This is a genomic window from Streptomyces sp. NPDC087300 (genome assembly GCF_044744425.1).
GTDB lineage: Bacteria > Actinomycetota > Actinomycetes > Streptomycetales > Streptomycetaceae > Streptomyces.
On the sequence record NZ_JBIUYI010000004.1, the window covers coordinates 876,031 to 989,516 of the forward strand.

At 71.4% G+C, this 113,486-nt stretch carries 104 protein-coding genes, 1 pseudogene and 2 riboswitches (2 of these 107 only partly in view); of the genes and pseudogenes, 62 read left to right on the forward strand and 43 right to left on the reverse strand.

Features of this window, described 5'->3' with window-relative positions:
* Positions 1-306: pseudogene (locus ACIO9J_RS19665) on the forward strand (hypothetical protein) (its annotated part extends 435 nt beyond the left edge of the window); the annotation flags it as partial.
* Here ACIO9J_RS19665 and ACIO9J_RS19670 read toward each other — a convergent pair.
* The 3 genes from ACIO9J_RS19670 to cobT form a co-directional block, all read right to left on the reverse strand.
* The gene (locus tag ACIO9J_RS19670; RefSeq protein WP_402000630.1) at positions 270-1,028 is read right to left on the reverse strand and encodes a hypothetical protein; all 759 of its coding nucleotides are present in this window, start codon (positions 1,026-1,028) and stop codon (positions 270-272) included. The pseudogene ACIO9J_RS19665 and the gene ACIO9J_RS19670 overlap by 37 nt on opposite strands.
* On the reverse strand, positions 1,025-2,791 hold the full coding sequence (locus ACIO9J_RS19675; RefSeq protein ID WP_402000632.1) for a phosphatidylglycerol lysyltransferase domain-containing protein: 1,767 nt from the start codon (positions 2,789-2,791) through the stop codon (positions 1,025-1,027). The genes ACIO9J_RS19670 and ACIO9J_RS19675 overlap by 4 nt, the downstream gene beginning before the upstream one ends.
* Before the next feature lie 67 nt (positions 2,792-2,858).
* A complete protein-coding gene (gene cobT / locus ACIO9J_RS19680; RefSeq protein ID WP_402000635.1) occupies positions 2,859-3,950 on the reverse strand; it encodes a nicotinate-nucleotide--dimethylbenzimidazole phosphoribosyltransferase in 1,092 nt (363 codons plus the stop codon).
* A gap of 227 nt (positions 3,951-4,177) precedes the next feature.
* Here cobT and ACIO9J_RS19685 point away from each other — a divergent pair, with 227 nt between their 5' ends.
* Positions 4,178-5,248 carry a class I SAM-dependent methyltransferase gene (locus ACIO9J_RS19685; RefSeq protein WP_402000638.1) on the forward strand — a complete coding sequence of 357 codons (1,071 nt, stop codon included), beginning with the start codon at positions 4,178-4,180 and terminating at the stop codon, positions 5,246-5,248.
* Positions 5,249-5,260: 12 nt separating this feature from the next.
* Here the strand turns inward: ACIO9J_RS19685 and ACIO9J_RS19690 are convergent, their stop codons facing one another.
* The gene (locus tag ACIO9J_RS19690) at positions 5,261-6,475 is read right to left on the reverse strand and encodes a bifunctional adenosylcobinamide kinase/adenosylcobinamide-phosphate guanylyltransferase (RefSeq protein ID WP_402000641.1); all 1,215 of its coding nucleotides are present in this window, start codon (positions 6,473-6,475) and stop codon (positions 5,261-5,263) included.
* A 100-nt stretch (positions 6,476-6,575) separates the two neighbouring features.
* Here ACIO9J_RS19690 and ACIO9J_RS19695 point away from each other — a divergent pair, with 100 nt between their 5' ends.
* On the forward strand, positions 6,576-6,800 hold the full coding sequence (locus ACIO9J_RS19695; RefSeq protein ID WP_402000644.1) for a hypothetical protein: 225 nt from the start codon (positions 6,576-6,578) through the stop codon (positions 6,798-6,800).
* 64 nt (positions 6,801-6,864) lie between these two features.
* On the opposite strand, the gene ACIO9J_RS19700 is transcribed toward ACIO9J_RS19695, so the two are convergent.
* The 3 genes from ACIO9J_RS19700 to ACIO9J_RS19710 form a co-directional block, all read right to left on the reverse strand.
* Positions 6,865-7,926, reverse strand: coding sequence for a S1C family serine protease (locus ACIO9J_RS19700; protein ID WP_402000647.1), 1,062 nt, complete (start codon positions 7,924-7,926; stop codon positions 6,865-6,867).
* A gap of 146 nt (positions 7,927-8,072) precedes the next feature.
* The gene (locus ACIO9J_RS19705) at positions 8,073-8,780 is read right to left on the reverse strand and encodes a class I SAM-dependent methyltransferase (RefSeq protein WP_402001145.1); all 708 of its coding nucleotides are present in this window, start codon (positions 8,778-8,780) and stop codon (positions 8,073-8,075) included.
* A 74-nt stretch (positions 8,781-8,854) separates the two neighbouring features.
* Complete coding sequence (locus tag ACIO9J_RS19710) at positions 8,855-9,475, reverse strand: DUF3043 domain-containing protein (RefSeq protein ID WP_402000650.1); 621 nt, start codon at positions 9,473-9,475, stop codon at positions 8,855-8,857.
* Between the two features lie 291 nt (positions 9,476-9,766).
* Between ACIO9J_RS19710 and ACIO9J_RS19715 the strand changes: the two genes are divergently transcribed.
* From ACIO9J_RS19715 to ACIO9J_RS19735, 5 genes are all read left to right on the forward strand, one after another.
* Positions 9,767-10,561, forward strand: a complete 795-nt coding sequence (locus ACIO9J_RS19715) for a PspA/IM30 family protein (protein ID WP_402000653.1) — start codon at positions 9,767-9,769, stop codon at positions 10,559-10,561.
* A gap of 27 nt (positions 10,562-10,588) precedes the next feature.
* On the forward strand, positions 10,589-10,867 hold the full coding sequence (locus tag ACIO9J_RS19720) for a hypothetical protein (RefSeq protein WP_402000656.1): 279 nt from the start codon (positions 10,589-10,591) through the stop codon (positions 10,865-10,867).
* A 177-nt stretch (positions 10,868-11,044) separates the two neighbouring features.
* Positions 11,045-12,295, forward strand: a complete 1,251-nt coding sequence (locus ACIO9J_RS19725; RefSeq protein WP_402000659.1) for a sensor histidine kinase — start codon at positions 11,045-11,047, stop codon at positions 12,293-12,295.
* Positions 12,292-12,972, forward strand: a complete 681-nt coding sequence (locus tag ACIO9J_RS19730; protein ID WP_402000662.1) for a response regulator — start codon at positions 12,292-12,294, stop codon at positions 12,970-12,972. Before ACIO9J_RS19725 ends, ACIO9J_RS19730 begins: the two co-directional genes overlap by 4 nt.
* A gap of 175 nt (positions 12,973-13,147) precedes the next feature.
* Complete coding sequence (locus ACIO9J_RS19735) at positions 13,148-16,282, forward strand: efflux RND transporter permease subunit (protein ID WP_402000665.1); 3,135 nt, start codon at positions 13,148-13,150, stop codon at positions 16,280-16,282.
* A 34-nt stretch (positions 16,283-16,316) separates the two neighbouring features.
* Here the strand turns inward: ACIO9J_RS19735 and ACIO9J_RS19740 are convergent, their stop codons facing one another.
* Both ACIO9J_RS19740 and nadA read right to left on the reverse strand, forming a co-directional pair.
* A complete protein-coding gene (locus ACIO9J_RS19740; RefSeq protein WP_402000668.1) occupies positions 16,317-17,522 on the reverse strand; it encodes a multidrug effflux MFS transporter in 1,206 nt (401 codons plus the stop codon).
* A gap of 171 nt (positions 17,523-17,693) precedes the next feature.
* On the reverse strand, positions 17,694-18,881 hold the full coding sequence (gene nadA / locus ACIO9J_RS19745; RefSeq protein ID WP_402000671.1) for a quinolinate synthase NadA: 1,188 nt from the start codon (positions 18,879-18,881) through the stop codon (positions 17,694-17,696).
* 255 nt (positions 18,882-19,136) lie between these two features.
* On the opposite strand from nadA, the gene ACIO9J_RS19750 reads away from it, so the two are divergent.
* Entirely contained in the window at positions 19,137-19,493 is a 357-nt protein-coding gene (locus tag ACIO9J_RS19750; protein ID WP_098242032.1) for an iron-sulfur cluster assembly accessory protein, read from the forward strand.
* 126 nt (positions 19,494-19,619) lie between these two features.
* On the opposite strand, the gene ACIO9J_RS19755 is transcribed toward ACIO9J_RS19750, so the two are convergent.
* Both ACIO9J_RS19755 and ACIO9J_RS19760 read right to left on the reverse strand, forming a co-directional pair.
* Entirely contained in the window at positions 19,620-21,155 is a 1,536-nt protein-coding gene (locus tag ACIO9J_RS19755) for a hypothetical protein (RefSeq protein ID WP_402000674.1), read from the reverse strand.
* Positions 21,156-21,316: 161 nt separating this feature from the next.
* Complete coding sequence (locus ACIO9J_RS19760; RefSeq protein ID WP_402001160.1) at positions 21,317-21,544, reverse strand: hypothetical protein; 228 nt, start codon at positions 21,542-21,544, stop codon at positions 21,317-21,319.
* A 134-nt stretch (positions 21,545-21,678) separates the two neighbouring features.
* Here ACIO9J_RS19760 and ACIO9J_RS19765 point away from each other — a divergent pair, with 134 nt between their 5' ends.
* Positions 21,679-22,653 (forward strand): carbohydrate kinase family protein, encoded by a 975-nt coding sequence (locus tag ACIO9J_RS19765; RefSeq protein WP_402000677.1) that lies wholly within the window; start codon positions 21,679-21,681, stop codon positions 22,651-22,653.
* Between the two features lie 4 nt (positions 22,654-22,657).
* Here the strand turns inward: ACIO9J_RS19765 and ACIO9J_RS19770 are convergent, their stop codons facing one another.
* Entirely contained in the window at positions 22,658-24,040 is a 1,383-nt protein-coding gene (locus ACIO9J_RS19770) for a cysteine desulfurase/sulfurtransferase TusA family protein (RefSeq protein WP_402000679.1), read from the reverse strand.
* 345 nt (positions 24,041-24,385) lie between these two features.
* On the opposite strand from ACIO9J_RS19770, the gene coxB reads away from it, so the two are divergent.
* From coxB to ACIO9J_RS19790, 4 genes are all read left to right on the forward strand, one after another.
* Positions 24,386-25,348 (forward strand): cytochrome c oxidase subunit II, encoded by a 963-nt coding sequence (gene coxB, locus ACIO9J_RS19775; RefSeq protein WP_402000682.1) that lies wholly within the window; start codon positions 24,386-24,388, stop codon positions 25,346-25,348.
* The gene (gene ctaD, locus ACIO9J_RS19780; protein ID WP_402000685.1) at positions 25,345-27,081 is read left to right on the forward strand and encodes a cytochrome c oxidase subunit I; all 1,737 of its coding nucleotides are present in this window, start codon (positions 25,345-25,347) and stop codon (positions 27,079-27,081) included. Before coxB ends, ctaD begins: the two co-directional genes overlap by 4 nt.
* The gene (locus ACIO9J_RS19785; protein WP_402000688.1) at positions 27,078-27,476 is read left to right on the forward strand and encodes a cytochrome c oxidase subunit 4; all 399 of its coding nucleotides are present in this window, start codon (positions 27,078-27,080) and stop codon (positions 27,474-27,476) included. The genes ctaD and ACIO9J_RS19785 overlap by 4 nt, the downstream gene beginning before the upstream one ends.
* A 158-nt stretch (positions 27,477-27,634) precedes the next feature.
* The gene (locus tag ACIO9J_RS19790) at positions 27,635-28,882 is read left to right on the forward strand and encodes an Ig-like domain-containing protein (RefSeq protein ID WP_402000691.1); all 1,248 of its coding nucleotides are present in this window, start codon (positions 27,635-27,637) and stop codon (positions 28,880-28,882) included.
* Between the two features lie 94 nt (positions 28,883-28,976).
* On the opposite strand, the gene ACIO9J_RS19795 is transcribed toward ACIO9J_RS19790, so the two are convergent.
* The gene (locus tag ACIO9J_RS19795; protein ID WP_402000694.1) at positions 28,977-29,378 is read right to left on the reverse strand and encodes a hypothetical protein; all 402 of its coding nucleotides are present in this window, start codon (positions 29,376-29,378) and stop codon (positions 28,977-28,979) included.
* 181 nt (positions 29,379-29,559) lie between these two features.
* On the opposite strand from ACIO9J_RS19795, the gene ACIO9J_RS19800 reads away from it, so the two are divergent.
* From ACIO9J_RS19800 to ACIO9J_RS19825, 6 genes are all read left to right on the forward strand, one after another.
* Positions 29,560-30,180: a heme-copper oxidase subunit III gene (locus ACIO9J_RS19800; protein WP_055566234.1), complete on the forward strand. Its 621-nt coding sequence runs from the start codon at positions 29,560-29,562 to the stop codon at positions 30,178-30,180.
* Positions 30,181-30,255: 75 nt separating this feature from the next.
* The gene (locus tag ACIO9J_RS19805; protein WP_402000697.1) at positions 30,256-31,065 is read left to right on the forward strand and encodes a c-type cytochrome; all 810 of its coding nucleotides are present in this window, start codon (positions 30,256-30,258) and stop codon (positions 31,063-31,065) included.
* On the forward strand, positions 31,062-32,120 hold the full coding sequence (locus ACIO9J_RS19810; protein ID WP_402000700.1) for a Rieske 2Fe-2S domain-containing protein: 1,059 nt from the start codon (positions 31,062-31,064) through the stop codon (positions 32,118-32,120). Before ACIO9J_RS19805 ends, ACIO9J_RS19810 begins: the two co-directional genes overlap by 4 nt.
* A 5-nt stretch (positions 32,121-32,125) precedes the next feature.
* On the forward strand, positions 32,126-33,760 hold the full coding sequence (locus ACIO9J_RS19815) for a cytochrome bc complex cytochrome b subunit (RefSeq protein ID WP_402000703.1): 1,635 nt from the start codon (positions 32,126-32,128) through the stop codon (positions 33,758-33,760).
* 170 nt (positions 33,761-33,930) lie between these two features.
* Entirely contained in the window at positions 33,931-34,995 is a 1,065-nt protein-coding gene (trpD, locus tag ACIO9J_RS19820) for an anthranilate phosphoribosyltransferase (protein ID WP_402000706.1), read from the forward strand.
* An 85-nt stretch (positions 34,996-35,080) separates the two neighbouring features.
* A riboswitch (SAM riboswitch) is annotated at positions 35,081-35,198 on the forward strand.
* A gap of 209 nt (positions 35,199-35,407) precedes the next feature.
* The gene (locus ACIO9J_RS19825; RefSeq protein WP_402000709.1) at positions 35,408-36,844 is read left to right on the forward strand and encodes an aminotransferase class V-fold PLP-dependent enzyme; all 1,437 of its coding nucleotides are present in this window, start codon (positions 35,408-35,410) and stop codon (positions 36,842-36,844) included.
* Here the strand turns inward: ACIO9J_RS19825 and ACIO9J_RS19830 are convergent.
* The 7 genes from ACIO9J_RS19830 to ACIO9J_RS19860 form a co-directional block, all read right to left on the reverse strand.
* Complete coding sequence (locus tag ACIO9J_RS19830; RefSeq protein ID WP_402000712.1) at positions 36,784-37,992, reverse strand: glycerate kinase; 1,209 nt, start codon at positions 37,990-37,992, stop codon at positions 36,784-36,786. The genes ACIO9J_RS19825 and ACIO9J_RS19830 overlap by 61 nt on opposite strands.
* Positions 37,993-38,028: 36 nt before the next feature.
* Positions 38,029-39,441 (reverse strand): SLC13 family permease, encoded by a 1,413-nt coding sequence (locus tag ACIO9J_RS19835; RefSeq protein ID WP_402000715.1) that lies wholly within the window; start codon positions 39,439-39,441, stop codon positions 38,029-38,031.
* A 107-nt stretch (positions 39,442-39,548) separates the two neighbouring features.
* Positions 39,549-40,211, reverse strand: a complete 663-nt coding sequence (locus ACIO9J_RS19840) for a response regulator transcription factor (RefSeq protein WP_402000718.1) — start codon at positions 40,209-40,211, stop codon at positions 39,549-39,551.
* Positions 40,208-41,740, reverse strand: coding sequence for an ATP-binding protein (locus tag ACIO9J_RS19845; protein ID WP_402000721.1), 1,533 nt, complete (start codon positions 41,738-41,740; stop codon positions 40,208-40,210). Before ACIO9J_RS19845 ends, ACIO9J_RS19840 begins: the two co-directional genes overlap by 4 nt.
* On the reverse strand, positions 41,661-41,963 hold the full coding sequence (locus ACIO9J_RS19850) for a small secreted hydrophilic protein (protein ID WP_402000724.1): 303 nt from the start codon (positions 41,961-41,963) through the stop codon (positions 41,661-41,663). The genes ACIO9J_RS19845 and ACIO9J_RS19850 overlap by 80 nt, the downstream gene beginning before the upstream one ends.
* Before the next feature lie 137 nt (positions 41,964-42,100).
* On the reverse strand, positions 42,101-42,382 hold the full coding sequence (locus ACIO9J_RS19855; RefSeq protein ID WP_098242014.1) for an Lrp/AsnC family transcriptional regulator: 282 nt from the start codon (positions 42,380-42,382) through the stop codon (positions 42,101-42,103).
* Positions 42,379-43,110, reverse strand: coding sequence for a rhomboid family intramembrane serine protease (locus tag ACIO9J_RS19860; protein ID WP_402000727.1), 732 nt, complete (start codon positions 43,108-43,110; stop codon positions 42,379-42,381). Before ACIO9J_RS19860 ends, ACIO9J_RS19855 begins: the two co-directional genes overlap by 4 nt.
* A gap of 175 nt (positions 43,111-43,285) precedes the next feature.
* On the opposite strand from ACIO9J_RS19860, the gene ACIO9J_RS19865 reads away from it, so the two are divergent.
* The 5 genes from ACIO9J_RS19865 to ACIO9J_RS19885 all read left to right on the forward strand — a co-directional run bounded on the left by ACIO9J_RS19865 (position 43,286) and on the right by ACIO9J_RS19885 (position 48,717).
* Positions 43,286-43,525: a hypothetical protein gene (locus ACIO9J_RS19865; protein ID WP_125512349.1), complete on the forward strand. Its 240-nt coding sequence runs from the start codon at positions 43,286-43,288 to the stop codon at positions 43,523-43,525.
* Positions 43,526-43,559: 34 nt separating this feature from the next.
* Positions 43,560-44,909, forward strand: coding sequence for an NYN domain-containing protein (locus tag ACIO9J_RS19870; RefSeq protein ID WP_402000731.1), 1,350 nt, complete (start codon positions 43,560-43,562; stop codon positions 44,907-44,909).
* A gap of 269 nt (positions 44,910-45,178) precedes the next feature.
* The gene (locus ACIO9J_RS19875; RefSeq protein ID WP_402000734.1) at positions 45,179-46,213 is read left to right on the forward strand and encodes an NlpC/P60 family protein; all 1,035 of its coding nucleotides are present in this window, start codon (positions 45,179-45,181) and stop codon (positions 46,211-46,213) included.
* 226 nt (positions 46,214-46,439) lie between these two features.
* A complete protein-coding gene (locus tag ACIO9J_RS19880) occupies positions 46,440-47,477 on the forward strand; it encodes an NlpC/P60 family protein (RefSeq protein ID WP_402000737.1) in 1,038 nt (345 codons plus the stop codon).
* Between the two features lie 37 nt (positions 47,478-47,514).
* A complete protein-coding gene (locus ACIO9J_RS19885; protein ID WP_402000740.1) occupies positions 47,515-48,717 on the forward strand; it encodes a hypothetical protein in 1,203 nt (400 codons plus the stop codon).
* On the opposite strand, the gene ACIO9J_RS19890 is transcribed toward ACIO9J_RS19885, so the two are convergent.
* Entirely contained in the window at positions 48,674-49,912 is a 1,239-nt protein-coding gene (locus ACIO9J_RS19890; protein WP_402000743.1) for a glycosyltransferase 87 family protein, read from the reverse strand. The genes ACIO9J_RS19885 and ACIO9J_RS19890 overlap by 44 nt on opposite strands.
* A gap of 127 nt (positions 49,913-50,039) precedes the next feature.
* Here ACIO9J_RS19890 and ACIO9J_RS19895 point away from each other — a divergent pair, with 127 nt between their 5' ends.
* A complete protein-coding gene (locus ACIO9J_RS19895) occupies positions 50,040-51,182 on the forward strand; it encodes a glycosyltransferase family 4 protein (RefSeq protein WP_402000745.1) in 1,143 nt (380 codons plus the stop codon).
* Between the two features lie 190 nt (positions 51,183-51,372).
* Here ACIO9J_RS19895 and ACIO9J_RS19900 read toward each other — a convergent pair whose 3' ends face one another.
* Positions 51,373-53,169, reverse strand: coding sequence for an AMP-dependent synthetase/ligase (locus tag ACIO9J_RS19900; protein WP_402000747.1), 1,797 nt, complete (start codon positions 53,167-53,169; stop codon positions 51,373-51,375).
* Positions 53,170-53,466: 297 nt separating this feature from the next.
* Between ACIO9J_RS19900 and ACIO9J_RS19905 the strand changes: the two genes are divergently transcribed.
* The 6 genes from ACIO9J_RS19905 to ACIO9J_RS19930 all read left to right on the forward strand — a co-directional run bounded on the left by ACIO9J_RS19905 (position 53,467) and on the right by ACIO9J_RS19930 (position 58,377).
* Positions 53,467-54,237, forward strand: coding sequence for a metallophosphoesterase (locus ACIO9J_RS19905; RefSeq protein ID WP_402000749.1), 771 nt, complete (start codon positions 53,467-53,469; stop codon positions 54,235-54,237).
* Positions 54,238-54,310: 73 nt separating this feature from the next.
* Entirely contained in the window at positions 54,311-54,754 is a 444-nt protein-coding gene (locus tag ACIO9J_RS19910; protein ID WP_402000752.1) for an SRPBCC family protein, read from the forward strand.
* A gap of 67 nt (positions 54,755-54,821) precedes the next feature.
* The gene (locus ACIO9J_RS19915) at positions 54,822-55,982 is read left to right on the forward strand and encodes an ArsA-related P-loop ATPase (RefSeq protein WP_402000755.1); all 1,161 of its coding nucleotides are present in this window, start codon (positions 54,822-54,824) and stop codon (positions 55,980-55,982) included.
* A 34-nt stretch (positions 55,983-56,016) separates the two neighbouring features.
* On the forward strand, positions 56,017-56,502 hold the full coding sequence (locus ACIO9J_RS19920) for a DUF5304 domain-containing protein (protein ID WP_402000758.1): 486 nt from the start codon (positions 56,017-56,019) through the stop codon (positions 56,500-56,502).
* 52 nt (positions 56,503-56,554) lie between these two features.
* Positions 56,555-57,508, forward strand: coding sequence for an ROK family glucokinase (locus tag ACIO9J_RS19925; RefSeq protein ID WP_402000761.1), 954 nt, complete (start codon positions 56,555-56,557; stop codon positions 57,506-57,508).
* A 104-nt stretch (positions 57,509-57,612) separates the two neighbouring features.
* Positions 57,613-58,377, forward strand: a complete 765-nt coding sequence (locus ACIO9J_RS19930) for an endonuclease/exonuclease/phosphatase family protein (protein WP_402000764.1) — start codon at positions 57,613-57,615, stop codon at positions 58,375-58,377.
* A gap of 24 nt (positions 58,378-58,401) precedes the next feature.
* On the opposite strand, the gene ACIO9J_RS19935 is transcribed toward ACIO9J_RS19930, so the two are convergent.
* The 4 genes from ACIO9J_RS19935 to ACIO9J_RS19950 all read right to left on the reverse strand — a co-directional run bounded on the left by ACIO9J_RS19935 (position 58,402) and on the right by ACIO9J_RS19950 (position 61,659).
* Positions 58,402-59,406 carry a CU044_5270 family protein gene (locus ACIO9J_RS19935; RefSeq protein WP_402000767.1) on the reverse strand — a complete coding sequence of 335 codons (1,005 nt, stop codon included), beginning with the start codon at positions 59,404-59,406 and terminating at the stop codon, positions 58,402-58,404.
* Positions 59,399-60,019, reverse strand: a complete 621-nt coding sequence (locus ACIO9J_RS19940; protein ID WP_402000770.1) for an RNA polymerase sigma factor — start codon at positions 60,017-60,019, stop codon at positions 59,399-59,401. The genes ACIO9J_RS19935 and ACIO9J_RS19940 overlap by 8 nt, the downstream gene beginning before the upstream one ends.
* A gap of 208 nt (positions 60,020-60,227) precedes the next feature.
* On the reverse strand, positions 60,228-60,887 hold the full coding sequence (locus ACIO9J_RS19945) for a hypothetical protein (protein ID WP_402000773.1): 660 nt from the start codon (positions 60,885-60,887) through the stop codon (positions 60,228-60,230).
* On the reverse strand, positions 60,880-61,659 hold the full coding sequence (locus ACIO9J_RS19950; protein WP_402000775.1) for an alpha/beta hydrolase: 780 nt from the start codon (positions 61,657-61,659) through the stop codon (positions 60,880-60,882). The genes ACIO9J_RS19945 and ACIO9J_RS19950 overlap by 8 nt, the downstream gene beginning before the upstream one ends.
* A 175-nt stretch (positions 61,660-61,834) precedes the next feature.
* Here ACIO9J_RS19950 and ACIO9J_RS19955 point away from each other — a divergent pair, with 175 nt between their 5' ends.
* From ACIO9J_RS19955 to ACIO9J_RS19975, 5 genes are all read left to right on the forward strand, one after another.
* Positions 61,835-62,638, forward strand: coding sequence for a lysophospholipid acyltransferase family protein (locus ACIO9J_RS19955; protein WP_402000778.1), 804 nt, complete (start codon positions 61,835-61,837; stop codon positions 62,636-62,638).
* 43 nt (positions 62,639-62,681) lie between these two features.
* On the forward strand, positions 62,682-63,932 hold the full coding sequence (gene macS, locus ACIO9J_RS19960; RefSeq protein WP_402000781.1) for a MacS family sensor histidine kinase: 1,251 nt from the start codon (positions 62,682-62,684) through the stop codon (positions 63,930-63,932).
* Positions 63,933-64,012: 80 nt separating this feature from the next.
* A complete protein-coding gene (locus tag ACIO9J_RS19965; RefSeq protein ID WP_402001148.1) occupies positions 64,013-64,657 on the forward strand; it encodes a response regulator in 645 nt (214 codons plus the stop codon).
* A 155-nt stretch (positions 64,658-64,812) separates the two neighbouring features.
* The gene (locus tag ACIO9J_RS19970) at positions 64,813-65,841 is read left to right on the forward strand and encodes a 6-phosphofructokinase (protein ID WP_098241997.1); all 1,029 of its coding nucleotides are present in this window, start codon (positions 64,813-64,815) and stop codon (positions 65,839-65,841) included.
* A 74-nt stretch (positions 65,842-65,915) separates the two neighbouring features.
* The gene (locus tag ACIO9J_RS19975) at positions 65,916-66,920 is read left to right on the forward strand and encodes a 2-hydroxyacid dehydrogenase (protein ID WP_402000784.1); all 1,005 of its coding nucleotides are present in this window, start codon (positions 65,916-65,918) and stop codon (positions 66,918-66,920) included.
* Here ACIO9J_RS19975 and ACIO9J_RS19980 read toward each other — a convergent pair.
* On the reverse strand, positions 66,866-68,779 hold the full coding sequence (locus tag ACIO9J_RS19980; protein WP_402000787.1) for an anthranilate synthase family protein: 1,914 nt from the start codon (positions 68,777-68,779) through the stop codon (positions 66,866-66,868). The genes ACIO9J_RS19975 and ACIO9J_RS19980 overlap by 55 nt on opposite strands.
* A gap of 286 nt (positions 68,780-69,065) precedes the next feature.
* On the opposite strand from ACIO9J_RS19980, the gene ACIO9J_RS19985 reads away from it, so the two are divergent.
* Positions 69,066-70,415, forward strand: coding sequence for a class II 3-deoxy-7-phosphoheptulonate synthase (locus ACIO9J_RS19985; RefSeq protein WP_402000790.1), 1,350 nt, complete (start codon positions 69,066-69,068; stop codon positions 70,413-70,415).
* Between the two features lie 174 nt (positions 70,416-70,589).
* Positions 70,590-70,814, forward strand: a complete 225-nt coding sequence (locus ACIO9J_RS19990; protein ID WP_402000793.1) for a bacterioferritin-associated ferredoxin — start codon at positions 70,590-70,592, stop codon at positions 70,812-70,814.
* 21 nt (positions 70,815-70,835) lie between these two features.
* Here the strand turns inward: ACIO9J_RS19990 and bfr are convergent, their stop codons facing one another.
* Positions 70,836-71,315 carry a bacterioferritin gene (gene bfr, locus ACIO9J_RS19995; RefSeq protein WP_362340582.1) on the reverse strand — a complete coding sequence of 160 codons (480 nt, stop codon included), beginning with the start codon at positions 71,313-71,315 and terminating at the stop codon, positions 70,836-70,838.
* Positions 71,316-71,480: 165 nt separating this feature from the next.
* Between bfr and ACIO9J_RS20000 the strand changes: the two genes are divergently transcribed.
* Positions 71,481-72,113: a sulfite oxidase-like oxidoreductase gene (locus tag ACIO9J_RS20000; protein WP_402000796.1), complete on the forward strand. Its 633-nt coding sequence runs from the start codon at positions 71,481-71,483 to the stop codon at positions 72,111-72,113.
* Positions 72,114-72,149: 36 nt separating this feature from the next.
* Here the strand turns inward: ACIO9J_RS20000 and ACIO9J_RS20005 are convergent, their stop codons facing one another.
* The 6 genes from ACIO9J_RS20005 to thiO form a co-directional block, all read right to left on the reverse strand.
* Positions 72,150-72,689: a DUF4396 domain-containing protein gene (locus ACIO9J_RS20005; protein ID WP_402000798.1), complete on the reverse strand. Its 540-nt coding sequence runs from the start codon at positions 72,687-72,689 to the stop codon at positions 72,150-72,152.
* 122 nt (positions 72,690-72,811) lie between these two features.
* Positions 72,812-73,708: a deoxyribonuclease IV gene (locus ACIO9J_RS20010; protein WP_402000801.1), complete on the reverse strand. Its 897-nt coding sequence runs from the start codon at positions 73,706-73,708 to the stop codon at positions 72,812-72,814.
* A gap of 78 nt (positions 73,709-73,786) precedes the next feature.
* On the reverse strand, positions 73,787-75,754 hold the full coding sequence (gene pknB / locus ACIO9J_RS20015; protein ID WP_402000804.1) for a Stk1 family PASTA domain-containing Ser/Thr kinase: 1,968 nt from the start codon (positions 75,752-75,754) through the stop codon (positions 73,787-73,789).
* Positions 75,755-75,888: 134 nt separating this feature from the next.
* Positions 75,889-76,683 carry a thiazole synthase gene (locus tag ACIO9J_RS20020; protein ID WP_402000807.1) on the reverse strand — a complete coding sequence of 265 codons (795 nt, stop codon included), beginning with the start codon at positions 76,681-76,683 and terminating at the stop codon, positions 75,889-75,891.
* Positions 76,684-76,690: 7 nt separating this feature from the next.
* The gene (gene thiS / locus ACIO9J_RS20025; RefSeq protein ID WP_402000810.1) at positions 76,691-76,906 is read right to left on the reverse strand and encodes a sulfur carrier protein ThiS; all 216 of its coding nucleotides are present in this window, start codon (positions 76,904-76,906) and stop codon (positions 76,691-76,693) included.
* Positions 76,903-78,108, reverse strand: a complete 1,206-nt coding sequence (gene thiO / locus ACIO9J_RS20030) for a glycine oxidase ThiO (protein WP_402000813.1) — start codon at positions 78,106-78,108, stop codon at positions 76,903-76,905. Before thiO ends, thiS begins: the two co-directional genes overlap by 4 nt.
* A riboswitch (TPP riboswitch) is annotated at positions 78,106-78,219 on the reverse strand. Its footprint overlaps the gene before it by 3 nt.
* A gap of 130 nt (positions 78,220-78,349) precedes the next feature.
* Between thiO and ACIO9J_RS20035 the strand changes: the two genes are divergently transcribed.
* The 5 genes from ACIO9J_RS20035 (at position 78,350) to ACIO9J_RS20055 (ending at position 83,068) form a co-directional block, all read left to right on the forward strand.
* Positions 78,350-79,570, forward strand: coding sequence for an NAD(P)/FAD-dependent oxidoreductase (locus ACIO9J_RS20035; protein ID WP_402000816.1), 1,221 nt, complete (start codon positions 78,350-78,352; stop codon positions 79,568-79,570).
* 250 nt (positions 79,571-79,820) lie between these two features.
* The gene (locus ACIO9J_RS20040; RefSeq protein ID WP_362340596.1) at positions 79,821-80,186 is read left to right on the forward strand and encodes an Rv2175c family DNA-binding protein; all 366 of its coding nucleotides are present in this window, start codon (positions 79,821-79,823) and stop codon (positions 80,184-80,186) included.
* A gap of 252 nt (positions 80,187-80,438) precedes the next feature.
* A complete protein-coding gene (gene thiE / locus ACIO9J_RS20045) occupies positions 80,439-81,107 on the forward strand; it encodes a thiamine phosphate synthase (protein ID WP_402000819.1) in 669 nt (222 codons plus the stop codon).
* A gap of 103 nt (positions 81,108-81,210) precedes the next feature.
* Entirely contained in the window at positions 81,211-82,128 is a 918-nt protein-coding gene (gene metF / locus ACIO9J_RS20050) for a methylenetetrahydrofolate reductase [NAD(P)H] (protein ID WP_402000822.1), read from the forward strand.
* A gap of 52 nt (positions 82,129-82,180) precedes the next feature.
* A complete protein-coding gene (locus tag ACIO9J_RS20055; protein ID WP_402000825.1) occupies positions 82,181-83,068 on the forward strand; it encodes a hypothetical protein in 888 nt (295 codons plus the stop codon).
* 49 nt (positions 83,069-83,117) lie between these two features.
* On the opposite strand, the gene ACIO9J_RS20060 is transcribed toward ACIO9J_RS20055, so the two are convergent.
* From ACIO9J_RS20060 to ACIO9J_RS20080, 5 genes are all read right to left on the reverse strand, one after another.
* Entirely contained in the window at positions 83,118-84,641 is a 1,524-nt protein-coding gene (locus ACIO9J_RS20060) for a phytoene desaturase family protein (protein ID WP_402000827.1), read from the reverse strand.
* Between the two features lie 60 nt (positions 84,642-84,701).
* Complete coding sequence (locus ACIO9J_RS20065; RefSeq protein WP_402000830.1) at positions 84,702-85,322, reverse strand: DUF4126 domain-containing protein; 621 nt, start codon at positions 85,320-85,322, stop codon at positions 84,702-84,704.
* A 355-nt stretch (positions 85,323-85,677) separates the two neighbouring features.
* A complete protein-coding gene (locus tag ACIO9J_RS20070) occupies positions 85,678-86,298 on the reverse strand; it encodes a TetR/AcrR family transcriptional regulator (RefSeq protein ID WP_402000833.1) in 621 nt (206 codons plus the stop codon).
* A gap of 47 nt (positions 86,299-86,345) precedes the next feature.
* Complete coding sequence (locus ACIO9J_RS20075; RefSeq protein ID WP_402000836.1) at positions 86,346-88,430, reverse strand: YhgE/Pip family protein; 2,085 nt, start codon at positions 88,428-88,430, stop codon at positions 86,346-86,348.
* Entirely contained in the window at positions 88,402-89,220 is an 819-nt protein-coding gene (locus ACIO9J_RS20080; protein WP_402000839.1) for an ATP-binding cassette domain-containing protein, read from the reverse strand. The genes ACIO9J_RS20075 and ACIO9J_RS20080 overlap by 29 nt, the downstream gene beginning before the upstream one ends.
* 160 nt (positions 89,221-89,380) lie before the next feature.
* Here ACIO9J_RS20080 and ACIO9J_RS20085 point away from each other — a divergent pair, with 160 nt between their 5' ends.
* The 3 genes from ACIO9J_RS20085 (at position 89,381) to ACIO9J_RS20095 (ending at position 91,527) form a co-directional block, all read left to right on the forward strand.
* Complete coding sequence (locus ACIO9J_RS20085) at positions 89,381-89,908, forward strand: SAV_6107 family HEPN domain-containing protein (protein ID WP_402000842.1); 528 nt, start codon at positions 89,381-89,383, stop codon at positions 89,906-89,908.
* A gap of 96 nt (positions 89,909-90,004) precedes the next feature.
* Complete coding sequence (locus ACIO9J_RS20090) at positions 90,005-90,841, forward strand: class I SAM-dependent methyltransferase (protein ID WP_402000845.1); 837 nt, start codon at positions 90,005-90,007, stop codon at positions 90,839-90,841.
* Between the two features lie 275 nt (positions 90,842-91,116).
* Positions 91,117-91,527 carry a DUF3040 domain-containing protein gene (locus ACIO9J_RS20095; RefSeq protein WP_055548871.1) on the forward strand — a complete coding sequence of 137 codons (411 nt, stop codon included), beginning with the start codon at positions 91,117-91,119 and terminating at the stop codon, positions 91,525-91,527.
* A 218-nt stretch (positions 91,528-91,745) separates the two neighbouring features.
* On the opposite strand, the gene ACIO9J_RS20100 is transcribed toward ACIO9J_RS20095, so the two are convergent.
* The 4 genes from ACIO9J_RS20100 to ACIO9J_RS20115 form a co-directional block, all read right to left on the reverse strand.
* Complete coding sequence (locus tag ACIO9J_RS20100; protein ID WP_402000848.1) at positions 91,746-94,181, reverse strand: DUF3488 and DUF4129 domain-containing transglutaminase family protein; 2,436 nt, start codon at positions 94,179-94,181, stop codon at positions 91,746-91,748.
* 61 nt (positions 94,182-94,242) lie between these two features.
* Positions 94,243-95,610 carry a DUF58 domain-containing protein gene (locus tag ACIO9J_RS20105; RefSeq protein ID WP_402000851.1) on the reverse strand — a complete coding sequence of 456 codons (1,368 nt, stop codon included), beginning with the start codon at positions 95,608-95,610 and terminating at the stop codon, positions 94,243-94,245.
* Entirely contained in the window at positions 95,610-96,629 is a 1,020-nt protein-coding gene (locus ACIO9J_RS20110) for an AAA family ATPase (protein WP_402000854.1), read from the reverse strand. The genes ACIO9J_RS20105 and ACIO9J_RS20110 overlap by 1 nt, the downstream gene beginning before the upstream one ends.
* Before the next feature lie 218 nt (positions 96,630-96,847).
* The gene (locus ACIO9J_RS20115; RefSeq protein ID WP_402000857.1) at positions 96,848-97,405 is read right to left on the reverse strand and encodes a beta-class carbonic anhydrase; all 558 of its coding nucleotides are present in this window, start codon (positions 97,403-97,405) and stop codon (positions 96,848-96,850) included.
* A 434-nt stretch (positions 97,406-97,839) separates the two neighbouring features.
* Between ACIO9J_RS20115 and rsmH the strand changes: the two genes are divergently transcribed.
* From rsmH to ACIO9J_RS20185, 14 genes are all read left to right on the forward strand, one after another.
* Positions 97,840-98,799, forward strand: a complete 960-nt coding sequence (rsmH, locus tag ACIO9J_RS20120) for a 16S rRNA (cytosine(1402)-N(4))-methyltransferase RsmH (RefSeq protein WP_402000860.1) — start codon at positions 97,840-97,842, stop codon at positions 98,797-98,799.
* 62 nt (positions 98,800-98,861) lie between these two features.
* On the forward strand, positions 98,862-99,434 hold the full coding sequence (locus ACIO9J_RS20125) for a septum formation initiator family protein (protein ID WP_402000863.1): 573 nt from the start codon (positions 98,862-98,864) through the stop codon (positions 99,432-99,434).
* 4 nt (positions 99,435-99,438) lie between these two features.
* On the forward strand, positions 99,439-101,394 hold the full coding sequence (locus tag ACIO9J_RS20130; protein ID WP_402000866.1) for a peptidoglycan D,D-transpeptidase FtsI family protein: 1,956 nt from the start codon (positions 99,439-99,441) through the stop codon (positions 101,392-101,394).
* Between the two features lie 13 nt (positions 101,395-101,407).
* Positions 101,408-103,060, forward strand: a complete 1,653-nt coding sequence (locus ACIO9J_RS20135; RefSeq protein WP_402000869.1) for a UDP-N-acetylmuramoyl-L-alanyl-D-glutamate--2,6-diaminopimelate ligase — start codon at positions 101,408-101,410, stop codon at positions 103,058-103,060.
* Between the two features lie 4 nt (positions 103,061-103,064).
* Positions 103,065-104,471, forward strand: coding sequence for a UDP-N-acetylmuramoyl-tripeptide--D-alanyl-D-alanine ligase (gene murF, locus ACIO9J_RS20140; RefSeq protein ID WP_402000872.1), 1,407 nt, complete (start codon positions 103,065-103,067; stop codon positions 104,469-104,471).
* Positions 104,468-105,538, forward strand: coding sequence for a phospho-N-acetylmuramoyl-pentapeptide-transferase (gene mraY / locus ACIO9J_RS20145; protein WP_098241964.1), 1,071 nt, complete (start codon positions 104,468-104,470; stop codon positions 105,536-105,538). Before murF ends, mraY begins: the two co-directional genes overlap by 4 nt.
* Positions 105,539-105,543: 5 nt before the next feature.
* Positions 105,544-106,959, forward strand: coding sequence for a UDP-N-acetylmuramoyl-L-alanine--D-glutamate ligase (murD, locus tag ACIO9J_RS20150; protein ID WP_402001151.1), 1,416 nt, complete (start codon positions 105,544-105,546; stop codon positions 106,957-106,959).
* 48 nt (positions 106,960-107,007) lie between these two features.
* Positions 107,008-108,318: a putative lipid II flippase FtsW gene (gene ftsW / locus ACIO9J_RS20155; protein ID WP_402000875.1), complete on the forward strand. Its 1,311-nt coding sequence runs from the start codon at positions 107,008-107,010 to the stop codon at positions 108,316-108,318.
* A 6-nt stretch (positions 108,319-108,324) separates the two neighbouring features.
* Positions 108,325-109,419 (forward strand): undecaprenyldiphospho-muramoylpentapeptide beta-N-acetylglucosaminyltransferase, encoded by a 1,095-nt coding sequence (gene murG / locus ACIO9J_RS20160; protein ID WP_098241961.1) that lies wholly within the window; start codon positions 108,325-108,327, stop codon positions 109,417-109,419.
* A 14-nt stretch (positions 109,420-109,433) separates the two neighbouring features.
* On the forward strand, positions 109,434-110,225 hold the full coding sequence (locus tag ACIO9J_RS20165) for a cell division protein FtsQ/DivIB (RefSeq protein WP_402000878.1): 792 nt from the start codon (positions 109,434-109,436) through the stop codon (positions 110,223-110,225).
* Positions 110,226-110,500: 275 nt separating this feature from the next.
* Positions 110,501-111,721 carry a cell division protein FtsZ gene (ftsZ, locus tag ACIO9J_RS20170; protein ID WP_402000881.1) on the forward strand — a complete coding sequence of 407 codons (1,221 nt, stop codon included), beginning with the start codon at positions 110,501-110,503 and terminating at the stop codon, positions 111,719-111,721.
* 17 nt (positions 111,722-111,738) lie between these two features.
* Positions 111,739-112,449, forward strand: coding sequence for a peptidoglycan editing factor PgeF (gene pgeF / locus ACIO9J_RS20175; RefSeq protein WP_402000884.1), 711 nt, complete (start codon positions 111,739-111,741; stop codon positions 112,447-112,449).
* 6 nt (positions 112,450-112,455) lie between these two features.
* Positions 112,456-113,175: a YggS family pyridoxal phosphate-dependent enzyme gene (locus tag ACIO9J_RS20180; RefSeq protein WP_402000887.1), complete on the forward strand. Its 720-nt coding sequence runs from the start codon at positions 112,456-112,458 to the stop codon at positions 113,173-113,175.
* Positions 113,176-113,299: 124 nt separating this feature from the next.
* Positions 113,300-113,486: the start of a cell division protein SepF gene (locus tag ACIO9J_RS20185; RefSeq protein WP_402000889.1), read on the forward strand. The gene runs 449 nt beyond the window's last position; the window shows 187 of its 636 coding nt (coding positions 1-187); its start codon is at positions 113,300-113,302; its stop codon lies beyond the right edge, outside the window.

Consider the following 113,486-nt stretch of genomic DNA (forward strand, 5'->3'; position numbering starts at 1 on the left):
GTCACCGAGCGCCACAACCGCGCCCTGTTCGCCCTGAACATCGGCATCAACTGCGCCTTCGCGGTGATCGCGCTGCTCAAGGGCAAGCTGCGCACGGCCCTGATCGGCATGGTCGTGCCGTTCGTCGCGGTGGTCGGCGCGGTCAGGCTCGCCAGGCCGGGCTCGGCGTGGGCGCGGCGGTTCTACCGCAACCGGCACCGGGCCAGGGCCCGCGCGGGACTGCGGGCCTTCCGGCACGACCGGCGCTGGTCGGGCAAGCGCCGCAAGTTTCAGGACTGGATCGGCGGCTTCTCCGAGCCGGCCCCGTCGGCGGGCGCGCCGCCGGAGCCGGGAGCCCCGTCCGCGTCCGACGCCGAGCCGGACCCTGACCGGGTGCCGCGGCCCCGGTGACGCAGCGCCGAGATCGCGCAGAGCACGACGACGGCCACGATGGCCGCCAGGTGCTCCTTGCCCGCGAGGTTGTTCTTGACCAGCACTTCGAGCACCATCACCGCGGTCACCAGGGCCGCCGTGAAGTACGCCCGGTAGCGCCAGCAGACGAACACGGCGAGGCCCACGACGGCCGCCGACGGGCCCGTGTCGACGACCTGCGCGTCGGATGCGGGCAGGCCCAGCGGGTTGCCCGTGCCGAGCTCGATGCCCACGCGCGCGTAGAGCGTGCCGGCGAGCGTGGCCGCGTACCCGATGACGAGCGTGCGCCACCAGCCCAGACAGATCTCCGCGATCCCGAACACCAGCAGGATCTGCGCGAGCGCGCCCCACACGGGCAGGTCGAGCGCGGGTACGAAGAGGGAGAGCGGGGTGCGCAGGAGCGCGAGCCAGAGGGGCTCCTCGGCGCGCACGGAGCCGATGTTCTGCACGAACTGGTAGCCCCAGGGCTGGTTCTGCACGAACTGGAGGGCGGCGGTCAGACAGACCGCCGCCAGCGTCATCGGCACCGCTCGCAGTCGCCGGGCGACGAGCGCGCCCCGCACGGTGGAGAACAGCGGCCCCCACTCGGCGCGGGCGCAGCGGGCCAGGGTGCTCATCGTCTCGACTCCAGGTGTTTGCGGTGCAGCCACTTCGGCAGGCCCGGAGCTTCCAGGAAGCCCTCCGCGCGCGCCGACGAGATGCCGATGCGCGGGAGGTCGACGCTCTTCTCGAAGAGGAGGAACCGGGGTTCCCAGATCGGCCGGTACTTCGCGTTGGCGCGGTAGAGCGACTCGATCTGCCACCAGCGGGAGAAGAAGCTGAGCAGCGAGCGCCACAGGCGCAGGACCGGGCCCGCGCCGAGCCGCGAGCCACGTTCGAAGACCGAGCGGAACATCGCGAAGTTGAGTGAGACCTGCGTGATCTTGATCTCGGGGGCCCGCTGGAGGAGTTCGATGACCATGAACTCCATCAGGCCGTTCTCGGAGTCCCTGTCACGGCGCATCAGATCGAGCGAGAGCCCGTGCGGCCCCCACGGCACGAAGGAGAGCAGCGCCCGCAACTCGCCCTCGCCGTCGGAGCACTCCAGCATCACGCACTGCCCGTCCGCCGGGTCGCCGAGCCTGCCGAGCGCCATGGAGAAGCCGCGCTCGGTGGCGCCGTCGCGCCAGTCGTCGGCGCGGCGGAGCAGTTCGGCCATCTCCTCGTGCGGGATGTCCGCGTGGCGGCGGATGCGGACCGTGTAACCGGCGCGCTTCACCCGGTTGTAGGCCTGCCGCACGGTGCGCATGGCGCGGCCCTCCAGCGTGAACTCCTTGATCTCCACGATCGCTTCGTCACCGAGTTCGAGGGCGTCGAGGCCGTGCCGCGCGTAGATCGTGCCCGCCTCCTCGCTCGCGCCCATCACGGCGGGGATCCAGCCGTGTTCACGCGCCTCGGCGAGCCACGGGTCGATCGCGCCCGGCCAGGCCTCGGGGTCGCCGATGGGATCGCCGGAGGCCAGCGAGACGCCGCCCACCACGCGGTAGGCGACGGCCGCCTTGCCGGTCGGCGACCACACCACGCTCTTCTCGCGGCGCAGCGAGAAGTAGCCGAGCGAATCGCGCTCGCCGTGCTGGTCGAGGAGCGCGTGCAGCCGCTCCTCGTCCTCCTCGGTGAGCGGGTCGACGGCCCTGCGGGAGCGGAACGCGGCGTACAGGACGGCGCAGAGCAGCAGCGCGCTGAGCACGTTGATGGCGACGTTGACCCAGCCGGGCGTGGTGATGCCCTCGAAGCGCTTGTCGTCGGCGGCCAGCGAGACCAGGCGCATGACGCCGTAGCGCCAGCGGTCGAGGAAGGTCGAGCGGTAGTCGTCGTGGGCGGTGTTGGTGACGGTGACGATCAGCGTGGCGATCAGCGAGGTCACCAGGAGCCCGCCGACCGCGACGGCCGAGGCGAGCTTCGGGTTGGAGCGGTCGCCCTTGGCGTAGAACTCCTTGCGCCCGACGACCAGCGACGCGACGAACGCGGCGGTCAGGACGAGCGAGATCCAGTTCTGCGCGTACCTACGGATCTCCGGGAAGATCATGGCGAACGCGAAGAGCAGCAGGAAGAGCCCGCTGAGCACGAGGTTGAGGATCCACGCGGCGCGCTTGCGGCGGCGCATGGTGATCGCGAGGAACAGCGTGAAGAGACCGGAGGCGAAGCCCGCGGTCAGCAGGTACGGCGTGAAGTAGTTCTCGGTGTTGTGCTGGCGGAGGTCCTGTCCGAGGGAGACCCAGACCGCGCTCAGAAAGTTGATGAAGGTGACGGCGCGGAGGTACCAGACGGCGAATCCCGCCGCGCGGCGCTGTATGACGGTCCGTGATTTCTGTCGCCCGGCGACGACCTGCTCATCTCCCATGAAAAGGGATCATATGGGCAAGTGTCGCCCGGCTGTTGTGCGCGGGAGGTCCGCCGGTGCGGAGCGCCTACTCGGTGTCCGCCTTGGTGCCCACCTCGGCGTCCGCAGACACGGGATCCCGCAACGGCAACTCGGCGGCCAGTGCCGCCGCGGCCTGCACCAGCGGCAGCGCGAGCAGCCCGCCCGCTCCCTCGCCGATCCTGACCCCGTGCCCGAGCAGCGGTTCGAGCGCCATCCGGTCCAGCGCCTTCGCCTGCGCGGGCTCCCCGCTGTCGTGCCCCGCGAGCCACCAGTCGGGCGACCGGAACGCCACCCGCTGCGCGACGAGGGCGGCGGCGGAGGCCACCACTCCGTCCAGGATCACGGGCGTACGACGGACCGCGCACTGGAGCAGGAACCCGGTCATCGCGGCCAGATCGGCCCCGCCCACCGCGGCGAGCAGCTCCAACTGGTCGCCCAGCACGGGCCTGGCCCGCCGCAGGGAGTCCCGCACCGCCGCGCACTTGCGCATCCACGCGAGGTCGTCGATGGCCTCGCCGCCCCGGCCGGTCACCACGGACGCGTCGGTGCCGCAGAGCGCGGCGATCAGCGTCGCCGCGGGCGTCGTGCCGCCGACGCTGATGTCGCCGAGCACCACCAGATCGGTGCCGGAGTCCGCCTCCTCGTCGGCGACGGCCATGCCCGCGCGCAGCGCCTGCTCCGCCTCTTCGGCGGTCAGCGCGTCCTCGGTGTCGATGCGTCCCGAACCGCGCCGCACCCGGTGGCCCGCGACCTCGGCGGGCAGCTCCCCGGGCTCGCAGTCGAGCGCCATGTCGACGACCCGGACGGGTACGTCCAGACGGCGCGCGAGCACCGCGACCGGGCTCTCGCCGGCGAGCACGGCACGCACGAGGCCGGCGGCGCCGCCCGCGGGCCGCGCGGATACGCCGAGCTCGGAGATCCCGTGGTCACCCGCGAAGAGCACCACGCGCGGCCGCTCGACGGGCCTGACGGGCACCGCCGACTGGGCGGCCGCGAGCCATTCGCCGAGCTCGTCGAGGCGGCCCAGGGAACCGGGCGGCAGGACCTGCCGCTCCCTGCGCTCCTCGGCGTCGCGGCGCACCCCGCCGTCGGGCCGCTCGATCAGGTCGGTGAAGTCGTCGAGATTCAGCGAGCTCATTCGGTGAACAGTACCGGCAGGTGAGGCCGTGCCGCTCGAACGGTCCTGCGGGCGCCGGGACCACTCAAGTGACGGGCCGCCGGGGGCCGGTCGTGGCGCGGCCGCGCGCCGGTTACGCCATGCGATGAATTGATCTCGTACCGTCATCGCGCCGGTGCTGACGAGTCCACGCGCCCCCTTCCGCGCCGGGTCGTCGCAGGGCCGCACCACACCCCGGGAGTACGACCATGACCACGGATGCCGACCAGCGGGTCGCCGAACTCCGCCCCGCCTACCTCGCCGAACTCGCCCTGGGCACCGAGCGGTTCCACGAGCCGCGCCGCACCGAGTGCCCCTGGTGCGGCTCGACGCGGCTGCGGGTCAGACTGCGCACCACCGACCTCGTCCAGCACAAGCCGGGCACCTTCACGCTCGACCAGTGCGACGCCTGCGCCCACTCCTTCCAGAACCCCCGGCTCACCCCCGAGGGCCTGGACTTCTACCGCAGGGACTTCTCCGAAGGCCCCGGCGCCGCGGGGGCCGCGCGGCTCATCGGCGCCGAGTCGAGCCGCGCGCGCCACCTCTCCAGCGCCCGCGCCCTGCGCGCCTTCGACGAGCCCGAGTGCTGGCTGGACGTCGGCACCGGCCGCGCGCGCTTCCCCGTGCAGGCCAAGGAGGTCCTGCCGTACACCTCGTTCGACGGGCTCGACCTCGGCGAGGAGGTCGAGGACGCCGTGCGCAGGGGCCGCGTCGAGGAGGGCCACCGCGGCCGCCTCACCGAGCTCGCGGAGTCCCTCGCGGGCCGCTACGACGCGATGAGCATGTTCCACTACCTGGAGCACAGCCCCGATCCGCGCGCCGAACTCAGGGCCGCGCGGACCGTGCTGCGCCCCGGCGGCCATCTGGTCATCGAGGTCCCCGACCCCGAGTGCCGCTACACCAAGCTGCTCGGCAAATGGTGGGCGTCGTACTTCCAGCCGCAGCACCTGCACCTGGTGCCGCTCGCCAACCTCCGCGAGGAGCTGACGGAGCTCGGCTTCACGGTCGTCGGCGTCGAACGCCGCGAGCCGCACGTGCCGTTCGACCTGACGACGGCCCTGACGCTCTTCCTCGACTGCCACCTGCCCAAGGCCGACGTGCCCTGGCGCGCCAAGCCCGCCACGCCGCTCCAGCTCAGGCTGCGACGGGCCGCGTGGTGGGCCGCGGCGCCGCCGGTCGCCGTCGCCCGCGTGCTCGACAGGCTGCTGCCCCCGCTCCTCACCCGCACCGGTTTCTCCAACGCCTACCGGGTCATCGCGCGCAGGGGCGACGACGCGTGACGCACCGGCGCCTCAGCCCCGCAGCGGCAGGGCCTGCCCCGCCACCACGAGCAGCACGTGCTCGCACTCGGCGGCGAACGCCGCGTTGAGACGGCCCAGTTCGTCGCGGTAGCGGCGGCCGGACGCGGTGGCGGGGACGATGCCCGAGCCCACCTCGTTCGAGACGGCGACCACGGTGCGGCGCGTGGCACGGACCGCGGCCGCGAGCTCGGCGACCCGCGCCCGCAGCGCACGCTCGCCGCCGCCCGCCCACTCGGCGTCGTCCCACGCCCGCACCTCGTCCATGACGTGGGTCAGCCACAGCGACAGACAGTCGATGAGCAGCGCGGGCCCGTCGTCGGCGAGCAGCGGCACCAGGTCACAGGTCTCCGCCGTGCGCCAGGAGCCGGGCCGCCGCTCCCGGTGCAGGCTCACCCGCTGCGCCCACTCCGTGTCGCCGTTCCTGGTCCCGCCGGTCGCGACGTACAGCACGTCGGGGAAGGCGTCCAGACGCCGCTCGGCCTCCACGGACTTGCCCGAGCGGGCACCGCCGAGGACCAGGGTGCGGCGCGGCACGTCGGGCACGTCCTCGTACGCGCCGACCACGAGCGTCGTGCCGTCGGGGACGGCCCGCGCGCCCGTGGCCGCGAGACGGCGTCTCAGCTCCGGGCCCGGCGGCGCCTCGTGGCCGATGTGGACCGCGACGACATCGGTGGTGGGCCCCACGGCCCCGGCCGCGCGCAGCCGGGCCAGGCCGTCGGGCCGCCCGACGACATCGGCGACGACCATCTCGTACGGCGGGTGCCCGGCGTTCCCGTTCCCCTCGGTGATCCCCGCGGGTGCGCCGCCCGGCGGCAGGTACAGGAGCCGCTCGCCGTCCGGGCCCGTCACCTCGTACCCGGTGCCCGGCGCGTCCAGCGCCACCGCCCGCACCCGGTGCCCGGTGAGCAGCGCGAGCTCCCGCCCGTCCGCCACCCGGCCCGGCTGCGGCAGGCCCGCGGGGACGTCGACGGCGGGTCCGTCGTGCGGGTGGGAGAGCAGCACCTGGCGCACACCGCCGAGCGAGTGCCCGGCGCGGGCGGCCGCGAAGGCGGCGCCCGGCGTGAGGTCGAGGAGCAGGACGCCGTCCACGAGCAGCGCCGTGGCGGCGCGCGCCGCCCCGCCCAGAGCGGTCGCGCAGGCCGCGCAGGGGCAGCCGGCCAGGGGCAGTCCTTCGGGGGCACCGGTGCCGAGCAGAGTCAGTTCCACACGAAGATCCTCCCGCGTCGGGTCCGGCGCCGCGCGCCCGGCTAGGCTTCAAGCGGATTCAGGCGGTTCCCAGACCGCTACGGACCTTCGGGAGGCTGACATGGCGGCATGGACGTGGCGGTTCGAGAAGGCGGACGGGACGGAGGTCCAGCCCGCGGTGCAGCCCGAGGAGTTCACCACACAGGGCGACGCCGAGTCCTGGGTCGGTGAGTACTGGAAGGAACTCGCCGACGGCGGTGCCGACCAGGTGCGGCTCTTCGAGGACGCGAACGAGATCTACGGCCCGATGAGCCTGCACGCGGAGTCGGAGGACGCGCAGGCGTAACCGGACCCGGTACACGGGAGGCGGCGGCCGGACACCGGCCGCCGCCTCCGCCGTGTCGGGCGCGCTACATCTCGCCGAGCGTGACCCCGGTGCTCTTCTCGTCGCCGTCGCGCACGTACGTCACGTCGGTCTTCTGCCCCGGCCGGTCACCGGCGAGCACCTCGGAGAGCGACTCGATGGTGGTGATCGCCTCGTCGCCGAGCTTGGTGAGGATGTCGCCGGGCCGCAGCCCCGCGTCGTCGGCCGCGCCGTCCGCCTTGACCTCGACGACGGCCACGCCCGCGGGCCGGTAGTCGTCGCCGAGCACGGTGCGGCCCGTGATGCCGAGCGCGGCCCGGCCCGAGTCGGTGACCTTGCCGTCCTTGACGATCTGGTCGGCGACCGTCTTCACCATCGAGGACGGGATGGCGAAGCCGATGCCGGGCGCCGCGCTGTCGCCCATGTCCGGGTCGGTCGCGGCGAGCGTCGGGATGCCGATGACCTGCCCGTCCAGGTCCACCAGGGCGCCGCCGCTGTTGCCCGGGTTGATCGCCGCCGACGTCTGCACCATGTTGCCGATGGTGGCCCCGGTGCCGCCGCCCCTGCGGCCCTCGCTCACGGTGCGCCCGGTGGCCGAGACGATGCCCTGGGTGACGCTGGAGGACAGCCCGAGCGGGGAGCCCATGGCGAGCACGATCTGCCCGACCTCGGACTTGGTGGAGTCGCCGAACTCCGCGGCCCTCAGACCGCTCGGCACGTCCTTGAGCTTGATGACGGCGAGGTCCTGCTCGGGATAGGCCGAGACCAGCTCGGCGCTCAGCGCCTGCTCGCCGGTGGCCGTGGTCACCTTGAAGGACTTCTCCTCGCCCACGACGTGGGCGTTGGTGACGATGTGCCCCTTGTCGTCGAAGACGACCCCGGAGCCGAGGCTGTCACCGGCGTCGATCTGGACGACCGAGGGCAGGACGTCCTTGATCACCTTCTGGTAGTCGTCCTGGAGGTCGTTGGCTGCGGCGGGGGCGGCCTGCGTGGTGGAACCGCCGGAGTCGCCGGACGACCCGCCCGAGGAACAGCCGCCGACGAGGGCGAGGGCGGCGAGGACGGCGAGCGGAGGGATGGCGAGGGCGCGGGAACGGGAGGCAGTCATGCCCCGAGTGTCCGTATTGCCCCTGCGTATCGCTTGCGTCGCGGGCCAAACGGGTGCGTGCCCCGAAAGGGGCGCGGGGAACTGCGCGACCAGCCACGTCCGGCCCGCGGATACAGAACCGGCGGTCCAGCGGTCCAGCGGAGCGACTAGGCCCGCACCCCGCAGAGGTGCAGAAGAGCGGCGACCCGTCGATAGGGCTCGGTCCGCCCCGCCCGCTCCTCGGCGGCGAGCAGCGCGTCGAGATCCTTCTCGTCGGGCAGCACGGGGTCATCACCCACCGTGTCCGTGAAGACCCGCACCCCGTACCAGACCTGCAACGGCGCCGCGATCCCCGCCAGCGTGGCGGTCAGCGCGTCGAGCCGGTCCGCGCGGGCGTCGATCCCGAGCCGGTTGCGGTACGTGACGGAGTCGAAGGCGGCGAGCGCCCCCGCCCAGTCGCCCGCGATGCCGGGCCGCATGGCCAGCGCCTCCGCGTTGCGCACCAGGAGCGAGAGGAGACCGCCGGGCGCCAGCATCCTGGCGAGCCCGGCGAGCAGCGCGTCCGGCTCCTCGACGTACATCAGCACGCCGTGGCAGAGCACCACGTCGAAGCTGCCGGGCAGGAAGTGCACCCCGGTCTGGTGCCCGTCGCCCTCGACGATGCGCACCCGCCCGCGGATGCCCTCGGGCTCCCCGGCGAGCGCCGCGCGGGCGGCGGCGATCATCTCGGGGTCCTGCTCGACGCCCGTCACCTTGTGACCGGCACGGGCGAGCCGCAGCGCCTGCGTCCCCTGGCCCATGCCCACGTCGAGCACCCGCAGCCGCTGCCCCACGGGGAAGCGGGCGGCTATCTGCTCGTCGAGCTGCCGGGCCACCAGTTCCTGACGCACGGCATTGCGCAGACCGCCCAGCTTCGTCAGCCAGGCGGTGGCCCCGCCGGTGAATCCGCTCAGGGCCGCTCTCCGCGCTTGACCTGCGGCTTCGGCAGACGCAGCCGACGCATCTGGAGCGTGCGCATCAGGGCGTAGAAGACGGCGCCCTTCTTGTGCTCGCTCGGGAAGCGCTCGGCGAGCCGCTTCTTCAGGCGGAACGCGGTGGAGATCGAGTCCCCGATGATCAGCACGATCACGAAGAGCCAGAGCAGCAGCGCGATGTTCTGCAACTGCGGGACGCGGACCATGCTCAGGACGAGGATGATCACCGCGAGCGGCAGGAAGTACTCGGCGATGTTGAAGCGGGAGTCCACGAAGTCGCGCGCGAACTTGCGCACGGGACCCTTGTCACGGGCGGGCAGATACCGCTCGTCACCGCTGGCCAGCGCCTCGCGCTGCTTCGCCATCTGGGTACGGCGCTCGTCGCGCTGCCGCTTCGCCGCCTCCTTGCGCGTCGTCGGCGTATTCGTCACGCTGCGGCGCTGCGACTGAGCCATGGAGCGCTTGGGGGTGGGGCGGCCCTTCGGGGCCTGCGGGTCACGGGGCTGCTTGGAGTCGGTCACCGGCGAGGCCGGGGCCTTCTCTTCCTTGGATCGGCTACGGAACACAAAATCCAAGGGTACGGGGTGCGGACGCATGGCCCCCCGCCCACGGGGGAACGATCCGGCAACACCGGGCGTCTTGATTTACGTGCCTAAGGGGACGTAGCAGGCGGTATCCAGCCGGTTCACGGTCGGTTCTCCGCCTGTTTCGGGGTCGGCTCACAGGGGTGCACCTACTCCCTACGCCGGAGCGTTGCCGGACGCAGTCGTCCTTGGGGATGAGCGCATCCGCACGCGAACAGTGCGGTAATGGATGCAGGGCCCGTACTGTGGGTTCTGAGCAGTACCTGGAGCTGGAAGTCCGTCAGAAGGGGGCGCGCGAAGCCCATGAGCGGTGTCATGAAGCGTATGGGGATGATCTTCCGCGCGAAGGCGAACAAGGCCCTTGACCGGGCCGAGGACCCGCGCGAAACCCTCGATTACTCGTATCAGAAGCAGCTGGAGCTGCTGCAGAAGGTGCGCCGTGGTGTCGCCGACGTGGCGACGTCCCGCAAGCGCCTCGAACTGCAGCTCGCCCAGCTGAACAAGCAGTCCTCCACCCTGGAGGACCAGGGCCGCAAGGCGCTCGCCCTCGGCCGCGAGGACCTGGCCCGCGAGGCCCTGTCCCGCCGCGCCGCGCTCCAGCAGCAGGTGACGGACCTGGAGACCCAGCACCAGACGCTCCAGGGCGAGGAGGAGAAGCTCACCCTGGCGGCCCAGCGCCTCCAGGCCAAGGTCGACGCCTTCCGTACGAAGAAGGAGACGATCAAGGCCACCTACACCGCGGCGCAGGCGCAGACCCGCATCGGCGAGGCCTTCTCCGGCATCTCCGAGGAGATGGGCGACGTCGGCATGGCGATCCAGCGCGCCGAGGACAAGACCGCGCAGCTCCAGGCGCGGGCCGGCGCGATCGACGAACTGCTCGCCTCCGGTGCCCTCGACGACTCCTCCGGCCTCGCCAAGGACGACATCCAGTCCGAGCTCGACCGCCTCTCCGGTGGTACAGATGTAGAGCTGGAACTGCAGCGCATGAAGGCCGAACTGGCCGGAGGGTCCAGCGGCGGCAAGCAGGCGATCGAGGGCGGCCAGGGCCAGGCGCAGACGCCGCAGCCGCAGGACACCCCGCGCTTCGACAAGCAGTAGCCCTACGCACGTCCCGAGGAGGACGACATGATCGTACGGATCATGGGGGAGGGGCAGGTGAAGCTGGCCGACAGCCACTTCGCCGAGCTGAACAAGCTGGACGACGAGCTGCTCGACGAGATGGAGAGCGGCGACGAGCCCGGCTTCCGCCGCACGCTGCACGCGCTCCTGGACAAGGTCCGGGAGCTGGGCACACCCCTCCCGGACGACGCCCTGGAACCCTCGGAACTGATCCTCCCCGCCCCGGACGCCACCCTGGACGAGGTCAAGGACATGCTCAGCGACGACGGCTTGATCCCGGGCTGAGGGACTCTGTGGGGGCCGCCGCAGGGAGCGCCCCGTAAGGGGCGCGGGGAACTGCGCGGCCAGCCAGGTCGCTCCCGCGGAAAAGGGAAATACGGCGATGCCTCCGTTCCCAGGCTCCGGGGGGCAGTTACCCATACCCCCGCCAGGCCCCCGCCAAGGCCCCGTAACGTGGAGAGAGTGACCACTCTCGTACGAGGCCGCGGCTGGGCCAGAACGCACCCGCTCGCGGTGGACGCGCTGCTGGCGACCGTCGTCCTCATCTGCATGGTCATCGGCTCCTTCGCCGAGCCCAACGGCCAGCACGGCCCCACCTGGGGCACCCGCACGCCGGACTTCCTGAGCCTGCTCCTGATGACCCTCGGCGCCCTCGCCCTGGTCTTCCGCCGCCGCGCCCCCTGGTCCGTGCTCGCCGCGACCTGCGCCGCCTCCATCGCCGAGCTGCTCACCGGCGAGCCCCGCGCGCCCGTCGTGATGTGCGCGGTGATCGCCCTGTTCACCGTGGCCGCGCGGACCGACCGGTCCACGACCTGGCGGATCGGCCTGGTCACCATGGCGGGGCTGACCGGCGTCGCCATGCTCTCGGGACCGCTTCCCTGGTACTCCCAGGAGAACATCGGCATCTTCGCCTGGACCGGCATGGCCGCGGCCGCGGGCGACGCGGTGCGCAGCCGCCGGGCCTTCGTCGCCGCGATCAGGGAGCGCGCCGAACGCGCGGAGCGCACCCGTGAGGAGGAGGCGAGGCGCCGGGTCGCCGAGGAGCGGCTGCGCATCGCCAGGGACCTGCACGACGTGGTCGCCCACCACATCGCGCTCGTCAACGTGCAGGCCGGCGTCGCGGCGCACGTCATGGACAAGCGGCCCGACCAGGCCAAGGAGGCACTCGCACACGTGCGGGACGCCAGCCGCTCCGCGCTCAACGAACTGCGCGCCACCGTCGGCCTGTTGCGCCAGACCGGCGACCCCGAGGCGCCCACGGAACCCGCGCCAGGACTGCACCGCTTGGACGAACTGGTCGACACCTTCCGCAACGCGGGCCTGCCCGTGGAGGTGGCCCTGGGACAGGTCGGCCTCGAACTGCCCGCCGCCGTCGACCTCGCCGCCTTCCGGATCATCCAGGAGGCGCTCACCAATGTGCAGAAGCACGCGGGTGTGACGGCGAAGGCCGAGGTCAGCGTCGTACGCGTAGGGCCGAACGTGGAGGTCACCGTCCTGGACGACGGGCCGGGCGAGGACAAGAACGCCAGGGACGGCGACCGGCGGGACGACCTGGACCGGACGGGGCACGCCGACGGCGGCGGGCACGGCCTCATCGGCATGCGCGAACGCGTCGGCGCGCTCGGCGGCCGCTGCTCGGCCGGGCCCCGATACGGAGGCGGCTTCCGGGTCCATGCGATCCTGCCGGTCACGGCCAAGGGAGGCACCGCGTGACGATCCGGGTACTGCTCGCCGACGACCAGGCGCTGCTGCGCAGCGCGTTCAAGGTGCTCGTCGACTCCGAGTCCGACATGGAGGTGGTCGGGGAGGCGTCCGACGGGGCGGAAGCGGTCCGGCTCGCCAAGTCCGAGCGGGCCGACGTGGTCCTGATGGACATCCGCATGCCCGGCACGGACGGGCTCGCCGCGACCCGGCTGATCAGCGCCGACCCGAGCCTCGCCCACGTACGCGTGGTGATGCTGACGACGTTCGAGGTCGACGAGTACGTGGTGCAGTCGCTGCGCGCGGGCGCCTCGGGGTTCCTCGGCAAGGGCGCGGAGCCCGAGGAGTTGCTCGGCGCGATCCGCATCGCGGCCGCCGGTGAGGCGCTGCTCTCGCCGGTGGCCACCAAGGGGTTGATCGCCAAGTTCCTCGCGCAGGGCGAGGGTTCGGACGGCGAGGGCGCGGTGCGCGGCGAGCGGCTCGACGCGCTCACCGGCCGCGAGCGCGAGGTGCTCGTGCAGGTGGCGGGCGGCCACTCCAACGACGAGATCGCCGAGCGCCTGGAGGTCAGCCCGCTCACCGTGAAGACCCATGTGAACCGTGCGATGGCGAAGCTTGGCGCGCGGGACAGGGCCCAACTCGTCGTCATCGCGTACGAATCGGGCCTGGTCCGTCCACGGGTGGAGTGAGATGCGGGGGTGGCGTACTGCGCCCGCAGTAGGCGCGGCATAAGAACGGGTCCCTGGGGTGAGGCTTGATGCCTTCTCCATGGCTGAGGGTGTGGGGTGGGCATCCGCTTGCCGGAGGCAGTGACCTCCCGGCGCCCGCCCGCTTCCGCCGCGCACGCCACAGAGAGAGACCCCCATGTCCTGGCTGTCCAGGTTCAGCCTCGCCCAACGGGCCCTAGTAGGGCTGATCTCGATCATCGCGATCGTCTTCGGCGCCATCGCGATACCGCAGCTCAAGCAGCAGCTGCTGCCCACCATCGAACTGCCCATGGTGTCCGTGCTCGCCCCCTACCAGGGCGCGTCCCCCGATGTGGTCGAGAAGCAGGTCGTCGAACCGCTCGAGAACAACATCGACGCGGTCGACGGCATCACCGGCATCACCTCCACGGCGAGCGAGGGCAACGCCGTGATCATGGCCCAGTTCGACTACGGCAGCGGCACCAAGCAGCTCGTCGCCGATGTCCAGCAGGCCGTGAACCGGTCCCGTGCCGAACTCCCCGACGACGTCGACCCGCAGGTCGTCGCGGGCTCCACCGACGACATCCCGACCGTCGTCCTCTCGGTCACCTCCGACAAGGACCAGCAGGCCCTCGCCGACCAGCTCGACCGCACCGTCGTACCGTCCCTGAAGGACATCGACGGCGTCGGCCAGGTCACCGTCGACGGCGTGCGCGACCTTCAGGTCGACGTCACCCCCGACGACAAGAAGCTGGCGAAGGCGGGCCTGTCGGGGGCCGCGCTCGGCAAGGCGCTCCAGGCGGGCGGCGCCACGCTTCCCGCGGGCTCCTTCGACGAGGAGGGCAAGAACCGCACCGTCCAGGTCGGCGGCGGCTTCACCTCGCTGAAGCAGATCCAGGACCTGCGGGTCACGCCCGAGGCCACGCCGGGCGAGCGGGCGGGCAAGTCCGTGCGCCTCGGCGACGTCGCCACGGTCAAGCAGGAGCAGGCCGCGGCGACGTCCATCACCCGCACCAACGGCGAGCCCAGCCTCGCCGTCGCGGTCACCATGGACCACGACGGCAGCGCCGTCGCCATCTCCGACGCGGTCAAGGACAAGCTCCCCGACCTGCGCAAGGACCTCGGCTCCGGCGCCGAGCTCACGGTCGCCAGCGACCAGGGCCCGGCCGTCTCCAAGTCCATCGAGGGCCTCACCACCGAGGGCGCGCTCGGTCTGGTCTTCGCGGTCCTCGTGATCCTGGTCTTCCTCGCGTCGATCCGCTCGACGCTGGTCACCGCGGTCTCCATCCCGCTCTCGGTCGTCCTGGCCCTGATCGTCCTGTGGACCCGCGACCTCTCGCTCAACATGCTGACGCTGGGCGCCCTGACCATCGCGATCGGCCGCGTCGTGGACGACTCGATCGTGGTCCTGGAGAACATCAAGCGCCACCTCGGCTACGGCGAGGAGCGCCAGGAGGCGATCCTCAAGGCGGTCCGCGAGGTCGCGGGCGCGGTGACGTCGTCGACCCTGACGACCGTCGCCGTGTTCCTGCCCATCGGTCTGGTCGGCGGCATGGTCGGCGAGCTCTTCGGCTCGTTCTCGCTGACGGTCACCGCGGCGCTGCTGGCCTCCCTGCTGGTCTCCCTCACGGTCGTACCGGTCCTCTCGTACTGGTTCCTGCGCGCTCCCAAGGCGATCCAGGGCGTCGACCCGGAGGAGGCCCGCCGCAAGGCGGAGGAGAAGGAGAACCGCAGCAGGCTCCAGCGGATCTACGTCCCGATCCTGCGCTTCGCGACCCGCCGCCGCCTCACCAGCCTCGGCATCGCGATCGTCATCCTGGTCGGCACGTTCGGCATGGCGCCCCTCCTGAAGACGAACTTCTTCGACCAGGGCGAGCAGGAAGTCCTCTCCATCAAGCAGGAGTTGAAGCCCGGCACCAGCCTCGGCGCGTCCGACGCGGCGGCCAAGAAGGTCGAGAAGATGCTCTCCGGCATCGACGAGATCAAGGACTACCAGGTCACCGTCGGCTCCTCCGGCTTCATGGCGGCGTTCGGCGGCTCCACCGACACCAACCAGGCGTCGTACACCGTGACCCTCAAGGACAAGGCGTCGTACGAGAAGACGCAGGACCGGGTCGAGAAGGAACTCGCCGGGCTCTCCGGCATCGGCCAGACCAAGGTGTCGGCCGGCGACGGCTTCGGCAGCCAGGACCTCAGCGTCGTGGTGAAGGCCGCCGACGGTGACGTGCTGCGCAAGGCGTCCGACCAGGTGCGTGCCGAGGTCGCCAAGCTCGACGACGTCACCGACGTGCAGAGCGACCTGTCGCAGAGCGTCCCGCGGATCTCGGTCAAGGCCAACGCCAAGGCGGCGGACGCCGGGTTCGACCAGACGACCCTCGGCCAGGCCGTCGCTCAGGCGGTGCGCGGCACCACCAGCGGCAAGGCCACGCTCGACGACACCGAGCGCGACGTCGTGATCAAGTCGGCGAAGCCGGCCGTGACCATCGACGAGCTGAAGAAGCTGCCGCTCGGTCCCGGCGTGCGGCTCGGCACGATCGCCGACGTGCGGCTGGTGGACGGGCCGGTCTCGATGACCCGGATCGACGGGGCGCGGGCCGCGACGATCACCGCCAAGCCGACCGGTGACAACACCGGCGCGGTCAGCGCGGACCTCACCAAGAAGCTGGACGCGCTGAAGCTCCCCGACGGCGCGACGGCCACGATCGGCGGCGTCTCCGAGGACCAGGACGAGGCGTTCGCCAAGCTGGGCCTCGCGATGCTGGCGGCGATCGCGATCGTCTTCATGGTCCTGGTCGCGACCTTCCGTTCGCTGGTCCAGCCGCTGATCCTGCTGGTCTCCATCCCGTTCGCGGCCACCGGCGCGATCGGTCTGCTCGTCGCCACGGACACCCCGATGGGCGTCCCCGCGATGATCGGCATGCTGATGCTCATCGGCATCGTGGTCACCAACGCGATCGTGCTGATCGACCTCATCAACCAGTACCGCGCACAGGGGTACGGCACGGTCGAGGCGGTCATCGAGGGCGGCCGTCACCGACTGCGCCCGATCCTCATGACGGCCCTGGCGACGATCTTCGCCCTGCTCCCGATGGCCCTGGGCATCACGGGCGAGGGCGGCTTCATCGCCCAGCCGCTCGCGGTGGTGGTGATCGGCGGTCTGATCACCTCGACGCTGCTGACCCTGCTGCTCGTCCCGACGCTCTACGCGATGGTGGAACTCCGCAAGGAGCGCCGGGCGAAGAAGAAGGCGGCGAAGCGCGCGAAGAAGGCGGGCACCCCGCTGGAGAAGGAAGCGGAACCGGCGCAGGTCTAGGGTCCCTCCGGCGTCGCGGGCGTCCCACCGGGTCTCACACGACGGGGTGCTCCTCACGGCGAGGAGCACCCCGTCGCCGTACACAGACCCGCAGCGCCACCAAAGCGAGCCCACTGCACGAGGCCATCCCACAGAACAACGGCACGGCCGTGTCCTCCCCACCCACTCCCACCAGCGGCGCGACCACCGCACCCCACCCGCTCTGCGCCGTACCGAGCAGCGCCGACCCCACGCCGGAGGCCCCCGGCACCTGGGCCAGCGCCAGCGCGGCCGAGTTGGCGACCACGAGTCCGAAACCCCCGCAGACCACACCCATCAGCGGCAGACACACGGGGATGGTCAGCAGCCCGGACACGGTCAGGGCCAGCAGCGCGCAGGACCCGGCGAGCATCGCCGTGAGTCCGCCCCGCAGCAGCGCCTCGGGAGCGACCCGGCCCACCAGCCGGGCCCCCGCCGCGCTGGCGAGCGTCACGGCCACCGCCCCGCCCGAGAAGGCCACGGCGGATGTCCCGACCCCCAGCCCGAGCACGTTCTGGAGCAGGAAGGCGGATCCCGCGATGTAGCAGAAGAGCATCCCGAACCCGAAGGTGAAGGCGAGGGTGTAGCCCACGTACGCCCGGTCCCCGAGCACCTCCCGCACCGCCGCGGCCGTCCGCCGGACCCCGCCCGCGTGCCGCCGCTCCCGCGGCAGGCTCTCCGGTACGCCGACCGCCACGACGGCCGTCACGAGCAGTGACACCCCGGCGAGCACCCAGAACACGCCCCGCCACCCGGCGCCCCCGATCACGGCGCCGCCCGCCAGCGGCGCGAGGACCGGCGCGATCCCGGCGAGTGTCATCAGCACCCCGAACAGCCGTGCGGCGGCGGCCCCTTGCACCACGTCGGAGACCACGGCCCTGCTGATCACCACGCCCGCCGCCCCGCTGAACCCGGTCAGGAACCGCAGCGCGACCAGCCACCCCAGCGAGGGCGCGACGGCACACAGCGCGGTCCCGGCGGTGCACACGGCGGCACCCACGAGCAGCGGCCGGCGCCGCCCGTACCGGTCGGAGAGCGGCCCGAAGACCAGATGCCCGACCGTCATCCCGACGAGGAACGCGGTCAGCGTGAGCTGCACCCCGGAGGCGTCGGTGCCCAACTCCCCGGCCATGCGCGGAAAGGCGGGCAGATACATGTCGGTCGAGAGCGGACCGATGAACGAGAGCAGCGCGAGGGCCGCGGTGAGCAGGGGACGGGGCATGACGAGGGGACCCTCCTGGGCAGCCGGCTGGGCGGGCACAGAAGAAAGGGGGGAGGGTCCGGACGAGCGCCGGGAGAAGTACGCGCGGTACTGGATGTGCGCGAGGAGCCTAGAACGTCGTAAGGGGCACCCGCAATGGCGGGTGCCCCTTACGCGGTGGGAAAGGCGTGACTACGGAAGCGCCAGCATCCGCTCAAGGGCCAGCTTCGCGAACTGTTCGGTCTCGCGGTCGACCTCGATCTGGTTGACGAGGTTGCCCTCGGCGAGGGACTCCAGGGTCCACACCAGGTGCGGCAGGTCGATCCGGTTCATGGTCGAGCAGAAGCAGACCGTCTTGTCGAGGAAGACGATCTCCTTGTCCTCGGCGGCGAACCGGTTCGCCAGGCGGCGTACGAGGTTGAGCTCGGTGCCGATGGCCCACTTCGACCCGGCGGGCGCCGCCTCCAGGGTCTTGATGATGTGCTCGGTGGAGCCCACGTAGTCCGCCGCGGCCACGACCTCGTGCTTGCACTCGGGGTGCACCAGGACGTTCACGCCGGGGATGCGCGCGCGCACGTCCTCGACCGACTCCAGCGAGAAGCGCCCGTGCACCGAGCAGTGCCCGCGCCACAGGATCATCTTCGCGTCGCGCAGCTGCTCGACGGTCAGGCCGCCGTTCGGCTTGTGCGGGTTGTAGAGGACGCAGTCGTCGAGCGAAAGACCCATGTCCCGCACCGCGGTGTTGCGGCCGAGGTGCTGGTCGGGCAGGAAGAGGATCTTCTCACCCTGCTCGAAGGCCCACTCCAGGGCGCGCTTGGCGTTGGAGGACGTACAGATCGTGCCGCCGTGCTTGCCGGTGAAGGCCTTGATGTCGGCGGAGGAGTTCATGTACGAGACGGGCACGACCTGCTCGGCGATCCCGGCGTCGGACAGCACGTCCCAGCACTCGGCGACCTGCTCGGCGGTGGCCATGTCGGCCATCGAGCAGCCGGCCGCGAGGTCGGGCAGGACGACCTTCTGGTCGTCGGTCGTGAGGATGTCCGCGGACTCGGCCATGAAGTGCACGCCGCAGAAGACGATGTACTCGGCCTCCGGCTTGGCGGCCGCGTCCTTGGCCAGCTTGAAGGAGTCGCCGGTGACATCCGCGAACTGGATGACCTCGTCGCGCTGGTAGTGGTGGCCGAGCACGAAGACCTTGTCCCCGAGCTTCTCCTTGGCCGCGCGGGCGCGCTCCACCAGGTCGGGGTCGGAGGGCGACGGCAGATCGCCGGGGCACTCCACGCCGCGCTCGCTCTTGGGGTCGGCCTCGCGGCCGAGCAGCAGCAGGGCGAGCGGCGTCGGCTGGACGTCGAGATCCACGGGGGACTGGGCGGTGGTCACGAGACACGCACCCTTTCTTCTCTGCAGACGACTTTTCGTCTAATTGACGTTATCTATCATAACCGCTTCACGTCAGTTTGACGATGGCCATAGTGTCGATGTGACGAATTCGCGGGAGCGAGGGCCGGTGCCCCACGGGATGCCATGTGCGAGCATGAAGGGGTAAGACGTAAGCGCTCGGCCCGGAATGAATCCGCGGCCCCGCCGGTTGCAACCGTCGGCAAGCAGTCTCCGTACAACCCGGGAGAGAAGCAGATGTCCGTATCGGACGAGACCACCACCGTGAGCGACGGCATCCTCCTGTCCGAGGCCGCCGCGGCCAAGGTGAAGGGCCTCCTTGAGCAGGAGGGCCGGGACGACCTGGCGCTGCGCGTCGCCGTTCAGCCCGGCGGCTGCTCGGGCCTGCGCTACCAGCTGTTCTTCGACGAGCGCTCGCTGGACGGCGACGTCGTCAAGGACTTCGACGGCGTGAAGGTCGTCACCGACCGGATGAGCGCTCCCTACCTGGGCGGCGCCTCCATCGACTTCGTGGACACCATCGAGAAGCAGGGCTTCACGATCGACAATCCGAACGCCACGGGCTCCTGCGCCTGCGGCGACTCCTTCAACTAGCCCGCGGGCCTGAAGGCGTACGCGTAAAGGCGGCGGCCCCCCGATCCTTCGGGGGGCCGCCGCCTTTCGCGCGTCCCGGGGCCGTTCCCGGATGTGCCCGCCAGGGGGCGTTCCCGGGTGTGCCCGCTACTTCGCCGGCACCGTCTCGCCCGCCGCGTCGACGACCTTCCGGTCACCGAGCGGCTTGTCGAGCTTCACCGTCTTCGAGATCTCCTTGGCCATCATGATGCAGACCTTGCCCTTCTGCCGGGTCTCGGTGACGGTGACCTTCACCCGGGTCCCGTCCTCGCTCGCCGAGGCCGCGTAGTCGCTGCACGCGCCGCCCCAGAAGCGCACGGTCAGCGAGGAGCCGTCGGCGCTGTAGGACTCGATCGCCGCCTTGCCGCTCTCGCCCTTGTCACCCTTCTCCGCCTTGTCGCCCGGCTTCCCGCTGGGCGCGGGCTTCGCCGGATCGCCGGGCGACGCGAGGAACTTGGGGTCGACCGCCGGGTGCGTGACGGTGAAGGTGTCCTGCGCGCCCCGCGGCTTCACCTCGAACAGCCAGGACGGTACGAGGGTCTGCCTGCCGTCCACGAAGTGCGTGGCGAGCCCGAAGACGGCGCCGCTGACCTCGACCGGCTGCGGCTTCGGGGCGGTGGACGACGGTTCGCACGGCGCCTGCTTGCCGCCGCTGCCGCCCTCGGCCTTCGTGCTGTCGTCCATGTGCGGCACGGGGGTCGCGCAGCCGCCGACGCCGACCGGGCCGCCACCGCCCGTCGAGTTCAGCCGGTCCAGCGTCTCGCGGGCGCTGATCACCGGATAGGTGTCGCCCTTCTCGGGGGCCTTCAACTGGCCGCTGCCGCCGACCACTTGACCGTCCGAGCCGACCTGGATGCCGGTCGACCAGCCGTACGTCGGCAGTCCGCCGATCTTCGGGTCGGCGTTCACCACCCGTACGGCGCCCATGAGTTGGCTCGCGTCCAGCTTCGCGTCGTCCTGGCCGAGCGCCTTCAGGACGGGCGCCGCGGCCTTCTTGGCGGCCTGCTCGCCCACCGCGTCGCCCGCGTCACCGTTCGGCGCGGTCGAGGTGGCCGAACAGGGCTTGCCCTTGGGGCAGTTGTCCGTCCCGCCGATGCCATGGCCGGAATACGTCCAGGTGCCCGGTGCCTGCTTGGTCACCTGGAGGGAGGGGCCCGAGCCGTCCTTGCCCTGCCCCACCTGCCAGGCGCCGTCCCGGCTCGTCGGCGTCCCGGAGACGCCGAGTGCCTTCGCCAGCCCGGTCACCTCGCTCCGGGTGACCTCGCCCCGCGCGTGATAGACGGGCGCCGAACCGGGGCCCTCGGGCAGCTTGCCCGTCGCCTTGTACGTCGCGCCGTTCGGGTCGGGCTCGCCCGGCGCGATGCCGTTCGTGCTGCCGGTCCCGTCCGTCCCGCCGCTGCCACCCGTGCCGCTCGCCTTCGCGCCGTCCGTGTAGCCGTCCAGGGCGAGCGGCGGCGGGGTGCCGCCGTTGCCCGCCGGAGTGCCGTCGCCACCCCGGTCGCCTCCGCCGCCGGACGCGGTCGTGGCGAAGTACGCGCCACCGCCGCCGATCAGCAGCACGGTGGCCGCGACCGAGGCGACGGCGAGACGGGAACGCCGCCGCTGTGGCTCGGCCGCCTCTTGATCGGATCGCTCGGTGCTCACCGCATCGCTCCTTCGCTGCACTGCTGTCCCGGGAGGCCCACGGAAAGCTGCAGGTGGGCCTCGTCGTATCTCACATCCCCTTTACGGGGGACGGCGATGGGACGCGGCAGGGGAGCGCGCGGTTCCCTCATCCGTGCGCCGGAGTCCGGAACCGGCCGCCCTCAGTCTCCGTATTCGGACATTCCGTCGAGAAGTCGCGCGGAGGCGGGCGGGACGGTGATCCCGTGGATCAAGGAGGGCGGTACGGGGGCGGTGGCGGCCGCGGCCGGTACCGCCCAGTGCGGTGCCATGCGGGCGCAGTCCCCGCGCAGCGTCTCCATGGTCTCCGGGGCGAGTTCGCCGGGGCGCTGTGCGACGGAATGCTTCGAGATGTGCTGGATAGCGGCCATACCGGAACCGTATGCAGCCGCCCCAGCACGAAGAAAGCCCTACTATCGGGTAGTTTTTGCCGCTTCAGTGGCGGCACCCTGACCCGGTAGCGTGAACTGTCAACCCCTCGCCTTCCCCTCGGGAGCATCCAGCCGTGCGTATCGCAGTCACCGGCTCCATCGCCACCGACCACCTGATGACCTTCCCCGGCCGCTTCGCCGACCAGTTGGTCGCCGATCAGCTGCACACGGTCTCGCTGTCGTTCCTCGTCGACGCCCTCGACGTACGAAGGGGAGGTGTGGCCGCGAACATCACCTTCGGCATGGGGCAGCTCGGCACCTCTCCGATCCTGGTCGGTGCCGCCGGCTCGGACTTCGACGAGTACCGCGCCTGGCTCGACCGGCACGGCGTGGACACCTCCGCGGTCCGGATCTCCGAGACCCTGCACACCGCGCGCTTCGTCTGCACCACGGACGCCGACCACAACCAGATCGGCTCCTTCTACACCGGCGCGATGAGCGAGGCCCGCCTCATCGAGCTGCACGCCGTCGCCGAGCGCGTCGGCGGCCTGGACCTCGTCCTGATCGGCGCCGACGACCCCGAGGCGATGCTCCGGCACACCGAGGAGTGCCGCTCCCGGCAGATCCCGTTCGCCGCGGACTTCTCCCAGCAGATCGCGCGCATGGACGGGGAGGAGATCCGGGTCCTCCTGGACGGCGCCACCTACCTCTTCTCCAACGAGTACGAGAAGGGCCTCATCGAGTCCAAGACCGGCTGGACCGAGGCCGAGATCCTCTCCAAGGTCGGCCACCGCGTGACGACCCTCGGCTCGCGCGGCGTGCGCATCGAGGCCGTCGGCCAGGACCCGATCGAGGTCGGCGTGCCGGAGGAGGAGGCGAAGGTCGAGCCGACCGGCGTCGGCGACGCGTTCCGCGCGGGCTTCCTCTCGGGCCTGGCCTGGGGCGTCTCGCACGAGCGCGCGGCCCAGGTCGGCTGCATGCTCGCCACCCTGGTCATCGAGACCGTCGGCACCCAGGAGTACGAGCTGAAGCGCAGCAACTTCATGGACCGCTTCACCAAGGCGTACGGACACGAGGCCGCCACCGAGATCCGCGCGCACCTCGGCTGACGGGTCACGAGCTCCGGCGGACCACATAAGCGGTGCCGTGGTCCGCCGGCCGCTCACCCACGTACTCGTGGTGCTGCGTCCAGCACCACGCGGGAATGTCCACGGCGGCGACCTCGTCGTCGGCGAGCACCGTGACGGTGCCGCCCACCCGCACCCGGCCGATCGCCCCGGCCAGTTCGATGACCGGCTGCGGGCAGCTCGTCCCCAGCGCGTCGACGGTCACGGCATCGGCGTCCCCGCCGCCGCCCCCGCCCGCGACCGGTGCCCCCAGGGTGTCCCGCACCCCGCGCACCACCCCGGGCAGCACGTCGAGGAATCGCTCGACCTCCGCGTCGTCGGCACCCATCGGCAGCGAGACCCTGACGTTCCCCTCGCTCACCACCCCCATGGCGCGCAGCACATGGCTCGGGGTCAGCGTCGAGCTGGTGCACGAGGAGCCCGACGACACCGAGAAGCCCGCCCGGTCCAGCTCGTGCAGCACGCTCTCCCCGTCGACATAGAGACAGGAGAAGGTGACCAGGTGCGGAAGGCGCTGTACCGGATCGCCCACCACCTGTACGTCCGGCACGAGCTCGGGCACCCGCGCCCTGATCCGCTCCGTCAGCTCCCGCAGCCGCGCGCCCTCCGCGACCGCTTCGGCGCGCACCGCCCGCAGCGCGGCGGCCGCCGCCACGACGGCCGGGATGTTCTCGAATCCGGCGGCTCGCCCCGATTCCCGCTCGTCGACCGCGCCTCGCGGGGCGAACCGCACCCCCTTGCGTACGACGAGGAGTCCCACCCCCGCGGGCCCGCCCCACTTGTGGGCGCTCCCGGTGAGCAGCGACCAGTCCCCTTCCACGGGACCCCAGGGCAGCGACTGCGCCGCGTCCACGAGCAGCGGCACCCCGGCCGCGCGGCACGCGGCGGCCACCTCGGCCACCGGCTGCTCGGTGCCCACCTCGTGGTTGGCGGACTGCAGACAGGCCAGCGCGGTGTCCGCGCGCAGCGCCGCGGCGTACGCCCCGGGATCGACGGCCCCGCCCCGGCCCACCGGCACCTCGGTGACCGCCCCGCCGTCCGCCTCATGGGCCGCGGCCGAATGGAGCACCGACGAATGTTCGACGGCCGACACGATCAGGTGGTTTCCGACGCGCCGCCGCCCGGCCAGCGCGCCCGTCATCCCGGAGTGCACCGCGCGGGTCCCCGAAGAGGTGAAGACGAGCTCGTCGGGCCTGCACCCCACGGCGTCGGCGGCCGCCTCGCGCGCGGCGTCGAGCAGCAGCCTGGCCTGCCGCCCCTCCCGGTAGAGCCGCGCCGGATCGGCCCACCCCTCGTCCAGCGAGGCCACCAGGGCCTGCCGGGCGACGGGATGCAGGGGAGCGGAGGAAGCAACATCGAAGTAGGCCACGCGCCCACGCTAGAACGTCCTCTCGGGGGCGCGCCCCGGGGGAGCGCCCCGTAGGTGCGCGGGGAACCGCGCGACGAGCCACGACGGGCCCGCAGTCGCGGACCAGGAGATTCCGCCGAGTCGACGGGCGTTCCGACCCTCCGTCAGAAGGCCGTCGACGGCAGGGCGCCCACCCTTCGGAGTGACCCGCGGCGCGTTAGGCACCCTCCCCGCGCGACCCCAAATAGCGTCCAGTAGGGTTTGGTCCGCATAAACATCCAAACCCCTGCCCGCCGCAGGGCGGCAGCCGACCAGCGAGAAGGCCGCAGCCATCAAGTGCGGGCGAGACTCTCGGGAAGGCGCTACGTGAGTCCCAACGGCTCCGACCGCTCGTCGCGGCGCCCGATGCGGCGGAAGCTGCCGCAGGTGCTGACTGCGGGCCTGATCCTGGTGACCGCCACCGGTTGCACATATAAGGATTTCCCCCGCCTTGGAATGCCCACCCCGGTAACGGAAGAGGCTCCTCGGATTCTCTCCCTCTGGCAGGGCTCGTGGGCGGCAGCGCTCGCCACGGGCGTGCTGGTCTGGGGCCTGATCCTGTGGAGCGTCATCTTCCACCGGCGCAGCCGCACCAAGGTGGAAGTACCTCTGCAGACGCGTTACAACATGCCCATCGAGGCGCTGTACACGGTCGTCCCCCTCGTCATCGTCTCCGTGTTGTTCTACTTCACGGCACGCGACGAGTCGAAGCTCCTCGCTCTCGACGACAAGCCCGCCCACACGATCAACGTGGTCGGCTACCAGTGGAGCTGGGGCTTCAACTACGTCGAGAACGTGCCGGGCGCAGGCAAGGACAACGCCAAGACGTCCAAGGACCTGGACGCCATTCCGGACCGTTTCCGCAAGGACTTCCCGGCGAACGCCAACGGTGTCTACGAAGTCGGTACGCCCGGCGAGCGGAACCCCCAGAACGGCAACCCCGGCCCGACCCTGTGGCTCCCCAAGGGCGAGAAGGTCCGCTTCGTCCTCACTTCGCGTGACGTCATCCACTCCTTCTGGGTGGTGCCGTTCCTCATGAAGCAGGACGTGATCCCGGGCCACACCAACGCCTTCGAGGTGACTCCCAACAAGGAGGGCACCTTCATGGGCAAGTGCGCCGAGCTCTGCGGCGTCGACCACTCCCGGATGCTCTTCAACGTCAAGGTCGTCTCTCCCGAGCGCTACCAGAAGCACCTGGAAGAGCTCGCGAAGAAGAACCAGACCGGTTACATCCCGGCCGGCATCGAGCAGACGGGCCACGAGAAGAACCGGGAGACGAACAACCTGTGAGCATCCTCAACGAACCCCAGGGTGCCGCGGCAGCAGACGACTCGTACGAGGACGAGCTGCCGGTCAGGCGCAAGCAGCCGGGAAACGTCGTCATCAAGTGGCTGACCACCACTGACCACAAGACGATCGGCACGCTCTATCTGGTCACGTCGTTCGCGTTCTTCTGCATCGGCGGTGTGATGGCGCTCTTCATGCGCGCCGAGCTCGCCCGCCCCGGCACGCAGATCATGTCGAACGAGCAGTTCAACCAGGCGTTCACGATGCACGGCACGATCATGCTGCTGATGTTCGCGACGCCGCTGTTCGCGGGCTTCGCGAACTGGATCATGCCGCTGCAGATCGGCGCGCCCGACGTCGCCTTCCCGCGGCTGAACATGTTCGCCTACTGGCTGTACCTGTTCGGCTCGCTGATCGCGGTCGGCGGTTTCCTCACGCCGAACGGCGCGGCCGACTTCGGCTGGTTCGCCTACAGCCCGCTCTCGGACGCGGTCCGGTCGCCGGGCATCGGCGCCGACATGTGGATCATGGGTCTGGCCTTCTCCGGCTTCGGCACGATCCTCGGCTCGGTCAACTTCATCACCACGATCATCTGCATGCGCGCACCGGGCATGACCATGTTCCGCATGCCGATCTTCGTGTGGAACGTGCTGCTCACCGGTGTCCTGGTGCTGCTGGCCTTCCCGGTGCTCGCCGCCGCGCTGTTCGCCCTGGAGGCGGACCGTAAATTCGGTGCGCACATCTTCGACGCGTCCAACGGTGGCGCGTTGCTGTGGCAACACCTCTTCTGGTTCTTCGGCCATCCAGAGGTGTACATCATCGCGTTGCCGTTCTTCGGCATCATTTCCGAGGTCATTCCGGTCTTCTCCCGAAAGCCGATGTTCGGCTACATGGGTCTGGTCGGAGCCACGATCGCGATCGCCGGTCTGTCCGTGACGGTGTGGGCCCACCACATGTACGTCACAGGCGGTGTGCTCCTACCGTTCTTCTCCTTCATGACGTTCTTGATCGCCGTACCAACAGGCGTGAAGTTCTTCAACTGGATCGGCACGATGTGGAAGGGCTCCTTGTCCTTCGAGACACCGATGCTGTGGGCGGTCGGCTTCCTCATCACCTTCACCTTCGGTGGTCTGACGGGCGTCATCCTGGCCTCGCCGCCGATGGACTTCCACGTCTCCGACTCGTACTTCGTGGTCGCGCACTTCCACTACGTCATCTTCGGCACCGTGGTGTTCGCGATGTTCTCCGGATTCCACTTCTGGTGGCCGAAGTTCACCGGCAAGATGCTGGACGAGCGGCTCGGCAAGATCACGTTCTGGACGCTGTTCGTGGGCTTCCACGGCACGTTCCTGGTGCAGCACTGGCTCGGTGCCGAGGGCATGCCGCGTCGTTACGCGGACTACCTCGCGGCCGACGGCTTCACCGCGCTGAACACGATCTCGACGATCTCCTCGTTCCTGCTCGGCCTGTCGGTCCTGCCGTTCTTCTACAACGTCTGGAAGACGGCGAAGTACGGCAAGAAGGTCGAGGTCGACGACCCGTGGGGCTACGGCCGTTCGCTGGAGTGGGCGACGTCCTGCCCGCCGCCGCGGCACAACTTCCTCACCCTGCCGCGCATTCGCAGCGAATCCCCGGCATTCGACCTGCACCACCCCGAGATCGCCGCGCTCGACCAGCTCGAGAACGCCGGTCACGGTGACAAGGCGCTCGCGGGCACCAAGGAGGCCGGCAAGTGAAGATCCAGGGCAAGATGTTCATCTGGCTGAGCGTCTTCGTCCTCGCCATGGCGATCGTCTATGGCGTGTGGTCGAAGGAGCCGGCCGGTACCACGGCGCTCTTCCTGGCCTTCGGCCTGTGCATCATGATCGGCTACTACCTGGCCTTCACGGCCCGGCGTGTCGACGCTGCCGCACAGGACAACACCGAGGCCGACGTCGCGGACGAGGCCGGCGAGGTGGGCTTCTTCAGCCCGCACAGCTGGCAGCCGCTCTCCCTGGCCGTCGGTGGCGCGCTCGCCTTCATGGGTGTCGTCTTCGGCTGGTGGCTGCTGTACTTCTCGGCCCCGATCCTGCTGATCGGCCTGTGGGGCTGGGTATTCGAGTACTACCGCGGCGAGAACCAGACCCAGTGAGTCTGTAGTTCCCGTTCCGCACCGAAGGGGCCCGGACACTCCGCGAGGAGCGTCCGGGCCCCTTCGCGTACGCCCGGAAGGGCCGCGCCACCCGTGGGAGACCCTCGTACGGGTCACTCGCCGCGCCGGACCTGACCAACCTTCATACCGTGTGATGTATGAGCCACTCACCGCGAATCCGCACGGTACTGAGCTGCACGATGCTGGTGGCCGCCCTCGGTGCGGGGGCCACGGCATGCGGCAGCTCCGACGGCCACCCGCTCTCGGCTAAGCCGTACGACGCGGCCGGCCAGATCGCCTTCAACGGCCCCGTGGGCAGCCAGAAGGCGGATCCGGACAAGCCCCTCGAGGTGACCGCCCAGGGCGAGGACGGGCGCATCACCGATGTGACGGCCACCGACGCGCTGGGGCGGTACGTGGCGGGCGAACTCTCCGCCGACGGCGCCCGGTGGCACAGCACGGTGCCGCTGGCGGCGGGCGCCCACTACACGGTGCGGGTGAGCACCGAGGACGAGGAGGGCTCGCCCGGCCGCAAGGTCATGACCTTCGACACCACCGAGGCCGCCAAGAAGAAGCAGCTGAAGGTCACCTTCGGCCCCGACGCGGGCAAGTACGGCGTCGGCCAGCCGGTCACGGCCAAGCTCAGCGCCCCGGTGAAGGGCAAGGAGGCCAGGGCGATCGTCGAACGCGCCCTGCGCGTCCAGTCGATGCCCTCGACGGAGGGCGCCTGGTACTGGGTGGACAGCGAGACGCTGCACTACCGCCCGAAGGAGTACTGGCCCGCCAACGCGACCATCAATGTCTCCAGCAACCTGGAGGGCATCAAGGTCAACGACAAGCTGTGGGGCGGCGCGGCCAAGCCGCTGAAGCTGACCACGGGCGACAAGATCGTGGCTGTGACGGACGCCTCGTCGCACTGGATGACGGTCTACCGCAACGGCGAGGAGATCAACTCCATCCCGGTGACCACGGGCAAGCCGGGCTTCTCCACGCGCAACGGCGTCAAGGTGGTCCTGGGCAAGGAGTACGTCGTCCGCATGACGAGCGCCAGCATCGGTGCCTCCGACTTCTACGACAAGCAGGTGTACTACGCGACCCGCGTCACTGATTCAGGTGAATATGTCCACGCGGCGCCCTGGTCGGTGGGCTCACAGGGCTACGACAACACCAGCCACGGCTGCACCGGCATGAGCACCGGCAACGCCGCCTGGTTCTACGAGACCGTCCGCCAGGGCGACATCGTCACGGTCGTCAACAGCTACGGCGAGGACATGGACCCGTTCGGCAACGGCTACGGCGACTGGAACGTCGGCTGGAAGAAGTGGCGCGAGGGCAGCGCGCTCCTGAGCGGCGCCAAGGAGGGCCCCGCGGCGGTCGAAGCGGCCCGACTGCGGCCGCAGGTCTAGCGGCCCCGCAGAACAGCACAGAGGGCCCCGCGCGACGGCGCGGGGCCCTCTGTCGTGATCGGGACGCGGGGCACGGGCCCCGACGGCGGGCGCGTCAGGCGCCGACGGCGAGCCTGGAGCGCAGCAGGGCGGCCAGGGCGTCCGCGAACTCCACCGGCTCGACCGGAAGGGTCACCGCCGCTTCCGCCCGGCTCCAGGTGGCGAGCCAGGCGTCCTGCGGGCGCCCGATGAGCAGCAGCACGGGCGGGGCCTGGAAGACCTCGTCCTTGATCTGGCGGCACACCCCCATGCCCCCGGCGGGCCTGGCCTCGCCGTCGAGCACACAGACGTCGATGCCGCCCCGGTCCAGCTCCTTGAGCACGGCGGCGGGCGTGGCGCACTCGACGAACTCGACCCCGGGAACGTCCGTCGCCGGCCTGCGCCCGGTGGCCAACCGGACTTGCTCGCGGGTGCTCGCGTTGTCGCTGTAGACCAGCACCGTGGCGGTCGGCTGCATTGTTCCTCCGATACGTCGAGCTGCGTCATGGGACGGGAACCGATGCGCGGATGCTACTCCTCCCGACACCCCGTCAACACCGGTTCGGACAGGCCTCCGATGGGCCATCCGGGCAGGACACACCCCGCAGACACTCCGAACGGCACCCCCCGGGGTGAGAGCGAGATAAGCGACCGACATAATGTCGGTCGTGGCGACAGCAACGACAGTAGATACCGGGCACGCGCACCCGCCGGTCAATCGACCGAACCTCACCAGCGTCGGAACCATCATCTGGTTGAGTTCCGAGCTGATGTTCTTCGCGGCCCTCTTCGCGATGTACTTCACCCTGCGATCGGTGACAGGTCCTGATCACTGGAAGGAAATGGCTTCGGCCCTGAACTTCCCGTTCTCGGCGACGAACACCACCATCCTGGTGCTCTCCTCTCTCACGTGTCAGCTCGGCGTGTTCGCCGCTGAGCGTGGCGACGTGAAGAAGCTCAGGATGTGGTTCATCGTCACCTTCATCATGGGTGCGATCTTCATCGGCGGTCAGGTGTACGAATACACCGAGCTGGTCAAGCACGAGGGCCTCTCGCTCTCGTCCGACCCGTACGGCTCGGTCTTCTACCTGACCACCGGCTTCCACGGACTGCATGTGACAGGCGGCCTGATCGCCTTCCTGCTGGTCCTCGGTCGCACCTACGCGGCCAGGAGGTTCACCCACGAACAGGCGACCGCCGCCATCGTCGTGTCCTACTACTGGCACTTCGTCGATGTGGTCTGGATCGGCCTTTTCGCCACGATCTACATGATCAAGTAGCGGCGCGTCGCTCACGCGACATACCGACACATTCCAGAAGCATCGACGCAGAAGATCCTGACACCGGGGTAATCCGTGAAAAAGCTCTCCGCACGACGACGCCATCCGCTGGCGGCGGTCGTCGTCCTACTCCTCGCGCTGGCGGCCACCGGGGGGCTGTACGCCGCGTTCGCGCCGGCGGACAAGGCGCAGGCCGATGACACCGCCCAGTCCCTCGCCATCGACGAGGGCAAGAAGCTCTACGCCGTGGGCTGCTCCAGCTGCCACGGAACCGGCGGTCAGGGCTCCTCCGACGGTCCGAGCCTGGTGGGCGTGGGCGCCGCCGCTGTCGACTTCCAGGTCGGCACCGGGCGCATGCCGCTCCAGCAGCAGGGCGCCCAGGCGCCCAAGAAGAAGGTCATCTACAACCAGGCCCAGATCGACCAGCTCGCGGCGTACATCTCGTCGCTGGGCGCCGGTCCCTCGGTCCCGACCGAGAAGCAGTACAGCCCGGACGGGGCGGACATCGCCAAGGGTGGCGAGCTGTTCCGCACCAACTGTGCCCAGTGCCACAACTTCACCGGTGAAGGTGGTGCGTTGACGCACGGCAAGTTCGCGCCTTCGCTCGAGGGTGTCTCCCCGAAGCACGTCTACGAGGCCATGCAGACCGGCCCGCAGAACATGCCGTCCTTCCCCGACACCACGATGCCGGAGAAGGAAAAGAAGCAAATCATCGCGTACCTCGACGCGGTCAACGGTGAGAAGACCGAGAGCCCTGGCGGTCTCAAGCTGGGTGGTCTGGGTCCGGTCAGTGAAGGCCTGTTCGGCTGGATCTTCGGCCTCGGCTCGCTGATCGCGGTCGCCGTGTGGGTCGCCGCTCGGACCGCAAAGGCCAAGAAGTCATGAGTAGCCAAGAGATTCCAGAAGAGAAGAACCTGCCCAGCGAGCAGGGGGCCGAGCACGGCTCGGTGGCGGTCGCGGACGAGAACCCGTTCGCCGACCCGGGCCTTCCGCCCCACGAGCACCGTGTCCAGGACATCGACGAGCAGGCCGCGAAGCGCTCCGAGCGCGCGATCGCGTTCATGTTCACGCTGTCGATGCTGGCGACGGTCGGCTTCATCGCCTCGTTCGTGACCATTCCCGCGGACAAGAACATCTTCGTCTGGCCGATCGGTCACATCAGCGGCCTGAACTTCGCCCTGGGTCTGACCCTCGGCGTGGCGCTGTTCTGCATCGGCGCGGGCGCGGTCCACTGGGCCCGCACCCTGATGTCCGACGTGGAGATCGCCGACGAGCGGCACGCGATCGCGGCCGAGCCCGAGGTCAAGGCCAAGGTCATGGCCGACTTCAAGGCCGGTGCCGAGGAGTCGCAGTTCGGCCGGCGCAAGCTGATCCGCAACACGATGTTCGGCGCCCTCGCGCTGGTCCCGCTCTCCGGTGTCGTCCTGCTGCGTGACCTCGGGCCGCTGCCCGAGGACAAGCTCCGGCACACCAAGTGGGCCAAGGGCAAGATGCTCGTGAACATGAACACCCACGAGCCGCTGCGTCCCTCGGACGTGCAGGTCGGTTCGCTGACGTTCGCGATGCCCGAGGGCATGTCGGAGCACGACCACGACTTCCAGACCCAGATCGCCAAGGCCGCCCTGATGATCGTCCGGATCCAGCCGGAGAACATCAAGGACAAGCGCGAGCTCGAGTGGTCGCACGAGGGCGTCGTGGCGTACTCCAAGATCTGCACCCACGTGGGCTGCCCGATCTCCCTGTACGAGCAGCAGACGCACCACGTCCTCTGCCCGTGCCACCAGTCCACCTTCGACCTCTCCGACGGCGCCCGAGTGATCTTCGGCCCGGCCGGTCACGCCCTGCCGCAGCTGCGCATCGGTGTGAACGAGGAGGGCTACCTCGAGGCGCTCGGCGACTTCGAAGAGCCCGTCGGTCCTGCCTTCTGGGAGCGCGGATGAGCACGATGAGCAATTCGAATGCTTCGAACGACAATCGGCAGAAGGCGCCCGCCGGTGAGCGGGTGGCGGACTGGGCCGACGGCCGGCTGGGGATCTACTCCCTGGCCAAGGCCAACATGCGCAAGATCTTTCCGGACCACTGGTCCTTCATGCTCGGCGAGATCTGCATGTACAGCTTCATCATCATCATCCTCACGGGTGTGTATCTGACGCTGTTCTTCCACCCGTCGATGAACGAGGTGGAGTACGCGGGCAGCTACGTCCCGCTGCAGGGTCAGCTGATGTCCGAGGCGTTCAACTCGACCATGCACATCTCCTTCGATGTGCGCGGTGGTCTGCTGATCCGGCAGATCCACCACTGGGCGGCGCTGATCTTCCTCGCGGCGATGTTCGTGCACATGATGCGCGTCTTCTTCACGGGTGCCTTCCGCAAGCCGCGTGAGGTCAACTGGCTGTTCGGCTTCCTGCTGTTCGTCCTCGGCATGTTCACCGGCTTCACCGGTTACTCGCTCCCGGACGACCTGCTCTCCGGCACCGGTGTCCGCTTCATGCAGGGCGCGATCCTGTCCGTCCCGGTCATCGGCACGTATCTGTCGATGTTCCTGTTCGGCGGGGAGTTCCCGGGCGGCGACTTCGTGGCGCGGTTCTACTCGGTGCACATCCTGCTGCTGCCGGGCATCATGCTCGGCCTGATGGTGGCGCACCTGATCCTGGTCTTCTACCACAAGCACACGCAGTTCGCGGGGCCCGGGAAGACCAACAAGAACGTCGTCGGCATGCCGCTGCTCCCGGTCTACATGGCCAAGGCCGGAGGCTTCTTCTTCCTGGTCTTCGGTGTCATCGCGGCCATCGCGGCGATCGCCTCGATCAACCCGATCTGGGCGCTCGGCCCGTACCGTCCGGACCAGGTGTCCACCGGCGCCCAGCCCGACTGGTACATGGGCTTCGCCGAGGGTCTGATCCGTGTGATGCCGGGCTGGGAGATCAACGCCTGGGGCCACACGCTCGTCCTGGGCGTGATGATCCCGCTGGCGGTCTTCCCGCTGGTCCTGGTGGCCATCGCGGTCTACCCGTTCATCGAGTCCTGGGTCACCGGGGACAAGCGCGAGCACCACATCCTGGACCGCCCGCGCAACGCCCCGACCCGTACGGCCTTCGGTGTCGCCTGGATCACGGCGTACTTCATCATGCTGGTCGGTGGTGGTAACGACCTGTGGGCCACGCACTTCCACCTGTCGCTGAACGCCATCACCTGGTTCGTCCGGATCTTCTTCTTCCTCGGACCGGTCATCGCCTTCATCGCGACCAAGCGGATCTGCATGGGTCTGCAGCGGCGCGACAAGGACAAGGTGCTGCACGGGCGCGAGTCCGGCATCATCAAGCGCCTGCCGCACGGTGAGTTCGTCGAGATCCACGAGCCGCTCAGCCAGGAGCAGCTGCACACCCTCACGGCGCACGAGCAGTACCAGCCGCTCGAGATCGGCCCCTCGGTCGACGAGAACGGCGTCGAGCGCAAGGTGTCCGGCTCCGAGAAGCTCCGGGCCAAGCTCTCCAAGGGCTACTACGGGGAGGACAACCAGATCCCCAAGCCCACCGCCGATGAGTACAAGGAGATCACGAGCGGCCACGGCCACCACTGATCAACCGAAGCTCTTGAAGCTCTGACCACAAGGTCGCCACGGCAGGAGCCCCGTCCATCTCATGGACGGGGCTCTTTGCCGTCCCTGGCGCTGGATAGGGTGGTCCCGTCCCTCATCGAGGGGCGCGTCACCCCAGGTGACCAAGACGACTAGAAACCCCAGGAGCGGCCATGAGCGCTGTGACCCCCGCAGGAGGCACTACCGCGGCGGGCCGTTCCTGGCCCGACGTACTGAACGGCCTGCTGAACGGGCGCGACCAGAGCGCCGACGACACCGCGTGGGCGATGGACCGCATCATGCGGGGCGAGGCCACCGACGCGCAGATCGCGGGCTTCGTGGTCGCGCTGCGCGCCAAGGGCGAGACCGTCGAGGAGATCTCCGGTCTGGTCCGCACGATGTACGAGCACGCCAATGTGATCGAGGTGCCGGGGGAGACCGTCGACATCGTCGGGACCGGCGGCGACGGGGCCAAGACCGTCAACATCTCGACCATGTCCGCGATCGTCGTTGCGGGCGCCGGCGCGAAGGTCGTCAAGCACGGCAACCGCGCCGCCTCCAGCGCCTCGGGCTCCTCCGACGTACTGGAGAAGCTCGGGGTCAACCTGGAGCTGCCGCTGAAGCGGGTCGTGGAGGTCGCGGAGGAGGCGGGCATCACCTTCTGCTTCGCGGTGAAGTTCCACCCGGCGCTGCGGCACGCGGGCGCGGCCCGCGGGCAGCTGGGCATCAGGACCGTCTTCAACCTGCTCGGTCCGCTCACCAACCCGGCCAGGGTGCGCTCCCAGGCGGTCGGCGTCGCCGATGCGCGGATGGCGCCCATCGTGGCGGGCGTCTTCGCCGAGCGCGGCCACTCGTCCCTGGTCTTCCGCGGCGACGACGGTCTCGACGAGCTGACGACGACGGGGACCTCCCGCGTCTGGGTGGTGCGCGACGGTGCCGTGCGCGAGGAGACCTTCGATCCGCGGGACGTCGGCATCGAGCTGGTGCCGATCTCCGCGCTGCGCGGCGCGGACGCCTCGTACAACGCGGAGGTCGCGCTGCGCCTCCTGGACGGCGAGACCGGTCCCGTGCGGGACGCGGTGCTGCTCAACGCGGCCGCTGCGCTGGTGGCCCTGAAGCCGACCGACGAGCCGTTCGCGGAGCAGATCGGGGCCGGCATGGCGCGGGCCGCCGCGGCCATCGACTCCGGGGCCGCCAAGAAGGCGCTGGAGCGCTGGGTGGCGGCCACCAACCGCTGAGCGGCCCGCCGGTGTGACGCACGGCGCAGTCCGGATCCTGGACTGCGCCTTGCGCGGCGAAGATCGTGTGGCAGGATGCTGCACAGGTCATGAGTGACAGCGACTACGGCCCCGGCCCGCTGTCCGGCAACCCTCCGTCCGTGGCGGGGTGCCCCGGGTGAAGACCAGGTCGTACGCAGCAAGGCGTATGGCAAGCGCGGACCCCTCGCAACCCTGGGGTCCTGGTCCTCAAGGGAGCAGTCTCGTGAGCAAGCGAATGCGATAGGGCCTCCGGCCCCGTTTGCAGTACCCACCTCCGCCCGGCCGAGAGCGCCGCGCGTCGAGGCACCACCCGCACCGGACGAGCGCTTCGTGCTGCCGTCGTGCGGGAACGTACGCAGCTGTTCCGCCATGCCCGCAGGGAGATACCGCCATGTCCGCACGCCCCGCCGCCCAGGTCGCCGCCGCCCCCGCCGCCACCCCCTCCGCCACCGACGCCGCCGACCCCTGCTGTGCCGCGCCGCTGCCCGTGCTCGGCAGGGACGTCACCGTGCCGCTGGTCACCGGCGGCGAGGTGACGTACGCGGCGCTGGACTACGCGGCGAGCGCGCCCGCCTTGCAGCGGGTGTGGGACGACGTGGCGGCCTACGCCCCGTACTACGGCAGCGTGCACCGCGGGGCCGGCTACCTCTCGCAGCTCTCCACCGACCTGTTCGAGAACTCCCGCACCACCGTCGCGGAGTTCCTCGGCTGCCGCGAGGACGACCAGGTGATCTTCACGCGGTCGACCACCGACTCGCTGAACCTGCTCGCCGCCGCACTGCCCGCCGACTGCCAGGTGTTCGTCTTCGAGACCGAGCACCACGCCTCGCTGCTGCCCTGGCGGGACGCGCGGGTGACGTACCTGAACGCGCCGCGCACCCCCGACGAGGCCGTGCAGACGCTGGAGCGCGCGCTCGCCGACCGCGACCCCTACGGTCCCGCCCTGGTCTGCGTGACCGGTGCCTCCAACGTCACCGGTGAGCTCTGGCCGGTGCGCGAACTGGCCGCCGCCGCGCACGCGCACGGTGCCCGCATCGTGCTCGACGCCGCGCAGCTCGCGCCCCACCACCCCGTCTCCGTCGAGGAGTTGGACGTGGACTGGGTCGCCTTCTCCGGGCACAAGCTGTACGCGCCGTTCGGCTCGGGCGTGCTCGCGGGGCGCTCCGACTGGCTGCGCGGCGCCGAGCCCTACCTCGCGGGCGGCGGCGCCTCGCGCAAGGTGGCGCGACGCCCCAAGGAAGCAGGCGGCGGCGTGGACGTGGAGTGGCACGACACCGCCGCGCGGCACGAGGCGGGGTCGCCGAACGTGATCGGCGTCTACTCCATCGCCTCCGCCTGCAAGGCGCTCTCCGAGGCCGGTTTCGACGAACTGGTCGGCAGGGAGCGGCACTTGATCGCGAAGGTGCGCGAGGGGCTCGCCGAGGTGCCCGCGGTGCGCGTGCTCTCGCTCTTCGGTGACGACGCGCCGCGCGTCGGCGTCATCTCCTTCGTCGTGGACGGCTGGAACAGCTCGCACTTCGCCGCGGCGCTCTCCGCCGAGTACGGCATCGGCGTGCGCGACGGCCTGTTCTGCGCCCACCCGCTGGTGCGCACCCTGCTCGGCGGCGAGGCCGACGAGCCCGGCGAGTGCGGTGCCCCCGAGGCGGCGCCCGGCGAGAAGTCGCTGAACGCCATCCGCGTGAGCTTCGGCGCGGGCACCCCCGACGAGCACGTCGAGCGCTTCGTGCGCGCCGTCAAGGAGCTGGTGGCCGACGGCGCGCGGTGGAACTACCGCACCGAGGACGGGCGTTGCGTGCCGGACCGCGGCAACGACACCGTCGCGGCCTGAGCGGGCAGGCGCGAGCCGAGCTGGATCATCCGCAGGGCCCGCTCGGTCGCGTCGGTGAGGAACTCGCCGCCCCGGCCGAGCGCCTCGGTCAGTGAGACGGGCGCGGGCAGGATCGAGCTGTAGGCGTCGACACCGGCCGCCCGCACGTGGTGGGCGCCCTGGCCGATCGTGCCGGCGAGCACGAGCACCGGGCGGTCGAACAGCTTGGCGCGGCGGGCCACTTCGGCGGGGATCTTGCCGCGCGGGGTCTGGTGGTCGAGGGCGCCCTCGGCGGTGATGACCAGATCGGCGCGGGCGAGCCTGGCGTCCAGGTCGAGCCTGCCCAGCAGCACGTCGAAGCGGGGGAGCAGGGCGGCGCCGAGGGCCGCGAGTCCGGCGCCGAGTCCGCCGGACGCGCCCGTGCCGAGGCCCAGGCGCAGATCGGCGGTGACGCGCAGGTCGCGGGTGAGGACGTACGCCCAGTGTTCCAGCGCGGCGGCGAGCTCCTCGACCTGGGTGGCGGTCGCGCCCTTCTGCGGGCCGAAGACGCGGGCCACGCCTCGGTCGCCGCACAGCACGTTGAAGGGGTTGCAGGCCACCTGGATCTCGGTGGCCGCGAGGCGCGGGTCGATGCCGCCGGTGTCGATGCGGCTCAGCCGCTTCAACTCCCTTCCGCCGCGCGGCAGTTCCCAGCCGTCCACGTCCAGGAGGCGGGCGCCGAGGGCCTGGAGCGCACCGGCGCCGCCGTCCGAGGTGCCGGAGTCGCCGCAGCCGACCAGGATGCGCCGCGCGCCCGCGTCCAGGGCGGCGCGGATCAGCTCGCCGACGCCGTACGTCGTGGTGGCGCCCGGGTCGCGCAGATCGCGGGGGACCAGTGAGAGGCCCGCCACCGCCGCCATCTCGACCACCGCGGTGCCGTCGGGCAGCAGCGCGAAGTGGGTGCCGATCGGCTGGCCGACGGGTCCGGTGGCGGGCAGCGCGACGAGGCGGCCGCCGTCCGCGGCGGCCAGCGCGCGCGCCGTGCCCTCGCCGCCGTCCACCAGCGGGATCAGATCGGTCTCGGCGTGCGGGACGACACGGCGTACGCCCGCGGCGATGGCCTCGGCCGCGGAGCTCGCGGACAGGGACTCCTTGAAGCCGCTGGGGGCGATGGCGAAACGGGTCAGCATGAGGGTCTCCAGAAGGGTGGTCGGCGAGGGCGGGGCTCAGCGGACGGGTACGCCGAGCAGGGGCCACAGCGTCACGGCGCACAGCAGGACGAGCGCGGCGGACAGCGGGGCCAGGACGGCGGAGAGCCGCAGCAGGTCGCGCGGGGTGTAGGTGGGAACGCCAGGCACCTCGGCGAAGAGCGTGACCGGCTTGGCCGAGGCGGGCAGCGTGTGGCAGAAGCCCGCGGCCGCGGTGGAGGCGAGCGCGGCCGCGACCGGGTTCACGCCCGCGCCGACGGCCGCCGCGACGACCAGCGGGACCAGGACGGAGGAGCGGGCCGAGCGGGACTGGAGGACCAGGTGCGCGGCCGTGCTGACGGTGACGACCACGGTGAGGAACAGCCACGGGGGCAGGTCCAGGGGCAGGCCGCCGACCAGCCACTTCGCCGCGCCCGAGTCGGCGAGCGCGACGCCCATCGCCATCGTCGCGGCCATGAAGAGGAGCAGCGACCAGGGGACGGTCTTCAGGGCGTCCTTGAGGCGTACGGTGCCGAGGGCGGGGGAGGCCGCGACGACCGCGCCGATCAACGCGACGACGGCGGGCGGCACTTGGTGCAGGGGCTCGCTGCACCAGAGCACGACGACGGTGGCGAGCAGCAGGGCGCAGCGCGTCTCGGCCGGCTCCCAGGCCCCGGTGACCGGCTGTTCGCTGTGCTCCTGGAGCTGGTCGAGGGTGATGCGGACCGGGCCCTTGCGGTCCGCGCGCCGGGTGGTCGTCAACAGGACGGCCTCCGCCGCCAGATGGGATGACGCGACGGCCAGCGGCAGACCGAGCAGCAGCCACTGGGTGAAGCCGATGCGCTCGCCGGTGGCCTCCCAGAGGACCGACACGGTGATCAGATGTGCGCCCGCGCCGATCAGGGTCGCGACCGCGGACAGCAGGATCACGGTCGGGAACAGCAACGCGAGCATCACGACCAGTCGTTTCCGGTCGGCGAGGACCTTGGCGAGGGCCAGGAAGACGGGCAGCGCGAGCGCGGCGCGCCCCGAGGTGGCGGGCACCGCGAAGGCCGTCACGACCAGCGCGGCGGTCGTCAGATGGGTCAACTGCCGTACGCTGCGTGCCCCGCTGACCAAGAACGCCGCCGCCCGTCCCGAGAGCCCGCTGCGCGCCACCGCGGCCGCGAGCACGAAGGCGCAGATCAGCAGCCAGACCGTCTCGTCGCCGAGGGTGCCGAAGAGGGTGTCGCTGCTTATCACCCCGGTCGCGGTGAGGGCGAGGCCCGCGCCGAGCGCGATGTAGGTGTCGTCGATCGGCGTGCCGATCCAGGCGCAGGTCGCGAGGGCGAAGACGCCGAGGGTGAGGCGGGCGTCGCCGCTCAGCCCCGGGAAGTTTCCGGGGACCACGAGCAGCGCGCAGATGCTGAGCGCGATGCAGAGGGTCACGGCCTGGCGCGGGTTCAGGGTCACGCGGTTCAGCGTGGTCGGACGCCGTGAGCCCTCAATGAGCCGAAGATGAAGGGAAGTTCACCGAAGGCTCCGCCGGTGCTCCCACGGCCACCCCGACGCCCCCGCACTCACTCCGGCAGCCGATAGCCCATCCCGCGCACCGTCTCCACCCGTTGCGCGCCCAGCTTCTTGCGCAGCGCGCGGACGTATACGTCCACGATGTTGGAGCCCGGATCGAAGTCGTAGCCCCACACGTGCGACAGGATCTGCTCCCGCGAGAGCACCTGCCCGGGGTGGCGCAGGAACAGTTCGAGCAGCACGAACTCACGTGCCGTCAGATCCACCGTCCGCTGGTCCGAACGGGCCCTGCGGGTGCGCAGGTCGAGCGTGAGCTCCCCGCTGCGCAGCACCGTCACCTCCGGCGCCCGCGCCGCCGTACGCAGCCGGAGCCGGACCCGCGCGAGCAGCTCCTCGAAGCGGAACGGCTTGGTCATCCAGTCGTCGGCGCCGCCTTCGAGACCCGCCACGGTGTCGCGCACCGAATCGCGGGCGGTGAGCACGATGACGGGCGTGCTCACCCGGGCCTCGCGCAGCTGCCGCAGGACCGTGAAACCGTCCTTGCCCGGCAGCCCGATGTCCAGGACGACCAGGTCGAACCCGCCGGTCAGGGCGTAGTCGTGGGCGCTGTCGCCGTCGCCGACCACCGTGGTGGTGAAGCCGTTGGCGCGCAGGCCCTTCTCGACGAAGGAGGCAATGCGCTCCTCGTCCTCCACGATCAGGATCCGGTTCACGGGTGCGCTGCCCCTCTCTGTTGTTCCCGCTGGTCCCGCTGGTCCCGTACGAGGACGAAGGTGGCGCCGCCGCCCTCCGTCGGGCGCAGCTCCACGCGCCCGCCGTGGCTCTCGGCGATCGCCTTCACGATGGCGAGGCCGAGCCCCGCACCGGTGGCGCGGGAGCCGCGCCGCGCGGTGCCGCGCCGGAACCGCTCGAAGATCACCGCTGCGTCCTGCGGCTGTACGCCGGGTCCGGTGTCGGCGACGTACAGCTCGACGCGTCCCTCGCACAGCCGCGAGCCGATGCTGACGCGCCCGCCGGGGGCGGTGTGCTGGACGGCGTTCTGGGCCAGTTGCACCATCGCCTGGGTGATGCGCTGGGGGTCGAGGTCGGCCTCGGCGTCGGCGACTTCGGCGAGCGCCCAGTCCCGCTCGCCGAGCGCCCGCGCCTTCACGAAGACGTCCGCGGTCAGCTCGGCGAGCTGCACCGGCTCCGGGGTGACGAAGTCGGGGCGCTCGGCCTTGGCGAGCAGCAGCAGGTCCTCGACGATGCGGCTCATCCGGTCCAGTTCCTCCGTCACGATGCGCACGGTCTCCTCGCGCTCGCCCGGCTCGTCGCCCATCAGCTCCAGATGGCCGCGGACGATGGTGATGGGGGTGCGCAGCTCGTGGCCCGCGTCGTCGACGAACTCCCGCTGCGCGGCGAAGGCCCGCTCCAGGCGGTCCAGCATGCCGTTGAACGTCTCGGCGAGGGCCGCGATGTCGTCCCTGCCCTGGACCGGGATGCGCCGGGTCAGATCCTGCTCGGTGAGCTGCGCCGCGGTCGTGCGCACCAGGCGCACCGGTTTGAGGATGCGGCCCGCGACGGCCCAGCCGATGCCCGTCGTCATCAGGAGCGCGACGCCGGAGATCGCGAGCAGCATGGTGAACACGTCGCCGGCCTTGGCCTGTTCGCCCGCGGGGTGGAAGGCCACGACGAACGCGGCCGCCGGATGGCTGCCGCTCGGTGCGATCTCCACCTTCGCCCAGCGGATCTCGCCGCGGTCGCGGTGGAGCGTGCCGGTCGCGTCGGGAGACTCGAAGACCGTGCGCAGCGCGGCGGGGTCCTCGGCGAGCGGATGGTCGATCCGCGGCTCGCGCGACTGCTCCTTCTTCGCGGGCACCCCGCCGGGCCTGCCGACCAGGCCGAGCAGCTCCTCGTCGGGGTCGGCGTACTGCCGGGACAGGAAGAGCCGGAGCAGGGGGTCGGGGGCGGTGAACTTCTCGCCGGTGTGCGGATCGACGCCCTCGCGGGCCAGATTGGTGAACTCGCCGGTCTCCTGGGCGAGCAGCCCGTCGATGCGGTGGTCGACGTCGCGCAGCAGCACGGAACGGGTGGTGGCGGCGACCGCGGTGAGCGCCACGGTCATCACCACGAGGAGCCAGAGCAGGATGCGGACACGGGCCGATATCCAGCGGTGCGGCCGCTCAGCCGTCGTCACCGGGTCCGTCGTCGTCGTTGTCGCCCCGGCCTTCGGGTCCTTCGTTGCCGTCGTCGTCGTTGTCATCGCCCGAGGGATTCTCGCTCACCGGCGGCGGGGTGACCTTCTCGTCGCTCGGCGTCGGCCGGGGCGTGGTGGGCTTCGACGACGGCGAGCCGCTCTCCAGCTCCACCTTGGGCGGGGCCTTGGGGGACTGCGGGCTGTCGGTCAGGGCGTAGCTGGTCGCGGCGATGCCCAGCGGGATCGCGACGACGGCGGCCAGAGCGGCCATGCGGTGGGAGAAGACCATGACAGCGAGGGTGGGGGACGTACCGCGGCGCCAGGATGAGCGCCGGATGAAGAAACCCTCATGCGGGTGGGCACCCCACGCCCCGGACCGTCCTGATGTCCCCGGTGCCTACGAGTCGAACCGGACGTGCCCGGTGCCTACGAGTCGAGGCCGATCGCGAACGCGGCCTCCAGGTCGTGCTGGGAGTACGTGCGGAACGCGACGTGCGTGTCCGTGCCCTCGACGCCGGGGATCTTGCTGATCCGGCCGGGGATGACGTCCGCGAGGTCGTCGTGGCGCGTGACGCGGACCATCGCGATCAGGTCGTACGTGCCGGTGACGGAGAAGACCTCACTGACGCAGTCGAGCGCGGCGATCGACTCGGCGATCTCCGGAATCCGGTCCACGCTGGTCTTGATGAGCACGATCGCGGTGATCATGGCTGACTGTCTCCCTCGGTGGCCGGTGCTGTGCCCTTCACCTTAGCCCGCCACCCGTAGACGCCCCACGCGTACAGGAACCCGAGCGAGAACCCCACCAGGTGGGCCAGATAGGCCACCCCCGTGCCCTGCCCGCCCTGCCCCGCCGCCAGCCACTGCAACGCCACCCAGAACGGCAGCACCACCCAGGCGGGAAAGCGCAGCGGCAGGAAGAAGAGGAACGGGAAGAGGCTGGTGACGCGCGCCTTCGGGAAGAGATAGAGGAAGGCGCCGAGGACGGCCGAGATCGCCCCCGACGCACCGACGAGCGTCTTGTCGGATCCGGCGTGCGCGGCCGCGTAGGCGAGCAGCGCGAAGTATCCGCAGACGACGTAGAAGAGCGCGTACTGGAGGTGGCCCATGCGTTCCTCGACCATCGCCCCGAATACGTACAGAAAGAGCATGTTTCCGAGCAGATGAAGCCAGCTTCCGTGCACGAAGAGAGCGGTGAGCGGTCCGAGGGCGGCCCGCGGTACCCCGCTGAACAGTTCGACGGGTACCACGCCCCAGCGTTCGAAGTACGCCTGCTGGGCGGCGAGCAGCCGGGAGCCTTCGCCGTACCCGGGGTTGAATCCGGACACCGGGGAGACCAGGAAGACCAGGCAGCAGACGACGATCAGCCCGTACGTCACCGGGGCGGACTGTCCGCGGAGCAGCCGGCCCGCCTTCGAACCCCATGTGTTGATCATGAACAGAGCATGACGTAACGGGCGCTACCTGCACAGACCGCCATGCCGCACCGGAGGCCGCCGCGTGGCACCCCTTACAGGCCTTAGGGTTACGGGCAATACGCATCAAGGAAGCCCCGTGCCGGCTCCGCCGCTCCGGAGCTTCACGGGCACCGACGAAAGCGATACAGCCACGATGACGGTTCCCCTGCCGACCGACACCACCCGGTGGCGCTGCACGCTGTGCGGCAATCTCACGCGTTTCGACGTGACCCGGACGTCGAAGGTCGTCGAGTATGTCCATCTCGACCTGGCCGGTGAGTCGAACGTCGAGGAACGTGAGGTGGTCAGTGAGACCATCGAGTCCGTGCGCTGCCGCTGGTGCAACGCAGTGGACCAGGTGGAACTCGTGGACAGGCCGGGCACCGGCTCCTGAGGGAGCGGGGCCCGCACAGCTAGTGGGGTGACGGATGGTGGAGAGCGCGAGCGGGGAGCCGGACGACGGCGCCGCTGAGGTGCTCGACCGCCCGCTGCCCGACGGAGTGCGTCGGCGGGTCGTCCAGATCGCCTCGGACGGCTTCGGCGGGCTCACCCTGAGCGAACTGCCCGCACAGCTGCGGCAGTACGCCCGCTTCACGCCCACGCGGCGCGCGAAGTTCGCGGGCAACGCGATGGCGGCCGCGCTGGAGAGCGACACGCTCTTCCGCCAGCGCATCGCCGAACGTCTCAGAGAGGCCCAGCCCGAGCTGGCGGGCGCCCTGGACGCGGGCTCGCCGCCCCCCGCCGCCGACCCCCTGGACGTCGCGGCCGCGGCCTACGTGCTGCGGCCCACGGGCTGGGTGAAGCTGGTCACCGCGGCGGGCGAGGAGGCCCAGCGGGCCGACGCCGAGCGCGCCGACGAGGAGACCAGGGCCGAGCTGGAGCGGCTGCGCGAGGAACTCGCCGCCGCCCGCGGCCAGACCAGGGCCGAGACCGAGCGGCTGCGCACGGAACTCGAATCGGCGCGCAGGGAAGCCGAATCGATGCACCGCAAGCTGCGCGGGGCCCTCAGTGACGTCAAGCGGGGCGAGGCCGCGCTGCGCAAGGTGGCCGGCGAGATCGAGTCGGTGCGCGCCGAGGGGCAGGCCCAGGTGTCCGCGGCGGAGAGCGAGACGCGGCGCGTCAAGGCGCGGCTCGCCGAGACCGAGGCCGCGCTCGAAGCCAGCCGCAGGGCCGCCCGCGAGGGCCGCAGCGTCGAGGACATGCGGCTGCGGCTGCTGCTCGACACGGTCCTGGAGTCCGCCCAGGGGCTGCGCCGCGAACTGGCCCTGCCGCCCGTCTCGGTGCGGCCCGCGGAGACCGTGGACGCCGTCGAGCCCGGCCGGATGTCGCCCAAGGACATCGCGGCCCGCGCCCTGTCCGAGAACGACCCGGCGGTCCTCGACCAGCTGCTCGCCCTGCCCCAGGCCCATCTGGTCGTGGACGGGTACAACGTCACCAAGACCGGCTATCCCACGATGCCCCTGGAGAAGCAGCGGCTGCGCCTGCTCGGCTCGCTCTCGCAGCTGGCCCTCCAGTCGGGCGCGGAGGTCACCTGCGTCTTCGACGGCGCCGAGCTGGCCGCCCCGGTGCTGCTCGCGCCGCCGCGCGGGGTCAGGGTGCTGTTCTCCAAGCCCGGTGTGACGGCCGACGAGTTGATCCGCCAGCTGGTGCGCGCGGAGCCGCCGGGGCGGCCGGTGGTCGTCGTCTCGACCGACCGCGAGGTGGCCGACGGGATCGCCAAGGCGGGCGCGCGTCCGGTCGCCTCCGTGGTGCTCCTCAAGCGGCTTTCGCGGGGCTAAGGGTGCGCACGTAACTCCTGCGTCCTATGCCCGAATTGAGATGCGCCGGGCGCGACGTAGCGTCAAAAGATCATTACTGGCTGTGGGTTGTCGGTAAAGAATGCCTGCGGAGACCTACTTTTTCCTGGTCAGGATTTGAACTGATCACAAGAAGGTCACTAATGTCTCGCCTCGAACCTCCGCTCGGTTGATCACCCATCCGGGGTGACGGCGGCGGTACCCGCCCACCGGGTCTCGGTAGGCGGCTGGAGGAAGAAGGAGCCGCCTTCGTGGCGTCCCACCGTCGACCCAAGCAGCCGAGCCGCACCCGCGTGAGCGTGCTCACCGCGACCGCCGCCGCTGCCGTCGCCCTCACGTCGCAGGGCGCCGCCCAGGCCGCGCCGAAGCCGAGCAAGGACGAGGTCAAGTCCAAGGTCGACGCACTCTACGAAGACGCGGGCCGGGCCACCGACAAGTACAACGGGGCCAAGGAGAAGCAGGAGAAGCTCGAGAAGCAGATCGGCGACCTCCAGGACAAGGTCGCCCGCGGCCAGGAGGAGCTCAACGACCTGCGCGGCGGCCTCGGTTCGATGGCCAGCGCCCAGTACCGCTCCGGCGGCATCGACCCCTCCCTGCAGCTCTTCCTCTCCTCCGACCCGGACGACTACCTCGACAAGGCGTCCGCCCTCGACCAGCTGAGCAGCAAGCAGGTCGAGTCGCTGAAGAAGATCCAGGAGAAGCAGCGGGACCTCGCGCAGCAGCGCAAGGAGGCTGCGGGCAAGCTGGACGACCTCGCGGACACCCGCAAGGAGCTCGGCCGCAAGAAGCAGGAAGTCCAGGGCAAGCTCGGCGAGGCGCAGAAGCTCCTCAACACGCTGACCGCCAAGGAGAAGCAGGCCCTGGCGGCCAAGGAGAACCAGCGCGCGAGCCGCGCCGCAGACGACCGCGCGGACCTCGGCAAGGAGGCCCCCGCCTCCAACCGCGGTGCCGCCGCCCTGGCCGCCGCCGCCACCCAGCTCGGCAAGCCGTACGTCTCCGGCGGCTCCGGCCCCAACTCCTACGACTGCTCCGGGCTGACCCAGTGGGCGTACGCCCAGGCCGACGTCTCCATAACCCGGACCACGTACACCCAGCAGAACGACGGCACCAAGATCGGCCGCGGCGAGCTGAAGCCCGGCGACCTGGTGTTCTTCAACAACCTCGCGCACGTCGGCTTCTACGCGGGCAACGGCCAGGTGCTGCACGCCCCCAAGCCCGGCGCCGTGGTGCGCTACGAGTCTATGGCGTACCTGGGCACCTTCCAGTTCGGCGTCCGCGTCGCCTGACCCCGACGTCAACGCGCTGCCGACACCGCCCAAACGGGCGAATTCCGGCAACTCCCGCTGACCCCGCGCCCCGTTGATGACCTGCGTCTGAGGCGGGGCGCCGGGCTGTCCGCGCACTTTCCGTACCCCGCGAGGTCTTTGGCCCCTCCGTAGTCGCACGGCTACTGTCGGCGCGCATTCCCCCGGACAGCCGGGGGTCCTTCAGCGGAAGGGAGAGCGGCGTCCCGTGGGGTCCCATCGCCGTCCCGCACAGCCCGGCCTCGACCGGAGCACGCGCGTCACCGTCCTTTCTGCCGCCGCGGCCACCGCGGCAGCGGCCTTCGGAGCCGCGCCCGCGGGCGCCGCGCCGCAGGACAAGCCGTCCGACACCCGGGCCCAGGTGGACCGGCTGTACGAGCAGGCCGAGCAGGCAACCGAGTCGTACAACAAGGCCGACGAGCGCGCGGACAAGCTCCGCGCGCAGGTCGAGCGGACCAAGGACAGCGTCGCGCGCGGCCAGGAGCGCATCAACACGATGCGCGGCGCGCTCGGCTCGCTGGCCGGGGCGCAGTACCGCTCGGGCGGCATCGACCCGTCCCTGGCCCTGATGCTCTCCTCCGACCCGGACGGCTATCTGGAGCGGGCCGCGGCCCTCGACCGCATCGGCTCCCGGCAGGCGGGCGAGCTCAAGGACCTCCAGCAGGCCCAGCGCCAGCTCTCCCAGCAGCGCGCGGAGGCCACCCGCAAGCTCGCCGAGCTGGAGAAGAGCCGCAAGGCCGTCGCCCGGCACAAGCGCACCGTCGAGCACAAGCTCGCCAAGGCCAGGCAGCTGCTCAACTCGATGCCGAGCAAGGAGCGCGCGGAGTACGACAGGTCGTCGCGCTCCGGCGAGGGACGCACCGAGCTGCCCGACATGGCGGGCGCGGGCGCCGCGTCCTCCTCGCGCGCCGCCGCCGCGCTCGCCGCCGCGCGCAGCGCCGTCGGCCGCCCCTACGTGTGGGGCGCCAACGGCCCGTCCGGCTTCGACTGTTCGGGCCTGATGCAGTGGTCCTACGGCCAGGCCGGGGTCGGCCTGCCGCGCACCTCGCAGGCCCAGCGGTACGCGGGACGCCAGGTGCCGCTCTCCCAGGCGCGGCCCGGCGACCTGGTCGCCTACCGTGACGACGCCAGCCACATCGGGATGTACATGGGCAACGGCCAGGTGGTGCACGCCCCGTACCCCGGCGCGGCGGTGCGCTACGACCCGGTGGGCATGATGCCGGTGTCGTCCGTGACACGGATCTGACCACCGGTCCGGCGGCCGCGCACCGTACGATCGGAACGTGGCTGGTCACAGACGTGGTTCGGGGACGCTGGCGCTGTGCTTCGCGCTCTGCCTCGCCGTGCTGGCCGGATGCGGCGGCGATCCGGTGCCGGACGGCGCGGGCCGCGAGGTGCGGGCGCTGCTCGCACAGCGGGCGCACGCCGTCCTGACCGGGGACGCACAGGCGTACGAGCGGACCGGGCGGACGGCGGCCGGCGGCCCCGACCTCTTCGAGAACGTCCGCGCGGTGCCGCTGGCCTCCTGGTCCTACCGCCTGACCCGCCTCGACCAGGAGGGCACCCGGGCCACGGCGGGCGTCCAGCTCCGCTACCGCATCAAGGGCTACGACAGCGCGCCGCTCACCGCCGCGCGCACGCTCTCCCTGGAGCGGGACGACGGGCGGTGGTACGTCACCGCCGAGCGGCCCGCGAAGAAGTCCGGCGAACAGCTCTGGGACCAGGGGCGGGTGACGGCCGAGCGGGGCAGCCGCAGCCTGGTGCTCGGCGTCGGCAGGAGCGCCGCGGAGCTGCGTGCCCAGCGCGAGATCGCCGAGCGCGCGGTGCCCGCCGTGCGCGACGCCTGGCCGGGCCGCTGGCCGGAGCGGGTCGTGGTCCTCGTGCCCAAATCCCTGGACGGGATGGCGGGGCTGCTGGGGGCGCCGGCCTCCGGGTACCGGGGGATCGCCGCGGTCACCACGGGTGAGGCGGGCGGTTCGGGGAACTCGCCCGCCGACCGGGTCATCGTCAACCCCGAGGCGTACGGCGTCCTCGGCGACTTCGGCAAGCAGGTCGTCCTCACCCACGAGACGACCCACGTCGCGACCCGCGCACAGACCTCGGCGGCCACCCCGCTCTGGCTCTCCGAGGGCTTCGCGGACTGGGTGGGCTACCGGGAGACGGGGCGCACCGCGGTGCAGGCCGCGCCCGAGCTGCGGCGCGCGGTCCTCGACGGGCGGGTGCCGGGCGCGCTGCCCGACGACGACGCCTTCGGTTTCGGCGGCGACGCGGACGCGCTCGCGCAGTCGTACGAAGGGGCCTGGCTGGCCTGCCGGATGATCGCGGAACGGTGGGGCGAGCGGAAGCTCACGGACTTCTACCGCGCGGTGGGCGACCACGAGCAGCGGGCGGGCGCGGTCGAGGACGCGATGCGGGACGTCCTGGACACCACCCCGGAGGACTTCACGGCGCGCTGGCGTACGTATCTGCGCTCGGAGCTCGGCTGACCTGCCCCGGCATCGACTGCCGCTCCTGGGCGCGCGGTTCGGACACGGTCTGCCGCCACAGGTTCCGGCAGGCGAGCACCGCGGCCGCGACCAGCAGTCCGTTGCGTACGACGAGCAGCGCGATGCCCAGCGGGTCGCTCGCCACCACGTGCGAGAACCAGACGGGGAACTCCAGGAACGTCACGAAGGTGGCCGCGAGGACCAGCCGGGCGGGCAGCTCCATCCGGCTGGTGCGGAAGGCCAGGCAGACGGCGGCGGCCCCGATCAGCCAGAGCAGGTACTGCGGGCTGATCACCCGGCTCGTCGTCGTGAACAGGAGCACCGCCACGAACGCCGCGTCCGCGAGGGTGCTCGCCGAGCTGGCCCTGGCCCGCAGGCGCCACACCAGGAGCCAGCCGAAGGCGGCCGCCGACAGGACCTGCGCCGCCGTGCTGACCAGCGGGACGTGGGGGCCGAGGAACTCCACCGAGCCGTAGTTGAGCCGCACCTCGCCGGGCCAGCCCAGGTGCCGCGCGAGGTGGAAGGGGAGGGCGCCCAGCGACTCCACCTCGGTGCCCCGGTCCCGCTGGAAGGTGAGGAAGGCGAGCGCCCCCGGCATCGCCACCAGGAACGTCAGGGCGATCCCGGCACCCGTGCCCGCGGCGGCGGTCCAGGCGCGGCGGGTGGCCCGGCCGCGCGGGGTGCCGACGAGCAGCAGCACCGGCCACACCTTGAGCAGCGCGCCGAACCCGGCGAGCGCCCCCATGACGCGCGGGTGCCGGACCCCCGCGAGCAGGGCGGCGACCGCGACGGCGGTCACCAGGACGTCGTAGCGGGCGTACACGATGGGCCCGAGCAGCGCCACGCCCACCACCCAGAACCAGGCGCCCCGCGGCGACTTGCCGGGCCGCCCGCCCGCGTACAGGAGCAGCCCGCAGACCGCGGCGTCGGCGAGCAGGCAGAGCACGAAGAAGGCCGCCTCGTAGCTCAGGAAGGGCAGCAGGGCGGGGGAGAGGACCGCGAGGGCGGCGGCGGGCGGGTACTGCCAGGTGACGTCGTCGAGCGGGAAGGTGCCGGTGCGCAGGACCTCGTACCAGCCCTGGTAGATGACGGAGACGTCGCTCGTCACGTCCGGGCCGGGGGCCGTGACCACGTGGAAGACGCAGAGCAGCAGGACGGTCCTGGTCAGGACCCAGACGGTCAGGATGCGCGCCATGCGTGCCTCGCCCCTTTTCGCATACTTCATCGTGATTCAGGACGACATGATGCCGGGGTGACCCGCCGAGGGCGAAGAGGCTGGGCCATGCGGTGCGTGCCGACGGCTTTCGGTACTGTCGGGCGCGATGCACAAGACCCTGATCGTCACGAACGACTTCCCGCCCAGGCCCGGTGGCATCCAGGCGTTCCTGCACAACATGGCGCTGCGCCTGGACCCGGAGCAGCTCGTCGTCTACGCCTCCACCTGGAAGCGCGGCCGCGAGGGCGCGGAGGCCACCGCGGCCTTCGACGCCGAGCAGCCCTTCCAGGTCGTACGCGACCCCACGACGATGCTGCTCCCCACCCCGCGCGTCACCCGCCGCGCGGTCTCCCTGCTGCGGGAACACGGCTGTACGTCGGTGTGGTTCGGGGCGGCCGCGCCGCTCGGCCTGATGGGCGGCGCGCTGCGCAAGGCGGGCGCGACGCGCCTCGTCGCCACCACGCACGGGCACGAGGCGGGCTGGGCCCAGCTGCCCGCGTCGCGCCAACTCCTGCGCAGGATCGGCGAGTCGACGGACACGATCACCTACCTCGGCGAGTACACGCGCTCGCGGATCGCCCCCGCGCTGACGCCCGCCGCCGCGGGCCGCATGGTCCAACTGCCGCCCGGCGTCGACGAGAAGACCTTCCACCCCGACTCGGGCGGCGCCGCCGTGCGGGCCAGGCTCGGCCTGACCGACCGCCCCGTGGTCGTCTGCGTCTCGCGCCTCGTGCCGCGCAAGGGCCAGGACACGCTGATCCTCGCCATGCCGCGGATCCTGGCGCGGTCGCCCGAAGCGGTGCTCCTGATCGTCGGGGGCGGCCCCTACGAGAGGGACCTGCGCAAGCTCGCCGCCGAGACCGGCGTCGCCGACTCCGTCGTGTTCACCGGGGCCGTGCCCTGGGAGGAACTCCCCGCGCACCACGGCGCGGGCGACGTCTTCGCCATGCCCTGCCGGACGCGCCGCGGCGGCCTGGACGTGGAGGGCCTCGGCATCGTCTACCTGGAGGCCTCGGCGACGGGCATTCCGGTTGTCGCCGGCGATTCCGGCGGAGCGCCGGACGCGGTGCTCGACGGCGAGACCGGCTGGGTGGTCCGCGGCGGCGCCCCCGAGGAGGCGGCGGACCGGATCGTCGCGTTGCTCGCCGATCCTGAGTTGCGTGCGCGGATGGGGGCGCGGGGCCGGGAGTGGGTGGAGGAACGGTGGCGCTGGGACTTGCTGGCTGAGCGCCTCAGGGGTCTGCTGTAACGCCTACTGGGCTGCCGCGTGGGGTTCGTTGGCGGCTTTCCGTCGTCTCTGGCTGGCCGCGCAGTTCCCCGCGCCCCTAAGGGGCGGCTTCGCCGCCTTAGGGGCGCGGGGAACTGCGCGAGCAACCACGACGAACCCGCACCCGCGCACAAGGAGCCCCCCCCACGGCGAGTGGGCGCCCCCGCCAACGCTACCCGCGGTAAATCGCCTCGATCTCGTCCGCGTAATCCTTGGCCACCACATTCCGCTTCAATTTCAGCGAAGGCGTCAGGTGGCCCGACTCCTCCGTGAACTGCGACCCGAGGATCCGGAACTTGCGTACGGACTCCGCCTTGGAGACCGCCGCGTTGCCGTCGTCCACCGCGCTCTGGATCGCCGCGAGCAGATCCGCGTCGTCACGGAGCGAGGCCGCCGTGGAGTCGGCGGGCTTGCCGTGCTCGGCGGCCCACCGGCCGAGGAACTCGTCGTCGACGGTGATCAGCGCGCCCACGAAGGGGCGGCCGTCGCCGACGACCATGCACTCGGCGACCAGGGCGTGCGCGCGGATGCGGTCCTCGATCACGGCGGGGGCGACGTTCTTGCCGCCCGCGGTGACGATGATCTCCTTCTTGCGCCCGGTGATGCGCAGATAGCCGTCCTCGTCGAGCGTGCCGATGTCGCCGGTGTGGAACCAGCCGTCGGCCAGGGCCTCTTCGGTGGCGCCCTCGTTGTTCCAGTACCCCTTGAAGAGGTGCTCGCCGTGGAGCAGCACCTCGCCGTCGTCGGCGATCCGCACGACCGAGCCGGGCAGCGGCTGGCCGACCGTGCCGATCTTCTGGCGATCCCAGGGGTTGAAGGCGGTGGCGGCGCAGGACTCGGTCAGGCCGTAGCCCTCCAGGACCGTGAAGCCGATGCCGCGGAAGAAGTGGCCGAGGCGCTCGCCGAGCGGGGCGCCGCCGGAGATCGCGTACTCGCCGCGGCCGCCGAGCACCGCGCGCAGCTTGCTGTAGACCAGCTTGTCGAAGACCTTGTACTTGATCTTCAGGCCGAGCGAGGGCCCGGCGGGGGTGTCGAGCGCGCGGCTGTAGGCGATCGCGGTGTCCGCGGCCTTGTCGAAGATCTTGCCCTTGCCGTCGGCCTGGGCCTTGGCGCGCGCCGAGTTGTAGACCTTCTCGAAGACGCGCGGGACGCCCAGGATCATGGTCGGCCGGAACGACGCCAGCTCGTCGGTGAGGTTCTTGACGTCGGGCGCGTGGCCGAGCTTGATCGGCGCCATCAGCGCGGCGACCTCGACGAGCCGTCCGAAGACGTGCGCGACGGGAAGGAAGAGGAGCACCGAACAGTCGCCGGTACGGAACAGGGGTTTGAGGCGCTCCACCACGTTGCCGCACTCGGCGAAGAAGCTGCGGTGCGTGAGGACGCAGCCCTTGGGGCGGCCCGTGGTGCCCGAGGTGTAGACGATGGTGGCCGGGTCGTCGGCGCCCGCCACCGCGCCGCGCTCCTCGACGGCCTCGTCCGTGACGTCGGCGCCCGCGCGGTTCAGCTCGTCGACGCCGCCCTTGTCGATCTGCCATACGTGCGCGAGGGCGGGCAGCCGGTCGCGCACGGATTCGACGGCTTCGGCGTGCGTGTCCAGCTCGACGAGGCAGGCCACGGCGCCGGAGTCGCCGAGGATCCACTGGATCTGCTCGGCCGAGCTGGTCTCGTACACCGGCACGGTGACCGCGCCCGCGTACCAGATGGCGAAGTCGAGGAGGGTCCACTCGTAGCGCGTGCGGGACATCAGGCCCACCCGGTCGCCCGCCTCGACGCCGGAGGCGATCAGCCCTTTGGCGGTGGCGCGCACCTCGGCGAGGAAGGTCTTGGCGGTGACGTCCTGCCAGCGGCCCTCGGTCTTGCGTCCGATGACGGCGACATCCGGGTGCTGCGCGGCATTTCTGCGGACGATGTCGGTCAGATTGCCGTCCGCAGGGACCTCGTACAGGGCCGGAAGGCTGAACTCGCGCAAGACTGCTGCTCCTACATAGGGCGCCGGCGCCACGACGTTGTGTGCTGCGACGGTGCGGTCCAAGATCGGGCAGGTGCTCGAGCGGGGGAGGGCTGAGCACTACTGGACTGCCCGGACGTTACCCATCGGTATGGCTTGTTCGGTAGGGGGGCAGGGCCAGATGTTCGGTGCGTCACACGTCGTTGTGGTCTGAATCGCACAGTACGCCACCGTCTTCCCGACTCGGAAGTAACCGCAGGTCCGGCCGCTGACCCAGGCCCCTACCCTCCGCCGGGCGGCCGTCCTAGGGTGATCGGCATGCCAGCTTTCCGGGTCAACGTGGTCAGTGACGTGCACGGCAACGCGGCGGACCTCGCCCGCGCGGGCGAGGGTGCGGACGCGCTGGTCTGCCTCGGCGACCTCGTGCTCTTCCTCGACTACGCCGATCACTCGCGCGGGATCTTCCCCGACCTGTTCGGCGCGGAGAACGCGGGCCGCCTGGTGGAGCTGCGCACCGCACGCCGCTTCGACGAGGCCAGGGCGTTCGGCGCGGAGCTCTGGGCGGGCGTCGACCGGCGGCCCGCGATCGAGCGCGCGGTCCGCAAGCAGTACGCCGAGATGTTCGCGGCCTTCCCCACCCCGACGTACGCCACCTACGGCAATGTCGACATGCCGACCCTGTGGCCGGAGTACGCCGGGCCCGGCACCACCGTCCTGGACGGCGAGCGCGTGGAGATCGGCGGCCGCGTCTTCGGCTTCGTCGGTGGCGGCCTGCGCACCCCCATGCGGACGCCCTACGAGATCAGCGACGAGGAGTACGCGGCGAAGATCGAGGCCGTCGGCGAGGTCGACGTCCTCTGTACGCACATTCCGCCGGACATCCCCGAGCTCCTCTACGACACCGTGGCGCGCCGCTTCGAGCGGGGCAGCGCCGCGCTGCTCGACGCCGTCCGCAGGACCCGGCCGAAGTACGCGCTCTTCGGTCATGTGCACCAGCCGCTGGTCCGGCGCATGCGGATCGGCGCCACCGAGTGCGTGAACGTCGGGCACTTCGCCGGGTCGGGCAGGCCCTGGGCCCTGGAGTGGTGAGCGCCCGGCGCGCGGTAGCCTTCACGCGGTACGCATCACCGCATCCCGGACCGCATCTGGAGGAGCCACGGCCATGGCCGAACACACCAGCTCGAGCATCACGATCGAGGCGGCACCGGCCGAGGTCATGGGGGTGATCGCCGACTTCGCGCGCTACCCGGACTGGACGGGAGAGGTGAAGGAGGCCGACGTACTCGCCACCGACGAGCAGGGCCGTGCCAAGGAGGTCCGCCTCGTCATGGACGCGGGCGCGATCAAGGACGACCAGACGCTCGGTTACACCTGGACCGGTGACAACGAGGTCAGCTGGACCCTCGTCAAGTCCCAGATGCTGCGCTCGCTGGACGGTTCGTACCTCCTGGCGCCCGCCGGTGCCGGTACCGAGGTCACCTACCGGCTCACCGTCGACGTCAAGATCCCCATGCTCGGGATGATCAAGCGCAAGGCCGAGAAGGTCATCATCGACCGGGCGCTCGCGGGCCTGAAGAAGCGCGTGGAGGACGGGCCCAAGGCCTGATCCCACAGGTCGGCCGTCCGTCGGGCACCCGCGGGCGGCCCCGCCCGCTGACGTACCGTTCACTCTTATGCGCACCCTCCTCGTCACTGGGCCCGGCGGCGCCGGGCGCACCACCCTCGCCGCCGCCACCGCGCTCGCCGCCGCCCGCGCGGGCCGCAGGACCCTGGTGATCTCCGGCGACCGCACCGACACCCTCGGCGCGGCGCTCGGCGCCCCGGACGCGCACCCCGGCCTCACCGCGCTGCGGCTCACCCCCGACGACCGGTTCAGGGACGACCTGGCCGCCCTCCAGGAGCGGGCCGGATCCGTCTTCGAACTGCTGGGCGCCGACCGGCTCGACGGCGAGGAACTGACCCCGCTGCCCGGCGGCGACGAGCTCGCCCTGCTGCGCGCCCTGCGGGACGCCGCCCGCGAGGGGACGTACGACACCGTCGTCGTCGACCTGCCCGCCGCCCCCAAGGCACTCGCCGCCCTCGCCCTGCCCGAGCAGCTGCGCCGCTATCTGCGCCGGCTGCTCCCGCCCGAGCGGCAGGCGGCCCGCGCGCTGCGCCCGATGCTCGGCCGCCTCGCGGGCGTCCCGATGCCGGCCACCTGGCTGTACGAGACCGCGGCCCGCTGGGAGGACGAACTCGCCGCCGTCCAGGCCCTGGTCGAGGCCGGGGACACCACCGTCCACCTGGTCGCCGAGCCCGGCCCCGGCGGCGCCGACGCGCTGCGCGCCGCCACCACGGGCCTCGCCCTGCACGGGCTGCGCACCGACCTCGTGATCGCCAACCGGCTCCTGCCCGAGGACAGCGCCGACACCTGGCTCGCGGCGCTCTGCGCCCAGCAGCGCAAGACGCTCGCGGAGTGGGAGACGGCGTACGACAGGGTCCTCGCCGTCCCGCACCTCGGGCGCGACCCGCGCGGCGCCGACGAGATCGCCGCCCTCGGGGTGCCCGCGCCGGACGCCGCACCTGGCCCCGTCCAGTGGCCCGTCACCGAGGACCGTGCCGACGACGGCGAGCGCGTGTACGTATGGCACATCCCGCTCCCCGGTGTCGTACGCGAGGAGCTCGGCCTGATCAGGCGCGGCGACGAACTCATCGTCACCGCGGGTCCCTTCCGGCGCATCGTGGCCCTGCCGTCCGCGCTGCGCCGCTGCACCGTCGCGGGCGCCGGGCTGCGCGAGGGCGAGCTGCGGGTGCGGTTCACGCCCGACCCGGACCTGTGGCCGCGCGAGCGGTGAACGGTCTACCGCCATTCGGGTAACGTCGTAAGACATGAGCGATGCCACCGAGCGGGAAGCCCCCGAAGTCGACGCCGACGCCTGGGAGAAGGCGTGCGCCGAGGACCTCGCGGCGGAGAAGGCCCGGCGCCGCGCGCAGCACGGCCCGCCGCCCGGGTCGGCCGCCGAGGAGCTGCGCAAGCTCGTCGACGCCGTCTCCGACAAGCTCTCCGGGCTGCAGGCGCCGCTCCTCGGCGCCGTCGCGCAGGGCGCCGTCGAGCAGACCCTGAAGCAGGTCGTCAGAGAGGCGAAGGCCGTCGTCGAGCCGGTCATCGAGCGCAACCCCGACGTCTTCGACCACCTCGCCGCGGCGGGCTCCGAGCTGCTCGCCGCCTACCGCTCGGCGGTCACGGGACAGGAGGGCCGCTGGACCCGGGGCGACGAGGCGGACGGTGGCGCACGCGGCGGCGCGCGCGGCGACGACCGCCCCGGCCGCACCGAGGAGGGGCCGGCGTCCGGCGAACACATCGATCTGGACTGACCCCCCTCGGGTACGGTGGGCCGTAGCGGGGCTCGATCGAACTGAGGGATTCATGGGACTCACCATCGGCGTCGACATCGGCGGCACGAAGATCGCGGCCGGCGTGGTCGACGAGGACGGCAACATCCTCTCGACCTTCAAGGTGCCGACCCCCGGTACTTCCGAGGCCATCGTGGACGCGATCGCCTCCGCCGTGGAGGGCGCACGGGCCGGGCACGAGATCGTCGGCGTCGGCATCGGCGCCGCCGGCTACGTCAACCGCCAGCGCTCCACTGTCTACTTCGCGCCGAACATCGACTGGCGGCAGGAGCCGCTCAAGGACGAGGTCGAGAAGCGCGTCGGCCTGCCGGTCGTCGTCGAGAACGACGCCAACGCGGCCGCCTGGGGCGAGTACCGCTTCGGCGGCGGCAAGGGCCACCGCAACGTCATCTGCATCACGCTCGGCACCGGCCTCGGCGGCGGCATCATCATCGGCAACAAGCTGCGCCGCGGGCACTTCGGCGTGGCCGCCGAGTTCGGCCACATCCGGATGGTCCCGGACGGGCTGCTCTGCGGCTGCGGCAGCCAGGGCTGCTGGGAGCAGTACGCCTCGGGCCGCGCCCTCGTGCGGTACGCGAAGCAGCGCGCCAACGCCACCCCGGAGAACGCCGAGTACCTGCTCTCCCTCGGCGACGGCACCCCCGACGGCATCGAGGGCAAGCACATCTCGATGGCCGCCCGGCAGGGCGACGCGGTCGCGGTCGACTCCTACCGCGAGCTGGCCCGCTGGGCCGGTGCCGGTCTGGCCGACCTCGCCTCGCTCTTCGACCCGTCCGCGTTCATCATCGGCGGCGGCCTCTCGGACGAGGGCGAGCTGGTCCTCGACCCGATCCGCAAGTCCTTCAAGCGCTGGCTGGTGGGCAGCAACTGGCGCCCCGAGGCCCAGGTCATCGCCGCCCAGCTGGGCAACAAGGCGGGCCTGGTCGGCGCGGCGGACCTGGCGCGGGAGCCCGATCCGGTCATGTGACCCCGCGACGGGGGAGAGCCGTCGATCGCGCCGCGCGCTTGTCCTCAAACGCCGGGCGGGCTGAGTATGCTCCGCCCGCCCGGCGTTCGCGTATCTTGATCGGCATGCCGACGAGCTCGACCTCCTCGCTTCCCAACTCCCGCACCGAGCCCGACGGTTCGGCCGTCATCCGGGTGCTCAGCTACAACATCCGTTCGATGCGCGACGACACCGACGCACTCGCCAGGGTCATCGCCGCCTGCGCCCCCGATCTCGTACTGATCCAGGAGGCGCCGCGCTTCTTCCGCTGGCGCAAGAAGCTGGCCCGCCTCGCGCGCGCCGCCGACCTGGTGATCCTGAGCGGCGGCGGCAGCGCGGCGGGACCCGCGCTGCTCTGCTCGCTGCGCGCGACCGTCGAGCGGACCGAGGACGTGCTGCTCCCGCTCACCCCTGGCCTGCACCGGCGCGGCTTCGCCACCGCCGTCGTACGGTTCGGCGGGGCCCGGATCGGCGTCCTGAGCTGTCATCTGAGCCTGCAGAAGGACGAGCGGTACGCGCACGGCGGGCTGCTCCTCGACCGGCTCGCCGGGCTGGGCGTGGAGCACGCGGTCGCGGGCGGCGACCTCAACGAACGCCCCGACGGACGGACGTTCCGCCGCCTCGCATCGGCCCTCAGGGACTGCTGGGCCGTCAAGCCCTGGGGCGGCGAGCAGACCTCGACGCCCGCCGACCCGCACCAGCGCATCGACGCGATCCTCGCCACCCCCGGCATCGAAGTCCTCGGCTGCGGCGTGCCGTTGGACCTGCCCGGGGTGACGGAAGCGGACCTGAGGGCGGCCACGGACCATCTTCCGGTCCTGGCCGCCCTCAGGGTTCCCCCTATCCAGTGAGGATCATGGGCTGTTCGGCGGCGCTCACGGGCGCTGCTTCGCCCGGTCGGTGATCGCCCAGCTCTCCAGGTAGGAGAGCTGGACGTACTGCTTCATGGCCTTGCCCTCGCCCGAGGCGCGCATGTCGCGGAAGCCCAGGAACCGGTACGTCTCCGGGTCGAAGATGAAGAAGCCGCCGTAGCCGGACGAGCCCTCGGGCAGCGTCGGGTCGTCGTAGGTGATCGCGACGCCCGTGCGGCCCTTCGCGTCCTTCTGGTCAGGGACCGCCTTCACTCCGGGGATCATGCCGAGCGCTTCGTACGCCGCCGGGCGCAGCCCCTCCGGCATCACGGGGACGAGCTTGAGGAGCCCGGCGAGGCTGAAGTGGATGTCCGACCACTCCTGGTCGGTGATCTCGTCCAGGGAGTCGTTCCTGTCGTCCGGGCCCGTCTTGTGGAGCAGCGAGAGGATCAGCTTCTCCGGGTCCCTCGGCAGCTTCTTGAGGGTGCCCCAGTCCCGCGGGGGCCACATCCCCTCGTTCTCCTTGAGCGGTTCGGACCACCAGCCCTTGCCGATCTCCATGATCCAGGAGCGCTGCGAGCCGTCCACGGAGCGCCAGTTCTCGTCGACGTGCCGCTTGACCTCGCCCGTCCCCTTCTCGGTCTCCTTGATGATCTCCTTCGTGTAGATGAACTGGTCGTCGCGCGGGGCGACGGTCCTCTCGTGCTCGCGGGCGTAGGCCGCGGCGCCGTTGAGCACGGCGCGCGCGCTGACGTCACGCATGGAAGGGGCGCTGCTCGCGGGCGGGTTGGCGCGGGGGTCCCCTTGACCGCCGCTGTCCACCGCGACCAGGACCGTGCCCGTCACGGCGGCCGCGACGGCTCCCGCGAGGGCGATGCGCAGCACCGGGCGGCGGTGCCACGGCGGACGCGGCGGCGCGTCCTGTTCGTTCATCGCGGCGAACAGACGCACCCGCGCGCGGTGGCGCGTGCCGTCGTCCAGCGGGGGTGCCCCCGCCTCCCAGTCGCGCAGTTCATCGAGCTCATTCATGGGCGTGTGCCTCCTGGAAAGCTGTCGGATCGGATCCGCCCAGTGCTTCGCGCAATGTGCTGCGGGCCCGGTGCAGCCGGGATCTCACGGTGCCGACGGGCACCCCCAGGGCCTGGGCCGCCTCCTCGTAGCCGAGGTCGGCCCACGCCACGAGCAGGACCACGTCGCGGTGGCGCGGGGACAGGGAGGCAAGGGCCGCCGCCAGTTCCCGGCGGATGCCCCGCGCCCCCGCCCTGGCGACCGCGCGCTCGGCGACCGGCTCCTCGTGCTGTACCGGCGGGGGCACCTGGGCCAGCGCCTTGAAGCGGCGGGCTTCGGCCCTGCGGTGTCTGCCGATGAGGTTGGTCGCGATGCCGAACAGCCAGGGGCGGGCGTCGGCCCGCGCCGGGTCGTAGCGGTGGCGCTGCTTGAAGGCGGTGGCGAAGGTGTCCGCCATCAGATCCTCCGCCGCCTCGGGACCGAGCCGACGGGCCGCGTACCGGTACACGGAGTCGGCATGCCGGTCGAAGAGGACGGCGAACTGCTCGGGCTCGTCCCGGGACCGCTCGATGGACCAGGCGTCACTCTGCTCGCGACTGCCCGCGCGGAGGGGGACACCGGGGTCGACGGTCATCGGGGCTCCTTTCGTTCGTCTGAACGCCTCGAAGGCTTGGGCTCGTTCGGATGCCCGGTCCGGGCGGTGCGCCCCGACCGTTCACCCCTTCTTCGCCGCTCGCCGGGATCGGGTTCCATCGGGGCTGCCGCGGGATGCCCGTGACACGCGAAGGGCCCGCCCGGAGCAAGTCCGGACGGGCCCTTCGGCGCTGCTGAGGGGCAGGGGCTCAGACGACCGCGCCGCGCCCCGGGTCGTCCTCGTCCTCGTCGTCCCCGCTGCTCATCCGCATCACGAGGGTGGCGAAGCCGCCGAGGAAGCCGCCGACGCCGAGCGTGGTCAGCCACCACGTCATCTGCCAGCCGAGCAGCACGGCGAGCAGGATCAGCAGCGGCCCGCCGATCACCGCCAGCCAGGCGAACTTCGACGTCACGTCCGCCTCGGGCAGCGGGGGCGGCTCCGGCGGTACGAAGTGGCCCTCGTCGTCCGCGTCGAAGTCGCCCTCTGACGGCTCGGGCGTGGAGTAGTCGCGCGGGCCGCCGACGCCCGGCGCGAAGGAGACGGAGCTGCCGAGCGGCTTGTCGGTGCCGGACTTGGCGCCGGGCTCCTGCTTGCCGGTGCCGCCCGCCGGGCCGTTCGTCTCCGGCTCCAGGAGGGCCAGGTCCTCGACCGACTTGAAGGGCTTGGCGCCGGGCGGGTCCGCGGGCTCCTCGCCGTACCCCGCGACGATCGCCCGCCAGGCGGCGTCCTCGTCGATCGGCAGCCCGTCGTCGGGCGCCTCGGTCTGCTCCGGTCCCTGCTCGGGCTCGCGCGGCTGCTCCTCGCCGCCCTCGCCCTTGGGGGTCCTCTCCTCGCGGCTCTCGTCGCGGTCCGCCTCGTGCTCAGCCACCGGTGGCCGTCCCTTCCTTACCGACGCTGGGGGCGAGCCGGCCGATGAACGCGTAACTCTCCTCGAAAATCCGGTCCGCGTCGTGGTCCAACGTCGCGACGTGGTAGCTCTGTTCCAGCAGGATCTCCTGGACGTCCCTGGAGGACACCCGGCTGAGCACACGGGCCGAGTCGGCGGGCGGCACCACGTGGTCCTGCGGGCTGTGCAGCACGACCAACGGCTGGGTGACCTGCGGCAGTTCGGCGTCGACCAGGCGGAAGAAGTGGCGCAGGGAGTGCGCGGCGTGCAGCGGCACCCTGTCGTAGCCGATCTCCTCGGAGCCGGGCTTGGCGATGTCGCTGGCGATGCCCTTGGTGCTGGGGATGAAGTGCCGCGCGACCGGCAGCGCGTGCGCCGCCAGGCCGTGCACCTTGTTCCCCGGGTTGACCAGGACCAGGCCGCTGATCGCGTCGCCGTGCTTGGCCGCCAGGCGCAGCGCGAGCGCGCCGCCCATGGAGAGCCCGAAGACGAAGACCCGCTCGCACCGGTCGAGCAGCGCGCGCAGCTCGCGCTCCACCTCCGCGTACCAGTCCTGCCAGCCGGTGATCTGCATGTCCTCCCAGCGCGTCCCGTGTCCGGGCAGCAGGGGCAGCGAGACGGTGAGGCCGCGCTCCGCCAGGTACTCGGCCCAGGGGCGCAGCGACTGCGGGGATCCGGTGAAGCCGTGGCAGAGGAGGACGCCGACCTCGCCGCCTTCGTGGCGGTACGGCTCGGCTCCGGAGATGACCGGCACCTTCGGTCTCCTTCGTGAGAGTTCGTGAGAGGGGAGGGGTTCAGCGCGAATCGAGGAGTACTTCACCGTACGCGACCGGACTGACACCGACCAGGGTCGTCGGGCCCATTGCCCGCCCCCCGGGTTAAGGTCTGATCCACAGACACAGGAGGCACTCGGTTTGATCTACGGCGCAATGAAGGTTGCCATCGGAGGGCCCCTGAAGCTCGGCTTCAGGCCCTGGGTGGAGGGCCTTGAGAACGTTCCCGCCGAGGGCCCCGCGATTCTGGCGAGCAATCACCTGTCCTTCTCGGACTCCTTCTTCCTCCCCGCGGTCCTCGACCGCAAGGTCACCTTCATCGCCAAGGCGGAGTACTTCACGACGCCCGGTGTGAAGGGCAAGCTCACGGCCGCCTTCTTCAAGGGCGTGGGCCAGCTCCCGGTGGACCGCTCCGGCGCGCGCGGCGCGGGCGAGGCGGCCATCAAGAGCGGCATCGAGGTCCTGGAGCGCGGTGAGCTCTTCGGCATCTACCCCGAGGGCACCCGCTCGCCCGACGGCCGGCTCTACCGCGGCAAGCCCGGCGGCCTCGCGCGCGTGGCGCTCGCCACCGGCGCCCCGGTGCTCCCGGTGGCGATGATCGACACCGAGAAGATCCAGCCGCCCGGCAAGGTGATGCCGAAGCTGATGCGTCCCGGCATCCGCATCGGCGAGCCGCTGGACTTCACGCGCTATCAGGGCATGGAGCAGGACCGCTTCGTGCTGCGCGCGCTGACCGACGAGGTCATGTACGAGATCATGAAGCTCTCCGGCCAGGAGTACGTCGACGTGTACGCGACGGCCGCCAAGCGTCAGATCACCGAGGAGGCCAAGGCGGCCAAGGCGGCGGAGAAGGCCGCAGAAAAGGCCGCCGAGAAGGCGGCGGAGAAGGCCGTCGAGAAGGCCCAGGCAGCCGAGGCGGCCGCAGAGGACGCCGGCGACAAGGAACGGTCCGGCTCCTAGCCGCGTCCGTTCAGGGGCGGGGTACGTGGGGGACGTGGGGGACATGGCCAAGCGCGAGAGAGTCATGAGGATGTCGGTCGAGCAGCCGCTGTGGCGCGCGCTCACCGGCTATCGCGTCCTGACGATGCTCTACGCGATCGCGCTGTTCGTGCGGGCGTACGACGAGTTCGACCGCCCCTGGGTGGCCTTCGCGTACTTCACGGTGCTCGCCGCCTGGACGCTCGGCACGCTGCCCCGGGTCGCGAACGCGGCGAGCTGCACCAAGCGGTTCCTCGTCGTGGACCTGGCCGTGGCGCTGAGCGGCATCCTGCTCACGCCGCTCGCCGACTCGCGCCAGCAGGTCGTCGGCGAGGGGCCGACGCTGCCCTCCATATGGACGGCGGGCGCCGTCCTCGCCTACGCGATCAAGGGCGGCTGGCGGTGGGCGGCCTGCGCCTCCGCGCTCGTCGGCGTCGCCAACATCGTGCAGCGCGGCGAGCTCACCCAGTCCACCGTGCACAACGTCCTGCTGGTCTGCATCGCCTCCATCGCCATCGGCTACGTCGTCGAGGTGGCCCGCGCCTCCGAGCGCACCCTCGCCCGCGCCCTGGAGATCGAGGCCGCCACCCGCGAACGCGAACGGCTTGCCCGCGACATCCACGACAGCGTCCTCCAGGTCCTCGCGATGGTGCAGCGGCGCGGCACCGCCATCGGCGGCGAGGCGGCGGAGCTCGGCCGGATGGCGGGGGAGCAGGAGGTCGCGCTGCGCACCCTGGTCGCCGGAGGGCTCGTGCGCATCTCGCACGCGTCGGAGGACGCCTCGCAGGGGGCGCTCGTCCGCGCTGTCGAGGAACCCGAAGACGACCCCGACGACCTGGACGACCCCGACGCCGGGCCCTGCGACCTGCGCTCCCTGCTCTTCCCGCACGCCGGGTCGAAGGTGACGCTCTCGGAGCCCGGCGCACCGGTCCACCTCGCGCCCCGCGCGGCCAGGGAGCTCGCGGCCGCTGTCAGTGCCGCACTGGACAATGTCCGCAGACACGCGGGAGCGGACGCGCACGCCTGGATCCTGGTCGAGGACGAGCCGGACGCGGTGATCGTGACGGTCCGCGACGACGGCCCCGGCATCCCGGAGGGACGGCTCGCCGAGGCCGAGGGGGAGGGTCGCCTCGGGGTCGCCCTGTCGATCAGGGGGCGGCTGCGGGACATCGGGGGCACGGCCGAGCTGATCTCGGTGCCGGGCCAGGGCACGGAAGTGGAACTGCAGGTCCCGCGCGAGGCGCGGGACGCACGGGGGAAGGCGGGAAGAACATGACGAGCGAGCGAGAGCGGGACGGTTCCGTGGAGCGGACGGCAGGGGCGGGCGCCGAAGGGGGCGCGGGACCGACCAAGGTCATGGTCGTCGACGACCACCCGATGTGGCGCGACGCGGTCGCCCGCGACCTGGCGGCCGCGGGTCTCGACGTGGTCGCGACCGCGGGCGACGGCGAGCAGGCGGTCCGCCGCGCGCAGGCCGCCGCCCCCGACGTCCTGGTGCTCGACCTGAACCTCCCGCTGAAGCCGGGCGTCCAGGTCTGCAAGGAGCTCGTCGGCGCCAACCCGGCCCTGCGCGTCCTGGTCCTGTCCGCGAGCGGCGAGCACGCCGACGTCCTGGAGGCGGTCAAGTCCGGCGCCACCGGCTATCTCCTGAAGTCGGCCTCCACGGAGGAGCTGATCGACGCGGTGCGCCGCACGGCCGTCGGCGACGCCGTCTTCACCCCGGGCCTCGCGGGCCTGGTCCTCGGCGAGTACCGCAGGCTGGCCTCCGACACCTCCCCCGGCACCCCGGACGAGCAGAAGGCCCCGCAGCTCACCGACCGCGAGACGGAGGTCCTCCGCCTGGTCGCCAAGGGCCTGAGCTACAAGCAGATCGCCGAGCGCCTGGTGATCTCGCACCGCACCGTCCAGAACCACGTGCAGAACACCCTGGGCAAGCTCCAGCTGCACAACAGGGTGGAGCTCGTGCGGTACGCGATAGAGCGTGGTCTCGACGACGCGTGACCCTCACGGGGGCGGACACGTGACCCTCGAAAGGGTGAACACGCGTGATCAACTCCCCTGTCATGCGCAGGAATTGACCGTTCACCCTGTCCCTGAGTGACCTGGATCACCATTAGCGTGACTCGCATCAGGTCACTGAGGGAAGGGACTTTTCCATGCGGGTCGGAGTACTGACCGGAGGCGGCGACTGCCCCGGGCTCAACGCCGTCATCCGGGGCGTCGTCCGCAAGGGCGTGCAGGAGTACGGCTACGACTTCGTCGGCTTCCGGGACGGCTGGCGCGGTCCCCTGGAGGGCGACACCGTCCAGCTCGACATCCCCGCGGTCCGCGGCATCCTGCCGCGCGGGGGCACCATCCTCGGTTCGTCGCGCACCAACCCCTTCAAGGCGGAGAACGGGGTCCGCCGCATCAAGGAGAACCTCACCAAGTACGAGGTCGACTCCCTCATCGCGATCGGCGGCGAGGACACGCTCGGCGTCGCCGCCCGGCTCACCGACGAGTACGGCGTACCGGTCGTCGGCGTGCCCAAGACGATCGACAACGACCTCTCCGCCACCGACTACACCTTCGGCTTCGACACGGCCGTCGGCATCGCGACCGAGGCGATCGACCGGCTGCACACCACCGCCGAGTCCCACATGCGCGTCCTGGTCGTCGAGGTCATGGGCCGCCACGCGGGCTGGATCGCGCTGCACTCGGGCCTCGCGGGCGGCGCCAACGTCATCCTCATCCCCGAGCAGCGCTTCGACGTCGACCAGGTCTGCGCCTGGGTGACCTCGCGCTTCAAGGCGTCGTACGCCCCGATCGTGGTCGTCGCCGAAGGGGCGATGCCCAAGGACGGCGAGATGGTCCTCAAGGACGGCACGCAGGACTCCTTCGGGCACGTCAGGCTCTCCGGCGTCGGCGAGTGGCTGGCCAAGGAGATCGAGGGCCGCACCGGCAAGGAGGCGCGCACCACGGTGCTCGGCCACGTCCAGCGCGGCGGCACCCCCAGCGCCTTCGACCGCTGGCTCGCCACCCGCTTCGGGCTGCACGCGATCGAGGCCGTCAAGGACGGTGACTTCGGGAAGATGGTGGCCCTCCAGGGCACCGACGTCGTCCGCGTCCCGATCGCCCAGGCCACGGCGAAGCTCAAGACGGTGGACCCGGCGCTGTACAAGGAGGTCGGCGTCTTCTTCGGCTGACCGGCACGGACGACCCGCCGGGACGGCACCTGCTCCGGGTGCCGTCCCGGAAACCGGTACATAGACTCGCGGCCATGGAGATCCTCGCATTTGGCGTGCAGTCGGACGAAAAGCCGCTGATCGAGAAGGCCTTCGCGGGCCACCACGACGTCCGCTGTCTCGACGTCTTCCTCAACGAGGACACCGCCCCCATCGCCGCGGGCTACGAGATCGTCTCCTCCAGCGTCAACGCCACCCTGAACAACCGGGTGCTCCAGACCCTCGCCGCCGGCGGCACCCAGCTGATCGCCCAGCGCTCCACGGGCTTCAACAACATCGACCTCCAGGTCGCCGAGCGCCTCGGCCTGACCGTCGCCCGCGTCTCGTACTACTCGCCGTACTCGGTGGCCGAGTTCGCCTGGACCCTCGCGATGGCCGTCAACCGCCGCATCGTGCGCGCCTCCAACCGCACCCGCGACTTCGACTTCCGGCTCGACGGCCTGATGGGCCGCGATCTGCGCGGCCGCACGGTCGGCGTGCTCGGCACCGGCAAGATCGGCGAGGCGTTCACCCGGATCGCGCACGGCTTCGGCATGAACCTGCTCGGCTGGGACGTCGCGCGGAACCCGGCCTGCGTCGAGCTCGGCATGAAGTACGTCGAGAAGGACGAGCTCTTCGCCGAGGCCGACCTGATCAGCCTGCACGTCCCGCTGCTCCCGGCCACCCAGCACATCATCGGCGCCGACGCGCTGCGCATGATGAAGGACGACGCGATCCTGGTGAACTCCAGCCGGGGCGGCCTGATCGACACGAACGCGCTGGTCGCCGAGTTGCGCACCGGCCGCTTCACGGGCGTGGGCCTGGACGTGTACGAGGCGGAGGCCGGACTCTTCTTCCTCGACAAGTCCCTGGAGGTCGTCGAGGACGACACCCTGGCCCGCCTCGTCACCTTCCCGAACGTCGTGGTCACCTCGCACCAGGCGTACTACACCGTGGACGCCGTCGGCCAGATCATCGACGCCACGGTGCGGAACGTCCTGGACTATCAGGCGGGCCGGCGCTCCGAGAACGTCCTGGTCCCCGCGGCACCCACGACCTGACCGAGCAGGTCCCGCACGATCGTGGCCCCGCGCAGCGTGAGCACCGACTCCGGGTGGAACTGCACGCCGGCGACTGCGTTCCTCGGCGCGCCTCCGGCACGACGCGGACCGCGCACCGCGTGCACCTCGGCGCTCGCCGCGTCCCTGCTCACCTCGACGTCGTGCGCGGCCAGCTCCGCGGCGGCCTCGTCGTCGCAGCGCGCCACGAAGCTGTTGTAGAAGCCGACGGTCTCGGTCCGCCCGAACAGGTCGATGTCCGTCTGCGCGCCCTGGTACGGCACGTCCTTGCGGACGATCTCCAGGCCGAGCTCGGCCGCGATCAGCTCATGACCAAGGCACACCCCGAGCACGCCGTGCCGGTGCTCGCTGAGCACCTCCGCCGTCAGCGAGCGCAGGAATCGCATCTTGGGATCGGTGAGGTCGGACGGGTCGCCGGGTCCCGGACCGAGCACCACGGGTCCCTCGTGCGCGAGGACCGCCGCCCGCAGCCCCGGCTCGTCGTACCGGCGCACGGAGACGGTCAGGCCCGACGAGCGCAGGACGTGCGCGAGCATCGCGGTGAAGGTGTCCTCGCCGTCCACCACGAGCGCGTGCCCGGCCAGCTCGTGCGACGGCTCCTGCATCCGCAGCCAGAACGGCGCGAGCCCGGCCCGCCGACCGTCGAGGGCCGCCCGCACGCGCGGGTCGTCGGCCAGCGCGGGGCGCGCGCCCTCGCGCCGTGGCCTGCCGGGGCGTACGCCGAGGGCGGCGAGTACCCCGGCGGCCTTGGCGTGCGTCTCGGCGACCTCGCCCGCCGGGTCGGAGCCGCGCACCAGGGTCGCACCGACCGGCACTCGCAGCCGCCCCGCGGCGGAGATGTCGGCGGTGCGGATCAGGATGGGGGAGTCCAGGGTCTGCGCGCCGCCCGAGTCCCTGCCGATGAGGGCGAGGGCGCCCGCGTAGTAGCCGCGCCCCCCGGCCTCGTGGCGCTCGATGACCCGGCAGGCGTTCTGCACGGGCGACCCGGTGACGGTCGCCGCGAACATGGTCTCCTTCAGGACGTCCCGCACGTCGAGGGACGACTTGCCCCGCAGCTCGTACTCGGTGTGCGCGAGATGGGCCATCTCCTTGAGCCTGGGGCCCACGACGACACCGCCCATGTCGCCGACCGTGCACATCATCTTGAGCTCCTCGTCGACGACCATCGAGAGCTCCTCGATCTCCTTGCCGTCGGCGAGGAAGGCGAGCAGGTCCTCGGGGGTCGGCCCGTCGGCCGGGTAGCGGTAGGTCCCGCTGATCGGGTTCATGACGACGGTCCCGCCGGACATCCGCACGTGCACCTCGGGGCTCGCGCCGACCAGCGTGCGGTCCCCGGTGTGCACGACGTACGTCCAGTACGCGCCCCGCTCGCCGACCAGCAGCCGCCGGAACAGCGCCAGCGCGTCGGCCCTGCCGAACCCGGGGATCTCCCCCTCGTACGTACGGCGGATGACGAAGTTGGCCCCCTCGCCCCGGCCGATCTCGTCCGTGAGGACGCGCTCCACGATCCGCCCGTACCGCTCGTCGTCCACGTCGAAGGCCCCGCCCTCGACCCGCACGTCGTGCGCGGGCAGCTCCCGCAGGGCCGTGTCCAGCGGGAGTTCGTACGTCTCCTCGGGGGTCAGGACCGTCAGGGGCGTGCCGTCGTCACGGACGTCGAAACCGCGCTCCCTGATCTGCCGGAAGGGGACCAGGGCGAGGCCCTCGGGGATGTCGGCGAGCCGTTCGTAGGTGGCCGTCGGGCCGAGGAGGACCTCGACGGTGTCGTGGTCGCGTCCCGGCGTGCGGCGGCGCAGCAGGGCGAACGGGCGGTCGTCGGACAGGAGCTCTGTCAGCTGCATCGGTGCTGTTCCTTCTCACTGGGAGAGGAACGGCCCGTGGCGTGAAACGCGGAAGGCCGCCCTCTCGGGCGGCCTTCGCGAGTGTGTGGGTACGCGCAGTCAGTGGGCCGCCGGTTGAGCGGGCCACCACCAGTTCCGAATCGTCGTCTGCGCGAACATGTGCCGCACCCTAGCGCATGACCGCCGCGGGGCGGGCAGCCGGAGCAGGACACTCCGCCGTGTCGGCTCCGTCTCACTTGGTGAGCGGGGGAATGGACGGGGCCCATCACCCCGTAATGTTGGCGGGGTGACCGTGAACGCTAAGACCACCAATGGTGGCAACACCTGGCAAAACCTGCCCGCGGCGCAGCAGCCCGAGTACCCGGATGCCGAGGCTCTGCGCGATGTGATCGCGGACCTCGAGTCGTATCCGCCGCTCGTCTTCGCGGGCGAGTGCGACCAGCTGCGCGACCGACTGGCGTCCGTTGCCAAGGGCGAGGCGTTCCTGCTCCAGGGGGGCGACTGCGCCGAGGCCTTCGACGCCGTATCTGCCGATCACATCCGGAACAAGCTGAAGACCCTGCTCCAGATGGGCGCCGTCCTCACGTACGCGGCGTCCGTGCCCGTCGTGAAGGTGGGCCGCATCGCGGGGCAGTACTCCAAGCCCCGCTCCAAGGGCACCGAGACCCGTGACGGCGTGACGCTCCCGACCTACCGGGGCGACTCCGTCAACGGCTTCGACTTCAACGAGAAGGCCCGGATCCCGGACCCCGAGCGCCTGAAGCGGATGTACAACGCCTCCGCGTCGACGCTCAACCTCGTGCGCGCCTTCACCACCGGCGGCTACGCGGACCTGCGCCAGGTGCACGCCTGGAACCAGGACTTCGTGAAGTCCTCGCCGTCCGGCCAGCGCTACGAGCAGCTGGCCCGCGAGATCGACAACGCGCTCAACTTCATGCGCGCCTGCGGGACGGACCCGGAGGAGTTCAAGACCGTCGAGTTCTTCGCCTCCCACGAGGCGCTGCTCCTCGACTACGAGTCGGCGCTGACCCGCGTCGACTCCCGCACGGGGCGGCTCTACGACACGTCGGGCCACATGGTGTGGGTCGGCGAGCGCACCCGTCAGCTGGACCACGCGCACATCGAGTTCGCCTCGAAGATCCGCAACCCCATCGGCGTGAAGCTCGGCCCGACGACGACGGCCGAGGAGGCGCTCCAGTACATCGAGCGCCTCGACCCCGACCGCGAGCCCGGCCGGCTGACCTTCATCGTCCGCATGGGCGCCGACAAGGTCCGCGACAAGCTCCCCGAGCTCGTCGAGAAGGTCACCGCCTCCGGCGCGACCGTCGCCTGGATCACCGACCCGATGCACGGCAACACGTACGAGGCGGCATCGGGCCACAAGACCCGCCGCTTCGACGACGTGCTCGACGAGGTGAAGGGCTTCTTCGAGGTCCACAAGGCGCTCGGCACGCACCCGGGCGGCATCCACGTCGAGCTCACCGGTGACGACGTCACCGAGTGCGTGGGCGGCGGCGACGAGATCTTCGTCGACGACCTGCACCAGCGCTACGAGACGGCCTGCGACCCGCGGCTGAACCGCAGCCAGTCGCTCGACCTGGCGTTCCTGGTCGCGGAGATGTACCGGGACCAGTAGTCCTCGGCGTAACGCACGTGTGGGGCGCGGATCCATGTGATCCGCGCCCCACCGTCGTGTCCGGGGCTTTTGCGTGCCCGGTGTCGCGGGTAAGGTTAGGTTAGCCTCACCGATCAATCGGACGGGCGACTGCTTATCGATCCCGTCCGAGAACTCACCGGGGAGGTGAACCGCATGTACGTCTGCAACTGCTTCGGGGTCACCGAGGCGCAGGTGAAGAAGCACGCGGAGGACGGTGCCTGCACCCCCCGCCAGATAGCGTCGGCCTGCAAGGCGGGCACGGACTGTGGTTCGTGCGTACGACGCATCCAGGCGCTGCTCGGCCGTGGCGCCTGCCCCCGTCGCGAGCTCGTGGAGCAGGGCGAACCCGCGCTCACCGGGCTGGACGAGGCCGCCTGACCGCGATCTGCCCGGAGCCGCTCAGCCCTCCGGCTGCTCGATCAGCTGCGCGATGTAGAGGGCCTCACCGAGCTTCTCGACCAGCTCCAGCTGGGTGTCGAGATAGTCGATGTGGTGCTCCTCGTCCTCCAGGATCGACTCGAAGATGTTCGCGGACGTGATGTCTCCCTTGCCGCGCATCACCTCGATCCCGCGCTTGAGGCGGTCGATCGCCTCCACCTCGACCTGCCGGTCGGCCTGGAACATCTCGGTGACCGTCTGGCCCACGCGGACATGGAAGAGCCGCTGGTAATTGGGCAGGCCGTCGAGGAAGAGGATCCGGTCGGTGAGCACCTCCGCGTGCTTCATCTCGTCGATCGACTCGGACCTGGTGTATTTGGCGAGCTTGGTCCAGCCGAAGTTCTCCTGCATCTTGGCGTGGAGAAAGTACTGGTTGATCGCCGTGAGTTCGGCGGTCAGCTGCTCGTTGAGAAACTCGATGACCTCGGGGTCGCCCTGCATCGCAGAGGCTCCTTCCACGCGGGTGACTGGGCAGGTAGCGCGCATCCTTGCACCGGCGTTCGGAAGCCGTCCAGTAAGTGCACGCTTAGTAGGAGTTGCCCGAATCCGCCTATGCCGGGCTTCGCCTGGTCACGTCCACCGTCCCGGGTCTGTCAGGATGGAGGCATGGGTCAGCCGGCGGAACGCGCATCTGGACAGGCAGCGGAGCCGGAGCTTCCGCCGGGTCAGCGGCTCCAGCGCGGCTGGCCGGTCACGCACTATGGTCCGGTGCCGAAGTTCCGCCCGGAGCGCTGGGAGTTCAGGGTCTTCGGGGCCACCGCCGACGGCGAGAAGCACTGCTGGACGCACGAGGAGTTCTCGGGTCTGCCGTACGACACGGTCGTGGCTGATCTGCACTGCGTGACGAAGTTCAGCATGCTGGGCGCCGAATGGGGCGGTGTACCGGCCCGCGCGCTCCTGGAGATCGCCCCGCCCGCGCCCACCGCGACCCATGTGATGGTCTGGGCCGAGTACGGCTTCAGCTCGAACCTGCGGATGGCCGACTTCACGTCCGAGCGCGCGATCTTCGCGACCCACAAGGGCGGTGAACTGCTCACCGCCGAGCACGGCTTCCCGCTGCGGCTCGTGGTGCCGCACCTGTACGCCTGGAAGGGCCCCAAGTGGGTCCGCGGCATCGAGTACATGACCGCCGACCGCCGCGGCTTCTGGGAGGAGCGCGGCTATCACAACCTCGGCGACCCCTGGCAGGAGCAGCGCTACTCGTACCAGGAAGAGCCCGGGGACGGCCCCGAGCTCTAGAGTCTTTCTCCCGCGTGACGCCGCCGGGCCTCCCGGTCAGTGGTGGTACTGGTGCACGACCGCGTGGCCCTTGCCGCGGCCGATCATCCACTTGTTCACCGGTGTGGTGATCACGAACGCGGCGGCCAGCGCGATGGCCAGGACCCACCAGAACATCGCGTCTCCCAGGTGGGCGTCCATGGCGCCGGGCCAGAGCGCGATCACGCCGTTGTCGATCAGCTCCATCACGGCGATGGACAGGGTGTCGGCGGCGAGCGCGACCCGGAACGCCGTCTTGAAGTCGACGCCCGCCCTGAGGATGCCGCGCAGCGTGAGGGCGTAACCGAAGGCGAAGGCCAGGACGATCGCGAGGACCATCGTGGGCATGTTGCCCCAGCCGAGCGCGGTGCCGACGATCATGCCGAGGATCTCGCCGATGGCGCAGCCGGTGAGGCAGTGCAGGGTGGCCTGGGCGGCCATGCGCCAGCTGACCTTGCCCATGCCGTGGGCGTGGCCGTGGTGCGCGTGGCTCTCGTGACCGTGGCTCTCGTGACCGTGGTGCTCGTGGCCGTGGTGCGCGTGCTCGGCGTGCTGCATGAGAAGCCCCCAACGTCGGATAGCGGTCCTGCCGTCTGGCATGAACCGTATACCCCCCAGGGGTATTCCTCAAGGGATCTCCGCGAGCCCCGGCCGCGCCCTAGCCGTCGCCCCTCAACTCCTCAGCCCCTCAGCTCCTTCAGACGCGCCACGTCCGCCGCGTGCCCTTCCTTGCCGCCCGGCGTCTCGATGATCAGCGGCACGCCCTCGGTGGCGGGGTGGGTCATCAGCTCGCGGAACGGATCCGCGCCGATGTGGCCGGTGCCGATGTTCTCGTGGCGGTCCTTGTGGGCGCCGACCACGTCCTTGGAGTCGTTGGCGTGCACAAGCTTCAGCCGGCCCTCGCCGACGGTGTCCACGAGCAGGTCCAGGGTCTGCTTCATGCCGCCGGGGCCCGCCAGGTCGTGGCCCGCCGCGAAGATGTGGCAGGTGTCCAGGCAGACGCCCAGCTTGGGGTGGGAGTCGAGCGCCTCGAAGTACGGGCCGAAGTCCCAGGTGCGCGAGCAGAGCGAGGAGCCCTGGCCCGCGGTCGACTCCAGGAGCAGGAACGGGTCGTCGTCGTGCGTCAGCTCGTCCAGGAGCGGCAGCATGCGCTCACGCACCTGCCGCAGGGCCACCGCCCGCTCCCTGCCGCCGGTCGCCGAGCCGGTGTGCACGACGACGCCCAGGGCGCCGATCGCGCGGGCCCTGCGCAGCGAGTGGCGCAGGGACTCCACCGACTTCTCGACGGTGGCCTCGGTGTGCGAGCCGAAGTTGATCAGGTAGGGCGCGTGCACGTACGCGGGGATGTCCTCGGCGGCGCAGGCCGCGCGGAACTCCTCGTCCTGCTTCGGGTTGCCGGGCGGCGTCGCCCAGCCGCGCGGGTTGGCGACGAAGACCTGGACGGTCTCCGCGGCCAGCTCACGGGCGTACGACAGGCCGACGGACGCGAGGCCGCCGGCCACCGGGACATGGCCGCCGACGGGGTTGCGGGACGCCGCGCTCGGGACCGGCGTGCTGGGGGACTTGTCGCTGCTCACGCCGTCCAGGGTGGCACGCGCGCGGGGGTGCTCCCGCCGCGGCCCCGGAGCTCCCCGCTCCTGGCCGCGGCCGGGGGCTCAGCGGATCGTGATGGTGATGGTCGAGCCCTTGGGCGCCTCGTCGCCGCCGTCCACCGACTGTTCCTTCACGGTGTCCCCGAAGAGGCCGAGCAGACCGCGGTCCTTCTCCACGTCGAAGCCCACGCCCTCCAGCTTCGAGACGGCCTCGTCGACCTTCATGCCGGTCACGTCAGGGACCTCGACCATGACCGGGCCCTTGGAGATCGTCAGCGTGACCTTGTCGCCCTGGGCGAGCTCCACGTCCTCGACCGGGGACTGCTTGGCGACGCTGCCCTTGTCCTCGTCGGAGAAGACCCGCTTCTCGGCGATCTCGACCTTGAGCCCGGCATCCTCCAGCTCGGAGACGGCGTCCTCCTCGGAGTCGCCCGTCACGTCCGGGACCTGGATCGGGGCGCCCTTGGAGACGACGAGGGCCACGGCCGAACCCGCCTTGCGCGTGAAGCCGGACCGCGGCTCCGTGCTGATCACGGTGCCCCTCTTGACGTCCTCGTCGAACTTCCAGGTGACCATGCCCGGTGCGAGCCCGGAGTTCTTCAGTTCCTTCTTCGCCGTGGCCAGCGCGATGCCCTTGACGTCGGGGACCTTCACGGTGTCCGGGCCGCGCGACACCGTCAGCGTCACCCTGCCGTTGTCCCGGATGCGCTCGCCGGCCGCGGGGTCGGTGGCCATGACCGTGCCGCGCTTGTCGGTGTCGCTGTAGGCGCGCTTGACCTCCTTCACGTCGAGCCCGGCCTCTTCGAGACGCTTCTTGGCGTCCGCCTCGGTCTTGGTGAGGAGCGGCGGGACCTTCGTGAACTGGCCGGAATTGATGTACCAGACGCCCGCGCCGAGCCCCAGGACCAGGAGCACGGCGGTGATGACCGCGACCGTGCGGCGGCGCGGGTCGAGCCGCCGGCGCGAGGCCCGCGCGGGGGCCGGCGGCGCGGGCGGCGGGGTGGTCAGGATGCTGGTGCGGTTGAGGGCGTCCTGGCCCTCCGGAGCCGCCCGGCCGCCCTCGCCGTTCTCCTCGGGGAGCGTCAGCTGGACGGAGCGCGCGGCGCGCGGGATCACGTGCGTGCGGTCGTCGGCGTTGTCCCGGTCCGAGGCGTGCGCCTGCGGCGGCACCGCGTCCAGCTGGTCCTCGGTGAGGACGGACCGCGCCTGCCGCAGCTGGCCGAGGAGCGCCACCGCGTCGTACGGGCGGACGTCGGGGGTGCGCGCGGTGGCGGACGCGACCAGCTCGTCGAGTTCGTAGGCGAGCCCGGGAACGGCCGCCGACGGTGGCGGCACGTCCTCGTTGAGGTGCTGGTAGAGCACCTGGGCCGGGGAGTCGCCGGAGTGCGGCTTGGCGCCGGTGAGCATTTCGTAGAGCACGACCCCGCACGCGTACACGTCGACGCGGGTGTCCGACGTGCCGTGCTCGATCTGCTCGGGGGCGAGATAGGAGACGGTCCCGAGGATGGTGCCCGTCGTGTTCGTGACGGTGTCCACCGCGCGCACGAGCCCGAAGTCGGCGACCTTGACCCGGCCGTCGTCCCCTATGAGCACGTTCTCCGGCTTCATGTCGCGGTGCACGAACCCGGCGCGGTGCGCGGCGCCGAGCGCCGCGAGGACCGGCTCCAGGATGTCGAGCGCGGCCCTGGGCTGCAGGGCGCCGCGCTCGCGCAGCACGTCGCGCAGGGTGCAGCCCGCGATGTACTCCATCGCCAGGTAGACGTACGAACCGTCCGTGCCCTGGTCGAAGACGCCCACCACGTTCGGATGGGAGAGGCGGGCGATCGACTTGGCCTCGCGGATGAAGCGCTCGACGAAGGACGCGTCGGCGGCCAGCGTCGGGTGCATCACCTTGAGCGCGAGCTCGCGGTCGAGGCGGATGTCCACGGCCCGGTAGACCGTGGCCATCCCGCCGACCGCGATGCGTCCGTCGATCCGGTAACGGCCGTCGAGCAGCTGCCCGACGAGCGGGTCCTGAAGGGTCGTGTCCACGGAGGGAGTCTACGAGCAGGCACCGACAGGCCATCCCGTGCGGGGGGATTCACAGCCGTACTGCAGCCGAGCTGTAACAGGCCTCCCCGGCACCCGGCCCCTCAGAACGGGACTCCCTCAGAACGACGGCCCCCTCAGAACGCGGGCCGCTCCGGATCCAGCCGCGCCATGCCCGCCGCCGGCGAGGACGCCTCCGCGAAGTGCCGCCGCGGGATCCGCCCGGCCCGGTACGCGAGGCGCCCCGCCTCGACGCCGTGCCGCATGGCCTCGGCCATCAGGACCGGCTCCTGCGCGCGGGTCACCGCGGAGGCGAGCATCACCCCGGCGCACCCCAGCTCCATGGCGAGCGCCGCGTCGGAGGCGGTGCCCGCGCCCGCGTCCAGGATCACCGGCACGCGTGCGTGCTCCACGATCAGCTGGAAGTTGTGCGGATTGCGGATGCCGAGCCCGGAACCGATGGGGGAGCCGAGCGGCATGACCGCCGCGCAGCCCGCGTCCTCCAGCTTGCGCGCGAGCACCGGATCGTCGTTGGTGTACGGCAGCACCGTGAAGCCGTCGTCGACCAGGATCTCCGCGGCGTCCAGGAGCTCGACGGGGTCGGGCAGCAGGGTGCGCTCGTCCGCGATGACCTCCAGCTTCACGAGGTCGGTGCCGAGCGCCTCGCGCGCGAGACGGGCGGTGAGGACGGCCTCGCCCGCGGTGAAGCAGCCCGCCGTGTTCGGCAGGACGCGGATGCCGAGCCGGTCGAGGACGGAGAGCACGGAGCCCTGCACGCCCGGGTCGAGGCGGCGCATCGCGACGGTGGTCAGCTCGGTGCCCGACGCGACGAGGGAACGCTCCAGGACGTCCAGGCTCGGCGCTCCGCCGGTGCCCATGATCAGGCGCGAGGAGAGGGTGAGACCGCCGATGAGGAAGGGGTCGTCCGCCATGGTCGCTTCAGCCTCCCTGGACGGCGGTGAGTACTTCGACGCGATCGCCCGCGCCGAGCGCGGTGCTGGACCAGCGCGCGCGGGGTACGACGGTTTCGTTGAGGGCGGCGGCCACTCCGGAGTGGGCCGTGGTGAGGGTGGCGACGAGGGCGCCGAGCGTGGTGCCCGGGGCGATGTCCCGTGCTTCTCCGTTGACGGAGACGGCGAGCGGTGTGGTGGTCATGCGGGCTGCTCCGTAAGGGCGGCAGAAGGGGCGGTGGCGGGGGAGGGCTCGGCGAAGCGCCGTGGGGTGAACGGGCTTGCCTCGTCCGGTAGTTCGCCGGTGACCAGGGCGTGCGCCAGCACGTCACCCGTGAGGGGCGTCAGCAGGACGCCGTTGCGGTAGTGGCCGGTGGCCAGGAGCAGTCCCGCGAGGTGCGTCGGGCCGAGCATCGGCGCGTTGTCGGGGGAGCCGGGGCGCAGTCCCGCGCGGGTCTCGGTGAGCGGCAGCTCGGTGATGCCGGGGACGAGTTCATGGGCGTCCCTGAGCAGCTCGTAGACGCCGCCCGCGGTGACCGTGGTGTCCCAGCCGAGCTCCTCGCTGGTCGCGCCGACGACGAGCTCGCCGTTCTCCCGGGGCACCAGATAGACGTGGCTGCCGCGCACCACGGCGCGCACGGTGCGGCTGAGGAACGGCGCGTACGCCTTCGGCACCGTCAGCCTGAGCACCTGCCCCTTCACGGGGCGCACGGGCGGCAGGACGTCGTCCGGGACGCCCGCGAGCCGCCCGCTGAGGCTGCCCGCCGCGAGCACGGTCTGCTCGGCGGCCAGCTCGGTGCCGTCCGCCGTGACGATTCCGCGGGCGCGGTCGCGTACGACCGAGAGGCGCTCGGCCCAGTCCCGGTGGAAGACCACCCCGGCCCGCTCGCAGGCCACCACGAGGGCCGCGGTCAGCCGGCGCGGATCGACCTGGTGGTCGCCGTCCACCCGCAGCCCGCCGCGCACGCTCGGGGCGAGCATCGGTTCGAGACGGCGGCACTCGCGGCCGCTCAGCCACTCCGATTCGAGCCCCGACCTGCGCTGTAGCGCGTGCAGTTCGCGCAGGTGGGCGCGGTCGTCGGCGTCGAGCGCGACGGCGAGCGTGCCGCAGGCGCGGTAGCCGAGGTCGTGGCCGCTCGCCTCGGTCAGCTCGGCGGCGAAGTCCGGATAGCGCCGCGCGGATTCCAGGTTGAGGCCGAGCAGCGTCTGCTCGCCGTAGTGCAGTTCGGTGACGGCGGCCAGCATGCCCGCGGCGACCTGCGCCGCGCCGCCGCCCGGTTCGGGGTCCACGACCGTGGTGGACAGACCGCGCTGCGCGGCCCGCCAGGCCGTGACCAGGCCGATGATGCCGCCTCCGACGACGAGGACGTCGGTGGTGGCGGACGATGATGTCGCAGGGGAATGCATGGGCGTCCAGCCCCTCCCTTCGCCGGCATGACCCGGATCAGGTTCGTACGGTCGGAGGCCGTCTCAGCCTCCCTCTCAGCCCGGTGCGTCCGGGCTCCCGCGAGTGTTCTGCACCGGCCACCCTAGCCCTTCACTTCCGGCCGCAGTAGGGGAGCTGTCCGGGTATGCGCAGTGACGGTGTGTCAAAGATCTCCTCCGCGGCCTCTGAATCCGGGCGGGGCCGCCGCCCTAAGGTGATCGGGTGAGCGAGCAGCAGAGGCACGCAGAGCGGCACGTCGTCATCGTCGGTGCGGGGATGGCCGGTGTGCAGACCGCCGTCGCCCTGCGCGACCAGGGCTTCGAGGGACCGGTCACCCTGATCGGTGCGGAACCCCACCAGCCCTACGACAGGCCGCCGCTGTCCAAGGCGGTGCTGCTCGGCAAGGCGGAGGGCTCCGCCTTTGACATCGACTTCGAGGCGCTCGGCATCGGCCTCGACCTCGGCCGCGAGGTCACCGGGGTGCGCCCCGCCGACCACGAGCTGGACACCGCCACGGGCCCGGTCGGCTACGACGTCCTGGTCCTCGCGACCGGCGCGGCCCCGGTCCAGCTGCCCGGCACCGAGGGCGTCCGCGGCGTCCATCTCCTGCGCACCCTGGACGACGCCGAGCGGCTGCGTCCCGTGCTCGCCGAACAGCACGACGTGGTGGTCGTCGGCGCGGGCTGGATCGGCGCCGAGTTCGCCACTGCGGCGCGCGAGGCGGGCTGCGCGGTCACCGTGGTCGAGGCGGCGGAACGGCCGCTCGCGGGCGCGCTGCCCGCCGAGGTCGCCGCCCCCATGGAGGGCTGGTACGCGGACTCCGGAGCCACCCTGCGCACCCACGCGCGCGTGGCGCGCGTCGAGCCCGGCGTCGTGGTCCTCGCCGACGGCACCCGGCTGCCCGCGGGCGCCGTCGTCGTCGGCATCGGCGCCCGCCCCGCGACCGACTGGCTCACCGGCTCCGGCATCGAGCTCGGCGCCCACCGCGAGGTCGTGGCCGACGACCGGCTGCGCACCTCCGCGCCCGACGTGTACGCGGTCGGCGACTGCTCCTCCTTCCCCTCCGGCAGGTACGGCGAGCGCCTGCTCGTCCACCACTGGGACAACGCCCTCCAGGGCCCGCGCACGGTGGCGGCGAACATCGTCGGCGAGGATCCGGCGCCGTACGACCCGGTGCCGTACTTCTGGTCGGAGCAGTTCGGCCGCTTCGTGCAGTACGCCGGCCATCACGCGGGCGCCGACCAGCTGGTCTGGCGCGGCGACCCGACGGGCGCGGCCTGGTCCGTGTGCTGGCTCCGGGACGGCGCCCTGGTCGCGGTCCTGGCGGTGGGCCGCCCCCGCGACCTGGCCCAGGGCCGCAAACTCATCGAATCAGCCACCCACCTGGACCCCACCCTGACATCGGACCCGTCGATCCCGCTGAAGAAGGCGGTAGCCCCGTAAGAACCGGGCTCCGTGGCGGGGGCCCCGTAAGTGGCGCGGGGAACTGCGGCCCCGAGACGGGCCCCGTTAAGGGGCGCGGGGAACTGCGCGCCCAGCCCCCACGGGCCCGCGCTCCGAACACAACCGTCCCCCCCGGGGCCCGGCAGCCGAAGCAGAAGCGTCGCCCCCGAGCCCGGGGAACAGGGGGCCCACCCCCAGAGGAAGCACGCCCAGTTTCCGGCCCCCGGCCAGAGATGGCACGCTTGGACCCGTGACCGAGATTGACGCAAAGACCGATGCTCTCGTCCCCGCCTGGCTCCACCTCCCCGACATCGCGGAAATGCTCGATGTCGAGGTGACGCGTGTGCGCCAGCTGGTCAAGGAGGGCCAGCTGATCGCCGTGCGCCGTGGTGAGAACCGCGCGCTTCAGGTGCCGGCCGCCTTCATCGACGGCGACAAGGTCGTCAAGGGCCTCGCAGGCACCCTGACGCTCCTGAAGGACGACGGTTTCTCCGACGAAGAGATGCTCGAGTGGCTCTTCACCCCCGACCCGACCCTGCCCGGCACCCCCGCGCAGGCACTGAGCGAGAATCGCGGCACGGAGGTGAAGCGCCGCGCCCAGGCGCTCGCCGTCTGACCTGATCGAACCGTTCGACGCAGGGGCCGTGGGGGGGGGGGGGGGCCCCCCCCCCCCCCCCCCCCCCCGCCCCCCCCCCCCCCCCCCCCCCCCCCCCGCGCCCCCCCCCCCCCCCCCCCCCCCCCCGCCCCCCCCCCCCCCCCCCCCCCCCCCCCCCCCCCCCCCGCGGCGCGGGGGGGGGGGGGGGGGGGGGGCCCCCCCCCCCCCCCACGGCCCCTTGCGCACCGACACCGACAACGGGGGGACCTCTTCATGGCCACCAAGCCCGCGCCCGCACGGCTCGCCGACGCCCGGCTCTACCTGTGCGTGGACGCCCGCAAGCGCCAGGGAGACCTCCCGGAGTTCCTCGACGCCGTCCTCGCGGGCGGTGTCGACATCGTGCAGCTGCGCGACAAGGGCATGGAGGCCGGCGAGGAGCTGGAGCACCTCCAGGTCTTCCGCGACGCCTGCCGCAGGCACGGCAAGCTGCTCGCGGTGAACGACCGCGCGGACGTCGCGCACGCCATCGGCGCCGACGTGCTGCACCTGGGCCAGGGCGACCTGCCCGTGCCCGCGGCCCGCGCCATCCTCGGCGCCACCGGTGACGACGTGCTCGTGGGCCGCTCCACGCACGCCGAGGCCGAGGCCGCGGCGGCGGCCACGCAGGACGGCGTGGACTACTTCTGCACGGGACCGTGCTGGCCCACGCCCACCAAGCCGGGGCGCCACGCCCCCGGGCTCGACCTGGTCAGGTACACCGCCTCCCTCGGCACGGGCCGCCCCTGGTTCGCGATCGGCGGCATCGACGCGGGCAACCTCGACGAGGTGCTCGACGCGGGCGCTTCCCGGGTCGTGGTGGTCCGCGCGATCACCGAGGCGGAAGACCCCGGTGCGGCGGCCGCCGATCTCGCCGAGCGGCTGCGCGCACGTACGTCTGTATGAGCAACAGCCCGGGAGTGTCCGATCCGTGGACAACAGCCCGGCAAAGCGGACAATTCGCGGAGGCGTGGTTGGGCGACCGGCGCAGCCTGGCTAACCTGCGGGTATGGCCCTAGGCACAGCTTCGACCAGGTCTGACCGTGCGCGCACGGTGCGAGACATGCTCGCGACCGGCAAAACGACATTTTCCTTCGAGTTCTCCGCGCCGAAAACGCCGAAGGGCGAGCGGAACCTGTGGAACGCGCTGCGCCGGGTCGAGGCGGCCGCGCCTGACTTCGTCTCCGTCACGTACGGAGCGGGTGGTTCGACCCGCACCGGCACCGTCAAGGAGACCCAGCAGATCGTCGCCGACACGACGCTCACGCCGGTCGCCCATCTGACCGCGGTCGACCACTCCGTGGCCGAACTGCGCAACATCATCGGGCAGTACGCGGACGCGGGCATCAGGAACATGCTCGCGGTCCGCGGCGACCCGCCGGGCGACCCGCTGGGCGACTGGATCGCCCACCCCGAGGGCCTCACCTACGCCGCGGAACTGGTCGAACTCATCAAGGAGTCCGGTGACTTCTGCGTGGGCGTCGCGGCCTTCCCCGCGATGCATCCGCGCTCGCCCGACTGGGAATCGGACACCCGGCACTTCATCGACAAGTGCCGGGCGGGCGCGGACTACGCGATCACGCAGATGTTCTTCGACCCCGAGGAGTACCTGCGGCTGCGCGACCGCGTCGAGGCCGCGGGCTGCGAGACGCCGATCATCCCCGAGATGATGCCGGTCACCAACGTCCGCCAGCTCGAACGGCTGCCCCAGCTCAGCAACGCCGTGTTCCCGGCCGAGCTGAAAGAGCGCATCCTCTCGGTCAAAGACGATCCCGCCGCTGTACGCTCCATTGGCATCGAGTTCGCAACGGAGTTCTGCGCGCGGTTGCTGGCCGAAGGCGTGCCGGGGCTGCACTTCATCACGCTCAACAACTCCACGGCGACGCTGGAGATCTACGAAAATCTGGGCCTGCACCACCAGGCCTGACCGGCCGTACCCCGGTACCCACGGGGAACAGTCGCAGGGGAGAGGGGCGTACATGGGCTGGGCGGTCCTCTACATCGCGTTCGGATTCGTCGCGCTGTGGCTGCTGGGCGAGGTGCTGTTGCAGTACAAGGCGAGGCTGCGCTGGCGGCTGCTCGCCTTCGTGGGCTTCCTCGGCGTCGTCCTCGGCGTGCTGATGCCGTCGGTGTGGGTGATCGGCCTCGGCGCCGTCGCCTTCGCCACCGGCCAGACGTATGTGACGCTGTCGTTCCGCAAGGGCTTCTCCACCGGCTGGGCGCTCGGCGGGCAGCCGGGCCTCAGCAAGCGCCGCAGGGGTTCCGCACGGGGCGCCGCCGCACAGGACGCGGCGGAGGCCAAGGACCCGACGCTCCAGGTGTCCGACCTGGAGTTCGAGGTCCCGCCGCCGCCCGCGCACGACCCCGACGGCCTCGGCGCCCCCGGGATATACGAGCCGGAGCCGCTGCCGGACGACACCGGCCAGTACGGGGTCTACAGCGACGCGGCGTACGCGCGCCAGCAGGGCACGGACGAGGTCTACCAGGGGGACGGCTACGGCTACGACGCCGCCGCCTTCACCGGATACGACCAACAGGCGTACGCGTACGACGAGACCGGCCAGCAGCAGTACGCCGCGTACTCCGACCCGTACATCGGCACGCAGACCTACGGCGCGGGCCAGAACTACGACGCCTACGGCGACCAGCAGCAGTACGCCCCGTACGGCGGGGACACCTACGGCGGGCTCGGCGAGACCTACCAGGAGACGCCGCCCGGCGGGGTCTGGGTGCCGCAGCAGCGCAGCACCGACGACCCCTACGCCGGTGAACTCCCGCCGGAGCAGCCCTATCCGTACCAGGGCGGCCAGGGCCACAACGGGGGCTACGACAACTCGGGCTACAACGAGCAGCAGTACCGGTACTGACCGGGGCCGCGGCACCGGTACCGCGCAGGCGCGAGGGTGCCGCCGCGACTCACTGCGAGCCGCGGAACTCCGGCCCCTCGACGATCAGACCGGCGACCAGCGTGCCCGACATGCCCGCGTGCGGGAGGCCGCCGCCGGGGTGGGACCAGCCGCCGACCGCGTAGAGCCCTTGCACGCGCGTGCTGTTGGACGGGTGCAGATGCCTGCCGTCGGCCGCGGCGAGCGTCGGGGCGGGGACCGCGCCGCCGACGGCGCCGGTGGCCTCCGCGATGTCCGACGGAGTGCGGACCTCGTGCCACAGGAGCCGCTCGCGCAGATCGGGCACCGCGCGCGTGGCATGGGCGATCAACTGCTCGGCCCGCGCGGCGAAGACGTCCCGGGAGGCCTGCCCGGGGGTCCCGGGGAACGCGGGCACCGTCGCGGTCAGGGTCACCGCCTCGTGCGCCTCGTCCGGCACCGACGCCGGGTCCCCGGGACGCGTCACGGTGACCGTGGGACGGTCCGCCATCGCGTCGCCGCCGCCGAACAGGCACGCCAACTCGGCCGCGCGGTCCGCGGCGTGCACCACGGTCCGGTGCGGTGCGCCCTCGGGACGGGCGCCCGAGAGGGCGAGCAGGACGGTCAGACGACTCGGCATCCCGGACCGGGCGGGCGCGTCCTCGGCGGCGCGGATCTCCACGCCGGGCAGCAGCTCCGCCAAGGCGGCGGGGGCGACCCCGGCGACGACGAAGTCCGCATCGGCCACGCCCCCGTCCGCGAGCTCGACGCCCGCCGCCCTGCCGTCCTTCTCCACGATCCGCGTCACCGCCGCGCCGAACACGAACTCGACCCGGCGGGCCAGGCACCGCTCGTACACCGCCTGGGCCAGGGCGCGCATGCCGCCCGTCACCGACCAGGTGCCGAAGGTCTGTTCCAGATACGGCAGGATCGCCGCGCTCGCCGGTGCCGTCCGGGGATCGAGGCCGGCACCCAGCGCGAAGTGCTCCAGGAGCGCGCGCAGCCGGGGGTCGTCGCCCAGCTCGAACTCGGCGATCTCACCGAGCGTCACCGCGCGCCGCTCCCGGCGCAGCACCCGCTTCCTGGCCACCGAGGGATACGGCTCGCGCTCGGCGAACACCTTCCAGTCCGCCCACAGCGGCTCTTCGAGGAGCGGGCGGCGGGTGCGGTCCCAGGCCTCCCGGGCGCGGTTCATGAACGCCGCCCAGCGCTCGCCCGCGCCGTCCCCGAGCGCCGCGTCCAGGGCCTCTCCCACGCCCGCCCGCGAGGCGTTCGGCAGATCGGCCGCGGTGCCGTCCGCGAAGACGTGGCGCACGGCGGGCTCGACCTGGGAGAGCTCGACGCACTTCTCCAGGGGCTCCTTGCCCGTCTTGACGAACAAGTCGCGGTAGACCGCGGGGAGCTGGAGCAGCCCGGGGCCCGTGTCGAAGGCGAAGCCGTCCCGCTCGACGCGGCCGACCGCGCCGCCGAACGTCTCCCCGCGTTCGTACACCACCACCCGGTGGCCCGCGACGGCCAGCCGGGCGGCGGCCGTCATGGCGCCCATCCCGGCGCCGATCACCACAATCCGTGCCATGCCAGGGACTTTATCGGCCGCCACTGACAGTCACGCCGGAGCCCCGGCCCCGGCGGACGCTCAGGGCGGCGGCGGCGGTGGTCCGGTCCGGCCCGCGAGCAGCTTCTCCTCACGGCGCTGCGCCCTGCGCCGCAGGAACCGCCGGATCCGCGAGACCAGGAAGAAGAGCAGGAACAGGCCGATCAGCAGCAGCACGGCCGCGATGATCGCCGCCGCCTCCGGATAGAACATCGCGAAGGTGATGATCCCGCCGACGCCGAGGTCCTCCGCCGTGCTCATCACGAAGTTGCTGAACGGCTCGGGCGAGGTGTTGATCGCCATCCGGGTGCCGGTCTTCACGGCATGGCTGGCCAGCGCGGTGGACCCGCCCACCGCCCCCGCGGCCAGGTCCGAGAGCGACCCGCTCTGCCCCGCGAGCAGCGCCCCGACCACGGCACCGGACACCGGTCTGATCACGGTGTGCACCGTGTCCCACACCGAGTCCACGTAGGGGACCTTGTCGGCGACGGCCTCGCAGAGGAAGAGCACACCGGCGACGATCAGCACATCGGGACGCTGGAGCGACTCGGGCACCTCGTCGGTGAGCCCGGTCGCGCCGAAGACGCCGAGCAGCAGGACCACGGCGTACGCGTTGATCCCGCTCGCCCAGCCGCTGGTGAACACCAGGGGGAGTACGGACACGGACGCGATCGTAACCAGTCCCAGACTCGTCGGCCTGGGCTTGAGTGCGTACGCCTGAGTATCCGTACCTAGTGAGTGAGATGAGTAGCTGCGCGGATGGGCCCCCACCTGCGAAGACGGAAGAGTGTGGGGCACGGAGAAGGGCGCAGCGCCGGTACCGCCGACACGGGGCGGCGGAACGGTGCGGCGCCCTTGGCCGCTCCTCCCGCCGAAAGGTGGGAGCGAGACACGGGGGTGACTCGGGGGACGACCACACGGGGGTCGCACGGGGGTCACGGGGGAACATGAGAAGAGCACCGGCCCGGTGCCACCTGGTGAACCAGGTGGCACCGGGCCGGTGTCGTCGTACGCCCGCCTACGCGCGCGTGCCGCTGACCCTGCCCTGCAACAGCCGTGACAGCGCCGCGTGCACATCGTCGAGCGAGCGCTCCGGCTGGAACGCCTGCCAGTCGAGGGCGGCCACCAGGACCATGCCGACGAGCGCGGCGGCGGTCAGCGGGATGTCGATCTCCTCGCTCAGCTCGCCGTTCTCGACGCCCGCCCGCAGTACGTCCTCGACCACCGCGACGGCCTGCTGCCTGACCACCAGGAGCGTGGACTGCCAGGCCCGGTTGGTCCGCCAGAGCTCGGCCACGTACAGCTGGGTGAAGGCCGGATAGCGGTTGATGAAGACCAGGCCCGCCCTGATCATCGCGTCCAGCGCGTCGACCTTGGTGCCCCCGCTCCTGCCTGCCTCATCGGCCGCCTCCTTCAGGGAGGCGGTCAGCAGGCCGACACCGTGCCGCAGCAGCTCTTCGAAGAGGACCGATTTGCTCGCGAAGTTGTAGTAGACCGTGCCCTTCGCGACCCCTGCCCGTTCGGCGATCTCGTCGACCGTCGTGGCCGAGAAGCCCTGCTCCGCGATGAGCGTGACGGCGGCCTCGTAGAGCTTCTGCCGGGTGGCCTCGCGCCGGGTGCTGCCCGCACTGCTGTCCATGGCCTTGATTCTCACAGGTCCCGCCGGGCTTCCCGGCCCCGCCGTGCTCACAGGCTCAGCTCCGGATGCAGTCGGTCCAGGGTCCACACCTGCTTGCGGCGCGCGGAGAGCGCGGTGAGCGCCAGGGCGCCCACGGTGAAGGCCGCGAGGACCGCACAGCCCTGCCAGACGGGACCGAGCCCGCCGCCCGTGATGAGTCTCCGGAGAGCCTCGACGACGTAACTCATCGGCAAGAAGGGGTGGATCGCGCTGAAGAAGCCGGGGCTCGTCTGCACCGGATACGTACCGCCCGCCGAGGTCAGCTGGAGCATCAGGACGGCGAGTACGAGGATCCGGCCCGCCGCTCCGAAGCGGGCGTTCAGCCACTGCACGATCGCCGCGAAGCACGCCGTCACCAGGCAGAGGAAGCCCACCGTCCCGGCCGCCCGCGCCATCTGGAGGCCCAGGCCCCAGTGCAGGACCGACAGCAGGGCCGCCGTCTGGAGCACGCCGAGCGCCGCTACCGGGAGCCAGCCCGCGAGCGCGATGCGCCACGCGGACGCCCCCGCGGCGAGCGCGCGCCGGTTGAGCGGCTGGATCAGCATGTACGCCACCATCGCGCCGACCCACAGGGAGAGCGGGATGAAGTACGGCGCGAAGCCCGTGCCGTAGTTGGGCGCCTTGTGCATCGACTGGGAGGCCAGCTGCACGGGGTCGGCCATGACGTCGGTGCGCGCGTCACGGTCCTTCTTGTCGTAGTCGGGGATCTTCTTGACGCCGTCGTGCAGCCCGCCGGACAGCTCGGCGGAGCCGTCGGCCAGTTTGAACATGCCGCCCTTGAGGTCCCCGGCGCCCGTCTCCAGCTTGCCGACGCCCGCGTCCAGGTCGCTGGCGCCGGTCTTGGCGGTGCCGAGCCCCGCGTGCAGCTTCGTGGCGCCCTTGGCGACCTTGCCCGCGCCCTTGTCGAGGTCGTTGATCTGGGTGACGGCCGTGTTCAGGTCCTCGTCGAGGTGAGGCGCCCGGTCGGCGAGGTGCTGCGACTGCTTCTGGAGCGTGGCGAGGCTCTTGTCGAGCTGCTTGACGTCGCTGTTCTGGTCCTTGACCAGGGTGTCGAGGTCGTCCGCGATGGTCGAGACGTTGGCGGAGGCCGCCTTCACGTCCTTGAGCTTGGGGCAGAAGGGGGCGGCCACGGGAGCCTGTTCGCACTGCTCCGCGTAGAAGTCGCTGATGACCTGGTGGCCGGCCTTGGCACCCTTGGCGGCCTCCGGTGCGAGCTTGACCCAGTCGGCCAGGTTGCGGCGCATCGCCTTGGAGGAGTCGGCGACGAGCTGTGCGCTGTCCCCGATGGTCTTGCCGTTGTCCTTCAGGAAGGGCCGCACCTGGTCCGCGGTGCCGTTGACCTTGTCGGCGAGCTTGCGCGTGCCGTCCGAGACCTTCTTCGCGCCGGTCTCCAGATCGCCCGCGCCCTGGTGCAGCTTCTTGACGCCACCGGCCAGGTCACCGCTGCCGTCCTTGGCGTCCTTCAGACCGTTCGCGAGGTCCTTGGAGCCCTTCTTCGCCTTGCCGATGCCGCTGTCGAGCTTGTCGGCGCCCTCGGCGGCCTTCAGCGTCGCGCCGTGGATGTCGGAGAACGAGATGAAGATCTTGTCGAGGAAGCCGCGGGACGCCTTCGTGGACGCGGCGGAACGCACCTCGGAGAAGACCGTCCGGGAGATCTGCCCGACGATGTAGTTGTTGGCGTCGTTCGTACGGACCCGGAGGGCACCCGTCTCCGGAGAGTCCCCCGAACTCGACGCGATGCGCTTGCTGAAGTCCGACGGCATGGTCAGCGACAGGTAGTACGTGCCGTCCTCGACGCCCTTGCGCGCCTCGTCGTCGCTGACCTCGTGCCAGTCGAAGGTCTTGCTGTCGTGCAGCTTCTCGACGATGTTGTCACCCGCCGCGAGCTTCTTGCCCGAAGCGGTCGCCCCCTTGTCCTCGTTGACGAGCGCGACGGGGATGCGGTCGAGGTTGCCGTACGGGTCCCAGAAGGACCACAGGTACAGGGCGCCGTACAGCAGCGGTAGCAGCAGGAGCGCGACGAGCGCGGCGCGCGGCAGCTTCCCCCTGCCGAAGCGCCTGAGCTCAAGCGCGGCCAGCTTCGGCGAGCGCATCCGCCGTCTCCTTGTCGTCGTCGGTGGCGTCAGCCGTGCCGGTGCCGTCTTCGGGGGTGCGGGCCTGGTCCCGCGCGGTGTCCCGGTCGCCCGTGCGCACCACGACCGCGCCCTCGGGCGCCTCGCTGCACACCGCCACGACGGTCGTCCCGCCGTCGGCGAGGGACTTCAACAGGGCCCAGGCCTCCGCGCGTTCGGCGTCCGAGAGCTTCAGGTCGGTGTCGTCGACGCCGAGCACGCGAGGCCTGCCGATCAGGGCGAGGGCTACCGAGAGCCGCAGCGCCTCAAGCCGCTCCAGGTCGCGCACGGAGGTCCGCCGCCCCTTGGGGAGCCGCTCCATGTCGAGCCCGGCGGCGGTCAGCGCGGTGTCGATCCGCAGCTTCGTCTCGTTCACGCGCTCGGCGCGCGGCCGCAGGAGCCCCCGCAGCGATCCGCCGAACCGCCGCTCCAGGAGCGCCCGTTCGTGCAGGTGCTCGGCGACGGTCAGCGCCGGGTCGAGATCGGTGACGCCGGGCACCGGGCCGAGCCCGCTGATCCTGCGCACCCCGGCCAGATGCTTGGGCAGCCGGAGCCGGCCGACGGACGCCCGGCCCTCGGTGGCGCGCATGCGTCCCGTCAGGGCGAGCAGCAGGCAGGTGCGGCCCGACCCCGAAGGTCCCTCCAGTGCGATCAGCGAGCCGGACTCCGCGTCGATGTCGATGCCGCGGAACGCCCAGCCGCGCGGGCCCTTGAGCCCGAACCCCTCGGCTGTGACGGCGGCTCCGCGCACGCCGTCGGTCGGACCGTCCACAGTCCCCCCTGCCCCTTCTTTTGAACTGACTGGTCAGTTCAAAAATAAGCCCGAACCTTCGATCGAGGCAAAGCCGCAGGTCAGGGCCGATTGTCAGTGGCGTACTCCACGATGGACACATACGGCCACTGCGCCGTCACACGACGACAGGAGGTTCGTCATGGCCAGGAGTTCCGCAGCAGCCGCACACCGGCACAGCGCCGTCGGCCCTGTTTCCTCACTGACCGGCCCGGCGAGCGATGTCCACCCCGTCCTGCGCCGCGCGACCGCCCCGCCCGCCGCCCTCGAACTGCTCGCCCAGGCCCGCGCGGGAATCGAAGAGGCCGCCCGCCTGGACACGTCGAACGAGCGCTATGCCACCGCCCACCTCGCCGCCCTGCGCACCGCGGCCGCCGTGCTCGCCGCCCGCGGCAGGCCGGAGACCACCCCACGCCGCAGGCAGCGCATCCGAAGCGCCTGGGAAGTGCTCCCCGAGATAGCACCCGAACTGACCGAGTGGAGCGCCCTGTTCGCCTCGGGGGCCGCCCGCAGGGCCCGCGCGGAGGCGGGCATCCAGGGCGCGGCCACCGTCCGCGACGCCGACGACCTGCTCCGTGACGTCGCGATGTTCCTGCGCATCGTCGAGCGGATGCTGGTGCTGCAGCCCGTGCTGCCCCAGCCCAGGCAGGAGCCGCCGGACGTGGGCTGACCGGCGCGTCCGCGGTGCGGGACGGTGGCCGGGGCACCGGGTGGCAGGCAATAGGGTGGGGGCAACCGAATCCCACGCGCCGAGGAGTCAACTGCCGTGTCGGACCCGATGCGCCCGCCCGCCGCCCACCACAGCCCGCAAGCGGCGTCGCAGCGCTCCGACCCCCCTCGTCCGCGCGCCTCGCTGCGTACCGCCGTGGTCTGGGACGTCCTGAAGGACGCCCTCGACCGCCGGGTCAAGGTCACCGGCCGGGAGTCCCGCACCGAGCTCGACGTGCTCGACACCGGCGGCGGCAGCGGCAACTTCGCGGTGCCGGTCGCCCTCCTCGGGCACCGCGTCACCGTCGTCGACCCCAGCCCGAACGCCCTGTTCGCACTGGAGCGCAGGGCTGCCGAGGCCGGCGTCGCCGATCGCGTACGCGGCGTGCAGGGCGACATCCTCGGCCTCTTCGACGTCGTGGAGCGGGGCGGCTTCGACGCCGTCCTGTGCCACGGCGTCCTGGAGTACGTGGACGACCCGGCCGAGGGCGTCCGCCTCGCCGTCGACGCGCTGCGCCCCTCCGGCGTGCTCAGCCTGCTCGGCGCGGGCCTCGGCGGCGCCGTGCTCGCCCGTGCCCTGGCCGGGCACTTCAAGGAGGCCAAGACCGCCCTCGGCGACCCGGCGGGACGCTGGGGCGACGGCGACCCCGTGCCCCGGCGCTTCACCGCCGACCAGCTCACCGAGCTCGTCGAGGCGGCGGGCGTGCGGGTCGACGCGGTGCACGGCGTGCGGGTCTTCGCCGACCTGGTCCCCGGCGTCCTCGTGGACACCGAGCCGGGTGCCATGGAGGCCCTCCTCGCGCTGGAGGCCGCGGCCGCCGAGCTGCCCGCGTTCCACTCCGTGGCCACCCAGCTGCATGTGCTCGGTGAGGCACGGGAGTCCGCCGGGGCGTGAGGTGCACACGCGGCTGACCCGCTGATCAGCGACGCAGCCGCACATGGAGTACGCCACAGGCACCCCGAACGGGCTACCGGCGCCGTATGATCGAGGGACACCGTCCTGCATGACGGTTCGGCCGCTGGGGAATGCACGCTTCAGCGAGCCGGAGCGGTGTGGAGGTCCGGTTTGGCGAAGTTGGCGCAGAGGGGCGGGTTTCACGGGGGCGATTCCCTGCCTATCCTGAAGGGGACCCCCGGTCGCCCCGGCGACTGCACGATGAGGAGGACTCCGTGCCGCTCTCGGAGCACGAGCAGCGCATGCTCGAGCAAATGGAGCGAGCGCTGTACGCCGAAGATCCCAAGTTCGCGACAGCGCTTGAGGGAAGCGGGCTGCGTACGTACACCCGGAAGCGGGTCTACCAAGCGGTCGCGGGCTTCCTGGTGGGCATTGCCCTTCTCATGGCCGGAATGGTCGCCCAGCAGATCTGGATCAGCGTGGTGGGATTCCTCGTCATGCTGGGCTGCGCGGTGCTCGCCGTCACCGGTTGGCGCAAGGCGCCGAAGCCGGGTGAACAGCCTTCGGGCGCGGCCGCCGCGCAGGGTGGGGCACAGCCCCGTCGGCAGACCAGGCAGCGCCGCTCCGTGATGGACCGGATAGAGCAGCGCTGGCAGCGCCGCCGAGACGAACAGGGTGGCCAGTGAGTTCGGCGCTCGGGCGCTGAGCTGACGGACCCGACAGACAGGTGAGGGGTGACCGCCCACGGGCGGTCACCCCTCACACATGTCTTCGCATCCGGTCCCAGGAGCCTTCGCGTCTGGTCCCACATGTCTTCGCGTCCGGTCCCGCGGACACCCTCCGTACGGATGTCCCCCTCAGCCGTCGGCGCCGGTCCCGGTCGGGACCGGCGCCTCGGACGGCCTCAGCCCTGCTGCTCCGGCTGCGCCCGCCGCGAAGGAACGCGCTTCAGGAGCGCCGCCCACCACGCGGAGAACCGCTCCCCGCAGCGCGTGCTGAACGCCGCCCAGCGGTCCGACGCCGCCCACACCACCCGAGCGGCCGAACGCGGCGCGAGCGTCGCCCGCAGCCTGGTGGCGCGGCCCACCGAGGCCCGCAGCCCGTCGCGTACCCGTCGTACGTCCTCGGAGAGGCCCGCCGTGGGCTGCGGCCGTGGCGCGTAGAGGACCTGCTCCACCGCGGCCGCCACCCGGTGCACGGCCTCGGCGGGGCCGCCGGACAGCTGCCCGATGCGGACGACCCGTGCCGCGGCCTTCCGGGGCGTCTGTGACTCGTCCGGCTCAATGCCGTGGTCCCAGGCGGTGTCGATCACCTCCAGCCAGGCGGCCAGCGTCCGCGCGGCCGAATCCGCCTCCGTACGTCCGGTCGCCCCCAGGCGCACGGCCCGCAGCCTGGTCCGCCACAGCAGCGGCAGGAAGGGCACGGCGAGGAGTACCAGGGCCGCGAGCCCCACCCCCACGATCATCGCGAGCGGCGGTCCGCCGTTGCCCGAACCGGCCGCGACCTGCGGGGCCGCGCTGGAGCAGCCGCCCTGCTTGCGCAGCTCGGGCGGGCAGCTGTCGGACGCAGAAGGGGCCGTGGAGGGCTCGTTCGATGCGGACGGCTCGGGGGTGTCCGGGTCGCTCGCGCCGCCGGACGGCACGTCCGAGCGGGTGTAGTCGGGCACCGAGCCACGCGTCGGCGTCGGCTCGAAGCGGGTCCAGCCCACGCCCTCGAAGTACAGCTCGGGCCAGGCGTGCGCGTCCCGCAGGCCCACCGACATCGTGCCGTTGGCCTGCGCGGAGCCGGGCGTGAAGCCCACCGCGACCCGGGCCGGTATCCCCAGCGTCCGCGCCATCGACGCCATCGCGAACGAGAAGTGGACGCAGAAGCCCTCCTTCTGCTCCAGGAAGCGGCCGATCGCGGCGGGACCGCTGCCCGCCCGCACCTGGGTGTTGTACGTGAACCCGCCGTCCGAGGCGAAGTAGTCCTGGAGCTTGACCGCCTGCTCGTACGGATTGGCGGCGCCCTTGGTGACCTTGCGGGCCGTCTGCTCGACCACCTCGGGCAGCGAGTCGGGCACCTTGGTGAACTCGCGGGCCAGCTCCGAAGGGGGAGCGGGCGCGTTCGCCAGCTGCTCGGCCGTGGGCTCCACGATCAGGCTCTTGACCTTGTACTGCGCGCCACGGGTGGTCTGGCCCCGGTCACCGACCAGGGCACGGCCCTCCGGCTCGAAGCGCCAGCGGCCGTCGATCTCCACCTGGCTGGCGGGGAACGGCATCGGCAGCCAGTTCTGCGCGTAGTCCTCGGCCGCCGAGATGTTCGTCTGGACCTCGGTCCTGCGCACGTCGGGGTTCAGGCCCCGGGGGTCGGGAAGCGGCGAAGGGACGTCCTCGATGCGCCGGACGGTCGTCTTCCAGGTCGTCCCGTCGAACTGGTCGAGCGAGACGATCCGCAGATACATCTCGTCGGTCTGCTCGGCGTTGGTGCGGTACGAGAGGACCTCGCGGTCCTCCGGCTGGTTCAGGCTGTCCTGGAGCGCGACCAGCGGATTGACGGCGGAGATCGTGCCCCCACCGCCCCGGCCGCCGGCCCCCGCGCCGTCCGTGCCGTCCAGGAGACCGCCGTCCAGGGCGGGCAGCCCCAGCGGCACCACCAGGGCGATGCCCAGGGCGACGGCGCCGATGCGCCGGCCCGTGCGGACCGGCGCGATCGCTCCCGTATTGCTCTCCAGACCGCCGGAGACCCGGCCGGGCGCGCGGGCCGCGCCGCCGAACACGCGGCCCCACTGGGAGAGCCGGTCGCGGCCCTCGGCCAGCAGGAGCAGCAGATAGCCGGCGGACGCGAGCAGGAACCAGAGCCATCCGGCGCCGTCTCCGGAGAGACCGGCCGCGACCGAGTACAGCGCGAGCAGTGGGAGTCCGGCGGGAGCCGCCGTACGGAAGGTCACCGCGAGGGCGTCCACCGCGAGGCCGATCACCAGGACGCCGCCGACCAGCATCAGCCGGATGCCGTCGCTGAGCGGCGCCGGGATCGCGTACCGCCCGACGTCCTCGCCGCCCGCCTGGAGGAGCACGCCGAACCGCTGGAAGACCTCCGGCCCCGGCAGCACCCCCGCGATCGCCTGCTCGCGGGCGAAGACCAGCGTGAGCAGCAGCAGCGTCACCAGGGCCTGCACGGCCACGGTGACCGGCCTGGCCAGCGGGATCCGCCGGGCGAGTGCGCCCACCGAGCTCTGGAGCGCGAGGAGGATCACCGCCTGCATGTACCACGTCGCGGGATCGACGAGCGGCAGCAGCGCGCTCGATGCCATCAGCGTGGCCGCGGTGGCGCACAGCGCGAGTCGCGTGCGTCCACTCATGACGGTCCCCCCACTGTCGTCGTTCTCTCCCGCACCGGCGCGGAGTCCGTGTACGAGACCGTCATGCCCAGCCCCCGGTGGTGGTGCCGGTCGTGGGGGCCGGGCCCGCGCTGGTGCGCGCGTGGTCCGCCTGGCGCCACAGCTCCCCGAAGCCCGCTCCCGGCGGCACCAGCAGGGCGGTCCAGCCCGCCTCGCGCAGCATCCGCACGCGCGCGTCGCCCGCGCCGGACGTCAGGCCGCCGGGCCCTTGCGCCCAGCTCTCGGCGTCCAGGACGAAGGCGACCGCCGAGCCGCTGCGCTGCCGCATCTTGGCGACCACCGCGGCCTGTTCCTCGTCGAGGTCGCCGAGGAAGGCGACAAGGAGGCCCTCGTTCCCGCCGCGCAGCACGTCGTACGCCCGGGAGAGCCCGGCGCCGTCCGAGTGGTCGATCACCGCGAGGGTGTCCATCATCAGCCCGGCCGCGTCCGCCGACTCCTGGCTGGCGCCCGCGAAGCCGTCCGAGCCCTCGCCCGGCACGGAGGTGCCCGTGTCGGTCAACAGGCGCACCGAGAAGCCCCGTTCGAGCATGTGCACCAGGGCGGACGCGGTGCCCGAGACCGCCCATTCGAAGGCCGAGTCGGGGCCCGCGCCGCGGAAGCCGACGCCCCGGGTGTCCAGGAGCACCGTGCAGCGGGCCCGCTGCGGCTGCTCCTCGCGGCGCACCATCAGCTCGCCGTAGCGCGCGGTGGAGCGCCAGTGCACCCGGCGCAGATCGTCGCCGTGCCGGTAGCCGCGCGGGATGACGTCGTCCTCGCCGGCCAGCGCGAGGGAGCGGTTGCGCCCGTCGCCGTACCCCTTGGCCTCACCCGTCAGACGCACCGGAGGCAGTGCCTCCACGCGCGGGATGACCGTCAGGGTGTCGTACGTCGAGAAGGAGCGCGTCAGTTCGCACATCCCGAAGGGGTCCGTCAGACGCAGCTGCAAGGGGCCGAGCGGATAGCGTCCGCGCAGGTCGGAGCGGACGCGGTAGGACACCTCGCGGCGGCCGCCCGCCTCGACCCTGTCCAGCACGAACCGGGGCCGCGGCCCCAGCACGTAGGGCACCCGGTCCTGGAGCATGAGCAGCCCGGTGGGCAGCCGCGAGACGTTGTCCATGCGCAGATGGACGCGGGCCTCCGACCCCGCGGGCACGCGCGCGGGGGAGAGCCTCCGGCTGCCCGCGACCCGGTAGCGGGTGCGGAAGAGCACGAGGGCGCAGACCAGCGGAAGCACGGCGAGCAGCAGCCCGACGCGCAGCAGATCGCTCTGGCCGAGGACATAGGCACAGACGGCGGCGGCGATGCCGGCCGCGAGGAAGGAACGTCCGCGGGTGGTCAGGCCCGCGAGGGCCGTGCGCAGTCCGCCCTTCTCCTCGTCGGTGGCGGCTGCCGGCCTCCCCCCGGCCGTCATCACAGACCCCGGGCGCCGGGCGGCTGCTGTCCGAAGTAGCCGTTGTTGGACTGCACGGCGGCGGGCACCGGGGTGCGCTGCAGGATCTCCAGGACGACCGATTCGGCCGTACGCCGGTTCAACTGCGCCTGTGCGGTGGGCAGCAGGCGGTGGGCGAGGACGGCGACGGCGAGTGCCTGCACGTCGTCGGGCAGGGCGAACTCGCGGCCGCTGAGCGCGGCGGAGGCCTTGGCAGCACGCAGCAGGTGCAGCGTGGCGCGCGGGGAGGCCCCGAGTCTCAGCTCCGGGTGGTTGCGGGTCGCGGCGACCAGGTCCACCGCGTACCGCCGTACGGAGTCGGCGACGTGGACCGTGCGGACCGCGTCGATGAGCTTCACGATGTCGTGGGCGTGCGCCACCGGCTGGAGGTCGTCGAGGGGCGAGACGCCGCCGTGCACGTCCAGCATCTGCAATTCGGCCTCGGGGCTGGGATAGCCGATCGAGACCCGCGCCATGAAGCGGTCGCGCTGCGCCTCGGGCAGCGGATAGGTCCCCTCCATCTCGACGGGGTTCTGCGTGGCCACCACCATGAAGGGACTGGGCAGTTCGTACGTCTGCCCGTCGATGGTGACCTGGCGCTCCTCCATGGACTCCAGGAGCGCGGACTGCGTCTTCGGAGACGCGCGGTTGATCTCGTCGCCGATCACGATCTGGGCGAAGATCGCGCCGGGCTTGAACTCGAAGTCCCTGCGCTGCTGGTCGAAGATCGACACACCGGTGATGTCCGAAGGCAGCAGGTCCGGCGTGAACTGGATACGCCGGACCGAGCAGTCGATGGACCGCGCGAGCGCCTTGGCCAGCATGGTCTTGCCGACGCCCGGCACGTCTTCGATCAGCAGGTGCCCCTCGGCGAGCAGCACGGTCAGCGAAAGCCGTACGACCTCTGGCTTGCCCTCGATCACACCCTCCACCGACGCACGCACACGCTCCGCGGTCGCGGTCAGATCTGTGAGGCTCGCTCGATCGTCATAGGTCGTCACCCGGCCCTCCTCGGCCCTTCCCCAAGCTCTTAAGGAGCAGGGGATACCCCATTCCGGGCCGACGCTCACGCGCATGGCCCGGTCCACCCCGAATTACCGGCACCTCGCGTGTGGTTCCGCGTGATGCCACCCCCGCATTGTTGTTGGGCATGGCGGGTTGTGTCACTCGCCTGTGGATAACTGGCGCCGATTTGTCGGGTCTTACGACGGTTTGTCAGTCACGCAGGGTCGATCTCCCGCAGCAGGCCGGTCGTCACGTCGAACACGAAGCCGCGGATGTCGTCGTTGTGCAGCAGGAACGGCGAGGTCCGCACGCGCTGCATCGACTGCCGTACGTCCTGGTCGACGTCGCGGAAGGACTCCACCGCCCACGTCGGACGCTGCCCGACCTCGTTCTCCAGGTCCTGCCGGAACTCCTCGGTGAGGGACTCCAGGCCGCAGCCGGTGTGGTGGATGAGGACGACGCTGCGGGTGCCGAGCGCGCGCTGGCTGATGGTCAGCGAGCGGATCACGTCGTCGGTGACCACGCCGCCCGCGTTGCGGATGGTGTGGCAGTCGCCCAGTTCGAGGCCGAGCGCGGCGTGCAGGTCGAGGCGGGCGTCCATGCAGGCGACCACGGCGACGTGCAGGACGGGCCTGGCGTCCATGCCGGGATCGGTGAATCCGGCGGCGTACCTCTCGTTCGCCTCGACCAGGCGGTCGGTGACCGAACCGACGACTATGTCGCCGATCGGCTCTGCGGGGGAGTTGCCCGAAGGGGATGCGGAAGTCGACATGGTGATGACGTTAATGCGCGCTGATCGACGAGGCCCGCTGTGAGAAGGGACAAAGAACGTCAAAGACTCTTGTTGTGAGGTAACCCACAGGCGTCCCGCGAATACGCCCGAACGGGTGACTTCGCGGGATTCCCCCTCCGTTCCGACCCCCGTCCTGACCCGCGCGGCGACGCGCAGGCCGGTTGATTGACCGGGAGACACGGTGGACTAAAGTGACGCGAAGCGGGAGGCGTGACCAGCTCCCTGCTGGACTGAACATCACGGAGATTCCCCGGAATCCCCCCACGTGCGCGGCGCGTACGTACGGCTCGGCCTCCTCCCGCTCCCGGTCGGCTGACGCCACTTCCCCGGCGCCAGCGGTCCATTCCCCTTCTACGGAGCGGGCGGGGACCCGGCGGTGCGTGCGAACGCCGCGCCGGACCTGAGAGGGCCCCTTGAGCGACAACAGCCGACATGTTCCGGTGATGCTCCAGCGCTGCCTGGACATGTTGGCCCCCGCGCTCGCCGAGCCCGGAGCGGTCGTCGTCGACTGCACCCTCGGCCTCGGCGGCCACAGCGAGGCCCTCCTCGCCACCTTCCCCGCGGCCCGCCTCATCGCCCTGGACCGCGACAAGGAAGCGCTGCGCCTGTCCGGCGAGCGCCTCGCGCAGTACGGCGACCGGGCCACCCTGGTGCACGCGGTCTACGACGAACTCCCCGACGTACTGGAGCGCCTCGGCGTCCCGCGCGTGCAGGGCGTCCTCTTCGACCTCGGCGTCTCCTCCATGCAACTGGACGAGGCGGACCGGGGGTTCGCGTACGCCCAGGACGCGCCCCTGGACATGCGCATGGACCAGACGACGGGCATCAGCGCGGCCGAGGTCCTCAACACCTATGCCCCGGGCGAACTGGTGCGGATCCTGCGCGCGTACGGCGAGGAGAAGCAGGCCAAGCGCATCGTGAGCGCCGTCGTGCGCGAGCGCGAGAAGGAGCCGTTCAGTAACAGCGCGCGCCTCGTCGAGCTCATCCGCGACTCCCTGCCGCAGGCCGCCAAGCGCACCGGGGGCAATCCCTCCAAGCGCACCTTCCAGGCGCTGCGCATCGAGGTCAACGGCGAGCTGAGCGTCCTGGAGCGGGCCATCCCCGCGGCCGTGAAGTCGCTCGCCGTCGGCGGCCGGATCGCCGTCCTGTCCTACCACTCGCTCGAGGACCGGCTCGTCAAGCAGGTGCTCACGGCCGGCGCCGCCACCACGGCGCCGCCCGGACTGCCCGTCGTGCCCGAGCGTTACCAGCCGCGCCTCAAGCTCCTGACCCGAGGCGCCGAACTTCCCACCGAGGAAGAGGTCGCGGAGAACCGCCGGGCGGCTCCCGCGCGACTGCGGGGCGCCCAGCGCGTCCGCGAAGACGTCGGGTGAGCTCACCGCCGCGATCAGGCGCCACGAGCAGGGTCCGCTGACAGAGTCCGCGAGGAGGCTCCATGAGCAAGAAGCCCGAGCTGCGGGGGAGGGCCGCCCGCCTCGCGCGGCTGCTGCCCCAGGGGCCGAGCCAGGCCGCGCGCACCCCCTTCGTGCTCCTTGTCGTCCTGCTCCTCGGCGGCGGTCTGATCACGCTCCTCATCCTGAACTCCTCGCTCAACGAAGGCTCGTTCCAGCTGAGCGAGCTCAAGAAGGAGACGAAGGACCTCACCGAGGAGGAGCAGGAGCTCCAGCGCGACGTGGACGGCTACGCCGAACCGGACGCCCTGCAACGCCGCGCCCGCGAGCTCGGCATGGTCCCGGGCGGCGACCCGGCCTTCCTCGACCCCGACGGAACCGTGCGCGGCATCCCCGGCGCCGCCGCCCTGCCCTCCGTGCTGCACCGGCCCGAGCCGCGCCCGCAGGAGGTGGCCTCCCCGGCCGCCTCGGTCTCGGTGCCGCCCGCCCCGCCGGTCTCCCCGGCCCCGCCCGCGCCCCGCGCCACCCCGTCGGCGGCCGCGCCCCGGCCCGCCGCGCCACCGCCCACCCCCGAGCAGGCCACGCAGTCCGGCCCCACGACGACATCCGGCAGGTGACCAAGTGACGGACCGTCAACCTCCGCGGCGCAAGGTGCCCGGACCCGCGCGGCCCGCGCGCCCCGGCGCCCCGCGGCGCCCGGGACAGGGCGGCTCCCGCTCCGCCGCCCGCCGCCCCGCGTCGGCCAAGGCCCGCACGATCCGCCTCGGCAGCCCGCGGCCCCGCCTGCGCATGGTCAGCCTCGGCCTGACCCTGGTGATGCTGGCCTTCGTCGTACGGCTGCTCCAGGTCCAGGCCGTCGACGCGAACGCGTACGCGGCCAAGGCCGAGAAGAACCGCTACTTCACGCACACCCTGGCCGCCGAGCGCGGCCGCATCACCGACCGCGGCGGCGTCGAGCTGGCCGCCAGCGTGGACGCGTACGACATCACGGCCGACCCCACGCTCTTCACGCCGAAGGAGATGAAGATCAAGGACGCGCCCGAACAGGCGGCCGCGCTCCTCGCTCCCATCCTCGGCAAGGACGCCGCCGAGATCACCAAGAAGCTGAAGACCCCCGAGACGCGCTACGTGCTGCTCGCCCGCCGCCAGAACCCGCAGGTCTGGAAGCAGATCAAGGACCTGCGCGGCGCGCTCGCCGAGAAGGCCTCCACCGACCCGAAATCGCCGAACGTGCTGGCCGGCGTCCTCGCCGACCCGAGCAGCAAGCGGGTCTACCCCAACCACGACCTGGCCGCCGGAATACTGGGCTGGGTCAACGCCGACGGCAAGGGCGCGGGCGGCCTCGAACAGCAGCTCAACAAGCAGCTCGCGGGCGAGGACGGCAAGATCAAGTACGCCCAGTCGGGCGGCCGGCAGGTGCCGACCGCGGGCACCACGGAGACACCGGCCGTGCCCGGCTCCGACGTCGAGCTCACCATCGACCGCGACATCCAGTGGGCCGCGCAGGACGCCATCACCGAGCAGGTGAAGAAGTCCAAGGCCGACCGCGGCTACGTGATGGTCCAGGACACCCGGACCGGCGAGGTCCTCGCGATGGCGAACGCCCCCGGTTTTGATCCGAACGACCTCTCCCAGGCCAACGGCGCCGCCCTGGGCAACGCGGCGCTCCAGGACGCCTACGAGCCGGGCTCCACCTCCAAGGTCATGTCGATGGCCGCCGTCATCGAGGAGAACGCGGCCACGCCCGGCACCCATGTCACCGTGCCCAACCGGCTGCACCGCGGCGACCGGCTCTTCCAGGACGACATCGACCACCCCACCTGGCACCTGACGCTCAACGGAGTGCTCGCCAAGTCCAGCAACATCGGCACGATCCTCGCCACCGGCGAGATGGGCAGGACGCAGCGGGAGTCCAACGAGATCCTCTACTCCTACCTGCGCAAGTTCGGCATCGGCAAGGAGACGGGACTCGACTTCCCCGGCGAGACCCCCGGCATCCTCGCGCCCGCCCAGAAGTGGTCCACCTCGCAGCAGTTCACGATCCCGTTCGGCCAGGGCCTGTCGATCAACGCCATGCAGGCCACCTCGGTCTACCAGACCATCGCCAACGGCGGCGTACGCATCGAGCCCACGCTCGTCCGCGGCACCAAGGGGCCCGACGGCCGCTTCACGCCCGCGCCCAAGCCGAAGAAGACCCGGATCGTGAGCGACAAGACGGCGAGCACGGTCTCCAAGATGCTGGAGTCCGTCGTCGACGACGTGGAGGGCACCGGAAACTCCGCCCGCATCCCCGGCTACCGGGTCGCGGGCAAGACGGGTACGGCCAACCGGGTCGATCCGGTGACCGGCCGCTACAAGGGCTACACCTCGTCGTTCGCCGGCTTCGCGCCCGCGGACAAGCCGCGCATCGCCGTCTACTGCGCCATCCAGAACGCCACCAAGGGCAGCTACTTCGGCGGCGAGATCTGCGGCCCCATCTACAAGAAGGTCATGCAGTTCTCCCTGAAGACCCTCCAGGAGCCGCCCACAGGAAAGGGTCCGGCCCGCTTCCCCGTCACCTTCAAACCGGGTGACTGACCAGGAACCGCTCGTGACAACGATCACCCCGGGGCCGGGGAACCGCCCCTCGCCACACCGCCCGCTTCGCCCCGAGAGGGGTGCGCCCGGTACGCTCACCGCCGTGCCACACGCTGATCAGTCCCAAACCACCCAGAAGGGCGTTCCCGTGACATACCCGGGGCCGCCGCGGCCGGTCCAGGTCTCCCCGACCTCACTGACGGAGCTCGCAGGCCAGCTGGGCGTCGCCGTCGAAGGCGATGCGGAGATCACCGGCATCACGCACGACTCCCGCGCGGTCCGCCCCGGTGACGTCTACGCCGCACTGCCCGGCGCGCGGATGCACGGTGCCGACTTCGTCGCCCAGGCCGCCGACCTCGGCGCCGGAGCGATCCTCACCGACCCGACCGGCGCCGAGCGCGCCGCGGCGACCGGCCTGCCGGTGCTCGTCGTCGACGACCCGCGCGGCAGCATGGGCGAGCTGGCGGCGACGGTCTACGGCCACCCCGGCCGCGACCTGCTCCAGATCGGCATCACGGGGACGTCGGGCAAGACCACGACGGCGTACCTCGTCGAGGGCGGCCTCAAGGGTCTGCGCGCGACCGGCCTGATCGGCACGGTCGAGATGCGCATCGGCGACGAGCGCATCAAGTCGGAGCGCACGACCCCCGAAGCCACCGACCTCCAGGCGCTGTTCGCGGTGATGCGCGAGCGCGGCGTCGAGGCGGTCGCCATGGAGGTCTCCAGCCACGCCCTGGTGCTCGGGCGGGTGGACGGCTGCGTCTTCGACGTCGCCGTCTTCAACAACCTGAGCCCGGAGCACATGGAGTTCCACTCCGGCATGGAGGACTACTTCCAGGCCAAGGCGCAGCTGTTCACCAAGCTGCGCTCCCGGGTCGGCGTGGTCAACTTCGACGACGAGTACGGCCGCAGGCTCATCACCGAGTCCGAGGTCCCCGTCACCACCTTCTCCGCCGAGGGCCACCCGGACGCCGACTGGCGTGCCGAGGACGTCGAGGTCGGACCGCTCGACTCGACCTTCGTCGCGGTCGGCCCCAAGGGCGAGCGGATCACCGCCAAGTCGCCGCTCGCGGGCCCCTTCAACGTCGCCAACACGCTCGCCGCGATCGTCTCGCTGGCCGTCGCGGGGATCGACCCGCAGCAGGCCGCCGACGGCGTCGCCGCGGTGCCCGGCGTGCCCGGCCGCCTGGAGCGCATCGACGCGGGCCAGCCCTACCTCGCGGTCGTCGACTACGCCCACAAGACGGACGCCGTCGAATCGGTCCTGCGCGCGCTGCGCAAGGTCACCGAGGGCAAGCTGCACATCGTGCTCGGCTGCGGCGGCGACCGGGACAAGACCAAGCGGATGCCGATGGGCGCGGCCGCGGCCCGCCTCTCCGACACCGCCGTACTGACCTCCGACAACCCCCGCGGTGAGGACCCCCTCGCGATCCTCGCCACGATGCTCGCGGGCGCCGCCGAGGTGCCGGCCCACGAGCGTGCCGAGGTCGCCGTGTTCGAGGACCGGGCCGCCGCCATCCGCGCGGCCGTCGCCCACGCGGGACCGGGCGACACCGTCCTGGTCGCGGGCAAGGGCCACGAGCAGGGACAGGACATCGCCGGGGTGGTGCGTCCGTTCGACGACCGCCAGGTGCTTCGCGAAGCTATCCAGCAAACCCAGGGATGAAGTTGTGATCGCCCTCTCCCTCGCCGAGATCGCCACCGTCGTCGGCGGGCAGACGTACGACATACCGGATCCAGCCGTTTCGGTCACCGGGCCCGTGGTCCGTGACTCCCGTGAGGTGGTGCCCGGCAGCCTCTTCGTCGCCTTCGTCGGCGAGCGCGTGGACGGCCACGACTACGCCGCCGACGTCGTCGCGGCGGGTGCCGTGGCCGTCCTGGCAGCGCGGCCCGTCGGCGTGCCCGCCATCGTCGTCGACGATGTGCAGGCGGCGCTCGGCGCCCTGGCGCGGCACGTCGTGGAGCGGCTCGGCGCGACCCTGGTCGCGCTCACCGGATCCGTCGGCAAGACCAGCTCCAAGGACCTGCTCGCGCAGGTCCTGCGGCGGCACGCGCCGACGGTCTGGACGCCCGGCTCGCTCAACAACGAGATCGGGCTGCCGCTGACCGCGCTCAGCGCCACCGACGAGACGCGGTTCCTCGTCCTGGAGATGGGGGCGCGCGGAATCGGCCACATCCGGTACCTCACGGGCCTCACGCCGCCGAAGATCGGGCTCGTCCTGAACGTCGGCACCGCCCACATCGGCGAGTTCGGCGGCCGCGAGCAGATCGCGGTCGCGAAGGGCGAGCTGGTGGAGTCGCTGCCCGCGGACGGTGCCGCGGTCCTCAACGCCGACGACCCGCTCGTCCGCGCGATGGCATCGCGCACCAAGGCGCGCGTGCTGCTCTTCGGAGAGGCCGCCGACGCCGACGTTCGAGCGGAGAATGTCCGGCTCACGGAGAATGGACAGCCCGCTTTCACGCTGCACACACCCTCCGGGTGCAGCGACGTGACCTTGCGGCTGTACGGTGAGCACCACGTGTCGAACGCGCTTGCCGCGGCCGCCGTCGCCCATGAGCTGGGCATGTCCGTGGACGAGATCGCCCTCGCGCTCTCCGAGGCGGGCACGCTGTCCCGCTGGCGGATGGAGGTCACCGAGCGCCCGGACGGCGTGACGATTGTCAACGACGCCTACAACGCGAACCCCGAGTCCATGCGAGCCGCCCTGCGCGCGCTCGTGGCCATGGGCAAGGGACGCCGTACGTGGGCGGTGCTCGGTCACATGGCCGAGCTCGGGGACGAGGGTCTCGCCGAGCACGACGCGGTCGGACGCCTTGCCGTCCGGCTCAACGTGAGCAAGCTCGTGGCAGTCGGGGGCAGGGAAGCGTCCTGGCTCCAACTGGGCGCATACAACGAGGGTTCGTGGGGTGAGGAGTCGGTGCACGTGTCCGACGCACAGGCGGCGATCGACCTGTTGCGCAGCGAGCTGCGCACAGGAGACGTCGTGCTGGTGAAGGCGTCCAGATCGGTCGGCCTGGAGAAGGTCGCCGCGGCGCTGTTGGAGAACCACACCGAGGGCGAGGTCTCCGGTCGATGAGGCAGATCCTCTTCGCGGGTGTGATCGGGCTCTTCCTGACCCTGGTCGGCACCCCGCTGCTGATCAAGCTCCTGGCCCGTAAGGGCTATGGCCAGTTCATCAGGGACGACGGCCCGCGCGAGCACCACAGCAAGCGCGGTACGCCGACCATGGGTGGCATCGCCTTCATCCTCGCCACGCTCATCGCGTACTTCCTCACGAAGGTCATCACCGGCACGGAGACCACGCTCTCCGGCCTGCTGGTGCTCTTCCTGATGGCGGGCATGGGCCTCGTCGGCTTCCTCGACGACTACATCAAGATCGTCAAGCAGCGCTCGCTCGGTCTGCGCGCCAAGGCGAAGATGGCGGGCCAGCTGATCGTCGGCATCGGCTTCGCCGTCCTGGCGCTGAACTGGCCGGACAACCGCAACCAGACCCCGGCCTCCACCAAGCTGTCGTTCGTCACGGACTTCGGCTGGTCGATCGGCCCGGTCCTGTTCGTGGTCTGGGCGCTGTTCATGATCCTCGCGATGTCGAACGGCGTGAACCTCACCGACGGCCTCGACGGTCTCGCCACCGGCGCCTCCGTGATGGTCTTCGGCGCGTACACCTTCATCGGTGTCTGGCAGTACCAGGAGTCCTGCGCCAACGCGAACACGCTGACGAACCCGCAGGCCTGTTTCGAGGTCAGAGACCCGCTGGACCTCGCGGTCGTGGCCTCCGCCCTGATGGGTGCCTGCTTCGGCTTCCTGTGGTGGAACACCTCGCCCGCCAAGATCTTCATGGGCGACACCGGTTCGCTGGCCCTGGGCGGCGCGCTCGCGGGTCTCGCGATCTGCTCCCGCACCGAGCTGCTCCTCGCGCTGCTCGGCGGCCTCTTCGTCCTGATCACCATGTCGGTGGTCATTCAGGTCGGCTCGTTCCGCCTCACCGGGAAGCGCGTCTTCCGCATGGCGCCACTCCAGCACCACTTCGAACTAAAGGGGTGGTCCGAAGTCCTTGTGGTGGTCCGCTTCTGGATCATCCAGGGCATGTGCGTGATCGTCGGCCTGGGTCTCTTCTACGCGGGATGGGCAGCCGAAAAGTGACCACTGTGTCCGAGTGGCAGGGCAAGAACGTCACCGTCGCCGGTCTCGGCGTGAGCGGCATCAGTGCCGCCCGCGCCCTGGCCGGCCTCGGCGCGTCGGTGACCGTCGTGGACGGCGGCTCCGGAGAGGCGCATCAGGAGCGCGCCGCTTCTCTTGAGGGCGACGGCATCTCCGTACGCCTGGGGGATGCGGAAACGCTTCCCGACGGCACCGACCTGGTGGTCACTTCGCCGGGCTGGAAGCCGTCGTCGCCGCTCTTCGCGGCGGCCGCCGACGCGGGCGTGGACGTCGTGGGCGACGTCGAGATCGCCTGGCGCCTGCGCGGCCCCGACGCGGCCCCCTGGCTCGCCATCACGGGCACCAACGGCAAGACCACCACGACACGGATGCTCGCCGCGATCCTGACCGCGGCGGGGCTGCGCACGGCGGCCGTCGGCAACATCGGCACCCCGATCGTGGACATCGTCCTCGAAGGCGACGACGCCTACGACGTGCTCGCCGTCGAGCTCTCCTCGTACCAGCTGCACTGGGCGCCTTCGCTGCGCGCCCACTCCGCGGCCGTCCTGAACCTCGCGCCCGACCACCTCGACTGGCACGGCTCCATGGAGGCGTACGCCGCCGACAAGGGCCGCGTCTACGAGGGCAACCACGTGGCGTGCGTCTACAACGTCGCCGACGAGGTCACCGAGGACCTGGTCCGCGAGGCCGACGTCGAAGAGGGCTGCCGGGCCGTCGGTTTCACGCTGAACGCGCCCGCCCCCTCGCAACTGGGCGTCGTGGACGGCATCCTGGTCGACCGTGCCTTCGTGCCGGACCGCCAGAAGCAGGCCCAGGAGCTCGCCGAGATCTCCGACGTCCAGCCGCCCGCGCCGCACAACATCGCCAACGCGCTGGCCGCCGCGGCCCTCGCGCGGGCCTTCGGCGTGCAGGCCACGGCCGTACGCGACGGTCTGCGCGCCTTCCGCCCCGACGCGCACCGCATCGAACACGTCGCCGATGTCCAGGACGTCGCGTACGTCGACGACTCCAAGGCGACCAACACCCACGCCGCGGAAGCCTCGTTGGCGGCGTACGAGTCGATCGTCTGGATCGCGGGCGGGCTCGCCAAGGGCGCCACCTTCGACGAGCTGGTCACCAAGTCGGCGAAGCGGCTGCGCGGCGCCGTCCTGATCGGCGCCGACCGCGAGCTGATCAGGGAAGCCCTCGCGCGACACGCGCCCGAGGTCCCGGTCGTCGACCTCGACCGCACCGACACTGGTGCGATGTCCGAGGCGGTACGGCGGGCGGCAGAGCTGGCCCGGCCGGGGGACACCGTCCTGATGGCCCCGGCCTGCGCCTCGATGGACATGTTCACGAACTACAACAAGCGTGGTGAAGCGTTCGCGGACGCCGTCCGCGCACTCGGCTCCACGAGCGCCTGACCGGGCTTCCCGCCCGGCGGGCGCCGGGCACACCCTTGGGAGGGGAACGTGGCCAGGTCTTCCGTGCGGGTCGCCAAACGACCGGCTCCGGTACGCGCCAGAGGTGCCTCCCACCCTCCGGGCGAGAGCGGGCCCAGGCGGCTCTACACCCGGGCCCGCAAGGCCTGGGACCGGCCGCTCACGGCGTACTACCTCATCTTCGGCAGCAGCCTGCTGATCACCGTGCTCGGCCTGGTGATGGTCTACTCGGCCTCGATGATCCAGGCGCTCCAGCTGAACCTGCCGGCGTCGTACTTCTTCCGCAAGCAGTTCGTCGCCGCCGTGCTCGGCGCGATCCTGCTGCTCGTCGCGATGCGGATGCCCGTCAAGCTGCACCGGGCGCTCGCCTACCCGATGCTCGCGGTGACCGTCTTCCTGATGGTCCTCGTGCAGATCCCCGGGATAGGGCGCAGCGTCAACGGCAACCAGAACTGGATCTACCTGGGCGGGCCCTTCCAGCTCCAGCCCAGCGAGTTCGGCAAGCTCGCGCTCGTCCTGTGGGGCGCCGACCTGCTCGCGCGTAAACACGACAAGCGGCTGCTGACCCAGTGGAAACACATGCTGGTGCCGCTCGTCCCGGTCGCCTTCATGCTGCTCGGGCTCATCATGCTCGGCGGCGACATGGGTACGGCGATCATTCTCACCGCGATCCTCTTCGGCCTGCTCTGGCTGGCGGGCGCCCCCACGCGGCTGTTCGCGGGCGTGCTCTCCATCGCGGGGCTGCTCGGTGTGATCCTCATCAAGACGAGCCCCAACCGCATGGCCAGGCTCGCCTGCATCGGCGCCACGGAGCCGGGCCCCGGAGACCAGTGCTGGCAGGCCGTGCACGGGATCTACGCCCTGGCCTCCGGCGGATTCTTCGGTTCCGGTCTCGGCGCGAGTGTGGAAAAATGGGGTCAACTGCCTGAACCGCACACCGACTTCATCTTCGCCATCACCGGGGAAGAACTCGGCCTGGCAGGGACACTGTCGGTGCTCGCTCTGTTCGCGGCTCTAGGCTATGCGGGTATCCGCGTGGCCGGACGCACGGAGGACCCCTTCGTGAGGTATGCCGCGGGAGGTGTGACCACCTGGATCACGGCCCAGGCCGTGGTCAACATCGGTGCGGTGCTCGGCCTGCTGCCGATCGCCGGTGTCCCGCTCCCGCTGTTCTCCTACGGGGGTTCGGCCCTGCTGCCGACCATGTTCGCCATCGGGCTCCTCATCGCGTTCGCGCGATCGGACCCCGCTGCGAAGGCGGCCCTGGCCATGCGGCAACCTCGGGTGAGATGGAACACGATGCGACGGCGCGTCAAGGCGCGTTCGTCCGGAGAGCGGTGAATTTCGGTGCATGTCGTACTCGCCGGTGGGGGGACCGCCGGCCACATCGAGCCCGCGCTCGCCCTCGCGGACGCCCTGCGGAGGCAGGACCCGACCGTGGGCATCACGGCCCTGGGCACGGAGCGTGGACTCGAGACCCGGCTCGTACCCGAGCGGGGCTACGAACTCGCGCTGATCCCGGCCGTACCCCTGCCGCGCAAGCCCACCCCTGAGCTGATCACCGTGCCGGGACGGCTGCGCGGCACCATCAAGGCGGCCGAGCAGATCCTGGAGCGCACCAAGGCGGACTGCGTGGTCGGCTTCGGCGGCTACGTCGCGCTGCCCGGCTACCTCGCGGCCAAGCGGACCGGTACGCCGATCGTCGTGCACGAGGCCAACGCGCGCCCCGGCCTCGCCAACAAGATCGGTTCGCGGTACGCCTCCGGGGTGGCCGTCGCCACCCCCGACAGCAAGCTGCGCAACTCCCGCTACATCGGCATCCCGTTGCGGCACACCATCGCCACGCTCGACCGGGCCAGGGTCCGCCCGGAGGCGCGCGCCGCCTTCGGCCTCGACCCCAACCTGCCGACGCTGCTCGTCTCGGGCGGCTCGCAGGGCGCACGGCGGCTCAACGAGGTCGTCCAGCAGGTCGCGCCCGTGCTCCAGCGCGCGGGCATCCAGATCCTGCACGCGGTCGGTCCGAAGAACGAATTGCCGCAGGTACAGCAGATGCCGGGGATGCCCCCTTACATCCCGGTACCGTACGTGGACCGGATGGACCTCGCGTACGCCGCGGCCGACATGATGCTCTGCCGCGCGGGCGCGATGACCGTGGCCGAACTCTCCGCCGTCGGGCTCCCCGCCGCCTACGTCCCGCTGCCGATCGGCAACGGCGAACAGCGGCTCAACGCCCAGCCGGTGGTCAAGGCGGGCGGCGGACTGCTGGTCGACGACGCGGAACTGACGCCCGAATGGGTCCAGGGCAACGTGCTCCCCGTGCTCGCCGATCCGCATCGGCTGTACGAGATGTCCCGCGCCGCCTCGGAGTTCGGCCGCAGGGACGCCGACGAGCTGCTCGTCGGCATGGTGTACGAGGCGATTGCGTCACGCCGTAACGCGTGAGAAGGCAGGGGACCGTGGCCGGACCGACCACCGCCGAACGGCAGCAGAAGAAGTCCGGCCCGCCCCGCCCGCAGCGCGTCCGCAGGCCCCGCCTGCCGCGCTCGCGCACTCTGATCGTGGCCCTGGTGATCGCCGTGCTCCTCACCGGGGCCGGCGTCTGGGTGCTGTACGGCTCCCAGTGGCTGCGCCTGGAGCGCGTGACGGTCTCGGGCACCCGGGTGCTGACTCGGGAAGAGGTCCGCGAGGCGGCCCGAGCGCCCGTCGGGGCCCCACTGATTTCGGTCGATACGGATGCCCTTGAAGACCGGCTGCGCTCGAAATTGCCCCGAATTGACTCGGTTGACGTCGTGCGGTCCTGGCCGCACGGAATCGGTCTCAAAGTGACGGAACGTAAGCCCGTTCTCCTCATCGAAAAGGGCGGAAAGTTCGTCGAAGTGGACGCCAAGGGAGTGCGATTCGACACGGTCGGGCGCGCGCCGAAGGGCGTACCACATCTCGAATTGACGCCGGATCACGAACACGGGGCGGCCAGCCTGCGCAGGTTCGGCCCCGACCGGCTGCTGCGCGAGGCCGTGCGGGTCGCCGGTGACCTGCCCGAAGCGGTGGCCAGGGACACCCGGAACATCAAGGTCCGTTCGTACGACTCCATCTCGCTGGAGTTGCGCGGCGGGCGTGACGTCGCGTGGGGCAGCGGCGAGAAGGGGGACGCGAAAGCCTCCGCCCTGCTCGCGCTGATGAAAACCACGCCCAAGGCACGGCACTTCGATGTGAGCGTCCCCACCGCCCCTGCGTCATCGGGGAGTTGACGTGCATCACCGCAGGCCAGCACCCTGGTTCGGCATCGCTACGGCTGATCACATAGGGTGAAAAGAAAAACGGGAGGTTCGGCGTGTTCGTTGAACGTGCGCCACTTGTCGACTTAGTGTCCTGTTCGGAAGAGTCCAAGGAACAGACACACTGGTAACCCTAAACTTCAGCGTTAGGGTTCGGGTCGGCGTTCGGACCGTCCCATTCGGCATCAGTCGTCGTGTCGCGCCAGAGCGAAACGGCGACACGTAACTCGAGGCGAGAGGCCTTCGACGTGGCAGCACCGCAGAACTACCTCGCAGTCATCAAAGTCATCGGTGTCGGCGGCGGTGGTGTCAATGCCATCAACCGGATGATCGAGGTCGGTCTCAAGGGCGTCGAGTTCATCGCCATCAACACCGACGCGCAAGCCCTGTTGATGAGCGACGCCGACGTCAAGCTCGACGTCGGCCGTGAACTCACCCGCGGCCTCGGCGCCGGCGCCAACCCGGCCGTCGGCCGCAAGGCGGCGGAGGACCACCGCGAGGAGATCGAGGAGGTCCTCAAGGGGGCCGACATGGTCTTCGTCACCGCCGGCGAAGGCGGTGGCACCGGCACCGGCGGCGCACCCGTCGTCGCCAACATCGCGCGCTCGCTCGGCGCCCTCACCATCGGTGTGGTCACCCGGCCGTTCACCTTCGAGGGACGCCGTCGCGCCAACCAGGCCGAGGACGGCATCGCGGAGCTGCGCGAAGAGGTCGACACCCTCATCGTCATCCCCAACGACCGGCTCCTGTCCATCTCGGACCGCCAGGTCTCCGTCCTCGACGCCTTCAAGTCGGCGGACCAGGTCCTGCTCTCCGGTGTCCAGGGCATCACCGACCTCATCACCACGCCCGGCCTGATCAACCTCGACTTCGCCGACGTCAAGTCGGTCATGTCCGAGGCCGGTTCGGCACTCATGGGCATCGGCTCGGCCCGCGGCGACGACCGCGCGGTGGCCGCCGCGGAGATGGCGATCTCCTCGCCGCTCCTCGAGGCGTCCATCGACGGCGCGCGCGGCGTGCTGCTCTCCATCTCCGGCGGCTCCGACCTCGGTCTCTTCGAGATCAACGAGGCGGCTCAGCTGGTCAGCGAGGCCGCGCACCCCGAGGCCAACATCATCTTCGGCGCCGTCATCGACGACGCCCTGGGCGACGAGGTCAGGGTCACCGTGATCGCGGCCGGCTTCGACGGCGGACAGCCACCGTCCAAGCGGGACACCGTCCTTGGCTCGGCGTCCGCCAAGCGCGAGGAGCCGGCGCCGGCGTCCCGGCCCGCCGAATCGTCGCGCCCGGCCTTCGGCGGACTCGGCAGCGTCACGCCGCGCGAGGAGCCCTCGGCCCCGGAGCCCGCGGAGGCGGCCCCGGCGAACGAGGCACCGTCCGCGCCCGCGACGCCGCCGCAGGTTCCGCCGGCCCGTCCCTACCAGGACAGCCAGGCCGAAGAGCTGGACGTGCCGGACTTCTTGAAGTGATAAGCAAGCACAGCACCGTGAGCGGCGCGCACTTCGCCTTCACCGACAGGTGGGGCGGAGTGAGCGCCGTTCCGTACGAAGAGCTCAATCTCGGCGGAGCGGTGGGCGACGACGCCGAGGCCGTGCGCACCAACCGCGCACTGGCCGCCAAGTCCCTGGGCATCGACCCGGCCAGGGCGGTCTGGATGAACCAGGTGCACGGCCGGGACGTCGCCGTGGTGGACGGGCCCTGGGGGGCCGACGCCGAAATCCCCGCCGTCGACGCGGTGGTGACCGCCCGCAGGGGGCTCGCCCTCGCGGTCCTCACCGCCGACTGCACGCCCGTTCTGCTCGCCGATCCGGTCGCCAAGGTCGCGGCCGCGGCGCACGCCGGCCGCCCCGGCATGGTGGCGGGGGTCGTTCCGGCCGCCGTCGAGGCCATGGTGGAACTCGGCGCGGACCCGGCCCGCATCGTCGCCCGCACGGGACCCGCCGTCTGCGGGCGCTGTTACGAAGTGCCCGAGGCGATGCGCGCCGAGGTGGCCGCCGTCGAGCCGGCGGCGTACGCCGAGACGAGCTGGGGTACGCCCGCGGTCGACGTGACGGCGGGGGTGCACGCACAACTGGAGCGGCTCGGCGTGCGCGACCGGGAGCAGTCGCCGGTGTGCACGCTGGAATCCGGTGACCACTTCTCGTACCGCCGCGACCGCACCACCGGTCGTCTCGCGGGCTATGTCTGGCTGGACTGATAAGGCATGACGGACCGAAAGTCTGAACTCGCGGCGAATCTCGCGGCGGTCGAGGAGCGCATCGCCGCAGCGTGCGCGGCCGCCGGGCGCAAGCGGGAGGAAGTGACCCTGATCGTGGTCACGAAGACCTACCCCGCCAGCGATGTGCGGATCCTGTCGGAACTCGGTGTGCGCCACGTCGCGGAGAACCGTGACCAGGACGCGGCGCCGAAGGCGGCCGAGTGCGCCGACCTTCCCCTTACCTGGCACTTCGTCGGCCAGTTGCAGACCAACAAGGTCCGTTCCGTGGTCGGTTATGCCGGTGTGGTGCAGTCCGTGGATCGTCCCAAGCTCGTCACAGCTCTGTCGAAGGACGCGGTCCGCGCGGAGCGCGAGCTCGGCTGTCTCATCCAGGTCGCGCTCGACGCCGAGGAGAACGGCCGGGGCGAGCGCGGGGGCGTCGGGCCCGGCGGAATCGAAGAGTTGGCCGGCCTCGTGGCCGGGGCGCCGGGTCTGCGGCTCGACGGTCTGATGACCGTCGCACCGCTCACCGGACCGTACGCGGGACGGCAACAGGCGGCGTTCGAGCGGTTGATGGAATTCTCAACCCTCATGCGCGCGACTCATCCTGCTGCGAACATGGTGTCGGCAGGGATGAGTGCGGACCTCGAACAGGCCGTGGCGGCCGGGGCGACACATGTGCGCGTCGGTACGGCGGTACTCGGAGTCCGACCCGGGCTCGGGTAACGTCGCCAAGAAGTCGGACCACAGCAGAAAATATGGTCATTCTCGCTGTTGGGCGGGGATACCTCGTGGATCGCGGGCAGTTGGTGACGACAGCCGATCCACCACAGAGCGGAGGACTCAGAGCATGGCCGGCGCGATGCGCAAGATGGCGGTCTACCTCGGCCTCGTGGAGGACGATGGGTACGACGGTCCGGGGTTCGACCCCGACGACGAGTTCGAACCCGAGCCGGAGCCCGAGCGGGAGCGCAGGCGGCATGAGCCGCCGCATCAGGCGCACCAGCCCCACCAGTCACAAAGGGACGAATCGGTAC

What these genes read in the sequence shown, in the direction of transcription:
- ACIO9J_RS20075 (WP_402000836.1), bottom strand. Translation starts at nt 88,430, where the DNA reads ATGCGCTCGCCGAAGCTGGCCGCGCTTGAGCTCAGGCGCTTCGGCAGG.
- bfr (WP_362340582.1), bottom strand. Translation starts at nt 71,315, where the DNA reads ATGCAGGGCGACCCCGAGGTCATCGAGTTTCTCAACGAGCAGCTGACC.
- ACIO9J_RS19860 (WP_402000727.1), bottom strand. Translation starts at nt 43,110, where the DNA reads ATGATCAACACATGGGGTTCGAAGGCGGGCCGGCTGCTCCGCGGACAG.
- mraY (WP_098241964.1), top strand. Translation starts at nt 104,468, where the DNA reads ATGAGGCAGATCCTCTTCGCGGGTGTGATCGGGCTCTTCCTGACCCTG.
- ACIO9J_RS19965 (WP_402001148.1), top strand. Translation starts at nt 64,013, where the DNA reads ATGGTCGTCGACGACCACCCGATGTGGCGCGACGCGGTCGCCCGCGAC.
- ACIO9J_RS19700 (WP_402000647.1), bottom strand. Translation starts at nt 7,926, where the DNA reads ATGACTGCCTCCCGTTCCCGCGCCCTCGCCATCCCTCCGCTCGCCGTC.
- ACIO9J_RS20020 (WP_402000807.1), bottom strand. Translation starts at nt 76,683, where the DNA reads ATGGCGGACGACCCCTTCCTCATCGGCGGTCTCACCCTCTCCTCGCGC.
- ACIO9J_RS19865 (WP_125512349.1), top strand. Translation starts at nt 43,286, where the DNA reads ATGACGGTTCCCCTGCCGACCGACACCACCCGGTGGCGCTGCACGCTG.
- ACIO9J_RS19870 (WP_402000731.1), top strand. Translation starts at nt 43,560, where the DNA reads ATGGTGGAGAGCGCGAGCGGGGAGCCGGACGACGGCGCCGCTGAGGTG.
- ACIO9J_RS19760 (WP_402001160.1), bottom strand. Translation starts at nt 21,544, where the DNA reads ATGGCCGCTATCCAGCACATCTCGAAGCATTCCGTCGCACAGCGCCCC.
- ACIO9J_RS19845 (WP_402000721.1), bottom strand. Translation starts at nt 41,740, where the DNA reads ATGACAACGACGACGACGGCAACGAAGGACCCGAAGGCCGGGGCGACA.
- ACIO9J_RS19850 (WP_402000724.1), bottom strand. Translation starts at nt 41,963, where the DNA reads ATGGTCTTCTCCCACCGCATGGCCGCTCTGGCCGCCGTCGTCGCGATC.
- ACIO9J_RS20060 (WP_402000827.1), bottom strand. Translation starts at nt 84,641, where the DNA reads ATGGCACGGATTGTGGTGATCGGCGCCGGGATGGGCGCCATGACGGCC.
- ACIO9J_RS20005 (WP_402000798.1), bottom strand. Translation starts at nt 72,689, where the DNA reads ATGCAGCACGCCGAGCACGCGCACCACGGCCACGAGCACCACGGTCAC.
- ACIO9J_RS19695 (WP_402000644.1), top strand. Translation starts at nt 6,576, where the DNA reads ATGGCGGCATGGACGTGGCGGTTCGAGAAGGCGGACGGGACGGAGGTC.
- ACIO9J_RS19720 (WP_402000656.1), top strand. Translation starts at nt 10,589, where the DNA reads ATGATCGTACGGATCATGGGGGAGGGGCAGGTGAAGCTGGCCGACAGC.
- ACIO9J_RS19910 (WP_402000752.1), top strand. Translation starts at nt 54,311, where the DNA reads ATGGCCGAACACACCAGCTCGAGCATCACGATCGAGGCGGCACCGGCC.
- ACIO9J_RS19800 (WP_055566234.1), top strand. Translation starts at nt 29,560, where the DNA reads ATGTCGGTCGTGGCGACAGCAACGACAGTAGATACCGGGCACGCGCAC.
- thiO (WP_402000813.1), bottom strand. Translation starts at nt 78,108, where the DNA reads ATGCATTCCCCTGCGACATCATCGTCCGCCACCACCGACGTCCTCGTC.
- ACIO9J_RS19825 (WP_402000709.1), top strand. Translation starts at nt 35,408, where the DNA reads ATGTCCGCACGCCCCGCCGCCCAGGTCGCCGCCGCCCCCGCCGCCACC.
- ACIO9J_RS20055 (WP_402000825.1), top strand. Translation starts at nt 82,181, where the DNA reads ATGGGCTGGGCGGTCCTCTACATCGCGTTCGGATTCGTCGCGCTGTGG.
- ACIO9J_RS19710 (WP_402000650.1), bottom strand. Translation starts at nt 9,475, where the DNA reads ATGCGTCCGCACCCCGTACCCTTGGATTTTGTGTTCCGTAGCCGATCC.
- thiE (WP_402000819.1), top strand. Translation starts at nt 80,439, where the DNA reads ATGGCCACCAAGCCCGCGCCCGCACGGCTCGCCGACGCCCGGCTCTAC.
- ACIO9J_RS19990 (WP_402000793.1), top strand. Translation starts at nt 70,590, where the DNA reads ATGTACGTCTGCAACTGCTTCGGGGTCACCGAGGCGCAGGTGAAGAAG.
- ACIO9J_RS20105 (WP_402000851.1), bottom strand. Translation starts at nt 95,610, where the DNA reads ATGACGGCCGGGGGGAGGCCGGCAGCCGCCACCGACGAGGAGAAGGGC.
- ACIO9J_RS19905 (WP_402000749.1), top strand. Translation starts at nt 53,467, where the DNA reads ATGCCAGCTTTCCGGGTCAACGTGGTCAGTGACGTGCACGGCAACGCG.
- ACIO9J_RS20180 (WP_402000887.1), top strand. Translation starts at nt 112,456, where the DNA reads ATGACGGACCGAAAGTCTGAACTCGCGGCGAATCTCGCGGCGGTCGAG.
- ACIO9J_RS20070 (WP_402000833.1), bottom strand. Translation starts at nt 86,298, where the DNA reads ATGGACAGCAGTGCGGGCAGCACCCGGCGCGAGGCCACCCGGCAGAAG.
- ACIO9J_RS19735 (WP_402000665.1), top strand. Translation starts at nt 13,148, where the DNA reads ATGTCCTGGCTGTCCAGGTTCAGCCTCGCCCAACGGGCCCTAGTAGGG.
- ACIO9J_RS19925 (WP_402000761.1), top strand. Translation starts at nt 56,555, where the DNA reads ATGGGACTCACCATCGGCGTCGACATCGGCGGCACGAAGATCGCGGCC.
- ACIO9J_RS19975 (WP_402000784.1), top strand. Translation starts at nt 65,916, where the DNA reads ATGGAGATCCTCGCATTTGGCGTGCAGTCGGACGAAAAGCCGCTGATC.
- ACIO9J_RS19750 (WP_098242032.1), top strand. Translation starts at nt 19,137, where the DNA reads ATGTCCGTATCGGACGAGACCACCACCGTGAGCGACGGCATCCTCCTG.
- ACIO9J_RS20100 (WP_402000848.1), bottom strand. Translation starts at nt 94,181, where the DNA reads ATGAGTGGACGCACGCGACTCGCGCTGTGCGCCACCGCGGCCACGCTG.
- ACIO9J_RS19740 (WP_402000668.1), bottom strand. Translation starts at nt 17,522, where the DNA reads ATGCCCCGTCCCCTGCTCACCGCGGCCCTCGCGCTGCTCTCGTTCATC.
- ACIO9J_RS19810 (WP_402000700.1), top strand. Translation starts at nt 31,062, where the DNA reads ATGAGTAGCCAAGAGATTCCAGAAGAGAAGAACCTGCCCAGCGAGCAG.
- ACIO9J_RS20115 (WP_402000857.1), bottom strand. Translation starts at nt 97,405, where the DNA reads ATGTCGACTTCCGCATCCCCTTCGGGCAACTCCCCCGCAGAGCCGATC.
- ACIO9J_RS19795 (WP_402000694.1), bottom strand. Translation starts at nt 29,378, where the DNA reads ATGCAGCCGACCGCCACGGTGCTGGTCTACAGCGACAACGCGAGCACC.
- ACIO9J_RS19830 (WP_402000712.1), bottom strand. Translation starts at nt 37,992, where the DNA reads ATGCTGACCCGTTTCGCCATCGCCCCCAGCGGCTTCAAGGAGTCCCTG.
- ACIO9J_RS20125 (WP_402000863.1), top strand. Translation starts at nt 98,862, where the DNA reads ATGAGCAAGAAGCCCGAGCTGCGGGGGAGGGCCGCCCGCCTCGCGCGG.
- ACIO9J_RS20000 (WP_402000796.1), top strand. Translation starts at nt 71,481, where the DNA reads ATGGGTCAGCCGGCGGAACGCGCATCTGGACAGGCAGCGGAGCCGGAG.
- macS (WP_402000781.1), top strand. Translation starts at nt 62,682, where the DNA reads ATGGCCAAGCGCGAGAGAGTCATGAGGATGTCGGTCGAGCAGCCGCTG.
- ACIO9J_RS19920 (WP_402000758.1), top strand. Translation starts at nt 56,017, where the DNA reads ATGAGCGATGCCACCGAGCGGGAAGCCCCCGAAGTCGACGCCGACGCC.
- ACIO9J_RS19940 (WP_402000770.1), bottom strand. Translation starts at nt 60,019, where the DNA reads ATGACCGTCGACCCCGGTGTCCCCCTCCGCGCGGGCAGTCGCGAGCAG.
- ACIO9J_RS19715 (WP_402000653.1), top strand. Translation starts at nt 9,767, where the DNA reads ATGAGCGGTGTCATGAAGCGTATGGGGATGATCTTCCGCGCGAAGGCG.
- ACIO9J_RS19815 (WP_402000703.1), top strand. Translation starts at nt 32,126, where the DNA reads ATGAGCAATTCGAATGCTTCGAACGACAATCGGCAGAAGGCGCCCGCC.
- ACIO9J_RS19915 (WP_402000755.1), top strand. Translation starts at nt 54,822, where the DNA reads ATGCGCACCCTCCTCGTCACTGGGCCCGGCGGCGCCGGGCGCACCACC.
- metF (WP_402000822.1), top strand. Translation starts at nt 81,211, where the DNA reads ATGGCCCTAGGCACAGCTTCGACCAGGTCTGACCGTGCGCGCACGGTG.
- thiS (WP_402000810.1), bottom strand. Translation starts at nt 76,906, where the DNA reads ATGACCACCACACCGCTCGCCGTCTCCGTCAACGGAGAAGCACGGGAC.
- cobT (WP_402000635.1), bottom strand. Translation starts at nt 3,950, where the DNA reads ATGAGCTCGCTGAATCTCGACGACTTCACCGACCTGATCGAGCGGCCC.
- ACIO9J_RS19935 (WP_402000767.1), bottom strand. Translation starts at nt 59,406, where the DNA reads ATGAATGAGCTCGATGAACTGCGCGACTGGGAGGCGGGGGCACCCCCG.
- ACIO9J_RS19675 (WP_402000632.1), bottom strand. Translation starts at nt 2,791, where the DNA reads ATGGGAGATGAGCAGGTCGTCGCCGGGCGACAGAAATCACGGACCGTC.
- ACIO9J_RS19855 (WP_098242014.1), bottom strand. Translation starts at nt 42,382, where the DNA reads ATGATCACCGCGATCGTGCTCATCAAGACCAGCGTGGACCGGATTCCG.
- ACIO9J_RS19685 (WP_402000638.1), top strand. Translation starts at nt 4,178, where the DNA reads ATGACCACGGATGCCGACCAGCGGGTCGCCGAACTCCGCCCCGCCTAC.
- ACIO9J_RS19895 (WP_402000745.1), top strand. Translation starts at nt 50,040, where the DNA reads ATGCACAAGACCCTGATCGTCACGAACGACTTCCCGCCCAGGCCCGGT.
- ACIO9J_RS19980 (WP_402000787.1), bottom strand. Translation starts at nt 68,779, where the DNA reads ATGCAGCTGACAGAGCTCCTGTCCGACGACCGCCCGTTCGCCCTGCTG.
- ACIO9J_RS19890 (WP_402000743.1), bottom strand. Translation starts at nt 49,912, where the DNA reads ATGGCGCGCATCCTGACCGTCTGGGTCCTGACCAGGACCGTCCTGCTG.
- ACIO9J_RS20085 (WP_402000842.1), top strand. Translation starts at nt 89,381, where the DNA reads ATGGCCAGGAGTTCCGCAGCAGCCGCACACCGGCACAGCGCCGTCGGC.
- trpD (WP_402000706.1), top strand. Translation starts at nt 33,931, where the DNA reads ATGAGCGCTGTGACCCCCGCAGGAGGCACTACCGCGGCGGGCCGTTCC.
- ACIO9J_RS19790 (WP_402000691.1), top strand. Translation starts at nt 27,635, where the DNA reads ATGAGCCACTCACCGCGAATCCGCACGGTACTGAGCTGCACGATGCTG.
- ACIO9J_RS19930 (WP_402000764.1), top strand. Translation starts at nt 57,613, where the DNA reads ATGCCGACGAGCTCGACCTCCTCGCTTCCCAACTCCCGCACCGAGCCC.
- ACIO9J_RS19670 (WP_402000630.1), bottom strand. Translation starts at nt 1,028, where the DNA reads ATGAGCACCCTGGCCCGCTGCGCCCGCGCCGAGTGGGGGCCGCTGTTC.
- ACIO9J_RS19970 (WP_098241997.1), top strand. Translation starts at nt 64,813, where the DNA reads ATGCGGGTCGGAGTACTGACCGGAGGCGGCGACTGCCCCGGGCTCAAC.
- ACIO9J_RS19955 (WP_402000778.1), top strand. Translation starts at nt 61,835, where the DNA reads ATGAAGGTTGCCATCGGAGGGCCCCTGAAGCTCGGCTTCAGGCCCTGG.